Origin of the sequence: Gelidibacter pelagius, from assembly GCF_017581925.1 — a bacterium.
Classification (GTDB): domain Bacteria; phylum Bacteroidota; class Bacteroidia; order Flavobacteriales; family Flavobacteriaceae; genus Gelidibacter; species Gelidibacter pelagius.
Window position 1 is genome coordinate 1 of the sequence record NZ_JAGEVG010000007.1, and the last position, 115,343, is coordinate 115,343.

Below are 115,343 nucleotides of genomic sequence, written 5' to 3' on the forward strand. Positions count from 1 at the left end.
ATTTAAGTGAATATTACACAGCTGCAAAGCTTTATCCAATAAGGTTTTGCGGCATTTTTTTTGGAAGACTTGCGGATTCAAGGAGCTATCGGGACTATAAGCGCAGCGGTCTTGATTCTTTATTCAACAACAATGATTAACTCCTAAGTTTCTTTTTGGTTAATATTGAGAACGCCAATGTCGCACAAAAACCTATTAGAGAAAAAATAGCCATGACCGCAAAGACGTGTTGATGCCCTAATTCGCCTGGTGAGTTATCTAATAGCACTCCTATCATCGGTCCTGCAAAGATATCTGGTGTATACCCAACCACTGAGATAAATCCGACCGCAGTACCTGTAATGGCCAAAGGTAATTTGGCTTCCTCCATGATGGCAAAATAAAGTACTCGTGTGGCATAGACACCAATGGCCATGAAAATAACCGATATGATAAATAAGTAAATAGTGTTGTCGGAAATAATGCCTGAAGCAAAAAATAAACTGCTGAGCATCATGATCAAGAAACCTATAATGATCCACAATGATGCACGGGTTCTATCGGCCAAAAGTCCGATGGCAATTCCGGTTACAGGTCTGATGTAGAGGAGGTAGGTCCCAATCTTTGCGGATCCAATATCGTTGTAACCTAAAACATCTTTGGCGTACAAACTAAAGATATCCGTGGTTTTATAGCCTACATAAGCACACAAAATGATGAGCATCATCAGCCAGACTGTTGGGTATTTTAAAACCGATTTAAAATTTTCAAGCGTATATATTTTTTTCTGACTTTGAAATGCCTCAACGTTAACCGATAAAGGCTTAAGGAAGTAGTAGACTAAAATTGCAATAAAGATAATCATCGCTGAAGACGCCCATATGACGTATTTAAAAGCATCTTGAAGATCCAATAGTGAAGCCTCAGAAACATCAATGGTTATCATATAAGAAAAGACCAAAACGCCAAGAGAACCGAAGCCAGCGGCTACGAGTCCTCTCCCGCCATCTAAAAACCCAAAGGCGAGACCCTGCTTATCTTGTCCGCCCCAAACTCTGGTGGCTTTGATCATGGGTGCCCAAAACAAAAATATTGTGGTAAATCCGTAATAACCAAAAAGCAGTCTCATGGCAAAATAGGAGGGAAAGGTGGCCATATAAAAACCACCGATGGCTGTCATAAACAATGCCACTGCCATTAATGTTCTGGGTGCATATTTGTCCGCTAGCGAGCCACCAAAAAAATACGATATGAACGCAACAACGCCGTAAACTGAGAAGCAATTTCCCAATTCCAAATTGTTAATATTAAAAACCTCTAAAAAAGTAGGTCTAAAGATACGTGCCAATACAAAGGGGAGCACAAAAATGGCCTCTCCTGCGAAAATTAATAAGAGAATGATAAAAAACGGCCGTTTGGATTTTGAAGTGTCCATTACACCTGCAAAATGCCCATATTAAATTTCTTTTCAATAGGTGAATGGTTTGCCGCCTCAATTCCCATACTGATCCAAGTTCTTGTGTCCAATGGATCAATAATGGCATCCGTCCAGATTCTTGCCGCAGCATAGTAAGGTGAGACTTGGGCATCATAGCGATCCTTGATCTTCTTGAAGAGTTCGTCCTCTTTTTCCTTTGTGATAGTTTCACCTTTCTTTTTAAGTGAGGCCGTTTCAATTTGGAGCAATACTTTGGCGGCACTGTTGCCACTCATGACGGCCAGTTCTGCACTTGGCCACGCAACAATCAATCGTGGATCATAGGCTTTTCCACACATGGCATAATTTCCCGCACCGTAACTGTTACCAATGACAATGGTGAATTTTGGAACTACAGAATTGCTTACCGCATTCACCATTTTTGCACCATCTTTAATAATGCCACTGTGTTCACTTTTACTGCCCACCATAAATCCCGTGACATCCTGTAAAAATACCAAAGGAATTTTTTTCTGATTGCAATTGGCAATAAAGCGGGTGGCTTTATCGGCTGAATCGTTATAGATCACGCCGCCAAATTGCATTTCTCCGGATTTAGTTTTCACTAACTGACGTTGGTTTGCCACAATACCTACCGCCCAGCCATCGATACGTGCATAAGCTGTGATGATGGTTTTCCCGTAGCCTGCTTTGTATTCGTCAAATTCAGAATCGTCCACCAAACGTTTGATGACTTCATACATATCGTATTGATCGCTACGACTTCTTGGAATAATGCCGTAGATATCTTCAGGATTTTCTTTAGGTTTTATAGCTTTTGCACGATTAAATCCAGCTTTATCATAATCACCAATTTTATCTATAATGTTTTTGATGGTGTCCAAAGCATCTTTATCGTCTTTGGCCTTATAATCGGTGACGCCGGAAATTTCGCAATGGGTTGTAGCTCCTCCTAAGGTTTCGTTGTCAATGGTTTCTCCAATTGCCGCTTTCACCAAATAACTTCCAGCAAGAAAAATACTTCCGGTTTTATCCACAATTAAGGCTTCATCGCTCATGATAGGCAAATAAGCACCGCCTGCCACGCAGCTTCCCATCACAGCCGAAATCTGGGTAATGCCCATACTGCTCATAATAGCGTTGTTTCTAAAAATACGACCAAAATGTTCCTTGTCTGGGAAAATTTCGTCTTGTAATGGTAAAAACACGCCAGCAGAATCCACTAAGTAAATAATTGGCAATCGGTTTTCAATAGCGATTTCTTGGGCTCTTAAATTCTTTTTTGCAGTGATCGGGAACCAGGCTCCAGCTTTTACTGTGGCATCATTGGCCACCACCAGGCATTGTACACCTTTAACATAGCCCATCTTAATCACCACACCTCCCGAAGGGCAACCACCGTGTTCTTCATACATGTCTTCGCCTGCAAATGCGGCAATCTCAATGGATTTAGCTTTAGGGTCCAACAGATAATTGATACGCTCACGTGCGGTCATTTTACCTTTCTCATGTTGTTTGTCGATGCTTTTTTGTCCGCCACCCAATTTTACCTTGGCAAGACGATGGCGTAAAGAAGAGAGTTGAAGTTTGTTGTGATCTTCGTTTTTGTTGAAGTTAAGGTCCATTGCAGTTTTTTAGTTTGATGTAAAAATACAAACTTTAAAAGTTATACAAAAGAAGCAGATAAGGATAAAGACGAATTATTTTTTTAATAATATATCAAGGAAATCTCATGCTAAGAGCGCAAAAAATTTTAACCTATATTTGCGGGAAAATATATTAGAACTCTTATGAAGACAAATAAAATTATTTATTACTTATCAACAGGATTATTGACATTATTGTTGCTTTTCTCTGCCGGTATGTATTTCTTTAATTACGATGAAGTATCAGAAATGTTTACGGAGTTTGGTTACCCAACTTACCTTATTTATCCTTATGCCACCCTAAAGCTTTTGGGATTAGTTGCACTTTGGATCCCGAATTTTAAAACCATAAAAGAATGGGCTTACGCTGCTTTCTTTTTTGCCTTTATTTTGGCGTTTTTTGCGCACTATATGATTGGTGATGGAGAACACATTTCGGCTTTGATCGCGATGGTTCTATTAATAGTTTCTTACATTTTTAATAAAAAAATCACAACATTGGATGATTAAGATATTAGCATTTGCAGGTAGTAATAGTAAAGACTCGATTAACAAACAACTCGCCATATACGCGTCAGGATTAATTGAAAAGGCTGAAGTAACCGTTTTAGATTTGAATGATTTTGAATTGCCTATCTTCAGTAAACATTACGAAAAAAGCCATGGTATTCCTGAAAACGCTATGTCCTTTTTAAATTATATAAAACAATCCGATGGAGTAGTATTGTCATTAGCTGAAAATAATGCCGCCTATTCTGCGGTGTTTAAAAATTTATTTGACTGGATGTCCAGAGCAGAAGCTAAGTTGTTTTTTGGTAAACCGATGTTGCTCATGGCAACTTCTCCAGGAAGTAGAGGCGGAATTTCTGTTTTGACTATGGCGAAAGAACGTTTTCCACGTCATGATGCGCAAGTAGTAGCAGACTTTTCATTGCCATCATTTGAGGTCAATTTCTCCAACGGTGAAATAACAAATCCTGATTTAGACAACGAACTTAAAGGTAAAGTAGAACTATTAAAAGAACATCTGTAATTTTGGAAATTCAACACTCAGATAACGGAAAAGAAGGTTCATTTTATATCGAAATAGATGGACAAAGAAAAGCAGAAATGACTTACTCTTATAAAGACGCTAATACCATTGATATTGACCACACCGAAATTGCGAAATCCTTACAAGGAAAAGGGATAGGCTATGAGTTGATTGATGAGGCAGTGAGGTTTATGAGAAACAAAAACCTGAAAGCGATTACCTCTTGTTCTTATGCAAAAGCAATTTTCGAGAAAAGGCAAGCGGAATATCAAGATATTATTAAATAATTGATGGAATTCTTAAATTGACTTGTAGGTCGATTCCTCAATTATAATCAAAAAAAGGATTACAAATCCAAGTTCTTGTTTAGTGTCTTGCTTGATGCTTCTTTAAAATATAAATAGCAAAAGCAATAAGGATACCCGTTGCAGCCATTGCTGCACCTACCCAATCCGCAGATGTGTAACCATAGCCCATCGCAATAGGCAGTCCTGCAAAGTAAGCGCCTGACGCATTTCCAATATTAAAAGCACTTTGATTAAGCGAGGAACCCAAGGTTTCAGATCCTTTTGACGATTGGATGATGAGCATCTGAATAGGTGTGGAGATTGCAAAGGATACCATTCCGATGATAAAGGTCATTACCAAGATCATTGTTTTATCGGATGCCAAATACGCATTGAGCGAAAGACAGATGACCATCAAGGTGAGCACAATAGTTACGGTGTTCAGCGGTGCGAATTTCTCCGTCAGTTTGGCTCCGACGAAATTCCCTATCACCATTCCCAAACCAGCCAAAACCATTGCGTAAGCCACTACATTTTCTGAATGCCCAGCAACTTCGGTAATCGACGGAGAAATATAGCTGTACCAAGCGAAAAAGCCACCAGTACCAATAGTAGTCAGTAAGATGATGAGCCACAATTCAGCACGTTTAAAGATTCGAAATTCCTTTAAAAAATTACTTTCTGAAGACTTTTTGAGAGCTGGCATCCAGAATTTGACACTTAAAACTGCCAAAACGCCAACCACGCCAACCATTAAAAACGAGACGCTCCAATCAAAGCTTTTGCCTAAATAAGTTCCCAATGGAACGCCTAAAAGATTGGCAAAGGTCAATCCGCTGAACATGATTGCAATCCCTTTGGCCTCTTTTCCTTGTTTTGATAATTTGCCGGCAACTACTGCACCGATTCCAAAAAATGCACCATGTGGCAATCCCGATAAAAAACGTAATGCCATAAACGAATTGTAGCCTGTAGCAAATGCCGATAGTGTATTAAAAACTGTAAACCATAGCATGAGCACCAACAAAACCTTGTTTGCAGGCCATTTGCTGCCAAAACCAGTCAATATTGGTGCACCAACTACGACGCCCAACGCATAAGCCGAAATAAAATGTCCTGCTTCGGGAATACTGATGTCAAATGCAAGGGCTACATCTGGTAGAATACCCATGATTACAAATTCAGTCAATCCAATTCCAAACCCGCCAATGGCCAATGATAATAAGGCTTTATTCATTAAATGATATTTATCGGTTCAAAAAAATAATCGACAAAATTAAGACATAGGTTCAGAGTAGTCGTCGAAATTATGATAATTAAAAGTTAATTGATAACTTGTGAAAAAGAGGACTTTATGGATGCTAAATAACTAAAAATTTGGTAGATAGTTTAATTATAAATCAATAATATCATGATGCGATAGAAGAATGAATTGCCGAAGGTTTAAACCAATCCTGTTTTTAGGAATCCTTTTAAAAACCCACTTTAAGAGCTGTTTTTATGTTAAAATAATCGATATTTGTAATTCCCTTAAAAACTAAGATTTATGGCAATGAATAAAAATACCGTACTGGCTTGGGCCACAACAATTATGATCATCGTTGGAGTTGCACTTATAGCGCTTGGCGCATTCAGATATGATGATGTGGCAGGCTATGGATTTGCAGCAGTAGGCATTGGCTTCTTCGCCATCGCCTGGGTGTTTAACGCATTAAAAGGACGAGTGTAGCGTTTAATCAGTTGTCAGTTTAGAGTTATTCAAATTTTATGACTACCACAACTACTTGATATGATAATAACTATTAACTTATTTCAAAAATGAGCGACGATAAAAAAGTAATTTTTTCGATGCGAGGTCTTACTAAGACTTTTAAAGGTGCTGATACACCAGTGTTGAAAAACATACATTTAAGCTTCTTTTATGGAGCTAAAATTGGAATTTTGGGCCTTAACGGTTCCGGGAAATCTACTCTATTAAAAATTATTGCCGGACTGGATAAAAACTACCAGGGCGATGTCACTTTTCTTCAGGACTATTCAGTAGGCTTCTTGGAACAAGAACCACAATTGGATGACAGTAAAACCGTCATGGAAGTAGTTCGCGAAGGCGCAGCAGAAACAGTGGCTATTCTCGATGAATACAATAAGATCAACGATATGTTTGGTTTGGAAGAAGTCTACTCTGATCCAGACAAAATGGAAAAGTTGATGAACCGCCAAGCGGAATTACAGGATAAAATCGACGCTTCCAATGCTTGGGAGCTCGATACGAAATTGGAAATCGCTATGGATGCCTTAAGAACGCCCGATGGCGATAAAAAGATCGGCGTGCTTTCCGGTGGTGAGCGCCGTCGTGTGGCTTTATGTCGACTCTTGTTACAAGAACCTGATGTATTATTGTTAGATGAGCCAACCAACCACTTGGATGCGGAATCTGTGCATTGGTTAGAGCATCATTTGTCTCAATATAAAGGAACGATTATAGCGGTAACCCACGATAGATATTTCTTGGATAATGTTGCTGGTTGGATTTTGGAACTTGATAGAGGTGAAGGTATTCCTTGGAAAGGAAACTATTCGTCTTGGTTGGAGCAAAAATCTACCCGTATGGCTCAAGAAAGTAAAACGGCTTCTAAACGTCAAAAGACTTTGGAGCGTGAGTTGGAATGGGTACGTCAAGGAGCTAAGGGACGTCAGACCAAGCAAAAAGCTCGTTTGAACAATTACGATAAACTGATGAGTCAAGATCAAAAGCAACTTGACGAAAAACTGGAGATCTACATTCCAAACGGACCTCGTTTAGGAACGAATGTGATTGAAGCCATCGGTGTGAGTAAAGGTTATGACGACAAATTACTTTATGAAGATCTAAATTTCAATTTACCTCAAGCTGGTATTGTTGGGGTCATCGGCCCGAATGGCGCGGGAAAAACGACCATTTTCAAAATGATTATGGGTGAGGAAACTCCGGATAAAGGTGAATTTAAAGTGGGTGACACTGCGAAATTGGCTTATGTTGATCAAAAACATTCCAATATTGATCCTGAAAAATCAATATGGCAGAACTTTAGTGACGAACAGGAACTGATCATGATGGGTGGAAAACAAGTCAACTCACGAGCTTATCTAAGTCGCTTTAACTTCTCAGGAAGTGAACAAAATAAAAAAGTTAAACTCCTTTCTGGTGGGGAACGTAACCGTTTGCACTTGGCCATGACGCTTAAGGAAGAAGGTAACGTATTACTTTTGGACGAGCCTACCAACGACCTGGATGTCAATACACTAAGAGCATTAGAGGAAGGTCTTGAAAATTTTGCGGGTTGTGCCGTGGTGATCAGTCACGATAGATGGTTCTTGGACAGGATCTGTACACATATCCTGGCGTTTGAAGGCAATTCTCAGGTGTATTTCTTTGAAGGCAGCTTTAGTGAATACGAAGAAAACAAGAAGAAACGTCTAGGTGGCGACTTGACACCAAAACGCCTTAAGTATAAAAAATTAGTTCGTTAATAATCGCTAATAAAAAATGCCGCTCAACGAGCGGCATTTTTTAATTAAGTGAAAGATTATTTATTTTTATGAATTGATTTTAATTTTGCTTTAAGCTTATATACTTTATAAATATTCAAACCTAATAAGATCAATAAAGTAACAACTGCTATTGATAAAACGCTGATCATTTTATTAAGATCTTGAATGGTTGTTAAGATAGTAATGAAATTAACCATAATTGCGGAATTGTCTAGTTATTGTCATATAAATGACCGTCAGTGAAATCCTTATAACTCTCATCAACTTCTGCTTTGAAAGCATCACTATCGGTTAATCGCTTGTTTTCAGCTTTTAATTTATACATCTTAATTACTGCTATAGCAATAAAAAATAAAAATACGCCAGCGGTTATTAGTAAGACTATGGTAAGATGTTCTGTACTTACTACGGCTAATTGGGAAATTTTGTATAAGGTAGGAAACATAATTTCAAATTAATTAGATTTGGTTGGGTGCTCAAATATACACTTTTAATTTATTCCGTAACTATGTCATACTAAAAAAGTTACAGGGATGGATTCTTTTTCGTCATTATCCAGACTCGATAAACCGCTACTTATACCAGTCTAATTGAACAATTTCGATGTCAGGATTTGATTTATTAACAATGGACCTAAACTTATCAACATCACTCATTCCGTCAGTACCTCTATAGTGATAAGGATATACGTTTTTCGGCTTAAAATCCAGTACTGCACTTGCTGCACTCTCAACGGGCATCGTATATGGCAGGTTCATACAAATAAAGGCGATGTCAATATTCTTTAGATTCCTCATTTCTGAAATGTCTTCCGTATCACCAGATATATAAACTCTTTGATCGCTCCACGTTAAAACATATCCATTGCCTCTCCCTTTTTCATGATATTTCAAGGCCTCTTCCCTTAAGTTGTACATCGGGATGGCTTCAATAGAGAAGACGTCAAGGTCCAAGGTTTCGCCATTGTTCATAACGATAACTTCTTTGGCTTTTAGTGCGGGCAACTGTTCTTTCACTGTTTGTGGGACAATGAGCGTCGTAGAATCCAATGCCATACGTTCTAAAGTAGAGGGATCCAAATGATCCCCATGAATATCGGTGATCAAAATATAATCTGGTTGTTCCTGACCAGAAAATGCTTCAATACCACCAACTGGATCTACATAAACGATCTGGTCTTCGTATGCTAAGACCATTGTAGCATGACTTATTGGAATGATTTTAATTTCTTCCGGTTTATTCGACTCGAATAACTCATTCGCCGACTCTGAGGCTATTTCTACGACTTTTTCCGTACTGTTTTTGCAGTTGAACAATAGCACTATAAATACTGATGTTATAAGACTTGAGTGTTTCATTTTTCTGATTTTAGTCTCTTAAAGATAGTGACTTTAAAACTTATTTATAAACTCTGTAACAATTTTGCAACAATTCCTACAAATAAATTAAAGGAATAATAATTTTGATACTGATTTATTTTAACGAAATTGCTACTCATTAAACTTATTTGAACACACTTAAACAATATACTTATGTCTGATGATTTTGATTTATTAGAAACCAATTCTAACGAGAAAACTGGTAAAGTGGATGTCAATTGGGGTAAAGCCATTGACACCATGAAATCTAAGTTAGCCCAGGAGGACGATCCGCAGTCCCGTCAAAAAATCCTGAACGCCACGCTCGATGATGTGGTGCACATGGCAGAAAAAGACAGAACAACGCTTTTGGATGCCATCAAGGACCTTACCGATTATCAGGATGAAGTGGGAATTATCTTTGAAAAGTTCTCCTCTCTCAATCCTGATGAGCAACGCGTCATTGACGATGCCCAGAAAGCATTGGAACGCGCTCGTATTGAGTTGGAAGATGCACGTAATAAACCGGATACCTGGTGGAATAACCTTTGGGGACGAAAAAGCAAGATCAAACAAGAAGAGCAAGAGTTTAAGGAGGCCGAGAAAGTTAGGGCAGGTGCAGATAACAAAGCAAAAGCCATGTTCCAGGAGCGCATTGAAAGCGCCGATGTACAAACCCTTTTAAGTGAATTGTCTTTTAAAAGTCAAGCCGCGGTATCCCGTTTAAAAAACAGGGAGGTTGAAATTAAAGAGGTGGAAGACAAGCTTCAAATTGCCATTGTTGAAGCTACTAAAAATCACACTCGAGCTTTAGAAAAGAAGAAAGAAGTAGAAGCAAAGCTCGATGATAACTACGCATTGTTAAGACAGGCCCGTCAGGAATTGGACGAGATTGTCGACAAGCAATCGGCAGATTACGCCCAGTCTGTAGGTAACGTCACTACTTTAGAGCAAAAAATAGAAGAATTGGAAGGTCTTAAAAATGCCTATACCACTTTGGCCGCGAGTAAAGATAGTTTTGTGCATAAACACAACCTGACCATTAAAGTATTGACATCTTTACGAAGCAACTTACAAACGCATCGCGCTAAATTAAAGAGCGATACCGAAGAGCGTCTTAAATATTATGATGGTTATGTCGTGGCACTTAAAGCGCGAACAGATCAGGAGTTTGCAGCTATATTAGAACATTTGGGGGTCAAGACCGATGAGCATATTGGAGAAACTTTAGCGTCAATGCATACTGCAAGTGCCAAAGCACGTCAGGAAATGATGGAAAATATCCCCGTACACGAAAAAGTGATGCAAGGGGTCTACAGCAGTTACGCTGAAGCTTTACAGGAAATCCGTACCAAAGATGCCGATATCCAAAAGAATTTCGCTGAGCGTTACGGTATCGACATGAAAGAGATCTTTGAAGATTACTATAAAGCTGATGCTACCAAGCCTTCAGGGAATGACAATGCAGGAAAACCTGCAGCAGCACCAAAACCAGAAACTAATAGCGACGATCTATTGTCCTGATAAAAAGATGCCGACTGACCTGAAAGGTTTTCAAAACCTGTCAGGTCTTTTGAGTTTTTTTGTTCATGGCGTTCCCACGCGAAAAGCGTGGTCAGGTTTTCCGCTGTATCTTTTTTGTTTGAAGATTTCGACAAGCTCAACCTCTAAACAAAAAAGGATGCCGCTGCAACCCTTAACGCGTGTTTAGGTAACAACTAGATTAGGAATCATTCATAATTTTTCATCATTAATTTTTAACTAGAAAAAGTGTCCATCAATCACATCGTAACACCATTAGATTCTGCATATCTCGACTCCAAGGAGCAGTATGTGTTTTATCATAAAATGGTCGATTTTGCGCTCAAGGAATTAATTGTGAGTGCACAACGTGAAAACTTGTGTACTACTCAGGAACTCATTTTTTTTAAACAATATGCAGATTTGCTATTGTATTCTATTGAAGCCATGCGGGTCAAGTACATGTATGACGAAGAAGAGAATATGAAAGTCGATTTGACCGAATCTGGTTTTCCAAATTATTTGGAATTCCGCTATTTGTTCAATGATTTATCATTAAAGGAAAATTATGTCAACAAGCTCAAAGATGTGAGTGAGTTACAGGAAGAGTTTTTAGATACTTTGCTCCGAAAGAAAGAACCTATTAAAAAAAGCCGATTGTTTCAGGCGGCCTCCATTGTCTATTACACATCAGTGGAACAGAAATTTATTTTTAATCGTTTTGTACAAGGGAAAATCATAAAGGCACCAGAAGATTCTGCAGCTGAGTTTATGACCAGCTGGAGTTTTTTTGACGTAGGTTGCAACCGACCTTTTGTTTGTTATATGTACTTTGATTTTGAAGGTACTAATATTGAAGCCAATAAAACTCAAATCTATGAGGTGCTCAAAAACACCGCAGATCGTGAAATGAACTTAGACGTCATGGCCTATGGTATTGATCGGAAATTGAAGGATATCAAGCCCAAGCACATCAAACGCATCGATTTGGGGCCGTTCCATAATGTATTTGCCAAGGACGAAAACCAAATCACCCATGCTATTTTAAAGAATATTGCAGATAAAGTTGTGCCTTTGGAAAGCTATGCACTCTCCTTAAGCGTTGACGAAGTACTCTCAGGTAGCGAATTTAGCGAAGGTGGCTATTTCTCAAAACAAACCTTGCAGAAATGGAATGACCCCATTCATAAAAGTTATGTCTTGGCACCACATCGCATCATTCAGTTATTGTACAGTAAAACGCCGGAAATCATGAATAAGTTGGCAAAACCACCGATTCAGATAGCAGATTTGAAAATAAGTAAAGTTTAAAAATAGAATAAAGATCGCTGCGCTTATAGAATCAAGAATCGAGACTTTTAATTGTGAAGAATTGGAAGTTTTTTTAAATAAACGGAGAAAAATTTCTTCCCTATTTAAGGGAAGGCGGATTAAATTCCCGTAAGGGAATTGAAGTAAGTTATCAGTCGGCAGTCGGCAGTTGGCAGTCGGCAGTTAGCTGAATATTTCAAATTAATTTATAAACAGAGTACTGAAGATTACAGAAATGAGTTTTAAAAAGTTATTGGCATATCAGAAAGGATTTGATTTAGAGATGGATATTTTTCACCTAACAAAAGAGTTTCCTAAATCTGAGCAATTTTTGTTGACTTCGCAAATGGTTAGATCAAGTCGAGCTGTGTGTTCTGCAATTGCTGAAGCTTATCGAAAACGTCAATATGAAAAACATTTTAAAAGTAAATTGTCAGATGCTGATAGTGAAAATTCAGAAACTCAATTGTGGTTAGACTTTGCCTTGGCTTGTCATTACATCGATGATAAAAAAGAGAAAAGCTACAGCTAAAAAGTGAAGAAATCGGAAGACTCTTAAACTATATGATTAACAATCCTGATAAGTTTGGATTAAAATAATAAAGGCACTCCACGACTGAAGACTGAAGACTGCCAACTGAGGACTAAAAAATATGCAACAAAACTCAACATTCCCCATAAAACAAAATGACCTCGATATGCTTCGTGATGAAGCAGCATCGTATCTTAAAAGTATCCAATGGGAACAAGGGCAACGTGCCAAAAACAAAGATAAAGATGCTAAAGACGATTCCATTCTTCTTTATCTTTCCAGAGCCAATAACGGCTCTAATATGGCAGAAACCACGTCGGTGTCCAAAACTATTCTGGAACTTAAAAAGCGTTTGCTTCCCGATTCAATTGCCATTCCAGTATTACTTAACCAAACCTTGTATGCCGTTCAGGAAGGTTTGACCTTAGGTATTTGGATCAAGGACAGTTATTATGATGCTTCAGGATTGTCCAGTTTAAATGAGCGCAAAGCCTCATTGGACAGCATGGGCAAGAGAGAGTATGAAAGTAAAATGCATACTGCAACAGCCTTCATGTTGTTTTCAGCGGCCTATAATATTTTGCACAATCTAAAACCTTATGCATCTGACGATTTGAGCGTTATGAAGCAAAAATTTGCAGGCATTCCCGAAGTTTCGTTTTTGTCGCCTTTAAAAGGGGTGGCCTGTACCTTGTTTTATTATGACAAATATTTGGGACATCCTGATATTATCAAAAGTGATAAGGATGTGGCCGATTTCACAGTGGTCTTCTTTGAAGCATTGATTGATGAAATCCAAATGCGAAAAGCCACGTTGGAATATCAGGAAACCATTGTGGACAGAACTTACAAGTTGGAGCATTCCGAATTTGCGATTTCTGGATGGAACAACGTTTTTGCCGGTGCTGCCAAGAGTGTAGAATTCAACAAAATTAAGTTTGAGCAGATTGTCGGAAACAAAGATGCCAAACATTTTGCACGCCGATTGACCGAACGTATGTTGAGTTATGATTTTACCGCCAAAAAGAATCCGTTTCAGGAATTGGGCGGATTTATGCCAGTTTTTATGGGCTACGGTATACCTGGAACAGGAAAAAGTATGCTCATTGCGGCTATCGCCACAAAATTAAAGGAACATTGCGACCATCTGGAGATTCCGTTTCTATTCCATCCAATGCCTGATACTTTGATTTCAACATTTCAAGGCGGTTCTGCCGAAAAAATGGTGGAATGGATGAAGCCTATGCAAGATCCATCAAAATTGATTTTCGCACCAATTGATGATGCTGAAAACAACTTGCAAGAACGAACTGCACAAGGTGTTTCTGCAGGTGTTAAAGAAGTAATTGGAGTGTTTTTAAGATATACAGAAGGCGCTTATGCGGTGAATTACGGCAATAGTTCCATAGGATTATTCACTAATTTACCAGAGATGCTGGATAAAGCTGTGATTTCGCGAGTGCAAGGTCGATTCAAAATCGATGGCGCCAGAACCGAACATGACTTTTTGGATCAAGATCATATATGGTGGCGCAAGTTGGAGAAAACGATGCCGGATTTCATAAACATGAAAGATCCAAATCATTATAACTATCTCCAAGATCAAGGTTTGGCGAAGAATATGGGAGAGATTTTAAGCGCAGTCGACAAGCCATCAGAAGAACGCGTCCATGCTGTTTATGATCAGGTTGAAAAACAGTTTCAAACCAATGAACATCAGTTTTACGCCAATCTATATAAGGAAATTCAAAAAGTTTTCCCGTTCTTTTCCTCAAGGGATGTTCGGAATATACAATCGGCCATATCATTACGATTAACCGATTTTGATTTGGAACCCTCATGGTTTGATAATCCCGAAATCTATTTTAAACAGCCTTATGAGACCAAATTCAACATGCTGCAGGAATTGATGCGCGCCAATATGAAAGGCCTTAATTTTTCTGAAATAAGACGTCAGGAAGTCGTGCGTTATTTGGATAACGTGGCTACAATTGCTGACACCGATTTCAAACGACAAGTCGATTCAAGAGTCAATCAACTTAACATTGAATTGGAAGCACGAAAGAAGTTTGAAAAGTAGAGAATAGATTAGAGAAAATAGACTAAAGAATAATCTAACTTAGAGACAAGCCTGCCCGTCCACTTGCCCGAAACTTTTGTAGAGGCGGGTAGCATTTGCGGAGGAGGAAAACAAGAAACAAGAAACAAGAACAAGAAAAATTTCAATGTCAAACAACATAAAAAACATCGCCATTAAAACACTTTCCAAAGCTTGGGCTACTTTATTGGAGATCAATTATGATTACCAGTTCAAAGATGGCACATGGAAACACGTTTCCAGAGAAAGTTATGATCGTGGGCATGGCACCGGAATTTTATTATACAATGTTGATAAGGGCACTATTATTTTGACTAAACAATTCCGAATGCCAATTTATCATACCAATAAAGATGAAGCGATGTCCATTGAAATCTGTGCTGGAGCCATAGACGATAATGATTTGCCAGAATCCACAATAATTAGAGAAGTGGAAGAGGAAGTTGGATATAAAGTTAAAGACGTTAAAAAGATAATGGAAACGTACATGTCACCTGGCGCCTTAACCGAAAAGATGTATTTGTTTGTGGCGCCGTATTCAGAAGACATGAAGGTCAATGAAGGGGGTGGTGTTGCCAGTGAGGATGAGGAAATTGAAGTTATGGAGCTGCCATTTTCGAAAGCTTTAGAAATGATGGCATCTGGAGAAATTCAGGACGCCAAAACTATTATTTTATTGCAGTATGCGCAAATTCACAATATATTTAAATAATTGTCATAATGACAGAAGGAGAGATAATAACTGAAAGTAACACCAATAAGGTTCTTGCGTTGCAGGATTACCTTTCAATTGGGTACATCTTTTTATTGATTCTTGGAATTTTCCATGAAACGATTTATTATAAGTTTATAGGAGTCAATATTTTGGATTACTCCTCTATTTTGGATGTTCTAATTAGTCCAATTTCAGTGATGTTTGGAAATTTAGTATTAGGATTTACTGTGGTGGTGTCAGTGTTTCTATCGTATTGGTACTTGAAAGTAATTCCCAAATATTACCACTGGTTGGGAACTAAAAAGCGCTATCAACAGGGTAAAAGAAAAGAAAAATTAGAGAAAGGAGTTGCAAGACTTAAAAGTAAAAACGGTGCTCTTATGTTCATTTGTTTTTTTGTGTTTTCTTTGTTTATTGGGTTAGCAATCGGAAGTGGAAACAAGACAAACGATAGAATTCAAAATGACGATTTCAAACTGACACATCTTCTACTTTTTAAGGATGGTGAACAACAAGAAATAAAAATGTTGGGTAAGAATAGCCTATACGTGTTTTATGTTATAAAAGGAAAAGATGAAGTTTCGATTGCACCTATTGATGGAAATATAAAGTTGATAAAGAAGTTAAAAGAATAAACCCGCCAGTCGACTGGCAGTGAATAAAGAATAATTTTTTCACTCAAGAAACAAGAAACAAGAAACAAGAAACAAGAAACAAGAAACAAGAGATTCCCACTTTCGTGGGAAGTAAACATGGAAAAACTAAAAGAAGCTCAATTATTTAGAAACGATCTCATCCCAATCAGTGGGAAATTGGTAGAGCGTTATAATCAGTGCCTGAAAATTTTAGGGTTAACTGAAACCTCTCTTACAAGTTTTTCAATCGATGGTTTAGGTTGGAGTCCTGAAATCGCAGAAGAAAAAAAAGAAATCCATTATCTGAATAATGGTGAAGCCAATCCCAATGCCATTATCATTACGCCGTTTCAAAAAGGAAAGCCGGTATATATGCCTTTTCATACCTTTGACCGGGAGATGATGCAGCTGATTTTCAAGACGCATGGTGATCAGATAAATGATATTACAAGGGATTGTGCTATTTGTGTTGATTTTGATCAATATATTGATGCTTTTTATGAACCCTTGGACGTTCTGAAATATAAGGATATTTCCATTAGCTTTAAATTGATCAATAATCTTGATAAAGTACAAAAACAGCAGTTTGAGTTGATCGATACGTTTAAACAAGAGCATAATTTTATTGATGAAAATCTTCACCAACGAATACTGGATTCTGCAAAAACTTATGGCGATTTAAGACACAGGAATTTAGAGCTTAAAGAGCTTTATTTTTCAACGGATTCCTTTTACACAAAAGCTTTTGGAGGTGTGTATGTCTTGCGTGATTTTATCACGCCAATTGTGGTGTTCGAAGATGAAAAATGGCATAAGGAAGCCATTAAAGACACCTCTCACGACGTATTGATTTACCACATTTCACAACCTGAATTGTTAGAAAAGTTGCGCGACCATCTGATTATTGAATATGATTTGGATGAAGTAGTTAAGACCGCACGTTATGAACGAATCAAAAAATTCATGTTCTCCACGTTTTTAAAAAACACTCAACATCCTATAAAAGATATTTTGGATGATAAAGTATTGTTCAAAGGGTACTTGAACAAATTGCCCATTGAAGATCGGAAAAAGGTGATGAGTGTTGAATTGTACCTTGAAAAGATGGAAGTCAGCAATCAATATAAATTGGCCGATATAGTTGATGTGGAACTCTTTGAAGCTTTACAACAACCACATTCGTCTCTAAATGCAAAGCATCAAGATTTAATATGGAGATTACTGGTGAATATTTCGTCTTTGGATGTATTATTCCTGTATTGGTACGACAAAGAACAGTTTTATAACAACTATAAAGAGTGGGATGATTCGTTGAAAGATTGGGTAATTGCGACGATTCGTAACAATATATAAATTTTTTAGACTAATTTTAAAGGAGATGTATAGATACAAGTTTTCTTTTGATGTTCATTGAATTTGTCGAATTGACTTTGGATTAAATCAGAGAGAAAGTCCTTTAGAAGAAGAATAAATCAACCACCTCGTCTTCATCCCGTTTTCTCGGGATGAATCCACTCCTCCTTCAAAGGAGGAGAAGTTTTGATTCTTCTTAAGATATTAGTTTGAGAAATTTTGAAATAATGATCATTGAAAAAATTCCTTCCCTTGAGAGGGAAGGTGGATTTTGGCTCGGTAAAGAGCCTAAAGACGGAAGAGTTTATTTGTAATGATATCAATACAATCAAAATGGATATCAACGAATTCTTCATCGCTATGAAAGTATAACACTTCTTCTTTGGAAGGAGCTTAATTTATAAAAACAAAAAAATGACCTTAGAGATTATCGTTTTCATCGGCTCAATTTTATTCGGAATCCTCCTATATTGGAGAGAATCTACAGGTAACGGAATGTATCGCTTTTTCAATAAAATGATGTATTCCAAAAAACTCCAAATGTCGCCCAATGACCCAACAGGTTTTCTGTATCAGCAAAAATTCATTTTGCGTTTGGTGTTTATAGCCATGATTTTTCTGGTTGGGATTTTAATCGCGCGCTTTTTGATTCCGATCGATATTGCTACTATCTCCGTGTTTGCCTCAAGTATTGTCGGAACACTTTTGGGAACTTATATCGGAGGATTTATTTTAAAATCTGAAAAAGTCATTGATGAACATAGTGATACTTTAGAAGAAAAGTTTGATCATGCCATTGAGCAGAGCAAGGATTTTGTCAAGGATATCACTTCAAGAGAACCAAAAGTGGTGGAAGAAGCCAAAAAAGAAATTGAAGAAGAACCACAACCACCAAAAAAGAGCGCAAGAGAGCGATTGAAGGATAAGGGGTTGATGTAAATTGGATTTACGATTTACGACCCGCCCGAATGTACCTTTTCGGTACGGGCGGGTTGTTGATTTACGATTTACCATTTACGATTGTTGATTGATGATTAACGATTGTTGATTGATTTGATTAACACTTCATTTTCCTCTTAACAACGGATAACGGATAACGGACAACGGACAGACAACACACAACACACAACAGAACATCATGATAAAGAACTATTGGAATAGAGGACGAAGACAAAAAACCATCACAATCATTAGTGCTTTGGTTTTAATAATTTTATTGTTTTTCCTTCGGGATGACTACCAACCTTTTTTATTGTTCCTTAGAAAATACATTTTTGTAATCCTCTTGATCGGTTTGGTATTGTTTTTTGGACTGCGAACGTTTAGAAATGCAGTAGGTGTGGGGCGCCGTTTAGGAGTTTTGGTACTCTTGACTGTGCTTTTCGGATTACTTTATTTTATTGGTTGGCATTTTAAAATGTATGATTATATGAAAACTTATAATGTTTTCAATCATTTGAATAGAGTTGAAATCAACCAACTGCCATTGACACAAAACGAACGCATCCAACCTTTGCGCAATATTTTTTCTATGGCCAATGAATCGGTTGGTGAAACAAAAGACGTGTCTTTGCCTCATTTGGTTAGGGTAGATGGTGAAAACAAATGGACTATGGCCATCCAACCTTCCGAAAAATACACCATGCAGCAAATTAGCGAAAATACTGAAGAGATTTTCTCTGTTTCCAGCACCTCACCATTTCCAAGGTTTTCTAATGAAAATCGTATTCCTGTGACTTTTTCAATAGGCGAGTCCTTAAAGTTCAGTCGTAATACATATAACGCTGTGGTGCAACGTTTCAATATTTTTCAGTTGTTCACCATGGAGCCAGGAGATACATTTTATATGAAAAACGACTCTGGAAATTGGGTAGAAGTGGTCAGTTTGATCAAATGGAAAGGTTTCTTTTTCCCCTATCCAACTTTTGGGGGCGTGATGATCATTGACAGTGGTAAACACAATTTCAATGATTATTTAGAGCGCGTATTGATTGGAAAGGGTACCTATATCAGTCCGGAAGAAATGAAAAACCATCCGTTTTTGACCAAACAAAATACCTTATCAGAAAACGTATCGCGTTTGCAAGCCGAATCTTTAAAGTTCTTGGGAGGATTCACAGATCCTTTGCCATGGAAAATGCAAACGGCAGTAAAAATTCCAGAAATGCCGGATGATCAAAATGAACAACCTTTTGTAACAGATTTTAATTTTGATGATGTTGATACTAAAGCTTATAGTGGTTTGTACCATTGGTTTGGATTGGAGCCTATTGGAGAAGAACGCACAAGTTTGACCTATAGCGTTTTTGTTCCGGCAGATGGTACGGATAAACTCTATTATTATGATCATGCCGCCAAAAAGCAAGGTTATGCAGGAGTATCTGCCATGCCATTGAAAATTATTGAATCGCGTAAGGAATACGATTGGTCAGTTAATAAACCTGTGGAGTTCAGACCTTATATTAAAGATATTGCCGGACGTAGAAGGATGTTTTTCTTAGGGACGGTATCGGCGGTAAAGGCCGATTCACAAAAGTTTGACGGTTCAGCAACTCCTGATTTGGCTTTGATTGACAGTGAATATCGCAATGTGATCTGGATTGATGTGAAACATCCGAGTCAATGGGACAAAACCGTGTACGATGAATTGAACGAAGCTTGGAGAGCGAGTGAAGGGATTGGTTATTATTTTAATGAAACAACAGAGCCATCAGACTTAGATATTAAAAGAGCAATAGATTCGATCCAATCAATTCCTAAAGTCAATGCCAATGCAGATGAAATTGAAAAATTACAGCGTGCGATTGATTCTTTAAAATCGGTTGGGAACTAATTTTTCTCCTCCAGTGGGTTTTAATACCCCGAGATTGTTGACTCTGAATTTAAGCGAACTTATCCTTTCTTAAAATAAACAGTGATATAGAGATGCTTTTAAATAACTTGAAGTGGATTTTAAAATATCAGCAGATAGCTTTTTAAACCATTAGTTTCAACCACTAAACCAATGTGGTATACCCGATCATTACTGCGGCCAGCAATGAAAAGAGCAAAGTTAAGATAGCCAAGGAGGTGCTGACACTTTTCTTTACAATAAATCTAAAAATAACAATCAAAGGTATAAAAGCACCCATGATAAATATCGGAATGGTGACCCATTCCATAACTGCTTTGAAAGCATTTTTTCCTGACTCTTCAAACATGAGGTTCATAAATAACAGGTACAACAACACTGTGATGCTGCCTATAAATAACCATAAGTCGATACGATATTGTTTATTTTGTTTCATAACTTGATTGATTTGCCTGATTAGCCCTCATAAAGTCGGTGATCAAATAGGTGATAAGCTTGCCCACAATAGTCTCTGTTTCTGGTGTTGGTGCTGCTTCACAAATATGTAAATAGGCTACATTGTTTTGTTTTCCGAAATAGGTCACAAAAGCTCTGGCTTTTTTTATGCTAAACCCACTAGGTGTCATGGCGCTGCTTGGAATATACTTAATGGCATCGCAATCTATTTCGACCCCAAAAGGTTTGTCGGCAACATGCTTCGCTGCCCGCGACAATTCGGCTTTAAATTTTTTATCCTTTCTAATGGTTAAGGCTTCAAAGGTATTGAATTGTAACGCCTTAAATCTATCTAATGTCTTAAAAATATGATCGGAAGTATAATTTTCATGCAGACCAAAAATAAAATAATTCTTCAAAAAACCTTCAGCGAATGCGTAACTGAATCCATTGCCACTATGTCTGCCCTCTTCTCGTCTAAAATCAGAATGGGCATCAAAATTGACTACATTAATTGGTTTTTTAAAGGCTAATGAACTGCCTTTTAAATTGCCATAAGCATTGTTGTGTCCGCCACCTACAATAATAGGTTTTTTTCCGGATTTGACAATTTGATAGATCAAATCTGTGACATGTCTATCAATTTTTTCGGTTAGTTTTCTAGCCTTTTCGATGTGTTTTTTATCAGACGCATCATATTTGTCAATCTTTTCCATCTCTTTTGAGAAGTCTAAATGACCAAGTATAAGCACTTTGTTTGCATTTGTAAAGCCATTACTTTGAATGTTTAACAAAACCTTTAGAGTTGCTTCCCAGGCTTTGGCTGCACCTCTATTTCCATAGTTTGCGAACACACCAACATCTTCTGGAATTCCAAATACAACATAGTCAACGTCCAAAGATGTTAACGATTCGTATATATGGGTAGAATTGGAAAGTAATTGAATATGTTCTCCGAATTTGGATTCATTAGCTCTTTTTTTTAGTAAGAGATCTAAATCGTTTTTATTAAATAGAACAAGTTTCTCCATTTTTGAGAATTTAATTTTACATTTGATGTATTAAAATTATATTTTAATTTTTTCCAATTACCAAAAATAACAAAACCAGTGTTAATTTAAGTATCAATAACTAAAACAAAACTTATGGAAAGTTCAAACAGTAACAAAAATACCGGATTAAAGATTGCCTTGGGGATCTTATTGGCCTTGTTTATCGGAACAGGCTTTTATACCTCAAAATTGTACAATGATAAAAAGAAAAATGAAGCTGAGTTAACCAAAGAAAAGCAGTTGGTTATGACGGATTTAAGCAATATGGCAAAACAATATGATATTGCCATTGGAGAAAACAGAGTGGCGAATGAGGACTTGGCAGAAGCCAGAGGTAGAATTCAGAATTTAATGGATTCTTTGAAAATATCTCAAAATAGTGTGAATAGCTTAATGAGCTTTAGAAAGAAGTATCTATCGTTACAAGAGGAAATGAACGTTCTTTTAACTGAAAATGATAAACTTCGGATTGAAAACTCACTATTGGCGACCTCATTGGATAGCACGAATGTGAGGTTAGCAGAACGAACCATGTTTACAGATTCCCTATTGGTTCAGAATACAGAATTGGCAACTGTGGTTGAAAATGCTGCGGTTTTGCAAACTGTAGGGTTAAAGGCTTTTGGTGTGATTGAAAGAAGTTCAGGAAAACTAATCCCAACTGAAAGAGCTCGACGTAGTGATAAAATTAGATTGTGTTATACGGTTGCAAAAAACACTTTAGTTGGTGCAGGTGATAAAGAATTATATGTTCAGGTCTTGGATCCAAGTGATAATGTTTTGGGTGCTAATGAGCAAATTCAATTTGGTGAAACGGTCTTGAACTATAGTTTAGTGAGTAAGTTCAACTATGAAAACAGAAACCTGAATATCTGCGAGTTTGTAGCTCCAAAAGGAGAGTTTTCAAAAGGACGTTACGTAGTAAATATTTTCAACAAGAAAGAGTTGGTTTCAACTACAGAATTTACTTTAGAATAGCCAAAACTTAGTATATAAAAACGAAGAAACCCGAAAATCAAATGATTTTCGGGTTTTTTATGTTTTCATATGATGGGATAGGCGATTTAGCGTGTTATTAGCATCGATTAATCCAAGACTTTTCCACTTATGATCACCTTATCTATTAGGTTATCGCCAAAAGCATACGGCAGGTTATTATAACTTTCTATTTCTTTGGTGATAATCAAATTTGCTTTTTTTCCTCTACAGATGCTTCCGTATTGGTTTGAAATACCCATGGCATAAGCGCCATTTATAGTGGCGGCATTCATAGCTTCTTCTGGCGTCATTCTTAATTTGATGCACGCAGTACTCACTACAAAATTCATATTACCACTTGGTGTGGAACCTGGATTATAATCTGTAGCCAATGCCAATGGCAATCCAGCATCAATAATTTGGCGTGCTGGTGAATACGGTATACTTAGAAAATAGGAACAGGAGGGAAGCGCTACGGGCATTGTAGTGCTGTTTTTCAAAGCCTCGATGTCTTCTGCTCTCATTTCTTCAAGATGGTCTACAGATAGGGCCTTATGCTTCACAGCGAGGGCTACGCCACCAAAGGCATTGAATTGGTTGACGTGGATCTTCGGAATTAGACCATATTCTTTCCCGGCTGTCAAAATTCGCTCTGTATCTTCCAAATCGAAATATCCTTTTTCACAAAAGACATCGATATAATCAGCAAGTTTTGATTGAGCAACTTCCGGAATCATTTCAGCAACAACAAGATCAACAAATCCTTTTTTATTGTCTTTAAATTCTTTAGGAACTGCATGTGCAGCAAGTAAAGTGGTTTTTATAGTGGCTAATGACTCTTTTTTGAGCCGTTTAATTACCCGGAGCATTTTCAATTCGGCTTCCACCGTCAATCCATAACCCGATTTTATTTCTACCGCGCCAGTGCCCAACTGCATCACGCGGTTCAATCGTTTCAAGGATTGTTGATAAAGATCCTCTTCAGAAGTGTTCTGAAGTACTTCAGCAGAATTTAAAATACCTCCGCCTCGTTCAGCAATTTCTTCATAGGACAAACCATTGATACGATCTACGAATTCTTGAGATCGGTCTCCAGCATACACAATATGAGTATGGGAATCACACCATGCAGGAAGCACCATTTTGCCTTTGGCATCAATAACCTCCTCAGCCTGATAATCAACATAATCGGACATGGGGCCATATTCAACAATCGTGTCATGTTCAATAATGAGATAAGCATTTTTGATGGTAGGGAGGGTTTTCATGTCAGGCCCTTTGACAATGGTCACGTTATTTTCTCTGACTTGAATCAGCTCCTTGATGTTGATAATGAGTATGGACATAATTGAAATTTATATAAATGAACTGCGGAATACGCATAAAAAAAGCAAGTTATTAAAAATAAACTTGCTTTTTTATAAAATTATGAAGGCTTTATATCTTTTAAAAAAACCTTGAATGAAACCGATTATTTAAGTCCGCCGACCATGTCTTCTGGTTTCACCCATTCGTCATACTCTTCGGCGGTGACGTATCCTAAATTGATAGCTTCTTCTTTCAGGGTCGTACCGTTTTTATGTGCTGTGTTAGCAATTTCAGCAGCTTTGTAATATCCTATTTTAGTATTTAAAGCAGTGACCAACATCAAAGAGTTATTCAATAAGTGCTTAATGACATCAAGATTAGGCTCAATGCCTTGTGCACAATGCTCATCAAAACTCTTACAGGCATCACCTAATAATTGAGCAGACTGTAATAGGTTTGCCGCCATCATTGGTTTGAAAACATTCAATTCATAATGCCCTTGTGTGCCACCGACGGTTACGGCAACATCATTTCCAATAACTTGTGCACAAACCATGGTTAAGGCTTCACATTGCGTAGGATTCACTTTTCCAGGCATGATTGAGCTTCCTGGCTCATTGGCAGGAATGATGATTTCTCCGATCCCACTTCTTGGCCCAGATGCCATCATACGGATGTCATTGGCTATTTTATTTAAACTTACGGCCAATTGTTTCAATGCGCCATGCGTTTCTACCAATGCATCATGTGCAGCAAGCGCCTCAAATTTGTTGGGAGCGGTAATGAAAGGTAAGTCTGTGAATTTGGCGATGAACTCTGCAACGCGTTTACTATAGCCTTTAGGGGTGTTCAAACCTGTACCTACAGCAGTGCCGCCAAGTGCCAATTCGCTTAAATGGGGCAAGGTATTCTCTAAAGCTTTTAATCCATAATCCAATTGTGCTACATAACCCGAAATTTCCTGTCCGAGTGTAATAGGCGTTGCATCCATGAGGTGTGTTCTCCCAATTTTTACAACATTTTTATAATCATTAGCTTTTTTATGTAATGTGTTACGCAATTGAATGACACCACGAATCGTATTTTCAACCACTTTTTTGTAAATGGCAATATGCATTCCTGTTGGGAACGTATCATTTGAAGATTGTGATTTGTTGACGTCATCGTTTGCACTGATAACAGGATCACCATCGCCGATTTTCTTACCAGCTATTTGTTGTGCTCTATTGGCGATTACTTCATTAACGTTCATGTTACTTTGGGTGCCAGAGCCGGTTTGCCAAATTACCAATGGAAATTGGTCGTCGTGCTTGCCCTCCAATATTTCATCACAGACTTGAGCAATCAAATCGCGTTTTTCGATTGGTAAAACTCCCAATTCACAATTGGTAAATGCCGCCGCTTTTTTAAGATAGGCAAAACCATAAATAATTTCCAATGGCATCGATGCAACTGCTCCAATTTTAAAATTATTTCGAGAGCGCTCTGTTTGTGCACCCCAAAGTTTATCGGCAGGAACTTTCACCTCGCCCATTGTGTCTTTTTCAATTCTGTATTCCATAATTTCTGATGATTAATTACTTCACAAAGTTAGCCTTTTTGATGGAAATTTGTTAGTGGTTGTCTATATTAATTCCTAAAGATAGCCGTAAAATTTAACCAATCATGATGCTCCAGAAAAAAAGCCTAATCCTTATAAATTATGCTTTTAGCTATTATGAAATCTTGTTTATAAAGAATACGATAATACACTCGTGAAATTGTGGGGAGCGGGTTTGGTCGTTCTAATTGTCATTTATCTTATAAAGCGATGTTTTTAACAGCAGCCAATAATTCCAATACATCATATATGATAGGTTTTTGCCCATAACCTCATTTCAAATTGATACAGTATCAAACTCGGTTGATTCCTAATAATTGGAACTATTCATGCTTTTTTGATTGAATAAGTTAAATACGTCGGATAAATCTCCTGCTTTAATAGCTAAATGACAAATTACCAAAGCTTATGAACATTATATTCTTGAAAGTCGATTGGTACGGGCTTCTACAAACTGTGACCGACGGGGTTACCGGGAAAATTGATTCTGACCAGAGGGTTTTAATACCGCTAGGCTTGACTCGATCGAAAAGACAATTCCTTATTCATACTTAGAGGGGCCTCCCACCTCTACAGGTCGGACATGCCCAGAGGTTCTTGATTCGAATCCGATACTGTAGTGGGTGATTATTGGCACAGCCGAACTTTCGAAGACCGACAATTGCTTTGAGTTGATATCGGGTTGTGATATATGAATTTAGCACTGGGACTATTCTGCAAAAATCAGATCTTATGCCAATTTGATTTTTTAAATATTGTGTTTATTTTCATGAAGTATAATTACAATATAGATTTTAAGGAGCATTATTACTGCGACAATAAAATCATAATCGTTGTTGTTAGTTTGGTGGAAGATAAAGAATAAGATTAAGGGATCTATTATTTGCAGCACCTTCAGTTCTTAAAAACTCTGTTAATAAATCTTAAAATAGGTATTGTATAAACTAAAGGTTTCTCCTATATTTGCTTTAATTATTAAAAACAACTTGCAACATGTTTACATTTGACCAGTATTTAGGATTTTTGGCGTTTATGACGATATTGACCATGGGTTTTTGGTTAATGATTTTTTTAATGACTTTTGTGATTCCATATTGGGTCTTTGGAGCTTCAATGGAGCGCTTTAAAGAAATGCAAGCAGAGCGTAAGGCGAAGAAGGAAGCGTCGACAACTACTTTAGAGGATTTATAAGGATTGTCATTAAACATATAAAATAAAAAAAGCGGTTTCAAATATTTGAAACCGCTTTTTTTTGCTACTAACTCTATGCTTTTTAGGTCAAGCAAGAGAAATTATCCTTGAAAATCAAAATCTTCATCACCACCATTACCACGCTCCATATTTCGCTGTTGTTTCTTTTGTTGGTTGAAACGGTAAGTGAATGAGATATTATAGCTACGAGGTCTCCATTGAAACTCTGATGAGCTATTGTACGAAGGCGTAAAAGACTCCATAGATCTTTTTCTAGTGTCGAACAAATCACTTACGTTAAACGCAATAGAGGCACGATCGTCAAATAGGTCTTTACTAAAGGCCATATCAGTAGAGAACATTCCGTCCCGTTTGTTTTGGGCGTCTTCACTAGGTCCCATATAAAATATTCTCGTTTGCCAATCAATTTTTCCAGGTAAGGTGTATTTGTTGTTCAAGCGGAAGAACCAACTTAAGTTTTCTGCACCGTAATCCACATTATTGTAAATTCCTTCAGTTTTCGATTGGAACAAGTTGAAATTTCCATTCACATTCCAATCTTTGGAAGCACGGTAAGCTAAAGTAAACTCAAAACCAAACCTATCGTTTGTAGCCAAATTGATAGGTGTTCTTCTTATCACAGGAATCACACTTTCATATTGGGCGGTTATATTGTCAAAATCTGGGTCATTTTCATTAACCGTAAAGTTGATATCTCTAATATAGTAATCACCTGTTGCTTCACTGATGAAGTTGAAAACATCAGTTGCTCTCTCATAGTAAATAGAAGAGTTCAAAGTGAACTTATTAAATTTCCATAAATATCCTAAATCTACTTTGTTTGAGAAGCTTGGATCGATATCTGGATTTCCTTGGAAGACACTTGTAGGGCTACTTCGTGAAGGGAATGGATTGATAAAATAAGAACGTGGTCTTCTGATACGACGGTTATATCCTAACTGAATACTTTGGTTTTCAGTTATTTCATAACCTAAATTGACTGTTGGAAACAAATCTGCATAATCCTTTTTTTGCAAATCACTCGTCGTCAATTGGTTAATGGTAACACGGGATGACTCCAGTCTTAGGCCCATTAAATAAGAAAATTTGCCACCTATCTTACTGCCAAACTGTGTATAAACAGCATTGACGTAATCTCTGTAAATCAAATTATTGCTGACATCGGTATCCAATTCATAGTTACCGTCTTCGTAAAATTCCAAGCTATAATCCGTATCCATTTCATTGAAACTACCTCGATAACCCAATTCAAATTGACTGTTTTTGCCCAAAGGGTGTATGTAGTCAGCCTGTAATAGAATATTGTCTTGGGTTTGAAAGGTTTTTATACGCTCTACATTGGAACCATCTTGAGAAATAAATGACCTATTGTCTTCATCACTTGTTTCATATTGAAAATCAAATGTCAATTTATGCTGACTGTTATCATTGAACTGCTTGTCAAAGTTGACGGAGTATTGGATGGTTTTATCATCTCTAAGCTCAGGATTGAAACGCTCAGAGGTTGAGGTCAGAATATTATTTGAGTCATACTCTCTACTGAAATTGGTGGAGTTATTGTCACTGTTACTATTTCTGTATACCAAAGATGTGGTCAAAGAAGCCGTATTATTAATATACCACTCCACACCAATGTTTGTAGAAATACTATTGCTCTCTCTGTTAGACTCTCTAACTTCGTTTAGAAATGTATCGGGTCTATCTTCAATAATATTACCATCCTCATCACGCTTAATGTTGAAATATTGAGTGTCTGTGAAGGAGTTTCCTGGAGATTCTCTATAGGTATATCCCGTAGTATTGAAAAAATTGAAATCGCCTGTTCTGTAGTTGATATTTCCAGAAAGTCCAGCCGTTGCAGGATATCCTGCATTTGCCGTAACTGCTCCATTGAGACCTTGAAGTTTACTTCTTCGTAAAATAATATTCAAAATCCCGGCAGTACCCTGAGCGTCATACCTAGCGGATGGAGAAGTGATCACTTCAACTCGCTCAATTGATTCTGCAGGTAGTTGACGCAAAGCATCTGTTGAATTTAGTCCAACCAATCCAGAAGGCTTACCGTTGATTAATATGGTCACGTTGTCATTTCCTCTTAAAGCGACATTGCCTTCAACATCCACAGAAACTGAGGGAATATTGTCCAACACATCACTTACAGTTCCACCTCTAACGGTTAGGTCTTGGCCAACGGTATATATTTTTTTATCTAATTTTATTTCGACGCTGGTTCGTTCAGCAATAATGGAAACTTCCCCTAATGCTTGTGCGTCAATAGCGATACCCAAAACACCTAAATCAGTATTTTGGATCAAGGTTCTATTTGGAATTGTTTTTGTTCCGTACGAAATATATTCTACAGAAATATCATAGGTACCTCTAGGCACCTTAATGTCAAACTTTCCATCTTCACCGGTGATACCACCTGTGACAATTCTATTTTCTTGTTTGCTAAAAAAGGCTATGGTTGCATATTCAAGAGGCTGATTGACATCTTTGTCCATCACAATACCTGTGATACTGACCTCATCTTGAGCGGAAATGAGATTTGAAGTTAATAAAAAAAATAGGGTAAATACGTAAGGAATTAGTTTCATTAGTTTATTTGTTTTTCTTGGTTTTTTTGGTTTTTGTTTTCTGTAATTTTTTAATTTCACCTTTATTATCATCTACAAATCGTTGGATGGATGCGATTGTTTCTTCTGTATAGAGTTCCTTGACGTCGGAGAAATGTGAGGTTTTTAATTGATCAACCATCGGTTTTTTCTCGTATTCTTGATATAATTCAGAATACATGATCTGATTTCGTTTTTTGTAGAAATCATCAATTTTTTGTTTAATAATCTCGCCTTTAAAATCATCAACATCTAAGAGCTTTATAAAAGTATCCACTCGATCTCTATATTGCTCCATTTGTTTTTCCATGTACTTCTCTCTTTCCTTCTCCATAGCATCTTTAGTCTGGGCATAGGAAGTTGTCATGCTCAAAAAAAGCATAATAAGAGAGAGTCGAATTGTTTTTGCAACCATAATAGGGGTGGTTTAGTTATTAAGAGTGCAAAAATAGAACTTGGTTTAATGAGGTTTGGTTAAAGTTGTGTTAAAGAAACCCCTATAGAATGTCGAGGATTTTTTGTGGTGGACGTCCAATTACGGCTTTATTTCCGTTAATTACTATAGGACGCTCAATGAGCTTAGGATGTTTAGCCATGGCGGCAATAAGCTCATCATTTGTTAAGTTAGAATTTTTGAAATTTTCTTTCCAAATGGACTCATTGGTTCTCACGAGTTCAATAGGATTGATTTTTAAAAGTTTAATGAGTTCTTTTAGTTTTTCGATACTAATCAGTTCGTCCATGTACTTAATTACATGGTAGTCCTCTTTTTGTGTTTCAAGGATTCCCAAGGCTTCCCTGGATTTGCTGCATCGTGGATTGTGATAGATTTTAATCATATTTACACATGGTTTTTAAAAGGATGTGCAAAGGTACATCTATTGACAACATCAACCAACAAGCTCTCTTATTGTCTGTTTTTAAAATTTAATACCAAAGGCTTTTAACTCTTCTTCTAAATTTTCAGGATTTTTAAAAAGAATGGTGTTGATGCCCATATCTTTGGCGGCGATGATGTTTCGAAGATTATCATCTATAAAAACAGAACGTCCGGCATCAATATTAAAACGATCCAATGTCAACTCGTATATATCCTTAAACGGTTTTCGGGTTTTCTCCTCACCAGAAACAAGAATGCCTTCAAACCAATGTAAAAAATCGAAAGTCTTAAGCGCGACTGGAAAAGTTTCATGACTCCAATTGGTAAGTGCAACAACCTGAAACTGTTTGCTATCTATTAGCTTTTTTAAAATTTGAACGGTTCCCTCAATGGCGCCGCCTAACATCTCTTCCCACCGACCATAAAACATACGGATCAATTCTTCATGCTCAGGGAAAAGTGCGATGCGGTCTTCAGTGGCTTTTTCTAATGGGTAGCCTGCGTCTTGGTTCTCATTCCAATCATGAGTGCAGACATGGTCAAAAAACCATTGCATTTTTTCTCTATCGCCATCAAAAGCATCTAAATATACGTATTCTGGGTTCCAGTCAATAAGAACACCGCCAAGGTCGAAAATTATGGTATCTATTTTTTTCATATCATTTCCCACGAAAGGGCCTCTTTTGTATTATTTTTTTTCTACTTCGCTTTGCTATGAGCGGACAGTATTCAGTGTTCAGTCGGCAGTCTTCAGTTGGCAGTCCTCAGTTGGCAGTATTCAGTTTGCAGTCTTCAGTTGGCAGTCATCAGTCGGCAGTATTCAGTTTGGTAGTCTCCATAGGCAGTCTTCAGTTTTAAAATTGAAAGTTATAAGTTCATACTTTTCAACTTCAACTTCAACATCCCGCCTCCGCAAATACTACCCACCTCTATAAAAGTTTCGGGTAAACGGACGGGCAGGCAATTTCAACTTTTCACCCATCTAAAGTTCATCAGGATTCTCATCCTTTTGTCCCATTAACATCAAATACGCCTTTAGGAATTCGTCAATTTCACCATCCATTACATCGTCAACATTACCAGTTTCGTGTCCTGTTCTAACATCTTTCACCAATTTATAAGGATGCATAACATAGTTTCGAATTTGGCTTCCCCATTCGATTTTCATTTTGCCAGCTTCAATATCTTCTCGTTGTGCCAATTGCTTTTGAAGTTCAATTTCATACAACTGCGATTTAAGCATTTGCATCGCTCGCGATCTGTTGTCGTGTTGTGATCGGGTTTCTGAACATGAAATCTGAATGCCAGTTGGTTTGTGTACCAACTGCACCTTCGTTTCCACCTTGTTAACATTCTGCCCACCAGCACCACCGGAGCGTGCCGTGGTAATTTCTATATCTGCCGGATTGATGTCAATCTCAATGGTATCGTCCACAAGCGGATATACATAAACAGAAGCAAAACTGGTATGACGTTTAGCATTACTGTCAAAAGGAGAGATGCGTACCAATCTATGGACGCCATTTTCACCCTTCAGCCATCCAAAGGCAAAATCACCATCAATTTCTAAAGTGACCGTTTTTATACCAGCCACATCGCCTTCCTGAAAGTTGAGTTCTTTTACCTTAAACCCGTGCTTTTCAGCATACATAAGGTACATGCGCATGAGCATACTTGCCCAATCACAGGATTCGGTACCGCCTGCACCCGATGTGATTTGAAGAACCGCGCTCAAACTATCACCTTCATCCGAAAGCATATTCTTAAACTCTAATTTTTCAATATGATCAGTAGTTTTTTTAAGATGTGCTTCAAATTCTGCAGCTGAGATTTCTTCAGCTTTATAGAATTCATAAAACACCTCCAACTCTTCGACTAATGTTTTAGCAGTTTTGTAATCGGCAACCCAATGTTTTTTTTCTTGTAATGACTTCATTACAAGCTCGGCAGCTTTGGAGTCATTCCAGAAATCTGGGTCGAATGTTTGTACTTCTTCGTTTGTTATCTCAATAGTCTTGGCATCTATGTCAAAGATACCTCCTCAACGCACCTAGGCGTTCTACAAGACCTTTAACTTGATCGGATGGAGTCATTTTTAGTGTTAATTTTTCGCAAAGATATCATTAAAAATAGGCAGTATTAAGGAATTAATGGGATAATTTTTTTAAGTTAATTTGTGTAATTTTATGAGCTAATTAACCATTATGAAAAAACATCTTCTTTGTCTCATTGTAGTATTGATTGCAAATCCCTTATTCTCACAAGTCTTGAAGGATAAAAAAGTGGAAGCCTATAAAGGTTTTTTTAATTTTTATTATGAAGAAAAACAGGATAAGATCTATTTGGAGGTCGATAAGATAGATCACGAATTTCTTTATGTAAATAGTTTGGCAAGTGGTGTTGGCTCTAATGATATCGGATTGGATAGAGGTCAATTGGGAGCTAGACGCATTGTGAAATTTATTAAAGCCGGCAATAAATTACTATTGGTTCAGCCCAACCAGAATTTCAGGGCCATCACGGATAATGTTCCTGAAAAGCAAAGTATAGAACAAGCTTTTGCAAAATCAGTGCTATTCGGATTTAAGATAGAGGAAACTAACGAGGATAAATACATCATTGATTTAACTCCGTTTTTATTGGAAGACGCCCATGGGGTTGCCAAAAGATTAAAAGCCCAAAACGAAGGGACATACAAAGTTGATCTTTCTAAAAGTGCGCTGTCATTAGAACGCACTAAAGCGTTTCCTAAAAATGTAGAGTTTGAAGCCTTATTGACTTTTGATGGGGATGCCAAAGGCCGAAACATTAGAAGTGTTACGCCAACATCGTCATTATTAAGTGTTATTCAACACCATTCGTTTATAGAGTTGCCAGATGATAATTACAAACCTCGCGAATTTGATCCACGCAGCGGTGCCATTTCTATTTCTTATATGGATTACGCCACACCAATTGAAGAAAATATAGTTAAACGATTTGCTATAAGACACCGATTGGAAAAGAAAAACCCCGAATTGGCAATGAGTGAAGCCAAGAACCCCATCATTTATTATCTTGATCCCGGAACGCCAGAACCTGTGCGTTCTGCGTTATTGGAAGGTGCTCGTTGGTGGAACAAGGCCTATGAAGCCATTGGTTTTAAGGATGCTTTTCAAGTCAAAATGTTGCCCGACGATGCTGATCCTATGGATTGCCGGTATAATGTGATCCAGTGGGTGCATCGTTCTACACGTGGATGGAGTTATGGCGCCTCTGTAGTCGATCCAAGAACTGGTGAAATAATCAAAGGCCATGTGAGTTTAGGGAGTTTGCGAATCCGTCAGGATTTTTTGATTGCCCAAGCCTTATTGAATCGACCTTTTGCAGATTCTGACACCAACAATGCACCAATGTTAAAAATGGCCTTGGCCAGAATGCGTCAGTTGGGTGCACATGAAATAGGACATACACTGGGATTTGCGCACAATTTTGCAGCGAGTAGCAACGATGATGCCTCGGTTATGGATTATCCGCACCCCAAAATTACATTGGATAATGGAAACATCAGTTTGGATGATGCTTATACCGACGGTATTGGTGTATGGGATAAAGTAACCGTTGCCTATAGCTATTCGGATTTTGATAAGGATATTGATGAGAGGACAGCCCTAAATGCCATTTTAAAGAAAGCTCAAGATGAAGGTCTTCGGTTTATTTCAGATTCGGACGCCCGAGCTGCGGGTGGTGCACATGTTTATGCCCATCTCTGGGATAATGGTAAAAGTGCGTCTGAAGAACTTGAACGGGTCTTGAAAGTTCGTGAACAGGCAATCTCGAACTTTTCCAAGGATAATATCAGAAACAATGAACCTTATTCAGTTCTGGAAGATGTATTTGTTCCGCTTTATTTTTTCCACAGGTATCAGACCGAAGCGACTTCCAAATTAGTTGGAGGTATGGATTATAATTATGCACTTAAGGGAGATGGCCAGTTAATAACCGAGGTGTTGGAAACCAAGATTCAAAAAGAAGCTTTAAGAGCATTGATGGCTTCCATTTCCGCAGAAATTTTAGCCATCCCGAAAGAAAAATTAGCATTGTTTCCGCCACGGGCATTTGGCTATGGTAAAACTCGTGAATCATTCTCGGGAAAGACTGGTGTCGCTTTTGATGCTTTGAGTGCTCCGTCAACAGCAAGTGATATGACTTTAGAGTTTTTATTAAATCCGCAACGCGCCAACAGATTGGTACAGCAAAAAAGTTTGGACAACAACCAATTGGGATTAGAGGATGTACTTAATGACCTCATTGCAAATTCGTTTGGTAAAAGTCATAAAGATCCGTACCTGTTTGAAGTTCAGCAAGCTATAAATGTTAATGTCCTAAAGTATATTATGAATCTTGCCGTTTCTGAATCGGCATATTTTCAAGTTCAAGCCAAGGCGAATGATGCGATAGGAGAGATATCTAAGAGCTTATACGACAAAAAACGAGATGTAAATCCTTATGCTGCTCAATATGCACGCATGATTTCCGAATTTCGGGAGCACCCTGAAAAATTCAAATTAGAACCAGTGCCACGTATTCCTGATGGTTCACCGATAGGAACAGACGCTTGTGATTATATTTTAAATTAACAACGATGATTATAGACTTAAGAAGTGATACCGTTACCAAACCTACTCAAGGCATGTTGGAAGCGATGATGAGTGCAAAAGTTGGTGATGATGTATATAAAGAAGACCCAACCGTAAATGAGCTTGAAGTGCAACTTGCAGATATGTTTGGCAAACCAAAAGCCTTGTTTTTTCCCACAGGGACCATGGCCAATCAAACAGCCCTAAAACTTCACACCAATCCAGGAGATCAGGTGATTTGCGATTCTAACGCCCATATTTATCATTACGAAGGCGGTGGTGCTTCATTCAATAGCGGTATTTCATGTAAATTATTGGAAGGAAATCGTGGGATGTTCACTGCAGAGCAAGTGATTGAAGCCATTAACCCTCCTGATTTCTATCACAGTCCGTTAACCACCTTGGTGGAAGTTGAAAATACTGCCAATAGGGGCGGAGGATCGTGTTGGGATTTTGAAGAGCTTAAAAGAATACGAACGGTCTGCAATGACCATGATTTGGGGTACCATTTAGATGGTGCGCGTATCTGGAATGCATTGGTAGCAAAACCAGAAACGGCACGGGATTATGGGCAGATATTTGATACGATTTCGGTTTGCTTGAGCAAAGGTCTGGGCTGTCCTATAGGGTCGGTCTTGATTGGTGATGAAGATATCATGCAAAATGCCTTAAGGATTCGAAAAGTCTTGGGAGGAGGGATGCGACAAGTAGGTTATATGGCTGCTGCTGGACTTTATGCCTTAGATCATCATATTGAGCGCATATCAGAAGATCATCAAAAAGCTAAAGAAATAGAGCAGTTATTGTCGAAACTTGAGTTTATCAAGAAAGTGGAGCCTGTTGAGACCAATATTATCATCTTTGAATTAGTAGATAATAAAAATGACACTAAATTCCTAAAACTTCTGGCAGACAATAACATACGATTGAGCAGTATGGGTGGTGGCAAACTTCGAATTGTGACACATTTGGATTATACGGATGAAATGCACGACAGATTTCTCACTTATTTGAAAAATCTTTGATCTGACGAAGACAAACAGAGCTTATATGTTTTATTTTATGAGTTATATTGTTTTGCCTGATTTATAGCGAATTAATCTAAAATGATGGTAATAATTTGAAATAGTTTGGTTTAAAATGAAAAGTTGTTTTACTTTGATTCTGACCAGTTTGTAAAGGTGGCTCAGTTTTTATCTTTGATACGCCGATTTTTTTTTGAAAGAAATGTATATTGATTTCCACCAGTGGGTTTTAATACCCCGAGGTTCTTAATTTTGACATATAATAAATACATCAAACTAAAAGATCCATTTGTTCTTGTGGCACCTATGCCCTGAACTTAGAATGAACATAATTTATGAGGTTAAGTATTATAATTCCAGTTTATAATGTTGAAAAGTACGTTGCACAATGTTTAGATAGTGTGCTAAACCAGGGACTTGATGCCAAGGATCATGAGATAATCGTAGTTAACGATGGATCTCCGGACGGTAGTTTGAAAATTGTAGAGGGCTACGCTAAAAAACACGATCATATTAAAGTTATTTCCAAAGAAAATGGCGGACTGAGCAGTGCGAGAAATTGTGGGATGGAACACGCCATCGGGAAGTATATCTATTTTTTGGATTCTGATGATTTTCTTATTCCAAACTGCTTAAATACAATAGTTGATACTTGCGAACATCATGATTTGAATGTCCTAACATTCTTGTCTGAAAGGTTTTCATCTTCGTCACCAAAGGATGATGCCATTCTAAAAGAAATAAAACCTAAAATTTCACTTGGGGACATAAAACTCTCTGAAATTGTATCTGGTGAAGATTATTTGGCCAATTTGCCGTACAGAAATGAAGCGTGGTGGTACGTTATAAACCGAGAGTTCTTGGAAGGTTTAGGAATTAAGTTTGAAGAGGGCCGTTATCTGGAAGATGCTGCCTTTACTTTAGGAATGTTTTTGGAAGCCAAAAAAATGGCGCATTTAAACTTGGATGCCCATCGATATCGAGATGCTCCTGGAAGTATCTTGACAAATAGAGAGCCAAGCCATTATAATAAGTTGATTAGGGACATGCAAAATGCGGCTTTGGCTTTTGATCCCATTATTAAGACCTTGGAAAACAAGACTACCAATCCAGATTGTATAGCGCGTATCAAAGCCAAGCAACAGTCACTCGTGTTTTTCTCTATGATGCGAATGCTTAAATCCACTATGAGCTTTGATGAGGTAAAGCTAAGAATGAATGAAATGATAGCTATAAATGCGTTTCCATTAGACTCTCTATTGGGAAAAGATTACAACGGACTTACCTATCAAGTTTTGGTAAGACTTTTTAAAACGGAGCGTCGATTCTATTTTTTCTTCAGAGTCGCAAATCCAGTCTTTAAGCTTAGAAATAAGTCCTGAAACCTTAATAAGCTCTTCAGGAAAACGCGGCTATTTAAACATATCCAATCCAGGAATATTTGGCATGCCATCTTTTGCGACAGCTGCCAATTCAGTTTCGTTTACACCAGTGGCTTTTTCAATCGCGTTATTTAGGGTCAGGATCAAATAATCTTCAAGCATTTCTTTATCCTGTAACAACTCATCATCGATAGCAATAGATTTTATCGCTCTGTTGGCCGTTAATGTTACTTTTACCTTCCCGTCACTACTTTGCTCATCAACCAAAACATGGTTCAAGCGTTCTTTAGTTTCTTCAACTTTTTTCTGGGTCTCTTTGAGTTTATTCATCATGCCCATCATATCTCCAAACATATCCTTCAGTTTTTGAATTTTGAGCAAAGTTAAAAAAAGATTTAATTAGCCCCGAAGTCTTGATGGTCTTTAATTTTAATAAATCTAAAGTGCTTCTTTATAATTTCTCTTTGCCGTCTCTTCTTTAAAATGGTATTTTTGCAATCCGTTTTAAAATTGAACTAATGATACCAAATATTCAGCCGCCAAAAGCAAAACAAATACCTAAAACACTGACCGCCCATAATGATGAGCGCCAAGATGATTATTTTTGGTTAAATGATAGAGAAAATCAAGAAGTTATTGACTATCTCAATGCTGAAAATGACTACTATGACGCAGTCACCTCAAAGTATAAGAATTTTGAAAATTCGCTTTTTGAAGAAATGAAGGCCAGAATTAAGGAAGATGATGAGTCGGTTCCCTATAAGTATAACGGGTATTGGTATATTGTGAAATATGAAATTGGAAAAGATTATCCAATTTACCTCAGGAAGAAGGATAGTCTAAAGAATCCTGAAGAATTGCTATTTGATTGTAATGAGATGGCTGAAGGGCACGATTATTTTAAATTGGTAGGTTTGAGTGTGAGTCCAGACAATACTATGATCGCTTTTGGAATGGATACGGTTGGAAGACGTAATTACACTCTACAAATCAAGAGTTTGCTCACCGACGAAATATTTTCTGATGCCATTGAGAACACTACTGGTTCTGCAACTTGGGCCAATGATAATAAAACCTTGTTCTACACGGTTAAAGACGAAAAAACACTGCGTTCGGATAAAGTTTTCAAGCACAAATTAGGAAGCTCCTCGGCGGAGGATACGCTTATTTTTCATGAAAAAGACGATACTTTTGGTGTCACCATTTATAAATCGAAGTCAAGGAAGTATTTGATCATCGCTTGTTACAGTACCTTGACCAATGAATATTACACCTTAAATGCCGATACACCAGATGCTGAGTTTAAGATTTTTCAGGAACGCATCAGAGGGTTAGAGTACAGTATTGCCCATTATAACGATCAATTTTATATTGTCACCAATGCTGATGGTGCGGTCAATTTTAAATTGATGAAAACAGCTGAAAATGAAACTAAATTGGCTCATTGGACAGAAGTTATTCCACATAGAGATGAGGTCTTGCTTGAAGATATTGATATTTTTAAGGATTTCTTGGTCATCAGTGAACGTTCAAGTGGACTGAACCATATTCGCATCAAAAGATGGGATGGCACTGAAGATTATTATCTCCCTTTTGATAATGAAACCTACACAGCTTACACCTCGACCAATGTTGAGTTTGATACGGACATTCTCAGGTATGGCTATAATTCTATGACCACGCCTTCATCGAGCATCGACTTTAATATGGTTACAAAAGAAAAAACCATTCTCAAGGAACAGGAGGTTTTGGATCCTAATTTTGATAAGAAGAATTATGCTTCTGAACGTGTTTGGGCCACTGCAACTGATGGAACAAAAGTGCCTATTTCACTGGTTTATAAAAAAGGTATCGAAAAAGATGGCACAAATCCCGTATTGTTATATGCCTATGGCTCTTACGGACATACCATAGATCCGTATTTTTCGAGTATTCGATTAAGTTTATTGGACAGAGGTTTTGTGTACGCCATTGCTCATGTAAGGGGAGGAGAATATTTAGGACGTATGTGGTATGAAGACGGGAAACTACTTCAGAAAAAAAATACTTTCAGCGATTTTATCTCATGTTCCAAATTTTTGATCTCTAAAAATTACACATCACCTGATCACTTATACGCCTTGGGCGGAAGCGCAGGTGGATTATTGATTGGTGCCGTTATTAATGAAGCGCCAGAACTCTATAAAGGGGTTATCGCTGCAGTTCCATTTGTAGATGTTGTGACCACGATGTTGGATGATTCAATCCCGTTGACCACAGGTGAATATGACGAGTGGGGAAATCCAAATGATAAAACCTACTATGACTATATGAAGTCCTATTCACCTTATGATAATGTGAAAAAGCAGGATTATCCACATATATTAGTCACTACTGGGCTGCATGATTCTCAAGTTCAATATTGGGAACCTGCCAAATGGGTGGCCAAGCTGAGAGAATATAAAACCGATAGTAATAAATTACTCTTAAAAACCAACATGAAAGCCGGTCACGGCGGAGCTTCCGGACGTTTTGAAGCCTTAAGGGAAGATGCTGAGGAGTACGCCTTTTTATTAGATTTAGAGAATATTGATGCCTAAATCGAAAAAAAAACCGTATTTTTGCAAGGTTTTAGATTACATTTTCTAAATTGTAATCGGTAAATAGCATTTATGAAGAAAAATATTCAGGTATTTGATAACGTATTGCAACTCATAGGGAATACGCCTCTTATCAAATTAAACAGAATGACAGCTGACTATGATGGTGAGTTTTTTGCCAAAGTCGAAGCTTTCAATCCAGGTCATTCTTCAAAAGACCGCATTGCACTGCACATTATAGAAGAAGCGGAAAGACAGGGAGTCTTGACGCCAGGAGATACAATTATTGAGACGACTTCTGGAAATACAGGTTTTAGTATTGCCATGGTGAGTATCATCAAGGGGTACAAATGTATTCTTGCAGTAAGTTCCAAATCATCAGCGGATAAAATTGACATGCTCAAATCGATGGGTGCACAGGTATATGTGTGTCCTGCGCATGTGAGTGCTGACGACCCGAGGTCTTATTATGAAGTTGCCAAACGACTGCACGAAGAAACAAAAGGTTCTGTATATATCAATCAGTATTTTAATCAACTTAATATTGATGCACATTATCACAGTACCGGTCCGGAAATTTGGGAACAAACAGAAGGTCAAATCACACACTTGATAGCTTGTAGTGGCACTGGAGGCACAATTTCTGGAACTGCAAAATACTTAAAAGAGCAAAATCCAAATATAAAAATCATAGGTGTAGATGCTTATGGTTCTGTCTTGAAAAAATACCACGAAACTCGTGAGTTTGACCACGACGAAATTTATCCGTACAGAATTGAAGGTTTAGGAAAGAACTTAATTCCTACAGCCACTGATTTTGATATTATTGATGAGTTTGTCAAGGTTACAGATGAAGAAAGTGCACATGCAGCACGTGAAATTTCCCGTACCGAAGGTTTGTTTGTTGGTTATACTAGTGGTGCTGCCATGCAAGCCATAAAACAACTGAATGAAGCAGGTGAGTTTAAGCCTGGTGATAAGGTGGTAGCCATTTTTCCAGATCATGGATCGCGCTATATGAGTAAGATTTATAGTGATAAATGGATGGACGAACAAGGCTTTTTTGACAGTAAAAAGGTTTCTACAATAGAAACTATTCAATATATAAAATAACTGAAATTACATAGAGAATCCTATAACTTGATAGCTTTAGTTGTAGGATTTTCTGTATATGAAAATCTTATAAACAGCGGTTTATAACTTAATTATGCTATGAAAAGATATTTAGTTAATTTTGTCCAAACTAATTAAGCTAATCGAAGATGATGACGCCATTGTTCATGAACCATTTTTAAGGTTCTTTGAAATGGCAGCGTATGTCCTAAAAAACAGTAACATTACATGAAAGACTTATTTGATAAAATTTACAGAGATAAAGGTCCATTAGGCAAATGGGCTTCTCAAGCTGAAGGCTATTTTGTGTTTCCAAAATTGGAAGGCCAGATATCTAACCGTATGAAATTCCGTGGTAAGGATGTCATTACTTGGAGTATTAATGATTATTTGGGATTGGCAAACCATCCTGAAGTCCGAAAGACGGATGCTCAAGCTGCAGCTGATTATGGTTCGGCATACCCAATGGGAGCCCGAATGATGTCTGGACATACGGAACTCCATGAGGTTTTACAGACCGAATTGGCTGAGTTTGTGGATAAGGAAGCTGCTTATCTTTTGAATTTCGGATATCAAGGTATGGTTTCTACCATTGATGCCTTAGTATCTAAGGATGATATTATTGTTTATGATGTCGACTCTCATGCTTGTATTATTGACGGCGTACGTCTGCACATGGGAAAACGTTTTACCTATAAGCACAATGATATTGAAAGTCTGGAGAAAAACTTGGAGCGTGCCACAAAAATGGCAGAACAAACAGGCGGCGGTATTTTAGTCATTTCAGAAGGTGTATTTGGAATGCGTGGAGAACAAGGTCGGTTGAAAGAAATTGTAGCGCTTAAAGAAAAATTTAACTTTCGCTTTTTAGTGGATGATGCCCACGGTTTTGGAACACTTGGTAAAACAGGTGCTGGAGCAGGAGAGGAGCAAGGCGTTCAAGACGGTATTGATGTGTACTTTGCAACTTTTGCGAAGTCTTTGGCAAGTACAGGTGCTTTTATCGCTGCAGATCAAGAAATTATCGATTATTTAAAATATAACTTGCGTTCACAAATGTTTGCTAAATCACTACAAATGCAATTGGTGGTTGGTGCACGAAAACGTTTGGAAATGTTGAAAACCATGCCAGAAATGAAAGAAAAGCTTTGGGAAAACACCAATGCTTTACAATCTGGACTTAAGGCACGCGGATTTGATATTGGAACCACACAAAGCTGTGTCACACCAGTGTATTTAAAGGGAAGTATTCCTGAAGCGATGGCTTTGGTAAAGGATTTACGTGAAAATCATGGAATTTTCTGTTCCATTGTGGTTTATCCCGTCATCCCAAAAGGATTGATTTTACTTCGAATGATTCCAACAGCAACGCATGATATTAATGATATCAACGAAACTTTAGATGCTTTTGATGCGATTAGAACCCGTTTGGAAAATGGGACCTATAAAAGATTGTCGGCAACAGTAGCTGCTGCGATGGGTGAGTAAACTCAAAACTTCAAAAATAAAATTCGAAATCCCAATTGTCAAATTGGGATTTTTGGTTTTATATACTCAGGTAAAGTTTAATCGTAAGTGCACTTTTGGTGTTCTTCAATTTGGAATTTGATTACTGAATATCTTTTTTTACTGTTTTCCTTCGCTTATATACTTCAGGTTTAAAATGCTTCCATATTTGATGGATTGCTAAGTTGTCCTCCAACTCCGGGGTTCTGACGCAATTGAGAATTCCTTTTTTAGTGAATTCTTCATAATATTCATTAAAAATAACAGCAGTAACGCCCTTATTCTGATATTCTGGAAGGATGCCAATCAAATAGAAGATGACGTCTTTGCTGTGTTTCTTCGCGTGCAAAATATGTCTAAAGCCAAAAGGGAATAATTTGCCTTTTGTTTTCTGTAAAGCTTTCGCAAAAGAAGGCATTACAATGGCAAATGCCACTAATTTCTCATTTTTATCAATAACGAATTTGATGTATTCTGGATTGACAAAACTGATGAATTTCTTTTTAAAATATTCTTTTTGAATGTCTGTGATTGCAACAAATGAAGACAGAGAGGCGTAGGAGTGATTAAAAAGATCAAACATGTCGTCAACATAAGGCATGACTTCTTCTGTCTTCGTGAATTTTAAAGCTGTGAGTTCATAACGCTTTTTAATCAATTCTTGGGCCTTTAAGAAAAATTCTGTCTTTACATTCGAAAATGGGAAACGACTTTCAGAATATAGTTTCTCATCGGTGTACCCCAATTCCTTAAAATGATCCACATAATACGGGTAATTGTACCAGGTTATCATACTTCCCAAATATTGATAACCTTCGGTCAGTAGCCCCACCTTATCGAGATTTGAAAAACCTACTGGACCTTCAACATAATCAAGATCGTTAGCTTTTCCTATCTCATGCACTTTCTCCAATAGAGCTTTGGTGACTTCAATATCATCAATGACGTCAAACCAACCAAATCGCATTTTCTTTTGCTTTTGCTGATTGACTTCAAGCCAATTTATGATAGCTGCTATCCTACCAACAATCTCATTGTTCTTATAGGCCAAAAAAAAGGTGGCCTCAGCATCATTGAATATGGGGTTCTTTTTTTTATTAAAAGTTTCCATTTCCTGTTTGATAATTGGAGGTACCCAGTTGCTGGAGTCTTTATAAAGTTCAAAGGGAAATTTTACAAATGCCTTTAAGTCTTTTGGTGAACTTGCTTCTTTAATTGTAATCATAAGTGGTCTTATAAGTTGCCCTTTTTCTTTTTCTTTGATTCGGTTTCTTTTTCATTTTGGATTTTTCGTTCTTGACGTCGCAATTCATCTTTGGCTGAATTACCATTGTCAATCTCTTTATCCTGATGAAAATCTAAGCGGTAGGACATTCCAAAATTCACTCCAAAAACAGAGGGAGTATCCTTAGTGTTAAAGGTTAAAGCGGTGTCCAACTGAAAGTTTTTACTCCAAAGATAAGCGCCTCCAAACCGAAAAAGATTATCGGCATAAAAATCACTATGAATGCCCTGAGTTTCTCCAAAAACAACCCACTGCGGATTAAAAGAATGGGTTAAGGTTAGAATGTATTGAAAGTCTGAATAGTCAGTTCCAATTCTATCTTTAATCAGATTAATGACGAACACCCAACCTCCTGAAAAATTATTTTGTGAAATTACGGCAATCTTTGGACTGAACCCTTCAATTCCCGGAGCAGTGTAAGGATTATCCTTAGTGTCAAAATTGGCGCCAGCATATACTGCGACAGCAGGAATCAAGGACTTCCATTTGAATTTTCGGTTGGCTTTCCAACTGTATAAATTAGGTTTTTCTTCGGCCGCATTTCTGTATGGGTCGTAAATCATATATTTTGCTCCGACCGTAAGATTTTTAAAGTTGGAACGTTTTTGATCTAAGGGAATGCTTGATGAATTTAAGGTTTGGGTATCATTTTGATAAGTTCCTTGTACATTGATTTCAAGCTCTTCAAGTAGCAAACCGTATCGTAAGGCAAAATCCGCCCCAAAACCTGAAACTTCATATTTCAAAAGTGTATGTTCTTCCTTCACAAAATACGGACCGGCTTCAAATTGTATGACGTTTGGGCCAACTGCAAATGCACTTTGTGAAACTCCGGGCCTATTGGAATTGATGACATCTGTATACTGACCGAAAGTGAATTGACTAATACTGAAAACTAAAAATACTATTGAAAATTTGGTAGGTTTCATTTTCTTATCTATTAGCCTCAAAACTACATATTTTTTTTGATTTTGAATTAAATTTAATCGATTGATAAAATGATCTTTTAGTTGGCCAAATAATTGTCATTTGCAATTATACAGCCCAAAACAGTGATATTTTATATAATTTTTAAGTATTTAAATCTGTTTTTAAATGCGAAGAATTGTATTTTTGGACAAAATTTAGATTCATCATGCAAATGGCGTCCTTTACTGGTTTTCTGAGAACCATTTTGATTATTTTACTGGTGTATTATGGCGCTAAGATCCTTATGAGGCTTTTTGCCCCATACTTTGTACGCTATATGTCAAAAAAAATGCAGGAACGTTTTGGAGGTCAATTTCAGCAACAGCAATCAGATAAGAATCGTCCCAAAGACGGCGAAACGGTAATTGATAAAATGCCGGAGCAACGTCAATCTTCTGATAAAAAAGTAGGCGAGTACATAGATTACGAAGAAATTGACTAATTTCCCCAAACTAAACAACCTCAATACTTCATGGCTTTGTCAGTAAGAAAGTTTCTCCCACACCTTTTAATAATTATTGGTTTCATAGCGCTTTCACTGGCTTATTTTAGTCCGGTATTGAGTGGAAAACAGATTTTTCAGAGTGACATCATGCAATATATCGGGATGTCCAAACAACAAACCGATTTTAGAGCTTCAACTGGAGAAGAAACTTATTGGACGAACAGTGCTTTTGGAGGGATGCCAACCTATCAGTTAGGGGCAATGTATCCGCACAACTATATCAAAAAATTAGATTCTGTACTGCGTTTCTTACCAAGACCCGCAGATTATCTCTTCCTCTATTTTATCGGATTTTACATTTTACTCTTAACGCTTAAAGTTGATTTTAAATTGGCTGCGTTAGGTGCCTTGGCTTTTGGATTTTCTACCTATCTCATTATTATTTTGGGTGTTGGACATAATAGTAAAGCACATGCCATTGCCTATATGCCTTTGGTGTTGAGTGGAATTCTTCTTGTTTTCCAAAAGAAATACATTTCAGGATTTTTATTGACTACGGTTGCTATGGCACTTGAATTAAGCGCCAACCACTATCAAATGACTTATTATTTGATGCTATTGGTCTTGATATTGGGCGCGGTCTATCTTTATGATGCTTATAAAAAGAAGCTATTGCCACATTTCTTTAAGTCGGTGGGTATAATGGTGTTTGCGGTCGTTTTAGCCATCGGGTTGAACGCCACAAACATTATGGCAACCCAAGAATACGTCAAGGAAAGTACCCGTGGAAAGAGCGAATTGACCATCAATGCTGACGGCTCTCCAAAGTCAATGTCTACAGGTTTAGATAAGGAATATATTACGGAATATAGTTATGGCTTTTTAGAAACTTTTAATCTCTTTATTCCGCGACTTTTAGGCGGTGGAAATGGTGAAGATGTTGGCAAGGATTCTGAAATGTATAAGTTTTATACGGGTATTGGTGCAAGTCCTATTGAAGCTTTAAGAGAAGTGAAGCACACACCCACCTATTGGGGAAGTCAGCCTATTGTTGAAGCTCCAGCTTATGTTGGTGCTGTGGTACTGTTCTTATTTGTGTTTGCTCTTTTTATGGTCAAGGGGCGTCTGAAATGGTGGCTTGTGGGCGGGGTGATGATGTCCTTGTTGCTGTCTTATGGAAAGAATTTAGGATTTTTGACCGATTTCTTTATTCAATATGTGCCTATGTACAACAAGTTCAGGGCAGTGACTTCTATCCAAGTGATATTGGAACTTTGTATACCAATATTGGCCATTTTCGGATTGGTGCATTTGTTCAATGCCGTTGAAAAAGATGAAAAGAAATTAAAAGCCTTAAAATTTGCTGCCGGAATTTCAGGTGGTGTTGCGCTATTGTTCTTGCTATTGAAAGGATCTTTCGATTTTGTAGGTGTTAATGATGGATATTACAGACAAGTATATGGAGAATACGGTCAGAATTTTGTAGATGCGCTTAAGGCTGACCGGAAATCGATGTTTACTTATGATACTTTGCGAACCTTAATTCTCGTGTTGCTTTCTGCTGGCGGAATTTGGTTGTTTTTAAAAAAGAAATTATCGGAAAACACCCTTATTATTGTATTTGCCGTATTGATTCTTTTCGATTTGATTGGTGTTGATAGGCGCTATGTCAACAACGAAAATTTTGTATCATCACTTCAGGTGAGTAAACCATACCAAGCTAATGCGGCCGATTTAGAAATTTTAAAGGACGATGGGCACTTTAGAGTACTTGATGTGACTTCAAGCGCGGCTAGAGCATCCTATTTCCATAACTCATTGAGTGGTTATCATGCCGCTAAACTAGGTCGTTATAACGAGCTTTTTGATTTTCATATTGCGAAGAATAATATGAACGTGTTGAATATGCTCAACACCAAATATATTATCGCCGATGATGACAAGGGGAATATTTTTCCGTACGAAAATGTAGATGCCAATGGAAACGCTTGGTTCATTTCCGAATTGGAAAAAGTCAATTCAGCCAATGAAGAAATGGTCGCTTTGGATAGTTTAAACACTAAGATCAAAGCCGTTACGACACAGAAATTGCCGTCATCAAATTACACTATAGATTCAACATCAACTATTTCAATCGTAGCGTATGAACCAAATTACTTAAAGTATAGCTCTAATAACGATTTTGATGGATTTGCAGTGTTTTCAGAGATCTATTATGCCGATGGTTGGAATGCTTATATTGATGGCGAATTACAGCCACATTTCCGTGTGGATTATGTTTTGAGAGGGTTGCCTATCCCGAAAGGAGAACATGCCATTGAGTTTAAATTTGAACCTCAAGTGGTCAAAACTGGAAGTACGATTGCGCTGGCGAGTTCTATTTTATTTGGACTATTGGTTTTGGGAGGAGTCCTCAAGCTCCTGCGAAGGCAGGAATCTCAGGATTCAAAAGATAAAATCTCTAATTAGGTACATTTTATAGAATATTTTAATTTGAACAAACATAATTGAGTATTAATTAATAGATTCCTGCCTTCGCAGGAATTTCACTATGCAAAAAAAAGCACTCATCATCACCTATTATTGGCCGCCTGCAGGAGGTCCTGGAGTGCAACGTTGGTTGAAATTTGTAAAATACCTTCCCGATTACGGCATTCATCCCATTGTATATATTCCTGAGAACCCGAGTTATCCAATGCTTGATAAAAGTTTGATTGATGAGATTCCTGAAAATGTAACTATTATTAAGCAACCCATAAAGGAACCTTATAAACTGGCTACATTTCTATCAAAACAATCGTCTAAAACAATCAGTTCTGGGGTTATTCCGAAGAAAAAGAAACAAAGTTTTATGCAGCGTCTGATGTTGTATGTGCGGGGGAATTATTTTATTCCAGATGCGAGAAAAAGGTGGGTGAAACCTTCGGTGAGTTATTTATCAGACTATATCCAAAATGAAAATATAGAAACCGTGATTACTACGGGACCGCCTCACAGTCTGCATTTAATTGGTCTGCAGCTAAAAGCCCAATTGGGAATACATTGGATTGCCGATTTTAGGGATCCTTGGACCACTATTGGGTATCATAAAAAATTAAGACTTACTGTTAGCGCTGCTGAAAAGCACGAACAGATGGAGAAACAAGTACTCACCACAGCAGATCATATTATTGTAACAAGCGAGAACACTAAAAAGGAGTTTGAAACAAAATCAAATCAACCTATTACAGTGATTACGAATGGATATGATTATCAGGAACTTCCTAAAGTATCAAAAGACTTAAAGTTTTCTTTGGCTCATATCGGGTCATTACTGTCTGAACGCAATCCTAAGGTATTATGGAAGGTTTTGGGCGAGCTTATCAATGAAAATCAAGACTTCAGGCAAGAATTTGTATTGCGATTGATTGGAGTGGTCAGCGATGATGTTTTGAATGAGATAAAGCAGTTCATCCCTAAACAAAACATGGACATTGTTGGTTATGTCAATCACACGGAAGCTTTGAAATCTCAAAGACAATCTCAATTATTATTGTTGATAGAGATTGATTCTGAAGATACCAAAGCGATAATTCCTGGAAAGCTGTTTGAATATATGGTGGCCGGAACACCTATTATTTCAGTTGGCCCAAAGGACTCAGATGTAGAACGTATTATAAAATCAACCAATACTGGCCGTTATTTTTATTATGATGATGAAGCTCAATTAAAGGAACATTTACTTTCTCGCTTTAGCGATTTCAAAAACTCAGCGCTGGCTTCGTTTCCGATAGGTTTGCAACAGTACAGTAGAAAAGCTTTGACGAAAAAATTAGCAGATCTTATTCAAGCCTTGCCTTAAAGCACAAAATTCTTATCTTCGAGTTTTAAACCTCTATGGGAATAGTCACCAGCCAATCTTTTAAAAATACAGTTACCACTTACCTCGGGTTTGCTGTAGGCGCATTGAATACCCTGTATTTATATGTGTTCTTTATTTCTGATGTCTACTACGGTTTAATTTCATTTATACTCTCGACCGCCACGATCATGATGCCTTTAATGGCTTTTGGCGTCCACAACACTATTGTTAAGTTTTACTCAACGTTCAAGACCAAAAATTCGCTCAATAGTTTTTTGACTCTGATGTTGTTTTTACCATTGGCACTCATTATTCCTATCGGATTGATAGGAGTGGTGGCCTATGATAAGATCGCTGATTTGCTATCACAAAAGAACGCTATTATTGGGAATTATGTAGGCTATATTTATTTAGCGGCTATTGCAATGGCTTATTTTGAAGTGTTTTTTGCTTGGTCCAAAACACAGTTGCAGACCGTCTTTGGAAATTTTATGAAGGAGGTCTTTCATCGCATTGGGATTATGTTGCTCTTATTCTGTGTCTATTTTAAATGGATTTCGGTGGATGTTTTCATTGCCAGTGTCATTGGTGTTTATGGACTAAGAATGCTAATTATGATGCTTTATGCCTTTAGCATCCGGTTGCCTGTTTTTAAGTTTAATAGGATTGATAGATTGAGTCCAATCTTAAAATATACTTTTCTGATCATTCTTGCCGGTTCTATTGCAACAGTCATTTTGGATATTGATAGTTTTATGTTAGGTATGTATATTCCTATTGAAGAAGTGGCCTATTATGGCGTGGCCATATATATCGCAACGGTTATTGTGGTGCCTTCAAGAGCGATGCAGCAGATACTGCAACCTTTGACCGCTCAATACCTGAATGAGAAGAATAAGGTTGCTCTGGAAGATTTGTATGTAAGGAGTTCACAAACTTTATTTATTATTGGCGGACTTATTTTTTTGTTGATTGTCTTGAACATCAACTCGCTTTATGAAACAATTCCGGCTCAATTCAGCGGTGGACTTATTGTAGTGTTTTTGATAAGTATGGCCAAACTTTATGATTGTTTGATGGGGTGTAACAATGTGGTTTTGTTTAATAGTGATTACTATAGAGTAGTCTTGCTTTTTGGCGTGATTTTGACAATTCTTACCATCAGTTTGAATATGATCTTTATTCCGAAGTATGGTATCAACGGTTCAGCCTTTGCTACGTTTGTTGCAGTTGCCGTTTACAACACCATTAAGATTTATTTTGTAAAACGTAAGTTTGATATGATGCCCTTTACGATGGATACTGGTAAAGTCAGTTTATTAATTATAGTAATGGTAGGTATTTTCTATTTTTGGGAGTTTCCGTTTCATCCTTTGGTAAATATCGCCTTGAAATCGGCTATGATTACTCTGATGTATGTTGTATTAATTTTCAAGATGAAAGTTTCAGAGGATATTAGTGCTTTGATACGTAAATATTTAAAAGTGAAGTAGGGTGCTCAAAGTTCAGAGTTCATAAATCAAGTAGAGGATGAAAAAATATGGATTTCACCAAAACGAAATTTGATTAACGATTGACGAATGTTGATTTTTGAATAACGAATAACTCAGTATTAGTCTTCAATTGGCGTCTCTCGGGAAGCAGTATTTCAGGAAATTAATTATAAGTCTTTACGTTATCCCGCCTCCCCATTTGTACGGACCGGAAGTCAGCATATAAAAAAGGGAAAATCCCACAAGGCGCTTTGAGGCATACTCCTGCAGGACTTTCCACTAACCAACCAAAAAATTTATTTTTTAATTTCCTCTACTTTGTGTAGATCTTGATCGTGATGGCGAAGCTCGTCTTTTCGCTGTTGTGTTTGTTCTATTGCTACTTTGCGTTGCACGTGTGTTTCGCTCTCCACTATATGTACGAGTTGGAGCAGCATTTGGTTTTCTTTGACTCGAACTTTTATTGACAGTGGTAGATCGGTTTGTTCGTGACGGCGTTGATTTTGTACTAACATTTCTTGTTGATGTTCTTACATTGCCAGTGTTCTTCTTAACGGTTCCTGACGTGCTGCGTGTTTGTACGTTTCTACCATTATTGTTTCTATTCACACTTCTTGAAGTGTTGTTACTTGCCGTTGGTCTACCAGCTCTTGTAGTTTGGACAGAACGTTCTGTCGTGGGTTGTCTCAATCCTCTTTCTGAAGCATTCCTAGTGGTACTTTTTGAAACATTCCGGTTGGTTCTTGACGATTCGCTGTTTCTTCTAGCGGTTGCATTGCGTGTTGCATTACCAACTGTTTTTGAACTACTTCTATTAGTTGCGGTTGCGCTTCTGCGTGGAGTGGCTTCCTGTCGGTAACGGTCACTCACACTTGAATTGGCTGCAACAGTATTTCTTCTACCAGAACTTATAGAACTTTCACGACGTGGAGAATATCTTACTGGTTCTCTGTAGTTATTGGCGTAAGGTCTGTAATAATGATGTCTCACCGGCGTATAATATTGTCTATATGGTCTTGTATATACCACGCGATAATGTACTGCTGGAACTGTGTAATATCGATGCCATGGTCTGTGTACATAAATTCGGTTATAAACGTTGATATAACCAGTGTAATGTGTAAACCTGTGATGACGGTCATAATATACATGTAAGCTACCTACACGACTTACACGACCATAATTGTTATAATGGATATTGACGTTACCTGCTTGGGTGATTCGTCCATAATAGTCATAATAAATTGGTGTGTTTTCTATTTGTATGATGGCTCCATAATCGTCATATTGCACGTATGGTCCGTAATCATAACCCGTATTAAAACTGAACGATACATTTGGAGTATTGATGGAAATATTGGATCCAGGCCCATAATTTGGAGCATAAAAATCAAATTGACCATCAGGGAATACAGAAAACTCAATACCACCTTCGGTAAAAATAAAGGAATTGCCGTATCCTTTAGAATAACCATTATTGTATGAATTGTCTTTAGCAGTGTTGGTGGTTTTTGCGTTTACTGATGTCCCGATAAGGAACACTGCAGTAAAAAGTAGAGCTAATTTTTTCATGAGTGTTTGTTTTTTGTTCAACATGTCTTGTAGAATACAAAGAATGTGCCAAGATTCATTACGCAATATAAGAGAGTTGATAATCAGTGCATTGTTTTGTTTGTTGATTTGTAGGTTGCTAAGGAATAGTGACGCAGTAGGCCTAAACCTTTCGTGAACCTCAGAGTTCTAATGATGTATTTGTTCAAATAATTTTTAAATTAGTTCACAGGTCTTGCTAAAGACAAAATTTATTACCTATCTTTTCCGATTCAACAATAGGCCATGAATCTTCAGGCCTTTTCTTAAATGTTTTTATGGATTTTACCAATCCCCTTGTATATGGGGTACCCTTTTTTTTAGGCCTTATTTTATTAGAGCTTACTTACAGCAAATCACACGACCACAAAGATCTTTACAACTGGCGCGACTTATTTTCAAGTTTAGGCATGGGAGTAGGATCTGCAGTCATTGCACCTCTTGTTAAAACAATTACCGTCATCCTTCTTTTCAGTTTTGTTTATGATCTGTTTAATCCTTTGGTAAACGGCGTACGAACCAACATTATGGGGTACGAATCTTTTGGATATGCATGGTATGTGTGGATTCTCTGTATGTTATGCGATGATTTTTCATATTATTGGTTTCATCGTCAAAACCATATGGTCAGATTCTTTTGGGCGGCACATATTGTCCATCACTCATCCGATAATTTTAATCTTGGTACTGCAGTCAGAAATGGCTGGTTTACCATTTTTTATAAGCCTTTGTTCTATGTATGGATCGTAGCTATTGGTTTTCCACCAGAAATGCTTGTGGTATGCTTAGGTATTGAGGCACTTTGGCAATTTCAGTTGCATACGGTATTTATTCCAAAATTGGGGTTTGTGGATAAAATTTTGAACACGCATACCATGCACCAGGTCCACCATGCCTGTAATATTGAGTATATGGATAAAAATCATGGGGGAATCTTAAATGTTTTTGATAGAATTTTTGGTACATGGAAAGAGCTTGATGAAAACGTTGATATAGCCTACGGGGTTACCAGTCCCCCCGATTCTTATAGTATATGGGTGATTTTGACTCATGAGTACTCTGATATTTGGAGGGATATGAAGAAATCGAAAGACCTTAAGCACAAGTTTATGTATGTTTTTGGACCTCCCGGATGGAGCCATGATGGCAGCACACAAACCGTAAAACAGATCAGGAAGGAAATGGCCTTGGAAAAACTTCAATTGGCAAAACAAAACATCCCAAAGCCTTTGGGGAAAGAACTTCGGGATGATGTCTATACTACAGGAATCAAAGTATAGGTTCAACTAATAAATACTCAAAAATTTATTTCCACCACTGGGTTTTATTACCCCGAGGCTCTTGATTTTATAATTTGCTTTTTTTTAATACGAGCACTTTGTCTGTAATTGCAGGAATCTTTATAAATAAGATTATGCTTTCTCATTAGTTTTTCTGCTTACGCTATACAATTGGGCTTTTCAATTTGCATGCCAAAAATATTATATTGCTGTTCTTTAGGCAATTGGGTTTTGCTGTAGCGTTGTGATTATGAGAAAGGATAATTGAGAATGATCAAATGACAAAATAGGACTGCCAACATAGCCTTACTTACGTAAAATCAAAAAATATTTTTGTTACATTTATGGGCTTTAATCACTTAGCTCTATGTCAAGATCATTAAAGGAATGCAATAATTGTATTCAACAATTTGAGAGCCATTTTCCGTTTTGTCCTTATTGTGGACAGAAATCAGGTGATCAGTTGACCTTAAGTGTTCTTTTCAACAATACCATTAGTAATTATTTTTCTGTTGATGCTCGTTTTTTTAAGAGTTTCATCCCCTTAATGATCAAGCCAGGACATCTTCCCAAACAGTTTATCTCAGGCAGAAGATTAATGTATTTACATCCAGCCCAGATGTACCTGTTTATTTCAATTGTTTTTTTCTTTTTGTTTTCCTTTGTCAGTCGTAAGCAAGTAGAAAGCCTTGATAATGCCATTAAAAAAGATATAGAACAAAGTCACTTCCACAGAGATTCCATTAAAAAAGCGTCAAGAGATATCCCAACGGCAAAATATTCAGTTGAATCAGTTTTGGATAATGAGGATCATTTGAGTACAACCGATCAACGACAAGTACAGGCGATAGACTCGGTCAAAAGAGTTGAAAGGAGCTCATCCAGTTCGATTTTTAATAGAAAAATTAATGAAATGGAAATAGATTCGATGATTATTGCTGGTGCTTCAGATGAAGAACTTTATAAAAAGATGGGCATGAGGGCAGACGACGGATATCTCACCAAACGAATGTATAAACAAATCCTGAAATTCTTTAAAACTAAAAGTGGAGGATCGATTTTACAGGCTTTCCTTGATAGTATTCCTCTTGCGATGTTTATTCTCCTGCCAATTTTCGCTTTTATTTTAAAACTATTTTATTTTAGAAAAGGACGATTTGTACATCATCTGGTTTTTAGTTTTTACTTTTTTGCTTTTCTCTTTAGTGTATTTACATTGTTGGTTATTGCCAATTTGATCTGGAATGATTTTCCTGGGTGGATTATGACATTAACCATGTTTTCAACCTTTTTCTATTTGTTCTTTGGTGTTAAACGATTTTATGGTCAAGGATATATCCTAAGTTATATTAAGAGTGGTGCCATCAGTTTTTTGTTTCTGTCAATGGTGTTGCCATTTGCATTATTCATTATGGGAATGATGGCGTTTTTATTTTATTAGTGAAACCCATATTCCAAAAGCCGAAGGCGCATTGGAATATGTTGGTTGAACTAATCCCGCATTTTTGCGGGATCTAAACCCAAAACCCAAAAGTATACTACATTAGGTTTTAATATAGATAGCTATCTGGAAACTGCCGACTGCTAACTGCCAACTGAGAATTGGTCACTAAAGCTTCTCCTTCAGATACTTTCCGGTCACTGAGTTTTTATTCTTCACCAATTCCTCAGGTGTGCCTGCTGCGACTAATTTACCGCCTCTGGCGCCACCTTCTGGACCTAAGTCAATGATATAGTCTGCGCATTTTATCAGTTCAAGATTATGCTCTATAACGATTATTGAGTGTCCTTGTGCTATCAATGCTTGAAAGGATTTCAAGAGTTTTTTAATGTCATGAAAGTGCAATCCTGTAGTGGGCTCATCAAAGATGAATAAAGCATTGTCACTTCTTGAGCCTTTTCCTAAAAATGTAGCTAATTTAATTCGTTGTGCTTCACCACCAGAAAGGGTAGAAGAACTTTGGCCTAAAGTTACATAGCCCAAGCCAACATCTTGTAACGGCTGTAATTTGCTTTGTATTTTTGATTCATTGTGTTTTTCAAAGAAGGCAATCGCATCATCAATAGTCATCGTAAGAATGTCGTCAATATTTTTGTCTTCAAAAGTGACTTCCAATACTTCCTTTTTAAATCGTTTTCCGTTACAGGTTTCACAGGTTAAATGCACATCAGCCATAAATTGCATTTCGATGGTCACTTCGCCATCACCTTTGCACGTTTCACAACGGCCGCCATCGACATTAAAACTGAAATGTTTGGCTTGATAGTTCCGTATTTTGCTCAACTTTTGGTTTGCATAAAGCCCTCTGATATCATCATAGGCTTTCACATAGGTCACGGGATTGGAACGTGAGGAGCGACCAATCGGATTTTGATCAACAAACTCAATGTGTTTTATATTCTTGAAATTTCCTTTTAATTCTGTAAACTGACCCGCTTTATCTCCAAAGCCCGTCAAATGTTTTTGTATGGATGGATACAAGATATCCTTGACCAAAGTACTTTTACCACTCCCAGAAACGCCCGTAATGACCGTTAACATCTCTAAAGGAAATGTAACATCAATATTCTGTAAATTATGCTCTCTGGCACCAATAATATCGATATGATATTTTGAGGTACGACGTTTTTTGGGGACTTCAATTTTGAGTTTTCCGTTTAGATATTGTGCCGTTAAGGAATTTGATTTCAGAATGTCTGCATAAGTTCCGGCAGCAACAACTTCACCACCAAGGGTGCCTGCTTCGGGCCCGATATCAATAATTTCATCTGAAGCTTGCATTATATCCTCATCGTGTTCTACCACAATAACAGTGTTGCCTAAATCGCGCAAGGCTTTAAGCACCACAATAAGTTTTTCAGTGTCTTTGGGATGGAGTCCAATACTCGGTTCATCTAGTATATACATCGAACCTACTAAGCTGCTGCCCAGTGAGGTTGCTAAATTGATACGCTGACTTTCACCGCCAGACAAGGTATTCGATTTTCTGTTTAGCGTTAAATAATCAAGACCAACATTCGACAAGAATGACAATCTGTTGGAAATCTCTTTTAATAAGCGTTTGGCGATAGTCGTGTCATAGTCGTTCAATTCCAATTGCTCAAAAAATTCCGCCAAATTATCTAAAGGCATGGTTACCAAATCAGTGATGGTCACGTCATTGATTCTCACATAATTCGCTTCAGGTCGTAAGCGTTTTCCGTGACATTTGCTGCATTTCGTTTTTCCTCTATAGCGAGAAAGCATTACACGATTCTGGATTTTGTAGGCTTTTGATTCCAATTCGGCAAAGAAACTGTTCAGGCCTTCAAAATATTTGTTGCCATCCCAAATCAATTGCTTTTGTGCATCTGACAGCTGAAAATATGGCTTGTGAATTGGAAAATCAAATTTATGTGAGTTATTGACCAATTGATCCCGAAACCAACTCATGCTTTCGCCACGCCAAGGAAAGATCGCGTTTTCATAAACAGAAAGTGCGGTATTTGGAATGACCAATTCTTCATCTATTCCGATGACATCACCATAGCCCTCGCACTTAGGACATGCGCCATACGGATTATTGAAACTGAACAAATGCACGTTGGGCTCGAGAAAAGTCAGCCCATCCATTTCAAATTTATTATTGAATGCGGTTTGTTTATGATCAGAAAGTGACTCAATAATCGTGGTGCCCTTACCTTCAAAAAATGCAGTTTCAATAGCATCCGCAAGTCTATTGTAAAAGTCATCTTCATGTTTGACAACAATTCTGTCCACGACCAGAAATATATCTTTTTTGAGCCCCTTTTCCAGTGCATCTTCAATTCTAAGGACGTCATTTTTGTACTGAACACGAGCATAACCTTGTTGTTGAAGGACTTTAAGCTTGTCGGACATAGTGCGGCCATCTTCTAAACTAATAGGAGCAAGGAGCAGAAGTCTTTCACCATCTTCATAAGATTTTATCAAATTTAAAACATCTGCGGTCATATGTTTTTTGACCAAGTTTCCAGAAATGGGTGAGTAGGTCTTTCCAATTCTTGCGAACAACAATTTCAGATAATCATAAATTTCGGTAGTTGTTCCTACGGTAGATCTCGGATTGGTGGAATTCACCTTTTGCTCAATGGCAATGGCGGGCGCAATACCTTTTATATAATCTACTTTTGGCTTATTGAGTCTTCCTAAAAACTGACGTGCATAACTCGACAAACTTTCAACATAACGTCTTTGACCTTCTGCATATAAAGTGTCAAATGCAAGACTAGACTTGCCTGAACCTGATAATCCGGTAATAACCACCAATTTATTACGCGGAATGACCACATCCATGTTTTTGAGGTTGTGGAGGTTAGCGCCTTTAATGATGATGTTTTGTTTCGGATTTACTTCGGAAAGGTTAAGCTTCATAGTCATTTTTGCATATAAGAATGCAAAGATACTACATCTAATTCGGTCATGAAAAAAAGTTATTGTCCAATAAAATGTTAAAGTTTCAGTAGATTTTTTGCATTTTAGGAATGATTGTTGTTATATTTGACCTCAAACTTCTAAAACAGAGTCGCCTATATCATAATATTACTTTATAGAGATTAACCCCAAGCTTGGATTTTTTTCCTAGCCGTTAAAGTAATAACAATGAAACACGAACTTATCACAGACGCTGTTTTAGTGAGCAATTACATAAAAGGAGACGAAAGTGCTCTTTCTGAATTGATCACTAAGCACAAACAAAAAATCTACAGTTTTATCTATTCAAAAGTTTACGATAGAGATATCACTGAAGACATCTTTCAAGACACTTTCATCAAGGTTATCCGCACCCTCAGATTAGGGAAATACAACGAAGAAGGTAAGTTTTTACCTTGGGTAATGCGTATTGCGCACAACTTGGTCATTGATCATTTTAGAAAAAACAATCGCATGCCAAAATTCTCTAACACGGGAGAATTTAGTATCTTTTCAGTACTCAGTGATTCGTCCTTGGATGCAGAAAAAGGGATGATTAAAGAGCAAATAGAGTCTGACTTGAGACGTTTGATAGAGGAGTTGCCAGAAGAGCAGAAAGCTGTTTTGGTCATGCGCATGTATAATGATATGAGTTTTAAGGAAATATCAGAAAAAACAGGTGTTAGCATCAATACCGCATTGGGTAGAATGCGATATGCATTGATTAATTTAAGAAAGGTGATTGAGGAAAAAAATATAATCTTGACCAATTAGACATACTAAAGTGATTTTTACTGCGTTAATAGGATTATAATCTAATTTAAACTCCTAAATAATGGCAAAACTTTACTCTGAATGTCCCCAAAAAAATGACAACCTCAATCCAAAAGAAGAAACAGTTAATTTTCTTTTGAATTATTCTAAGGCTTTAAGTGTTATACAATGTAATAAATGGAAGTTTGAAGCACTTCTGAACTAAGATTGAAAAGTCCCGAGAGTTAGCTCATCGGGACTTTAAATTTCCACGATAGTGGGAATCTCATTTTTATAAGACCCACTTATATCCCACATCACCCTTTCTTTTTATAGTAGTCTTTCAAAACACTCGCTCTACCGATAGTTTTGGTTATAATATCCTTTTCCAAATCCCAACCTCTTGCTGGAGAGTACTCTCGTCCATACCATATCATTTGTAAATGCAGATCGTTCCACGTTTCTATTGGAAAAAGACGTTTCGCATCTTTTTCTGTTTGAACGACATTTTTGCCGTTGGTCAAATTCCAACGGTACATCAATCTGTGGATATGTGTATCTACTGGAAACGCGGGAATCCCGAAAGCCTGTGATAGTACTACAGCGGCTGTTTTATGCCCAACTGCAGGTAACTCTTCCAAGTCTTCATAAGTCTGTGGCACTTGTCCGTCGTGCTTGTCGATTAAGATGTGCGATAATCCGTGAATGCCTTTGCTTTTCATTGGGGATAAACCTACGGGTCTTATAATGTCCCGGATTTCTTCCACCGTAAGCTTAATCATATCATACGGATTATCAGCTTTTGCAAAAAGGAGTGGTGTAATCTGATTGACCCGTACATCTGTAGATTGCGCAGACAGTAAGACGGCAATTAAAAGAGTATAAGGATCTTTATGGGCTAAAGGTATGGGGATTGTAGGGTACAGTTGGTTTAACGTATTTATAACAAAATCCACCTTCTCTTGTTTGGTCATAAGTTGTATTTTTACAAATATCAAATTTAAAACAGTTATGACCAAATTAAAAGCAGGAGACAAGGCTCCAAATTTTTCAGCACAGGACGAACAGGGAAATACTATTTCTTTGTCAGATTATAAAGGTAAAAAACTGGTGGTATTCTTTTATCCAAAAGCCAGTACACCAACATGTACAACAGAAGCTTGTAATCTAAGGGATAATTACAAGGATTTACAAGACAAAGGTTATGAAATATTGGGTGTCAGCGCCGATAGTGCAAAAAGACAGTCAAATTTTAAAAACAAATACAATTTTCCATATCCTTTGTTGGCAGATGAAGACAAAGAAGTCATTAAGGCCTTTGGTGTTTGGGGTGAAAAGAAATTTATGGGACGCACCTTTGACGGAATTCATCGTATGACCTTTGTCATTGATGAAAACGGAGTTATTGAAAAAGTAATTGATAAAGTGAAAGCTAAAATTCACACAGAGCAAATTTTGGAATAATTTCCTCGAAGTGTATGTCAAGAACCTCTGGGCCGGTCTGACTGGCAGGCGCGGGCAAACTCACGTGTTATGAACATGAAATTATTTTTTCGATCGTGATAAACTTAGGGGTACTAAAACCACTTCTTCAACAAAAAAAGACCTTAGGATTTTAAACTAAGGTCTTTTTTTTTATTGGTCTCTATAGACTTCTTCTGCTTCATATCCGAAGAGACTCTTTTCTTTGATTATTTTTGAGACTCCAGGGGGTAGCATGGCTTCCCAGCCTTCATCGCCGTCGGAAATGGATTTAAGTACTGATCTTGAAAAAATAGTAAGGATGGTAGGGTCATAATCGGTAATATCTACAACTTTTCCATTGTACTTAAAGAATTTATATAATTCCTTCATCCGTGGATGCACTTTTAAGTTTTCACTAGTGCTCAATTCTCCATCCTCATTTTTCATAGGGTAGAGGTAAACACGTAGATCTTTAAAGAATAATTTCCCGAATGCCTCTAATATTCCACCACTTAAATGACGGTAATATTTCTCGTCAAAAATGTCCACTAAGTTGTTGACACCCATGGATAATCCCATTCTATTCTTGGAATATTGGGAGAAATATTCTACTAACTTATAATATTCCTGGAAGTTAGAAATCAAAACCGTATGACCAAGAGAACATAACAATTCTGCTCTGTCCATGAAATCCTGTTCATCAATCTCTCCTTCTGCCCTTAAATTTGAAAGTGTAATTTCGAAAACAACTTGGGTATTGTTAATGTCCACTTTGTTTTCTTTTATGAACATGTCATAAGATTTCTGAAACATGTCAATGTTTACCTTGGTTACAGGTCTGAAACTACCTCGTAATGCCAAAATATTCTTTTTATATAAAATTCTTGCTGGTAGCACGTTATTGCCATCTGGAGCGAACATGACCGCGTCTGTCATATTATTTTTAACCAGTTGCAAGCTCATCAAACGATTGTCAACATCTTTAAACACAGGGCCAGAGAAGTTGATGGTATCAATTTCAATTTGATCCTTATCTAAATGATCGTATAGGTAACGCAATATTTTTTTAGGTTCGTTGTATTTATAATAGGCTCCATAAATGAGGTTAGTCCCTAAGATCCCGAGTGTTTCCTGTTGTAAGCGCGCATCATTTTCTCTAAAACGAAAATGCAGGATGATCTCATTATAAGCAGTATGGTGTGGCTCAATTTGGTATTTGATCCCAACCCAACCATGGCCTTTATATTTTTTCGCAAAATCAATCGTAGCCACGGTATTGGCAAAGGAAAAAAACATTTTGTTGGGATGTTTTTCTCTTGAGATGCGTTCTTCAATTAATTGAATTTCATGGGTCAACATTTTTCTCAGCCGCTCTTCTGTGACATAACGCCCATCTTGTTCAACACCATAAATGGCATCACTAAAGTCCTTGTCGTAAGCTGACATGGCCTTGGCAATGGTGCCAGATCCGCCACCAGCTCTAAAAAACTGACGCACAGTTTCTTGACCTGCGCCAATCTCAGCAAAGGTTCCGTAAATATTCTCGTTAAGATTGATACGAAGCGCTTTGTTTTTAAGCGATGGAATCTCTTCAAATTCTTTATCGCCTTTTAAGGTAATCTCCATGTCGTAGATTGAGTTTTATAAGCTACAAAGGTATCAAATTGCTATCTTAAACAAAATAATAAACTTACTTTTGTTGCAAAGCAAGCATCTTTGAAAGTTATATTTTTAGGAACAGGTACATCCCAAGGAATTCCAGTTATAGGAAGCACTCATCCTGTGTGTTTAAGTAACAATCCAAAAGACAAACGTCTGCGTGTTTCCGTGTTGATAGAATGGAATAATTATACTTATGTTATTGATTGCGGACCTGATTTTAGACAACAGATGCTTAATGCCAAATGCACTAAGTTGGATGGCGTTGTCTTTACACATGAACATGCTGATCATACGGCCGGTTTAGATGATATTAGACCGTTTTATTTTAAGCAGGGTGATATTCCTATTTATGCCCATAAAAGAGTTTTAAAAGCGCTTAAGGAACGTTTTGCATATATTTTTGAAACCAAAAACAAATATGCCGGAGCACCAGGAGTCATGCCCATCAGAATTGAAAATAAACCGTTCCAATTAGGCGACTTAAATGTGATACCTATTAATGGGATGCATTATAAGCTACAGGTTTTTGGTTTTAGGTTTAATGATTTCGCCTATCTAACCGATATGAAAACCATTGAAGATAAGGAGCTTGAAAAGCTAAAAGGTGTTAAGGTACTTGTGGTGAACGCCTTGAGGGAGACAGAACACATTTCTCATTTTTCCCTTAGTGAAGCTTTGGAGGTCATAGATAAAGTAAAACCAGAACGTGCCTATTTAACGCATATCAGTCACATGCTCGGATTTCACGACGAAGTAGAAAAGATACTTCCAGAAAATGTCTTTTTGGCTTATGATAACTTACAAATTAACTTATAAATTTTATGAAAGGTAAACTCTTTATGTATATGTTCGTTTTTGCATTGTTGTTGATCGTGTTTCAATATGTGAACTCCAAGAATATATTTGAAACCTATCAAGAAAAAATGACAAAGCTGATAGCAAAAGAGCAAGTGCTTAAAGATTCTATCAATCACTTAAATAGAGAATTGAAAGCGCTTAAAAGTGAGCTTCCAGTGGAATAGAGCCTATCAAAGCTGAAATTGAATTTGAAATTGACTTGCCTGTCCGTCAGTACCTAAACTGCAACTGAAAACTGCGACTGAAAACTATTTACGCACTAATTTCCCAAACGCTTATTCAGCCAACTCCTCAATTCGTAAAAGTTTTCAGGTGCAACTCCATGCCCAACTGGGAATTCTTTGTAGGTGTTTTTGATAGACAAGGTGTTTAAAAACTGAGGTACTTTTCTTGCCCATTCTACTGGAATGACTTGATCTGCACTACCATGTGAACAATAAAAAGCTAAATGTGAATAGTCTTTAGTTTCTATATCGTCAGGAAGCATTTCAGGGCTGATATAGCCGCTTAAAGCAATGACGTTTCGTATCTTCTCCGGATAGGTGAGCGCTACAGCATAACTCAGAATTGTACCTTGGCTAAAGCCTAAAAGTGTTAGGTTGTCTTTATTGATAGGATACTTTTCTTTCACTTCGTCAATGAAATTAGCGATCAGATCTCTCGATTTAAGAGCTTGTTCATTGTCATTCCATTTGTTCATCTTTGCGTCAAAATTGATCGCATACCATGCATTTCCGTAGGGTTGCATAGGGTAGGGTGCTCGCGCGGAGATGATAAATAACTCTTCTGGTAATTCAGAAGCGAAACTGAAAAGATCATTTTCATCACTTCCATAACCATGGAACATGATGAGTGCAGGAGCGTTTTCCTTTAAATTTGAAGGTCTTGTAATATGATGTAAAGAGAGATCGGACATTATTAATTGATATTTTTAAACCATTCTTGGAATTTTTCACCAAGAACAGGAATGAGTTTATATTCTTCTTTTATGGCATAATAGATGGCAAATAGCCAACACGCAAATGTGATGATCCAAAAGGCAGTTCCCAAAAGACTGTTGACATATTGTTCTACTAAATTTGAAAAAATTAGCATGATCATCAAGCCACACATCTGCCTGATGTGAAATAACGTGAATGGATTTCGTTTTTCTAAATTCATGATAATGGCAATAATTAAGCCTATGAAAGTTAAATAACTAATGATGGCCAGTGTTTTACCATCCTTGATAACAGCATCTTTCATAATTAACTTAAAACCATTTGATTGTTTGAAAAAATACCATAGACCTTGCCTTTGAGATCATAATTTTCAAAGATGGTATTTTTTGATGTAGAAAGAATCATTTCCTTGCTGAATTGATAGTTTTCATTTGGATTGAACAGGGTTAATTTAGCTTTTGTCCCAACAGTAATTGGCGTCGGTTCGATACCAAAACGCTCTTTCCCTTTGGTTAGTAGATCGATCGTTTTCTTTATTGTGAAAATGGTATTCAAAGCCCCAAAAGCGGTTTCCAATCCGATGGTACCATACTTTGCATAATCAAATTCTATTTTTTTATGTTCAATATCAATCGGATTGTGATCACTCGTTACCATATCGATTGTACCATCCTTTAATCCTTCGATAAGTGCATTACAATCAGATTGTGTTCTTAAAGGCGGCGTGACCTTAAAACGCGTGTCGAAAGTTTTTAATACCTCATCAGTTAAAATCAAATTATGAACGGCCACACTGCAGCTCACATCCAATTTTTTGGCTTTTGCATTTCTGATCAATTCGACCGATTTAGCCGAAGAAATCGTCGGAATATGCAATTTTCCACCTGTATATTCCAGTAAAAATAAATCGCGTACAATTTGTAACTCTTCTGCCAAAGTCGGGTTTCCTTTTAGACCCAATGACGTGCTCATGATATTTTCATTCATGACTCCAAATCCAGAGATTTTAGATTCCTGAGGAAATGAATAGATCAATCCCCCGAAATTACTGGCGTATTGCAAGGCCAGTTTCATCAGGTTCGGGTTCCTAACAGGTTTTTGGTAGTCATAGTAAGCAATAGCTCCAGCATTTTTCATATCGAAAAGTTCCGCTAAATCTTCGCCATCACTATTTTTTGTCAAGGCGCCAATTGGATATAAGTTCACAGCATTCCCTTGAGCTTTGCCTCTCAAGAAGGATATATCGGCATAGCTGTCAATCACAGGATTTGTATTGGAATTAACCGCAACATCTGTAAAACCTGACCGTGCTGCTGTTTCAAGTCCGTTCGCAATAGTTTCGCGTTCTTCATAACCTGGTTCTCCAAAACTCACACTACTATCAAACCAACCTTGAGAAACATGTAGATTGTCGAGTGCAATCTCCCTAACTTTATCAGGGTTTTTAATCTGTTTTGAGATTTGGGAGATGATGCCTTTTTCTATTAGAATATCGCAGCTTTGATTATGGAAATCGCTTTTTGAGTCAACTATTGTGGCAGATTTTATCAGTACGTTCATTTTAGAAATTTTAAGATGAGCATTTCAATAATTAAAAAAGCTATTGCAAAAATAACAAACCATTTCCATAGCTCATTAACATTTGTAGTACTTTTTATATCGTCGATAGCAGAAGCCACAGAACTGTTTTTAAGACTATTCGTTACTTGGGAAAGGTTCATATAATTGAGGCGACTTTCATTTCTATCATAATTATAACTGAGGTGCCGTACCACTTTGTCTTTGTTCTTGATCTCATAAATTCCCGCTGTATTAGGGTATTCATCTGTAATTATTTGAACTTTATGACTATAGGTCTGTTGCTTGGGAATAATTGAAGCTTCGGCATTGTCCAATCTCAAGATTTCATCCTGAAGTAAGTTGGTATTGATATCAATAGTATTTGTTGCGCCAATGGTGTAATATAAACGCGGTAGTTTTAAGCTTTGTTTGCCAATATTGTAAAGCACGGGCACGATTAATGGCGAGTTTTTAAAATTGGAATTGCTCTCGTTCAAGCTTGCAGAAAAAGCATACACATTATTGGATTGGATCAAGAACGCTGCGTTATCCTCAAAACTTAAAACACTTGCCCCAGACGAATTGGACAATTTATAAAACGAATTGACCTTTGGATATTGAAAGTTATCTACCTTTTTATCGAATACATTTGCTAAAAGTGGATGTGAAAAGTTAATCTTCGTAATCCGTTTTTCTGATGATATTTTAGATGAAAAACTCGGTAGTAAAAATATATTAAATAGCTGATTGTAAGTATTTAAGCCTGATTCATATGAAGGGATGATTAAGATGCTTCCACCATCATCAGAAAAAGAATTTAAAGAGGTAATCAACGCATTGGGAATGTCTTTCAACTCATTGAGAACAATCAAATTCTGATCGATGATACTATTGTAATTCAGTTCATTAAAGTTGACAATCGTCAGATCAAATTCGTCATCAGAATAGAGCTTTCTTAAAAAATCAGCATTAGCGTCATTAATCACCAATACCTTTATGCGTTCCTTTTTATCTAAATTAAAGTATAAAGTGTTGTCGTAGTTTAAATTAGCATCATCAATTGTAACCTTTCCTTTAAAAGATTTATTGCTGGGAATTGTGAAGATGGTTTCGATGTTGTCATCAATAGAGACCGCACTTTTTGCCATGAGTTGATCATCTTCAAATAACGATATCGACAAGGTTTCAATAGGGTTTCCTTGATTGCTCAACATGACTGTCAACTCCAAGGTTTCCACATTGTTTTTCGAAATATATAGTGAATCGACACTGACATTCCCAGTGTTTTTGGGTTGTAGTTGAACCAATCGATAATTAACGAGACTATCGCTTTCCAGCGTCAAAGCATCATTTTTTTGTTGAAAATCAGAAATTAGTACCAAATTTTTAATACTGCCTTTATCTTTGGAGAATGCTTTTTTCCCTTTTAAAACAACGGCGTCGTATTCCAATTGATAAGGGGAATAGGAAAGTTGTATCAAATCATTTTTTATGGCCTTGATGCTCGTATTTGGAAAATTGAGCTCATTGGTAAAAAGGCTGATGGTTTCATTTTCATCTACGTGCTCAATTAAATTTTGTACAGCGGCATTTAATAAAGTGCCATTATCGCCTTTAGCTTGCATGCTAAACGAGTTGTCCAAATAGATGACGGTTTCGTTGGTGGTGGTAAAACTATTTTTATTGGCTTGATAAGGTTGGGCAAAAGCGATGATGATGCAGGCTAAAAGTAACAAGCGTGTCAATAATGTCAGCCATTTTTTTATTTGTGAGCTTTTACGGGTTTGCAGAGTGATGTTTTTAAGAAACTGAACATTGGTAAAAGCAACTTTTTCGAAGCGTCGGAGTTGAAATAAATGGACAATTATAGGAATAATGAGCAGCAGTAGTGCATAAAGAATTTCGGGGTTTTTAAACTGCATTCCTTTTTTTGATTTTAGTGGTCGAACAGGCGTGTCAAATATAAAAAATACAAGAAGATTAGCCCGTTCTGATTTTGAGAAATTTAACCTTTATAACTTGAGATTGCTAACAAAAGAAGAAAAAATCTTTGGCTTTTGTCAATTGGTGGTTTTCTAAAATGGCAGTGATGTGCTTTTGGGACTTTTTATTGGCCACAGTGACGATCACTTGAGGTTGGTGCAACTTACTTAGAGTAGAAATGGGATGCAGTTTTACTTTATAAATATGTTTACCGATTTTTTTTGGGTTATTGCAAATCCATATAAAAGGGACTTTATTCATCTTCAATAGTTTAGCGCAGAATTTCCCTTTGAAACCAGCACCCCATAACACTAATGGACGTTTGCTGTCAAAATCGAGTTCTAAAAAATAGTGCACTTTCAATTTTAAAAAATGATTATCAGAATAATGATCATCAGTTCGCGAGGTTCTGTTGCTGTAATCTCTCCAATAATGAAGGACTTGGTCGGATGGAATACACTTTAAGCCCTGTTTGTAGAATCGAAACGCCAAATCATAATCTTCGGGATAGATATTTCTTTCAAAAGCGCCACAAGCCATTAAATCATCACGAGACACCATCCAGCAAGGCGATGGGATAACACATTCCTTATAGATTTCAGTGTAATTGGTTCCTGATTTGGTAAGTCCATTGAGCCATTCTTCATAATGCTGATAACCGTCTCCAAGTTGACCTTCACAGAAATATTTGACCAATCCTAAAGCGACATGTCCTTTTCCATGGGTTTTTAAATCACGGTGCATGAGCTCCAGTTTTTTTGGAGCCATGAGATCATCGCTGTCCATTCGGGTGATGTAGTGTCCAGAACTATTTTTAAAAGCCAATTTTAAAGCATCAATAATACCCTGACCATTGTTTTTAAGTAGTTTTATTCGAGCATCTTTTTGAGCGAATGCCGCAACCAAATTATAACTGTCATCTGTGGAGTGGTCGTCCACGATAATCAATTCCCAATTAATATAAGTTTGTTCAAGTATGGATTCGAGATAAGGGGATAAAAAGGCGGAACTGTTTTTAAAAGGTGTTAAAATGCTGATCAAAGGCTGTGGCATACTGCTAAAATACGATTTCTATATAGACATAAAAATTCACTAAAATAATAGTTCCGCAAGATTTGGATAAACACTGAATTGCAACGCGTTATTGGCCTATTGATTTTCAGTATTGTATTTCCGGAAAAAGCAAAGTCTCTATTTCAATTGCTTTAATTTTTTATCAATAGAAAAATGTGTATATTTTTTTTGTAAAACACTCAAAACCAAATCCATAATAGCCAATTCATTGATTTTTAAATAATCATTTACTCGGTTATGAAATAAACACTATGGGTTATAATTCATATAATTATCCAATTCCTCAAGAAGTTCTGTACTGCTAATTTGTAGATGTTTTGGAAGTTTATTGCTTTTGGGCATCACGGCCAAATAGCGATCTTCATTGGTGGTATACACTTGTTTGAAAACTACATGTTCTGAGGTGATCACTTCAACGATTTCCTTTATAAAATCGTCATGATGTACCAAATCTGAACTTCCCAAATGGAACACGCCAGATTTATTTCGATTGATCATATAATGGACTTGTTGGGTCATCTTAAAATCTGTGGTGACATTCATGATCAGATTGGGGAACACTTCAATTGCAGTTTTTTCTGCTATATGCTGCTTGATTACCTTAAGGCGGGGAGATTGTGTGCCAAAAACCATAGGAAGTCTAATAATGATCACTTTCTTTTTGGGTAGGCGCAACAGCATGTTCTCAATCTTAATTTTGAAATGTCCGTAAATACTATCGCTCAAAGTTTTATCCTCCTCATAACTGGGATATTTACTATACGCATCAAACACATTGGCCGACGAGAAGAAAATGATCTTACAGTCATGAGACATCACATATTCAGCCATATGTTGGTGCGCAATCACTTGGGCATGAAAATCGCCACGCAAACAGGAGATGATGATTGAAGGTTTGATCGCTTGAAGGATTTCAAAAATATCATCTTCTTCCACCCGATATTGAAAAAAGTGCTGATTGTTCTCGTAAGTTTTGTTGGATAGGTGATAGGTGCCAAAAGTTTTAAAATATGGCCCCAGTTCTTTATACAGCGCATTTCCTATAAAACCACTGGCTCCAAGGATAAGAATACGATGTTTGTTGTCTGGTGTCTTCATTTTGTGGGGCAAAATTTTCTAAAAAATGGATAATTTGGTCATGGTTGTAAACTGTTCCAAAGCTTGCATTCCCAACAATGAATTGCCTTTCATATTTAAACCTGGCGACCATACTGCTATTGTGAAATGGTTAGGTAAAAGCGCTACAATACCACCTCCAACACCACTTTTTCCCGGTAGGCCCACTTCAAAAGCGAATTCACCTGCTTCGTCGTAAAATCCGCAGGTGAGCATAATGGCATTGATACGTTTGGCTTGGCTTGGTGAAAGTTGGTTCGTCTTTAAACAACAAGCGCCATGATTTGCAAACATAATGAAGGCTTTAGATAATTGCTCACAGGTCATTTCAATGGCACATTGATGAAAATAGAAATCCAAAACGTCGTCGACATCATTTTCCAAATTGCCGTAAGCCTTTAGCAAATTGGCGGCGGCATAATTGTTATAGCCGGTCAAACGTTCGGATTCGGCAACCTTTAAATTAAAAGCAATAGTGGGGTCATCAACAACATTGCGTACATAATTCAAGAAATCTTCTTTCGGATTCTTAAGAAGACTGACCAAAATATCGGCAATAACAAGGGCTCCAGCATTTATTAACGGGTTTCTTGGAATCCCATTTTCCAGTTCCAAAAGTGATAAATGATTAAAGGGGTTTCCTGAGGGTTCCACATCAACCCGTTGCCACAAGTTTTCTGGATACATGGGCAATGCCATCGCGAGTGTCAAAACTTTTGAAACACTCTGAATGGAGAATTTCTTGTTCCAGTCGCCAGTTGCAAAAGTCTGACCATCTAAAAGCCTTAAATGGATTCCAAGATTCTGTGCATCAATATCTGCTAATTCCGGGATATAATTAGCTACCAGTCCTCTAAAGACTTCATCCTTTAAATTATGATGAATGGTATCAATGACATTTTGGAAATCAATCATGTATTAAACTTTATAAAATGGCGTTTTTACAATGGTTGCCGGCACTGCATTTTTTCTTATTTGAATATTGATTTTGGTACCTGCTGCGGATAGATCCGTAGGTACATACCCTAAACCAATGCCTTTATGAAGCGACGGCGACATGGTTCCTGAAGTCACCTTTCCGATGATTTTACCTTGGTCATCCACAATATCATAGCCCTGACGCGGAATGCCTTTTTCGTCCAGTTCAAATCCTACCAATTTATTTTTAGGACCGTTTTCCTTTTCGGCTTTAAGTGCTGCACTATTGGTGAATTCTTTAGTGAATTTGGTGACCCAACCCAATCCTGCTTCAATAGGAGAGGTGGTCTCGTCAATATCATTTCCGTAGAGGCAATAGCCCATTTCCAAACGTAAAGTATCACGAGCGGCCAACCCTATAGGTTTGATGCCGTAGGCTGCGCCAGTTTCAAAAACCTTGTCCCAAATTTGTTTCACTTCAGAGTTTTTACAGTAGATCTCAAAGCCGCCACTTCCAGTATATCCTGTTGCAGAAATGATCACATGTTCCACACCAGCAAAATCACCTACTACAAAGTTATAGAATTTAATTTCTGAAAGGTCATGACTTGTTAAACTCTGCATAGCTTCAACCGCCTTAGGTCCTTGAATGGCCAGCAAAGAATACTCTGGAGAAAGATCTCTAACTGTTGCACCAACATCATTTTTAGAGTTGATCCAGTTCCAGTCTTTCTCAATATTACTGGCATTGACCACCAATAAATAGGAGTCTTCCTTCATCTTATAAATAATCAAATCATCTACAATCCCACCTTCTTCATTAGGCAAATAACTATATTGCGCTTTCCCGATGGTTAATTTTGAAGCATCGTTACTACATACTTTTTGAATTAATTCAAGTGCATGTGGTCCTTCAATTAAGAATTCACCCATATGTGAGACATCAAACACACCAACGCCATTTCTGACGGTTTCATGTTCTGCGCTGACACCTTCGTACTGGACAGGCATATTAAAGCCTGCATAAGGCACTAATTTTGCTCCAAGAGCTTCGTGAGTTGTGGTTAATGCTGTGTTTTTCATGTTTTGTTGTTTATTTCCGCGACGGCGTACTTCTTATTTAAAAATCCTTTGTTAAAATATAAACGACAATAATAACGAGGGTCAGTATTAAAAACGCATATAAAAGTCCCTTTTTAAAGCTGAAACCAGAAATGATATTTTGGATGATGTTTCCGAAAAACTTCAGGATCCCTGTTAATACTTCCTCCATAATTGCGTCACAAAAGTATCGAAAATTATCTGTTTTAAAAATGAATCCTTCCGATTAAAAATTTGTTAAAGGAGTCCTTTGGAACATTTGTCGAAATCATTATGATCACGATCTTAACTTAGGTTTTTCAAGTTGTATAAAAGGTTTGCTTGACTTGATAAACTTAAGTTAAATGTCCTATAAATATTGTAAATGCTTCAATTTCTGTTACATTATAGGTATGGAAAACGTATTAGTAGCAGGTGCTAACGGCACCACAGGAAAACAGATTGTAAAACTTTTATCAGAAACTCAGTATTTTAAACCAGTAGCTATGGTTAGAAAAAAGGAGCAGATGGGTCAGTTCGAAAACAATGGCATTTCAACGGTGTTGGGCGATTTGGAGCAGGATGTTTCACACGCTTTTAAAAATATAGATAAAGTCATATTTGCTGCCGGTTCAGGTGGAAAAAATGTGATTGGTGTAGATCAGGAAGGTGCAAAACGCCTGATCGACGCTTCAAAAAATTCAAATATCAAGAAATTCGTGATGTTAAGCTCTATGGGCGCTGATGCTCCCGAGAAAGCTGATCAATTACAAGATTATTTAAAGGCAAAGCATAATGCCGATGAACATTTGAAAAGTAGTGGTTTGAATTATGCCATTGTAAGACCGGGAACCTTAAATAATAACAATGCCACTGACCATATTCAGTTAAAAGAAAAGCTGTCCCAGACTGGTGAAATCAGTAGGGCGGACGTGGCTCAAACTTTGGTGCGGGTTCTGAATGACGATACGGCGAATAAAGTGTCTTTTGAAATTTTGAATGGAGATACCCTTATCGGGAAGGCTTTGGAAGGATTTTCTGAAAAATAGAACTAAGAAAATAAAATCTATGTAGTATATGAAATGGATCAGGACCGCTTGACTGTAGGCTTAAAGATTCAAGACTTTTTTTTAGGATGATTTTAATTTGAAAAGTGTTTTTCGCTGAGTTTAAGATATAAAAGACAGATGATTGAGTGGTTTTTTTGAGGATGTTATAAGATTCTAAAAAATAATCGACTTGATGGCTTAAAGTATGAGATCCTTTAAAAATTGTACAAATTTCTGGGGAACAACAATAAAAAAAGAGGCGCTTGGCCTCTTTTTTTTATGATAAAGTGTTCAATAAAACAGCTTTCAATTCGTCGTAGTGCGCAATTGGAATCGCGGTTTTTTCATGATCCATAACCGCTTCAATCTGCGATGGCAATTCAATTTTTTCAGGAATGATTTCTTCTACAACATTTAAAAATTTTGTAGGATGTGCGGTTTCTAAAAAGACACAATGTGCATCGTTGTTATCTTTCAAATACGATTTACACCCTAAATAACCGACGGCTCCGTGGGGGTCTGCGATATATTTGAAATCAGTGTAAAGTTCTTTTAAAGCCTCACGCGTTTGATCATCAGAAAAACTATAAGACGATAAATTGGATTTCAAAGCCTCAAAATTGTTCTTGTAGATTTCCTGAATTCGGATAAAGTTACTCGGATTACCCACATCCATAGCGTTACTAATGGTCTGTACAGATGGTTTTGGTTGGTATAATTTAGTGATCAGATACTCCGTCACCACATTGTTTTCATTGTTTGCTGCGACAAAGTGATGGATTGGCAAGCCCAATTGTTGTGCCATCATGCCCGCACAAATATTTCCGAAATTACCACTTGGTACTGAATAGACTATATTTTTATGCGTTTTGTGTAGCTGTTTGTAAGCAAAAAAGAAATAGAACATTTGCGGCAACCAACGTGCAACATTAATCGAGTTGGCCGACGTCAACTGCATTTTATTGGTCAATTCCTCATCTAAAAAAGCACGCTTGACCATGTCTTGACAATCATCAAAAACACCATCTACTTCTAAGGCGGTAATGTTTTGCTTAAGCGTTGTCAATTGCTTTTCCTGAATATCGCTTACTTTTCCACTCGGATATAAAATGACCACATTAACGCCTTTTACACCTAAAAAACCATGGGCAACGGCGCCACCGGTATCACCTGAAGTAGCTACCAATACAGTAACTTCTTCTGTATTATGTTGATTGAAATAACCTAAGCAACGCGCCATGAATCGTGCGCCAACATCTTTGAACGCCATGGTTGGACCATGAAACAGCTCTAAGGTAGAAACTTTGTCATTGATTTTCACAATAGGAAAATCGAAGGATAGCGTTTCGGAAATAATAGTTTTTAAAACATCCTCAGGAATATCTGGACTGACAAATTGCTTTATTGCCTCAAGAGCGATGGCTTCATAGGATAAAGAATCGATGTTTTCAAAAAATGAAGCGGGTAGTGGTGTAATGGTTTCAGGAAAATAAAGTCCTTTATCTGGTGCAATACCTTTGATAACCGCTTCTTTGAATGAGGTGCTTGGGGCTTTTTTGTTTAGTGATTTATAATTCATTTTTATTTTTATTTACCACGTCCTGAAAGCTATCGGGACCACGAGTGTTTTTTAGATTTTCTTTGTGTAACTCTGTGTTTCTCTGTGTAACTCTGTGATATAATTTTTAAAGTTCTCTAATACCTTCTGTATTAATCTTCGATACATAAGTTTCAAACGCAATCGCCGTTTTAGAATACACTTCCCGCATTGCTTTTTCCACATTTTCCGCATTTTCAATTCCTTTTGAAAGCGCAAATATCGCAGGGCCCGCGCCAGAAATGCTTGCTCCCAAAGCACCATGCTCCAATGCCGCCAATTTGACCTCTGCAAAATGCGGAATCAATTGGCTTCTATGCGGCTCAACAATAACGTCCATCAAGCTTCTTTTCAATAACTCATAATCGCTGGTATGAAGGGCATGCACAAAGCTTCCCAGATTTGCCCATTGCGTTATGGCATCCTTCAATGGAAATGTCTTAGGTAAAATGGCTCGGGCATCTGATGTTTTTATTTCTATTTGCGGATGGATGATGGTTGCATAAATATCCTTTGGGGTTGGCAATTGTAATACTTCTAATGGTGATATACTTTTTACTAAAGTAAATCCCCCAAAAATCCCAGGCGCTAAATTGTCAGCATGTTCACTTCCACTTGCTAAAGCTTCACCTTTCATCGCGAAACCGGTGACTTGTGTCTTAGTATACGGTCGACCTAAAAGTTCATTAATGGCAAATACACTACCTGAAGCACTGGCGCTACTGCTACCAATACCGCTTCCCGGTTTAATGTTTTTGTAGATTTCAATCTCAAATCCGAAGTCTGGTTTTGCATCTGCAATCATCGCTAATGCCGATACACCTGCAACATTTTTAGTGGCATCAAGAGGTAAATCATAACCTTCGATTTTGGTGATGAAGATCCCTTTTCTTTCGGTCGTTCTTATAACCATCTCATCACCGATCGTATCCAAACAAAACCCGAGGACGTCATATCCGCAGGACACATTGGCTACCGTTGCGGGTGAGAATATTTTGATTTCTTTTTTATTCACAAGTTTTTATTTTTCGCCACGTCCCGATAGCTATCGGGATCACGAATATTTATTTTTCTTAACTTAACTTCAATTTAGACTGCGACTGAAGCCTGCAAACTGGAGACTGAAACCTAATTCCCAATCCTAATAATATCCGCAAACAATCCCGAAGCAGTCACATCAGCACCAGCACCTGCACCTTTAATAATTAAAGGCTGTTCTGGATAACGTTGTGTGTAAAACATGACAATATTATCTTTCCCTTTCAGATTATAAAATGGATGATCTTTAGGAATTTCTTTTAAACCAACTTTAGCCTTTTCACCATCAAATTCCGCCACATATTTCAATTGACAATCGTTCTTTTTGGCAGTGGCGTATAATTTTTGGAAGTGATCTTCATCGGCTATTAAGGTCTTGTAAAAATCGTCAACAGAATCACTCTTTAAGTTACTTTCAGTCAAAAAGGAATCATTTTCGATATCTTCCAGATTCATTTTTGTACCGCTCTCACGTGCTAAAATCAAGATTTTACGGGCAACATCCACACCGCTCAAATCGATACGTGGATCAGGTTCTGTATAGCCTTCTTTTTGAGCTTGTTTTACAACATCGTGAAAGTTTGTGGTATCATCAAAATTATTGAACACAAAGTTCAGACTTCCCGAAAGAACTGCTTGAATAGAAGTTATTTTATCCCCTGAAGCAATGAGATGATTTAAGGTGTCAATAATTGGCAAGCCAGCACCAACATTGGTTTCAAACAGAAAGGGTGCATTGTACTTTACGGACAGTCTTTTGAGGTTGCTATAATTTTCAAAAGTACTTGAACAGGCAATCTTGTTGCAAGCCACCACAGCGATACTTTCCCTTAGGTAATCGGCATATACTTTAGAAACCTCTTCGTTGGCGGTTACATCGACGAAAATACTATTGCGTAAGTTTAAGCTTTTTATACGCTCTAAAAACCCATCCAGAGTCGCTTTTTCTCCAGTGGCCAATTGTTCTTTCCAAGATTTTAAGGAAAGTCCGGATTCATCGAAAATCATGGTTCTGGAATTGGATAGCCCAATGACTCTCATATTGATTTTCAAATGTTCTTTTACATACTTTTTCTGTTGTTGGATTTGTTCCACAAGACGTTCACCCACATTACCAACACCGGTGATATAGACGTTCAACTGTTTGGTCTGGTCTTCAAAAAAGCGCTCATGAATGGTATTTAATGCCTTTTTTACGTCTTTTTCAGCAATGACTGCAGAAATGTTCTTTTCTGAAGCACCCTGAGCAATAGCTCTTATATTGATATTATTTTTTCCCAATGCACTAAACATCCTGCCACTGATACCTTGGTGGTTTTTCATATTATCTCCCACCAAAGCCACAATCGATAAATCTTTTTCTACAATAATAGGATCAATTTTCAGCAATGAAATTTCATTTTCAAAGGTTAAATTAATGCTTTCTGCAGCAAGAGCTGCATCATTTTCATCAATTCCAAAACAGATGGAATGCTCAGAAGAGGCTTGTGTTATGAAAATAACATTGATTTTCTCCTGGGCCAAGGTTTCAAAAAGTCGCTTGGAAAACCCAGGAATGCCTATCATTCCATTGCCTTGCAAGGTCAATAGGGCAATATTGCTAATATTACTGATGCCTTTGGCTGCCTTAGAAAAACCATTGCTTTTATCACTGGTAATAACAGTGCCATGGGCGTCTGGTTCTGTTGTGTTTTTAATATGAATAGGGATATCTAAAACGAGAACCGGCTGGAGCGAGGGTGGGTAGAGCACTTTTGCACCAAAATGCGATAATTCCATGGCTTCCTGATAAGATAGCCGCTCAATAGGGTAGGCCTGTTTTACAAGTTTTGGATTTGCCGTGTACATCCCGTTCACGTCAGTCCAAATCTCCAATCGATTGACTTTTAAAGCAGCTGCAATAATAGCCGCGGTAAAGTCAGATCCGCCGCGTCCCAAAGTAGTAATTTCTCCAGAATTGGATTTTGCAATAAACCCAGGAAGGATCGTAATTTTTTGATTGGCATTCTTGAAATACTCACGAATATTCATGTTGGTAATCCCATAGTTGACTTCTGCTTTCGTGAATTTAGAGTTGGTGACTATCAGATCTTGGCTGTTTTTTCTAACGGCGTTTAAACCTTGGCTTTTCATGGTTTCCGCAACAATATAAGAGGAGAGGAGCTCGCCAAAACTCACGAGCTTATCGGAGGTTTTAGGCGAAAGTTCATTGATGAGATAAATGCCATCCAGCAGGCTCTTTAAACTTGCCAATTTGCTTTCAATATACTCTTTTACAGCTTCACTCTGACTGGGAATAAGTTCAGACAAAAGATTGATATGAATCTCTTTAATCGTCTTAAATTCAGATAAATAGCTTTCATTTTTATGTTGAGCAAACTCACCTGCCCTTAATAACCTATCTGTGATGCCACCCACAGCAGAAACCACGCAAATAACGGATTCCTTTTGTGAATAATTATTGAGAATAGCGATGACTTTTTTAATGTTTTCTGTGGAACCGACAGATGTTCCTCCAAATTTTAATACGTTCATAGTTGGTAATATGATGGATTAGAAGTAATAGATGTAAAATTATAATAAATGGGAAAATACAGGACGAGATAAAATATAACAATTAACCCCAAAGGGTAATCATGTTAAAAGGAATGTTGCCTTCGGAAGAGATAAAGGTCATGAAAACATTTTTTATGTGTTGTAAAGTTTGCATATCTTGTTCTATACCTGTCAAAAGTATTATTTTTACTGTTATAAAAAAATTTACAGCCCTTTTTTAGGGATAAAATATAAATAATTAAGCATATCATAAAAAAAGACTGCTAAAATGAAGATATTCTCAAAAGAACAAATCTATGAAGGCGATCAGCTAACGGCTAAAAAGCAAAACATAAGTTCTACCGAATTAATGGAACGTGCTGGCACGCAAATCTTCAACTGGATTCACCAACGAATGCAAGGTGCCCAAGTGCCCATTCATGTTTTCTGTGGGATTGGAAATAATGGCGGCGACGGATTGGTATTGGCGAGACAATTGATCAACTATGGTTACAATGTACATACCTATGTGGTAAATTGCAGCGATAAGCGTACTAAGGATTTTTTGGTCAACTATGACCGAATCAAACAAACCACAAAGAAATGGCCAATAATGCTCAATTGTAAAGCTGATTTTCCGCCTATTGGTCCGGATGATATTATTGTAGATGCCGTTTTTGGAATAGGTTTAAATAGACCTCCAAATGAATGGGTGAAAGGTTTGTTCCAACATTTTAGAGCTTCAAAGGCCTTTACATTAGCTATTGATCTACCTTCGGGATTGTATGCGGATAAAGTCCCTGAAGATGAAAATGGTGTCGTATGGGCAGATTACACCTTGAGTTTTCAATCTCCTAAACTGGTGTTCTTTCTTCCCGATACTTCAAAATACACCCGTCAATGGGAAGTCCTCGACATTGGAATTGATCTTGAATTTCTGCAACAAACAGAAACCGAAGTGGAGCTGATTGGCAAAAATGAAATGTTGCCAATTTATAAGCCAAGAGAAAAATTTTCGCACAAAGGCACTTATGGCCACGGATTGCTCATAGGCGGAAGTCATGGAAAAATAGGGGCGATGATACTTTCGGGAAGGGGTGCGTTGGCTTCTGGTGCAGGTTTGATCACTACTTTTATTCCTAAATGTGGTTATATCCCCATGCAATCGGTTGTTCCGGAAATCATGGTCATAACCGATGTTGATGAAGAGAAACTTACCGCAATCAAATTTGATATCGAACCAACTGCTATTGGTATAGGCATGGGTCTGGGATTGGATGATAAAACCCACATGGCGTTTCAAAAGTTTCTAAAATCCAATAGCGTTCCTTTAGTTATTGATGCGGACGGTATCAATCTGCTATCCAAACATAAGGTCGATTTAAAATTGTTGAAGCCTCAAACCGTATTCACACCGCACCCTAAAGAGCTTGAACGTTTATTGGGCAAATGGAAAAACGATTTTGATAAATTAAAAAAGGCTAAGACCTTCTCAAAGAAATACAAATGTATTCTTGTTATTAAAGGTGCCCATACCATTACAGTGTTTGAAGACAAATTGTACGTCAACTCAACTGGTAATCCGGGCTTGGCCACGGGAGGCACTGGAGATGTTTTGACAGGGATAATTACTGGGCTTATTGGACAAGGTTATGAATCTTTAACGGCCAGTTTGTTCGCGGTGTACTTGCATGGAAAATCGGCAGATATCGCTGTAGAAGACTATGGTTATCAGAGTTTAACCGCAAGTCATATCATTGATTATTTAGGACAGGCCTATCTTGATTTGTTTGCAAAACCTCCTGTTCAGCCTCAGCAAGAAAATGGAGAGGAAAACCCATAAAACAAAAAAACCGCACTTTAATACTGAATTTAAGTGCGGTTTTAATAAGAAGTATTTTTTCAGCTTAGATATTTAAGCTATCAAATAATTCTATAAGTTTTTTGCTTGAAGGTCTTGGGGCGTTAGCATCGACAACATTCCCATTTGGATCAATTAAGATAAAACGCGGAATTCCATTAATTTTATAGTCTTTAACAAAATCTGATTGCCAGTTTTTATCAGAAAATAACTGTAAGCCTATCAAGTTCTCTTCTTCAACCATAGTTTTCCATTTCGACTTTGCTACCTCTAAATCACCACCACCACTTCTCATGGCATCATCAATAGAAATACTCACAAATTGAATGTTTTTATCGGCATATTTAGCGTCCAATTCCTTTAATGATGGAATTTCTGCTATACAAGGTCCGCACCAGGTAGCCCAAACATCTACATAAACATATTTACCTTTTAAATCTGCCAAAGAAGTTGTTCCGCCTTTGAAATTCTCATAGTTTTCAAAAGTTGGAGAAGGAGATCCTGCTGGAAATTGTTCTCTTATGGCAATGGATTCAGCAAAGAAATTCTGATACATATTCAGCATTGGCTCTAAGTTTGCTTTGGCCATACTGGTGAGCGTACTGTCTACACTTTTATCATGATTGTAAAATGTAGTTAATTCTTTTCTAATGTTCTCAATTTCTTTCTTAAGACCTTCAGAACTCAAACTACTTAGTTTATCCTGATCCAATAATTTCTTCTCCAGCTGCATTTGCTGCGTCAAATAATTATTGTGTTCAGATCCAGGTCCAGAAAACTCAACTGTTTCCTCTAAATTCTCCATGTCAGCGGTCATCTTGATATCAAATCCGTTTTTCAAGAAAATTGGTGCAGCGATATTTCCGTTAAAAAAACCGAAAACTTCAGGCTGACCGATTTTAATTGTGTCTGAAAACGTCCCATCTGGAGACAATAAAATGGTTTTGTTCATCATTCTGCTTCTCAATAAAAGAGAATCACTAATCTTGTTGGAGATTTTCCCAGAAAAAGTAACATAATCTTTAGGTTCTTCCTTACATGACACAATAGTTAATACACATAAGAAAATAAGTAGTTTCTTCATTTTTGTAATTTAATTTTTATAATTTTTCAAAAGTAATAGTTTGTGAACACATTGTATGAATTTTTATTAATTATTAACATTTGTTGCATAATGAAAAGGTTATGCTGATTTTTGAAGATTGAAACACTACGCATGATATTAACACATTCCATATCTTCAAAAACTTTAGAATTAACAACTATAAGCGACATCCTCTTTTATGATAAAAAGTTAGAACTTTCAGAAGAGGCTATCTCAAAAATTGACAGTTGTAGAAACTACTTGGATGAGAGGATGCTTGGTCAGGATGAGCCTATTTATGGTATCAATACCGGTTTTGGTTCCTTGTACAATGTAAAAATATCCAAGGATAGGTTAACCCAACTGCAAGAAAACTTGGTGATGTCCCATGCTTGTGGCATTGGTGATCAAGTGCCAAATCCTATTGTTAAATTGATGCTATTGCTGAAAATTCAGTCGCTGAGCTACGGCCATAGCGGCATTCAATTAGATACGGTATTGCGTTTGATAGATTTTTACAATCACGATGTTCTGCCGGTCATTTATACGCTAGGCTCGTTAGGGGCATCTGGAGATTTAGCGCCATTGGCACATTTAGCATTGCCTTTAATCGGAAAGGGAGAAGTGTTTTACAAAGGACAGATAAAGTCAACGCAAGAGGTTATGGACGATTTCAACTGGAAGCCAATTACGCTTTTATCTAAAGAAGGATTGGCTCTTTTGAACGGCACTCAATTTATGAGTGCTTATGGGGTGCACTTGTTGTTGAAATCGTATAAACTATCCTATTTGGCAGATTTTATTGGAAGTATTTCCTTAGACGCATTCGATGGAAGAATTGAGCCGTTTAATGAATTAGTACATTTGGTAAGGCCGCATAATGGTCAATTAAAAACGGCAAAACGCATTCGAGAGTTTTTGGAAGACAGCCAACTTATTTCACAACAGAAACAACATGTTCAAGATCCCTATTCTTTTAGATGTATCCCGCAAGTCCATGGTGCTACAAAAGATACTTTGGAGTTTGTGCATAAAACCATAAAAACCGAAATCAATTCTGTGACTGACAACCCAAATATATTCATTGAAGAGAATGAAATCATTTCAGGAGGCAATTTTCATGGGCAACCATTGGCTTTGGCTTTGGACTATTTAAAGATTGCGATGGCTGAATTGGGAAATATATCTGAGCGACGTACTTATCAATTGATTTCCGGTCAAAGAGGTCTTCCAACATTTTTGGTAGATAATCCTGGGCTTAATTCGGGGTTTATGATTCCGCAATATACCGCCGCAAGCATTGTAAGTGCGAATAAACAGTTGGCAACCCCAGCGAGTGTTGATTCCATCGTTTCTTCTAACGGACAAGAAGATCATGTGAGTATGGGAGCAAATTCAGCAACTCAAGCGCATACTTTAATATATAATGTAGAGCGTATTTTGGCCATTGAGTTATTAAACGCAGCTCAGGCCATAGCCTTTAGAAAACCAAAAATATCATCGCCTTTAATCGAGTCTTTCTTAAAGAGTTATCATGATGAAATCAAATTTGTAACTCAGGATGAAATTTTTCATGACCTTATGAAAAAATCTGTTCAGTTTATCGATGATTTCAATATTGATAATGATTTGCTTTTCGATTGATAGAAATCAAGAACATCGGGGTCCGTCCGGCGACCGCACGGGCGGGTATACCCACGAGGTATGAATAAGGAATTGTCTTTTAGATAGATGCAAGCCTCGAAGTATTAAGACCCACTAGTGGGAATGAACTAAGTGACTATTTGTTTAAAATGGAATCCTTCCAGGAAATAGCTTTATTGAGGTCGTCGAATATTTCCAGCGGTTTGTTGAGAAATAATTTTTCAACTTCGGCGTTAGATTTTGCTTTATAATCTTTTGAAACCACAGCAAAGCCTTTAAGATTTTTAATCTTTGACGTTTCAAAATAAGTGGCTGGATCCACAGCATAGGAATTTATTCGATGTGATATATAAACAAATTTCGTGTTGCGAAAATATGTTTCCACCACATTGTTAAGCTCTATGTTGTGTTTAGGAGAAATAGTTATGCCTTCGTTAATAATTACAATAACGTAGTCATCATAAATTTGCATCTCACAGAAATCAAACTTTAATAAATCTGTCATATTTAAAGATACTCAATAAACTAATTTAAATCAAAAAAGCATCCGTTAAATTACAGATGCTTTTAATTTTATATAATGAAATAATTAAGACTCTGTCTGTGTCTCTGGCTTTTCAATCTTAATGACCAGTTCATTTGACTTCTTATCCAAATCCATAGTAATGGTGTCTCCTTCATTAATTTTTGCAGATATAATTTCCTCGGCCAATGTGTCCTCAACATATTTTTGAATCGCACGTTTTAACGGTCGAGCACCATATTGTTGATCAAATCCTTTTTCAGCAATATAATCTTTTGCGTCAGAAGTAAGAATAAGTTCATAACCTAAATCTTTAATGCGGATAATCAATTTCTCAAGCTCAATATCAATAATTTTATTGATATGTTCTTTCTCTAAGGTATTGAATACCATAACATCATCAATACGGTTTAAAAACTCCGGTGCGAAGGCTTTCTTAAGTGCATTTTCGATAATACTTCTCGTATTGTCACTTGCCTGGGCGGTTTTTGCAGCCGTTCCAAAACCAACACCTTGTCCAAAATCCTTAAGTTTACGGGCTCCAATATTAGAGGTCATAATGATAATGGTGTTTCTAAAATCAATCTTTCTTCCGAGGCTGTCCGTAAGATATCCATCATCCAGAACTTGCAAAAGCATATTAAATACATCTGGATGTGCTTTTTCAATTTCGTCCAATAAAACTACGGCATAGGGCTTGCGTCTGATTTTCTCGGTCAGTTGTCCGCCTTCTTCGTAACCAACATATCCTGGAGGTGCACCAACAAGTCTTGAAATGGCGAATTTTTCCATATACTCACTCATATCAATTCTTACAAGTGCATCTTCACTATCAAAAAGTTCTCTCGCCAAAACTTTGGCCAACTGTGTTTTACCAACACCTGTTTGACCCAAAAATATAAATGAGCCAATAGGTTTGTCAGGGTCTTTTAGTCCAGCTCGGTTACGCTGAATCGCTTTAACTACCTTTGCGACTGCTTCGTCCTGTCCAATAACTTTTCCTTTAATCAGTTCTGGTAATTTAGCGAGTTTGTTGCTTTCGGTTTGAGCGATTCTATTGACGGGAATTCCTGTCATCATCGAAACCACGTCGGCAACATTGTCTTCCGTTACAGTTTCTTTGTGCAATTTGGTTTCTTCTTCCCATTTTTCTTGAGCTATGGCCAGTTCTTTCTCCAATCGTTTTTCGTCATCCCGCAATTTAGCAGCTTCTTCATATTTTTGCTTTTTGACGACAGTATTTTTAGTTTCCTTAACCGCTTCCAATTGCTTTTCAAGTTCTAAGACCTGCTTCGGCACATTGATGTTGGTAATATGGACTCTTGAACCTGCTTCATCCAAGGCATCAATAGCTTTGTCTGGCAAGAAGCGTTCGGTCATATATCTATTGGTCAATTTTACACAAGCTTCAATGGCTTCTTGTGTATATCGAACGTTATGATGTTCCTCATACTTGTCTTTGATGTTTTCCAAAATCTGAATTGTTTCCTCAACGGTTGTTGGTTCAACAATCACTTTTTGGAAGCGACGTTCTAAGGCACCATCTTTCTCAATATATTGTCTGTATTCATCGAGAGTAGTAGCGCCAATACATTGAATTTCACCTCTTGCCAAAGCGGGTTTGAACATATTGGATGCGTCCAAACTGCCTGTAGCGCCTCCTGCGCCAACAATCGTATGGATTTCATCAATAAAAAGAATAATATCATCATTCTTTTCCAATTCGTTCATAACGGCCTTCATACGCTCTTCAAACTGGCCTCTGTATTTAGTTCCAGCAACTAAGCTCGCCAAATCCAAGGTAACCACTCGTTTATTGAAAAGTATTCTGGATACTTTACGCTTGATAATCCGAAGTGCCAAACCTTCAGCAATGGCTGATTTACCAACTCCAGGTTCGCCAATTAGAAGTGGATTATTCTTTTTACGTCGGCTCAATATTTGAGACACGCGCTGTATTTCTTTTTCTCTTCCAACTACGGGGTCGAGTTTGCCTTCTTCTGCCAAAACTGTCAAATCACGGCCAAAATTGTCTAAAACAGGTGTTTTTGATTTTTTGGCGCCCTTTGCAGCCGATTGGCTGAACGGGTTGTGTTTCGTCTCATCCTCGTCATTTATATCATCATCAGAAAATGACTCCGCCTTTGGAGATTCTGTGTAGTCATCATTGTTAGTTATCATAGATTTGAATTGTTCTTTAACGTTATCATAATCCACTTTAAGCTTATTTAAAAGCTTTGTTGTTGGATCATTTTCATTTCTTAAGATGCACAATAATAAATGTGCCGTATTAATAGAGGTGCTTTGAAATAACTTTGCTTCTAAGAAAGTAGTTTTAAGCGCACGCTCCGCCTGCCTTGTCAAATGCAAGTTTTTCTTTTCATTTGACATGGTTGCATTGCTTGGGTTTGCCGGGCTTAATATTTCGACTTTGCGTCGTAAGTGGTTCAAGTCGATTTCTAGCGCGCTCAAAATATCAATAGCCTTGCCATTGCCATCTCTTAGCAACCCTAGCATTAAATGTTCTGTTCCTATAAAATCATGTCCTAACCGTAAAGCTTCTTCTTTGCTGTAGGCTATAACATCTTTGACTCTTGGGGAAAAATTATCATCCATAGTAAAATCCTTTCTGCATAAAATTAATGAAAACATCTTGAATAGGGCAAAAACTATACCTTAAATGTTTTCATATGGGCTAAGTGACGAAAAAAACTTCACAATTTCAAAACATTTAACGAGATACTTATCAAATGAAAAGCCCTATATATTGTTAATAAAATATACCAAAAAACCCTCAATAAAGTGGCGTTAAAACTCGTAAAATGGTTATCTTAGCACGATTTGAAAATCTACAAAAAATCTAATTAACTTATATATGACAGAAGGAGAAAAAGTGATTCCTATCAACATTGAAGATGAAATGAAATCGGCTTACATTGATTATTCAATGTCGGTCATTGTGTCACGTGCGTTACCGGATGTTAGAGATGGTCTTAAACCTGTGCACAGACGTGTGCTTTTTGGCATGCATGAGCTCGGTATTAGATCTAACACCGCGCATAAAAAATCAGCAAGAATTGTTGGGGAAGTTTTGGGTAAGTACCATCCACACGGTGATACATCAGTTTACGACACCATGGTGCGTATGGCCCAAGAATGGAGTTTGCGTTACATGTTAGTGGATGGCCAAGGGAATTTTGGTTCCGTTGATGGCGATAGTCCAGCGGCAATGCGTTACACAGAAGCGCGGATGCGGAAGATATCTGAAGACATGTTGGCAGATATTGATAAAGAAACAGTAGATCATAAACTGAATTTTGACGATACTTTACAAGAGCCAACTGTTTTGCCAACTCGTATCCCGGGACTTTTAGTCAATGGTGCTTCTGGTATTGCGGTAGGGATGGCTACAAATATGCCGCCACATAATATTAGTGAAGTGGTTGATGGTATCATTGCTTATATTGATAATCATGATATTGATATTGATGAACTGATCACACATATCAAAGCTCCAGACTTTCCAACTGGAGGAACAATTTACGGTTATGATGGCGTTATAGAGGCGTTTAAAACAGGCCGTGGACGAATTGTTATGAGAGCGAAAGCTAATATTGAAGAGGTACAGGGCAGAGAATCGATCGTGGTCACTGAAATCCCTTACCAAGTCAATAAGGCAGACATGATCAAGAAAACTGCAGATTTGGTCAATGAAAAGAAAATTGACGGTATCTCCATGATTCGTGATGAATCTGACAGAAATGGGATGCGTATCGTGTATGTTTTAAAGCGTGACGCCATTCCAAATATTGTACTAAATACCTTATATAAATACACGGCATTGCAGTCGTCGTTCAGTGTGAACAATATTGCACTCGTTAATGGTCGCCCACAATTGTTGAATTTAAAGGAGATGATTCTTCACTTTGTTGAACATAGACATGAGGTTGTGGTAAGAAGAACCACTTATGAACTTCGTAAAGCTGAAGAACGCGCTCATATTTTAGAAGGATTAATCATCGCTTCCGACAATATTGACGAAGTTATTGCTTTAATCCGTGCATCATCCAACGCTGACGAAGCTCGCGAGAAATTGATTGAACGTTTTGAACTTTCAGAAATTCAAGCGAAAGCCATTGTTGAGATGCGTTTGCGTCAGTTGACTGGTCTGGAGCAAGATAAACTACGTTCGGAATATGAAGAACTGATGAAAACCATTGAAGATTTGAAGGATATTCTTGACAAGAAAGAACGTCGTATGCAAATCATCAAAGACGAATTGATTGTAGTTAAAGAAAAGTATGGCGATGAGCGTCGTTCTGTAATTGAATATGCAGGTGGCGATTTGAGTATTGAAGATATGATTCCTGATGAGCAAGTGGTCATCACTATTTCCCATGCGGGCTATATCAAACGTACGTCGCTGACAGAATATAAAACCCAGCATAGAGGAGGAGTTGGCCAAAAGGCGTCCACAACGCGTAATGAAGATTTCTTAGAGCATTTATTTGTGGGTACCAATCATCAATACATGTTATTCTTCACTCAAAAAGGAAAATGTTTCTGGATGCGAGTCTATGAAATACCTGAAGGCAGTAAAACATCAAAGGGTAGAGCAATCCAAAACCTTATCAATATTGAACAGGACGATAAGGTGAAAGCGTTCATTTGTACACAAGATCTTAAAAACGAAGACTATATTAACAGCCACTATGTCATTATGGCAACCAAGAATGGCCAGGTTAAGAAAACGTCATTAGAGCAATATTCCCGTCCAAGAACTAATGGTATCAATGCCATTACTATTAAGGACGATGATATTTTATTGGAAGCAAAACTAACAACTGGCAATAGTCAGATTATGTTAGCTTTAAAATCAGGTAAGGCGATTCGTTTCGAAGAAGCTAAAACTCGACCAATGGGAAGAAACGCTTCTGGAGTGCGCGGGATTAGTTTAGCACACGCCAAAGACGAAGTAATAGGGATGATCACCATTGAGAATCCGATGGAAGAATCTGTTTTGGTAGTTTCCGAAAACGGCTATGGTAAACGTACTTATATTGACGATCCTGAAGATGGAGAGGCCATTTATAGAATAACCAACAGGGGAGGGAAAGGTGTAAAAACTATTTCCATTACTGAAAAAACAGGTAATTTGGTCGCCATAAAATCGGTTAGCGATGACGATGACTTAATGATTATTAACAAATCTGGTATTGCCATTCGTATGGCAGTTAATGATCTGCGTGTTATGGGAAGAGCTACTCAAGGTGTTAAATTGATTAATTTAAAAGGAAGTGATTCTATTGCAGCAGTCGCAAAAGTGATGAAGGAAGAAGAAGATCTACTATTAGAAGAAGGATCAGATGAGACCATTGAAAATGAGGCCGATGAAGAAAACGGCACAACTCTTGATAATTTAGACGACGAAAACAATAATTAACACTTAAAATTAAAATAACTAAAAATGAAAAAACAAATCATCATCGCTTTGGCACTTTTAGTAGGTTCTTTTTCTTTTGCACAAAAAAGCGAAATTAGAGATGCTGAAAGAGCTATAAAGAAAAGTAATTTTGCAGAAGCTAAATCTGCTATAAACGCTGCAGAATCCTTAATTGGAAATGCAGACGATAAAATGAAGGCTCAGTTCTACTTCGTAAAAGGACAGGCTTTTTATGCCAACGGAACAGGAACTGACACTGATATGGACGTTGCCATTGAAAGCCTGAACAAGGTAGAAGAAGTAGAAGGTAAAAACGGAAAGTATTCGAAAGAGGTTCAGGAAATAAAACAAGGTATGATTAATTCTTTCTTGACCAAAGCTAACGCTGCTTTAGAGAAAAAGAATTTTTCGGCATCGTCTAGCGGCTTTGAAAAAGCTTATAAAATGTCAAAATCAGACACTTTATACCTTTATTATGCAGCTGCGACAGCAGTAAATGGTGAAGACTATGAAACAGCATTAAAGCATTACGAAGAGCTTAAAAACTTGGGCTATGTGGGTGTTGAAACTGATTATGTGGCTATCAACAAGGAAACAAACGAAGAAGAAGCGTTTCCATCTAAAGCTATGATGGATATTTCTGTGAAAGCTGGCACACATACCGCGCCAACCACTAAGAAATCAGAATCAAAACAGGCTGAAATTGTTAGAAATGTGGCTTTGATTTATATGAATCAGGGAAACGACGAGAAGGCACTTGAAGCAATGAAAGACGCTCGGGCAGCAAATCCTGATGACGCAAGTTTAATTATTTCAGAAGCCAATATGCAATTGAAAATGGGCAATAGAGATAAGTTTAAGAGCCTTATTCAAGAAGCGTTGGTTAAAGATCCCAACAATCCAGAATTGTTATTCAATTTAGGAATTGTTGCAGCAGAAGGTGGAGAAACTGAAGCTGCCAAAGGATATTACGAAAAAGCCTTAAAAATCAAGCCAGATTATACAGACGTACATAATAATATGGCAGTATTGATTTTAAGTCAAGAGCAAGACATTATTGAGAAAATGAATGCCCTTGGGAGTTCTGCTGCGGATAACAAAAAGTATGATGAGCTTAAAGCTGAAAGATCTAAACTGTATGAAGAGGCAATTCCTTACTTGGAAACGACGCTTAAGTTAAGACCTACAGATTTGCAAACAGCAAAAACATTAGTAAATATTTACAGTGCTTTAGGTGATACCGCTAAGCAAAAAGAAATGAAAGCTAAAGTTGAAGCTTTAGAAAGTGGTCAAAACTAATATTGACTATTAAAATAAAAAAAATGCTATCTCATTGAGGTAGCATTTTTTTTATATAATTTTTTTAATGACCCGAAGTTTGTGGGTATGCATTTTCACATCGGTATTGTAAATTCCCGAATGATCCAATCTGTCAATACGTACTTTCCCGTGGGCATGAATGATATAATTATCCGGCATAATGATGCCAACATGTACAATTTGTCCTTCGTTATTATCGAAAAAAGCCAAATCTCCTGCTTCACTTTCCTCTATAAAACTTAAGGCTTCACCTTGCTTTGCTTGTTGTTCTACTGCTCTGTACAGGTTATAACCATTGAGTTTATAAACCATTTGTGTCAAACCTGAAGCATCGATACCAAAAGGTGTTTTTCCTCCATACAAATATGGGGAGTTGCGATACAGGAAAGCGGTCTCTATTAACTTTGATTTCGGTTGAGTGCCTTCAACACAATTTCCATCAAAAAAGTGCTCAAGGACATTTAGGGCGGTCAACGAAGATCCCACCGGAATTGTTAGTAATTGATTGTTGGTGTCTTGGACGAATTCTATTAAATCACCAGAAAATTTTTGTGGACATTCTGCCAATATACTATATTCAGATTCTGGGAGTTCGAGATATTGGTTGTTGTCGATCCATCCTTCATATTGATCATAATCCAAACGGATTTTACTCCATTTTTTTCGACGTTCAGTCACCTTAAAAATTTCACCATATAATACTTGTGACACAAGTTCAGTAGTATCAGAAGGTTCTATTCTTAAAGGGACGATGCTTAAATTGGCAATTCCGTAGGTCATAGAGGTGAAATGGTCTATTGACTATTTTTATTGATTATTGGGGTATCATTACCCAATAATGTTAAACGAAAAAATGTTGTAATTGAAAAATAATCCATCAATAAATACTGAGAATAGAATCTATAAAATACTTTTTTTATGAGCGTTCGATGACAATCGCCGAAGCGCCACCGCCACCATTACAAATGGCTGCTGCTCCAATTTTAGCATTGTTTTGTTCTAATACGTTCAACAGTGTAATGATAATCCGAACACCCGAACAACCTAATGGATGCCCTAAAGATACAGCACCTCCATTGACGTTGACATCGCTATCATTGAGACCTAAAAGTTTCATATTGGCCAAACCAACTATTGAAAAAGCTTCGTTAAACTCAAAATAATCGACGTCATTTATTGAAATCCCAGCCTTATCAAGTGCTTTTGGCAAAGCTTTGGCGGGAGCAGTAGTAAACCACTTAGGTTCTTGTGCCGCATCAGCATAACTTCTTATGATAGCTAAAGGCTTTAGTCCGAGTTCATCGGCCTTTTCCTTGCTCATCAAAACTACTGCTCCAGCACCATCATTAATAGTTGAAGCATTTGCAGCTGTAACAGTGCCATCTTTTGTAAAAGCAGGTCTTAATGACGGAATTTTGTCCATCTTAACATTTGTATATTCTTCATCTTTTGAAACTACAATAGCATCGCCACGACGCTGAGGAACTTCTACAGGAACAACTTCATTATCAAATTTACCTGCATCCCAAGCCGCAGCGGATCGATTATAAGATTGAATGGCAAATGCATCCTGATCTTCTCTGCTGAATTTATATTCAGTGGCACAAGCATCAGCACAAACGCCCATGGCATTTTCGTCATAGGCATCTACCAAGCCATCCTTTTGCATCCCATCAATTAAGGTGGCGGGTCCGAATTTAGTACCATTTCTTGCGTGTAAATAATGAGGGATCAAGCTCATGTTTTCCATCCCACCAGCAACAATGATATCAGCATCACCTAACGCAATGGCTTGAGCGGCTTGCATCACTGCTTTCATTCCAGAAGCACATACTTTATTGACTGTTGTGCATGGTACGGTATCAGGAATTCCAGCATAAATAGCCGCTTGGCGTGCAGGTGCCTGTCCTGTTCCGGCTTGTACAACATTGCCCATAATCACTTCCTGTACTAATTCAGGATTGAGGTTAATTTTATCCATGGCACCTTTTATGGCGATAGCTCCTAATCTTGGTGCAGGAACTGTAGATAAAGCACCTAAAAAACTACCTATCGGAGTTCTTGCTGCGGATACAATGACGACTTCTTTACTCATTTTTAATGGGTTTTGATTTGAATGATGCAAAATTAAACATTTTTAAATTGATTTTGGAATGAAACCTGACGTTAAACCTACAAATCCCTTAATATTTTATTACTTTTGAAAGACAATTGATGCAACTTTGATGAAAAACATTATAAACAAGTGGTATAAGAATCATTCACTTATTTACAAAATCCTTCTTTTTATAGGGACTACTTTTTTAATTGTTTATCTCTTCCCGAAAAGCGGCAAATTCAAATACAATTTTGATAAAAATAAACCATGGCAATCTGAAAACCTTTATGCTCCGTTTGATTTCGCCATTCAAAAGTCGCCAGAGGAATTACAAAAAGAAAAATCGGCCATAGTAAAAGAAAGTGCCGTGTATTTTGATCTCATAGAAGAGGTTAAAGATTTTGTGTTTGAAGATTACAATAAGAAGTTTAACGCCACTTTTCATGATTCATTGGGTAGGAAAAAGACAGAACTTTTTAGGGTAGGCAGATCGGTCTTGAATGAGATTTATAAAAATGGTGTATTAGAAGAAGATTACAATTATCCAAATGACAAGAACGTCATCCTGTTGGATGGTCAAAACCAAATAGCCTCTACAACCTATTCTGAACTTTCTAAAATAGATGCCTTTAGGTCATTGTTGGAAAAACAATTGGAAGATAGGGGCAACTCAAAATTCACTGCGGTTTTTGTCTCCATGTTTTTTGATTTGATTGAACCCAATCTCAAGGTCAATAAGTCCATTACACAAAATGCATTGAATGAAGAATTGGATAAAATTTCTTCAACGCGCGGTAATGTTGAGAGGGAGACTTTAATCATCTCCAAGGGAGAATTAGTTGAAGGCCATAAATATGACATCTTAAAATCTTTGGAGTCAGAGTACGAGTCCCAGGTTTGGAGTTCTTCAAATTATACTTGGGTGGTAATTTCCTATTCCATACTAGTGGCCTTAACCTTATTGATGCTGCTGCTGTTTTTAAGAAAATATAGGATAGAAGTCTTTTTGGACAATACAAAAGTGACGTTCATATTTTTCAATATTCTATTAATGGTCTTGTTGACAACGCTCATTGTCAATTACAATTCCAAATATGTTTATGTGGTACCACTTTGTGTTCTTCCATTGGTTTTAAAAGCATTTTTTGACGCGAGGTTAGGATTGTTCGCACATGTTTTGACTGTGCTTCTGTTGGGCTTTATCGTGCCAAATAGCTATGAGTATATGTTTTTACAGATCACCGCCGGTATTGTGACCATACTGACAGTTTCTGAATTGTACAAACGCGCCAATTTGTTTATTTCGGTGGGGCAGATCACGCTCATTTATATCATTACCTATTTTGCTTTCTTCGTTATTCATGAAGGTAGCATAGCCACCTTGAATTTTGAAGCTTTCGGGATGTTCATTTTATGCGGATTGGCCACCCTTTTTGTACAGCCACTTATTTACATCTATGAAAAGTTGTTTGGATTAGTGTCGGATGTATCGCTATTGGAACTGTCAGACACCAACACGAAATTGTTGAAAGAATTGTCAAATAAGGCGCCTGGAACGTTTCACCATAGTTTAAATGTGGCCAATTTAGCGGAGGCATCAGCCAATGAAATTGGTGCGAATGCCATGTTGGTTAGGGTAGGAGCACTTTATCATGATATTGGGAAAATGAAAAATCCGACCTATTTTACCGAGAATCAATCCACAGGAATTAATCCTCATGATGAATTGTCTCCACAGGAAAGTACAAACATAATTTTTGCACATGTCTTGGATGGTATTGAAATAGCAAAAAAGAACAATTTACCGGATCGCGTTATTGATTTTATCCGGACCCATCATGGCACTAGTGTGGTATATTATTTTTATATGAAGGAGAAAGAATTGGATATCGCCACAGATATTGCCGATTTCAGGTATCCTGGCCCAAAGCCTTTTAGTAAGGAAACCGCAATTTTAATGATGTGTGATAGCGTAGAAGCAGCGTCTAAAAGTTTAAAAGACCCGTCATCCACAAAAATCAATCACTTTGTAGAAAACATTATCAATAAACAAATGGAGGACGGGCAGTTTTTAAATGCCGATATTACCTTTAAAGAGATCGAATCCATTAAAAAAATATTGAAAAATAAATTAGCTAACATCTTCCATCTCAGGATAGAATATCCAGAATAAAAAAATCATTTTAAAAAGTCTTAAAAATAGTTGTTTTCTTTGGAATGAAGGGCTACATTTGCATCCGCATTTAGAAGATGTTCTTTAACAAAATAGGAGAGGTGCCAGAGTGGTAATGGAGCAGATTGCTAATCTGTCGACGGGTAACTGTCGCCAGGGTTCGAGTCCCTGTCTCTCCGCAATTTTTAGATAACCAATTCGGGGTGTAGCGTAGCCCGGTTATCGCGCCGCGTTTGGGACGCGGAGGTCGCAGGTTCGAATCCTGCCACCCCGACATAATGGAGGTCGTCACGCCTTAAAGCGTGATCAATCCAAATATTAAAAGCCTAACAAATCTAAGATTTGTTAGGCTTTTTCCATTCGGGACGTTGCCACCCTAATAAAATATTTTTAATTGATGTATATAATTGACCTCTGATTTTTATGATATAAGATATTATCATTTAAAAACAACTGAAATATTTACAATCAGGGCGTCATAATTCTATGACCTAGTGAAATAAGCCGAAGTCTGGTTTGGTGAAGTGTATGGGGGTATTAGGATAATTGTTTATTGACAATCATACATGTTGAATATCGAAGTGAAGATTTCAATCATTAAAATATAGGACTTGTTTTCCTTGTTTCGAATAAATCTTTCAGATCAAAAAATAGAAATCAACGTCTGAAATTAAAGTTTTAAACGATATTAATGAATCCACCGGGATGATCTTTAAAAGTATTCCTTTAATCTATTCATAACGCCTTTTGGTCTTATTCTGAACTCCTCTTCCAATTCCTCCATGGTTTTATCTACATCATTGATTTTATTAAACATTTTGGCTCTGATAAGGTATATTGAGGGAACAATCACTGCCATTACTGGAACCATATAGATTAATTCAAATTCATCAAATCCTCGATCACTGATAAATAAACTTATAATTTGGTAAAGATACATGGTAATAGGTACCAATAAAGCGTGGTACCACCAATGTCTATTGGTGAAAAACCATAAAATAAGAAGTGCGCAAGGGACGGCTTTCCCAGTAAATATCCACATGGATAAATTGGCATTACCCCATAATTTACTGTCGTATGTAAATAAAAAAGTGTTCCAAACTTGATCAGCTGGAACACTTTCATACAAATAGAACAATATAGGAGTGATCGCTATAAAAGTACCAATTACAGTACCAGTTATAATATCTTTCCTATTGTACTTTTTATCCGTTTGGTGGGACTTTAAAGTTATGTCTTTTGATTTCAGTTGTTGTTTGTCCATCTAAATTGATAAGATTTGAAGCTTGTGCAGTGAACAACGCACCACCGAAAATTGCCAAGGCAATCATGTACTTTTTTGTTTTCATAATTCAAGGGATTTAATTAATTAATTCTTTCAAATGTACCATCAACACCGTACAAATGGTGTTAATTAAATGTTAAAACTAATCGCTTAAACCGCTTGAACGTTACGGTTTTCCCGTACTTTTCAAAATTGACGCGGTGTGTGGTTGCTGAAATTTTTTAATTTTTTTCCTGCTTTTTTGCTTTTTGTTTGGTTAAGTTAGTATTGCTGCTCAATTTGAGAGCTCTTGAGCCATCTAAATTCAATTTTATTTCAATTTTATTGAACATTTCAGGAAGAAAACTCCCTAATTTTTCGGGCCATTCAATGAAAATCCACTGGTCATTAAATAAATAATCTTCTATACCAAAATTCAGAGCTTCCTCTTCATCCTTTATTCTGTACAAATCAAAATGATAGATGAGTCCGTCATTAATTTCATACTCATTTAAAATTGAAAATGTAGGGCTACTGACGTTCGTCGTACTTCCCAATTGTTTTGACAATGCTTTTATTAAAGTCGTTTTGCCTACGCCCATATCGCCATAAAATAATAACGTCTTGGATGTGACCTGTTTTAATAGGGCACTTGCAACTGACTCAATATCTTCAATAGAATATTGGAACTTCATGATATTGGCACTGATGAAATTGGTTTAGGTAGCAATATTAAACATAAAAAACGAAAAAAACTAATAAATACTGTATTTCGTCGGGTTTTTTGGTATTACGTAGATTTATTTTGGATTCATAACCACAAATGGAATGATCATTTCTTCTAACGAAACGCCGCCATGTTGATAAGTGTTCCTGAAGTAACCTACATAGTGGTTGTAGTTATTTGGGTAGGCCAAAAAGAGATCTCCTTTAGCAAAAATAAAAGAACTACTCATCGTTATGGAGGGTAGGTGGACAGTTTTTGGATCTTTGACCACAAACACATCTTTAGCTTCATAAGATAAACTACGCCCTGTTTTATAGCGCAAATTCAAACTAGTGTCCCTATCGCCAATGACTTTTGACGGATTGTTGACATTAATGGTGCCATGATCAGTGGTTAAAATCAATTTAAAGCCCATTTGCTGCGCTTTTTGTATCATTTCCAATAATGGCGAGTTCTTGAACCAGCTCACGGTAAGAGAGCGGTATGCTTTGTCATTCGATGCCAATTCCTTGACGACGTCCATTTCCGTTTTGGAGTGGGAAAGCATGTCAACAAAATTATAGACAATAACCGATAAATCGTTGCTTTTTAGGGTTTTGAAATTTTCAACCAATTTTTTACCGGATTGCAGATTGGTTATTTTATGATATTCGGTTTTTAAGTTCTGAAGTCCCAAACGCTTTAATTGTGCTTCTAAAAATTCAGCTTCAAAAAGGTTTTTCCCACCATCATCTACGTCGTTTTTCCAATATTTTGGATGGCGCTTTTCCATCTCGCTTGGCATCAAGCCTGAAAAAATGGCATTACGTGCATATTGTGTGGCCGTTGGTAGAATACTGTAAAAAGAGCTTTCTGAGGTTTTTTTATAATAATTGCTGACAATCGGCTCAAAAGCTTTCCATTGATCATATCGTAAATTGTCAATGACTATTAGCAAGGTCGGTTGTTTGGCACTTAGTTCCGGAACTATTTTGTTTTTGAATAATGTATGTGACATGACGGGTGCATCGGCATTATGGTCAAACCAATCCGTATAATTTTTTTCAATAAATTTTCCAAACTGCGCATTAGCTTCGGTTTTTTGGGATTCTAAAATTTCGGTCATGCCCACATCTTCAATATCTTCAAGCTGTAGTTCCCAGTAAATTAATTTCTGATATAAATCTGACCATTCTTCATAGCTATTGACCATCGTCATGTCCATGGCAATTTTCCTGAATTCCTGCTGGTAATTGGAGGTCGTTTTTTCTGATACCAATCTGGAATGGTCTAAATTCTTTTTTAAGCTCAATAGAATTTGATTGGGATTCACCGGTTTTATAAGATAATCCGCAATTTTATTACCAATGGCTTCTTCCATAATATATTCCTCCTCGCTTTTGGTAATCATAACCACAGGAAGATTGGCACGACGTTCCTTAATCTCATTCAACGTTTCCAAACCCGTTAATCCTGGCATGTTTTCATCTAAAAAAACAATGTCAAAGTTGGTGTCATCTATAATTTCCAGAGCTTCTGTGCCACTGTTACAGGTGGTGACCTTGTAGTTCTTTTTTTCTAAAAACAGGATGTGGGGTTTAAGTAAATCAATTTCGTCGTCAACCCAAAGAATATTTATATGGTTCATGTATATTTGTTTATAATTAATGATTAAACACTCAAGTTTGGATAAAGTAAACAAACTCAAAATATTTAACGACCCAATTTACGGTTTTATTACCATACCCAATTCGTTAATCTTCGATTTGATAGCCCATAAATATTTTCAAAGGCTACGTCGGATTTCTCAAATGGGCATGTCTTATTTGGTATATCCTGGAGCTCACCATACAAGATTCCATCATGCTATGGGGTGCATGCATTTAATGCAAAAAGCTATCAATGTACTTCGTTTTAAGGGGGTTGACATTTCTGAAGCGGAAGAAAATGGGCTATTGATTGCCATTCTCCTGCATGATATCGGACATGGCCCGTTTAGTCACGCTATGGAACATAGTATTGTTACGGGAATATCCCATGAGGCCATTTCGCTTCTATTTATGGAACATTTGAATGTGGAATTTAACGGAAGTTTAACGCTCGCCATTCAAATGTTTAAAGGCGAGTATCATCGGAACTTCATGTGCCAGCTCATTTCGAGCCAGTTGGATATGGATAGGGCCGATTATTTAAAGCGTGATAGTTTTTACACCGGAGTCGCAGAAGGAAACATCAATGCCGAGCGTTTGATAACCATGCTCAATGTGGTGGATGACGAATTGGTGGTGGAAGAAAAGGGTATTTACAGTGTTGAAAAGTTTCTCGTTGCAAGACGATTGATGTACTGGCAAGTTTATTTACATAAAACAAGTGTGGTAGCCGAGCAACTATTGATGCGCGTCTTAAAACGTGCCAAGGAGCTCACCCAAAGTGGGATAGATTTAAAAGCAAGTAGGGCATTGTCCTATTTTCTGAACAATGAAATCAACAATTCGAACTTCACAACAGACACCTTGGATGTTTTTGCCCAGTTGGATGATTATGATATTGTATCAGGCATGAAAGAATGGCAATACCATGATGATTTTGTATTAAAAAATCTGTGCGACATGATCATCAATAGAGATTTGCTCAAAGTGAAATTGAAAAATAAGAAACGTAAGTTGGACAGTGTGAAAGTGCATAAAGAAAATCTAATGCAGCGTTATAATATAAGTGAAGAGGAAGCTGATTATTTTGTCTTTACAGGTGAAATTTCAAATCAGGCCTATCAGCTAAAAACGCAGAGTATAAATATTTTACACAAATCGGGGAAGATCCAAGATATCGTAAAGGCATCCGATCAATTGAATTTAAAAGCGCTTTCAAAGCCTGTAACAAAATATTATATCTGTTATCCGAAGGCATAGGTATTGGGTATTAGGGATTAGGGTGATAAAGTTTAATTAATGATTAACGATTGTAGAATGTTGATTTTTGAAGAACTGTCAATACTAATCAGCTATGTTCATTTTAGAATAACGAATAACGCTCAAGCTCAATCAGGAAAATTCAATATGATTGAAGTTTATTTAACGATTAACGCTTGCTCGTCCGAAGCGGTTGCGGAAGCGGGGAGGGAAGAGTGAATTTTAAATCTGCGGATATTTGAGGGAAATGATCCTAAGTTCAGGGTTATGATTAGGTAGAAGGTAGAAAATAGCGGGTAGTTTCTGCGAACATCTGCGACCCGAGCGATAGCGAACTGGCGAAGCAAATCTGCGGGAGATGGTTTTGGAATTTTAAAAATTATGACCTTAGAGTTATGAGTGGTGTTGATCAGTTAAAAATGAATCGGAGGCTCTGTAGAACCTGAGACAAACTGTCCAATAGCAAACATGTTATCCTGAGCTTGTAGAAGTAACTTTACAGTAAATAACAATATATGATACATTTTTTCTATTTTTGCGGTTGATGAAATTTACAGCAATACAAATAGCGGAGATTTTAGAAGGCGATATCATCGGTAATCCTGATGTTAGAGTCTCGAAACTTTCAAAGATCGAAGAGGGTACTGAAGGGTCATTGACGTTTTTGGCCAATCCTAAGTATAAGGCGCATATTTATTCAACAAAAGCATCGATAACTATTGTTAACAAAACTTTTGAACCTGAACATGCCATTACAACCACACTTATAAAGGTTGAGGATGCCTACAAATCGTTTTCAAGACTTCTGGAGTATTACAATCAAGGAAAACTTAATAAGTTTGGTATTGAGCAGCCGTCGCACATTTCAAAAACCACTAAATACGGTGAAGATGTGTATATTGGTGCATTCACATATATTGGAGAAAATGTAACCATAGGGAATAATGTAAAGATATTTCCTAATGCTTATATTGGTGATAACGTGACAATTGATGACAACACTGTGTTGTTTGCTGGGGCTAAAGTGTATTCTGATTGCGTTATTGGTAAAAATTGTGTCATTAACTCAGGTGCTATTATTGGAGCCGATGGCTTTGGTTTTTCCCCAAATGAAAAAGGAGAATATGCAAAAGTGCCACAAACCGGTAACGTCATCTTAGAAGATTTTGTTGATATTGGTGCTGCTACAACTATTGATAGAGCAACCCTAGGATCAACAATAATTAGAAAAGGTGTTAAATTGGACAATCAAATCCAAGTGGCCCATAATGTTGAAATAGGAAGGAATACGGTTATTGCGGCACAAACAGGAATTGCTGGATCAACTAAAATAGGTGAAAACTGTATTATTGGTGGTCAAGTTGGCATAGTAGGCCATATTATTATTGGAAATAATGTAAAAATACAAGCGCAGTCGGGCATTGGGAGAAATATTAAGGACGATGAAGTACTCCAAGGTTCACCAGCATTTGCTTATGCAGATTACAATAAGTCTTATGTGTATTTTAAAAACTTGCCTAAGATCATGAAAGATATTAACAAAATAGATAAAATTGATAAGAAAGTAAATGGGAATAGTTAAGACAGACATCAAGCAGAAAACAATCCAAAAGAAAGTTTCTTTAGAAGGTGTTGGATTGCATACAGGTAACGATGTAACACTGACATTTTCACCTGCACCAGTAAATACTGGATATGCATTCAAGCGAATGGACCTTGAAGGTACTCCGGTTATTGAAGCAATCGCAAGTTTTGTTACCAATACACAACGTGGCACTCGATTAGAGAAAAACGGGGTTGTTATTCAGACATCAGAGCATGTCCTGGCGGCTCTTGTAGGAATGGATATTGATAATATTCTGATAGAAATCAACGCATCAGAACCTCCTATCATGGATGGCTCGTCAAAATTCTTTGTAGAGGCACTTGAAGAAGCAGGTGTTGAGGAACAAGATGAGTTCAGAGAAGAATACGTGGTTACCGAAGTGGTCTCTTATATAGACCAAGAATCTGGAAGCGAAATCATTATTATGCCAGCCAATGAATATCAGGTAACCACTATGGTCGATTTTGGCACCAAAATTTTAGGAACACAAAACGCAACCTTAAATACGATTCACGATTTTAAAGATGATATTTCAAATTCAAGGACTTTTAGTTTCTTACATGAAATTGAAATGCTTTTAGAGCATGGACTTATTAAAGGTGGCGATTTAAACAACGCTATTGTTTATGTAGATAAGGAATTATCGCCAGAAACCATGGAAAAGTTGAGAGTAGCTTTCAAAAAAGACGCCATAGCAGTAAAACCAAATGGTATTCTTGATAATTTAACCTTGCACCATCCTAACGAGGCGGCACGTCATAAATTATTGGATGTTATAGGGGATTTGGCACTTATCGGCATCCCTTTAAGAGGAAAAGTCATTGCGAACAAACCTGGACATTTTATAAATACGCAGTTTGCGAGAAAAATGTTCAATATGATCAGGAATGAAAGAAGGAGTAATGTGCCTGTGGTCGACTTGAATCAGGAGCCATTAATGGACATCAATCAGATTATGGATATGTTGCCACATCGACAACCATTTTTATTGATCGATAAGATTTTTGAATTGACAGATACTGGTGTTATCGGTGTGAAAAACGTGACGATGAACGAGCCTTTTTTTGCAGGCCATTTTCCGGGAGCTCCAGTTATGCCAGGTGTTTTGATAGTAGAAGCTATGGCTCAAACAGGCGGGATTCTCGTATTAAGTACCGTTCCAGATCCAGAAAACTACTTAACTTTCTTTATGAAGATTGATAAGGTGAAATTTAAGCAGAAAGTAGTTCCGGGAGATACTCTAATTTTTAAATGCGATTTGATTACCCCTATCAGAAGAGGTATCTGCCATATGCAAGGTTATGCCTATGCCAACGGAAAACTTTGTGCTGAAGCGGAGTTGATGGCACAAATTTCAAAAATTAAATAAGAAAGAACAACCAATTAAGTTACCGATTAAAATCTAAATAATTGATTTGTCAATTAAAAGAATATAAAAATAAAAAAAAGGAAATGAACCAGCCATTAGCATACGTACATCCTGGAGCCAAAATAGCGAAGAATGTTGTGATTGATCCGTTCACCACCATACACAACAATGTGATCATTGGTGAAGGTACTTGGATTGGGAGTAACGTAACCATTATGGAAGGGGCTCGCATTGGAAAAAACTGTAACATCTTTCCAGGAGCGGTGATTTCCGCTGTTCCACAAGATTTAAAATTTAAGGACGAGGACACGATCACTGAAATCGGTAATAATGTTACTATTAGAGAATGTGTCACGATCAATAGAGGGACTACCGATCGAATGAAAACCGTCATCGGCGATAATTGTTTGATCATGGCCTATTGTCACATTGCCCACGATTGCATTATTGGTAATAATTGTATTTTTTCAAATAATAGCACACTTGCAGGACACATTACTGTAGGCGATTATGTGGTATTGGCGGGAATGACCGCAGTGCATCAATTCTGTTCCATAGGTAACCACGCTTTTGTAACTGGTGGATCCTTGGTAAGAAAGGATGTGCCACCTTTTGTAAAAGCGGCCAGAGAGCCATTATCTTACGTAGGTATCAATTCGGTTGGATTAAGGCGAAGAGGGTTTTCGGCAGATAAGATTAGAGAAATACAAAATATTTACCGCATTCTTTACCAGAAGAACTACAATAATACCCAAGCTTCAGAGATTATTGAAGCTGAGATGGAAGCCACTCCAGAGCGTGATGAAATCCTACAGTTCATCAAAAATTCGCATCGAGGCATCATGAAAGGCTATTTTAAATCGAATTAGTTATTAATTATTAAAAGAGGCCCACTTTGGTGGGAAATATTATGGCAACAACATCAGATATAAGGAATGGATTGTGCATCAGGTACAATAATGATATTTATAAAATCACAGAGTTTTTACACGTTAAGCCTGGCAAAGGTCCGGCATTTGTAAGAACGAAAATGAAAAGTGTTACCAATGGTAAAGTCTTGGAGAATACATTTTCAGCAGGACATAAAATTGATGATGTACGGGTAGAAACACATAAATTTCAGTTTCTATACCATGATGGTGAATTTTACCACTTCATGAATCAAGAAGATTATACGCAAATCAGACTCTTGGAAGCAGCTTTGGATAGACCCGACTTAATGAAAGAAGGAGAAATTGTAACTATATTAATCAATACAGAAGACAACATGCCGTTATCCGTAGAAATGCCGGCAAACGTAGTTTTGGAAGTTACCGCTACTGAACCTGGCGTTAAAGGAAATACAGCTACAAACGCTACCAAACCAGCAACGGTTGAAACCGGAGCGGAAGTGAATGTGCCCTTATTTATAAATGAAGGCGATAAAATCCGTATTGAAACTGAAAAAGGAACTTACAAGGAGCGGATTAAAGAGTAGTTTTCAGTCAGCAGTCTACAGTTGGCGGTACGTTTGCGACTTAACCATAAAAAAATAACCGTAAATGAAGTTTCCCAAACCACATACGTTAAAACAAATTGCAGAAATCATCAACACCTCTTATGTAGGAGCTGATGATTTTCCTGTGTTGGGAATGAACGAAATTCACGTGGTGGAACCGGGTGACATCGTGTTTGTAGACCATCCAAAGTACTATGACAAAGCGTTAAAATCTGCTGCAACTATTATATTGATCAATAAGGAAGTAGAATGTCCTGAAGGGAAAGCGCTGCTTATAAGTGATGATCCATTCAGGGATTTTAATAAACTAACCCAGCATTTTAAGCCTTTTAAAAGTGCGAATCAAAGCATTTCAGATTCCGCCAAAATTGGAAAAAACACGATTGTTCAACCTAATTGTTTTATAGGCCATAATGTAATTATCGGTGATGACTGTTTGATCCATCCAAATGTTATAATTTATGATGACACCATTATTGGTAATAATGTCACCATTCATGCGGGTACGGTTTTGGGAGCAAGTGCCTTTTATTATAAAAACCGTCCAGAAGGATTTGATCAATTGATTTCGGGTGGTCGCGTGGTGGTCAAAGACAATGTCGATATTGGCGCTCTGTGTACTATTGATAGAGGAGTTACAGGAGATACCATTATTGGAGAAGGTTCAAAGCTTGATAACCAAATTCAAATCGGTCACGACACCATTATAGGAAAAAAATGTTTGATTGCTTCTCAAGTCGGAATAGCTGGCTGTGTAATAATTGAAGATGAAGTTACTATTTGGGGACAAGTGGGAAGCACAAGTGCAATTACCATTGGAACTAAAGCCGTGGTTCATGCACAAGCAGGAATCAGTAAATCTTTGGAAGGTGGTAAAACCTATTGGGGCAGACCTGCCCAAGAAGCAAAAGCAGAGTTGAAAGACAAGGTCTATATAAAGAGAATTCCAGAAATCATTGAACAGTTAAAAAAGAAATAATGTCTCCAAAACAAATAGTCAAAAGCTTTTACGAATCAGATTTAGCTAATGATAGTACTGTGATTGCTACTTACATTCACAAAGATTGTTTGTTGCATTGGAATAATAGCACAGGATACAAAGTTTTCGATTACGATGGATTAAATCGTTTTTTCAAGAATATTAGGATAGCTTATCACTCCTTAAGACCCCAAATCAGTCACTTACTGCAAGATAAAAATCAAGTTACCATTAGGTATACCATGTTTGTAAGTACCATTGAAGATCCTGATAATGAGATGCCTTTGGCTAATTTTATTAGTATTTGGGAAATAAAGGATGGAAAACTCTATAGAGGTTATGAAATAAGTCAAGTGGCGGACGATAATATTGAAAGTTACAAATCATTTTCAGAAATAAAAGTTTAACAAAGGCTTCATAAATGCTGTTAAAAGGATTACTTTTGCGAAGTCTTAAAAATTAAAAAATAATATAAATGAGCGTTTTAGTAAATAAAGATTCAAAGATAATAGTTCAGGGTTTTACAGGCAGTGAAGGTAGTTTTCATGCTGAACAAATGATAGAATACGGAACTAACGTTGTTGGTGGTGTTACTCCTGGTAAAGGTGGACAAGTCCATTTGGACAGACCTGTTTTCAATACTGTTGAAGACGCAGTTAAAGAAGCTAAAGCAGATACTTCTATTATATTTGTACCGCCTGCCTTTGCAGCCGATGCCATTATGGAAGCTGCTGATGCTGGAATCAAGGTCATTATTTGCATCACGGAAGGAATTCCGGTGGCAGATATGATTAAGGCCGCAAACTATATTAAATCTAAAGACTGTCGCTTAATCGGCCCAAACTGTCCAGGTGTGATTACACCAGGCGAAGCTAAAGTTGGCATCATGCCAGGTTTTGTTTTCAAAAAGGGTAAAGTTGGTATTGTTTCCAAATCAGGAACATTAACTTATGAGGCTGCTGACCAAGTTGTGAAACAAGGTCTTGGAATCACAACCGCTATCGGAATTGGTGGGGATCCAATTATTGGAACCACTACAAAAGAAGCCGTAGAATTATTGATCAATGATCCAGAAACAGAATGTGTTGTGATGATTGGTGAGATTGGAGGACAATTGGAAGCTGATGCAGCGTATTGGTATAAAGAAAGTGGTAGTAAAAAACCTATTATTGGTTTTATTGCTGGAGAAACTGCACCTGCAGGACGTACTATGGGGCACGCTGGTGCAATAGTGGGAGGAAGTGATGATACTGCTCAGGCCAAAAAGAAAATTATGAGAGCTTGCGGAATTCACGTTGTGGATTCTCCAGCCGAAATTGGTAAAAAAGTAGCCGAAGTAATGGCATAATTACTAAATAATATATTATAAAAACCTCGCAATTTTGTGGGGTTTTTTTATTTGAAACAGCATCTTATCCTTATATTTGAATAGAGAATTAGAGAATTATCAACCACAGTCGAGTGCCAAAGTTTAAAAACTATGACATCACTGCTAAAAAATTATACTTATGAAGTTATTGGAAGGAAAAACGGCAATTATTACAGGAGCAAGTAGAGGTATCGGTAAAGGTATCGCACAAGCTTTTGCGGCACATGGTGCCAATGTGGCCTTTACCTATAGTTCATCTGCAGAATCAGCAAAAAAATTAGAAGAAGAATTAAACACCTTGGGTATTAAAGCCAAAGGCTACCAAAGTAACGCGGCCGATTTTAATGAATCCCAAAAATTAGTGGACGATGTTTTGGCTGATTTTGAAACCATTGATATTTTAGTCAATAATGCTGGTATTACGAAAGATAACTTATTGATGCGTATGACCGAGGATGATTTTGATAAAGTCATTGAAGTCAACCTGAAATCTGTATTCAACATGACGAAAGCCGTACAGCGCACTATGCTGAAACAGCGTAAAGGTTCCATCATTAATATGAGTTCTGTTGTTGGTGTTAAAGGAAATGCTGGACAAACTAATTATGCGGCTTCTAAAGCAGGGATTATCGGGTTTTCAAAATCGGTAGCATTGGAGTTGGGATCTCGGAACATTAGAAGCAATGTGGTTGCGCCCGGATTTATAGAAACTGAGATGACTGCCAAATTAGATGAAGAAACTGTCAAGGGATGGCGAGCGGCTATTCCATTGAAACGTGGCGGAACCCCTGAAGATATTGCCAACACTTGTGTGTTTTTAGCGAGCGATTTAAGTGCATATATTACAGGACAGACGATCAATGTAGATGGTGGAATGTTAACTTAGACCAATTCCCACGAAAGTGGGAATCTCATGATTTTAACTATCCATTTAATGCAGACAGAAACCCTTCCTTACATCATATTAGCTGGAATTATAGCGCTTTCATTAGCGCTTTTTCAGTATATATATAAATCAAAAAAACGCACGAGAGTTAATTTTCTATTAGCATTTTTGAGATTTGTAACACTGTTTTCTGTTTTTTTGCTATTGATCAATCCTAAATTTGATAGAACCACCTATTTTAACGAAAAACCAAATTTACTGATTGCAGTCGATAATTCTGAATCGATAAAATATTTGGATCAGGATCAAAAGACGCGAGATTTAGTAGCATTTTTAAAGCAAGATAAATCCTTAAACGAACGATTTGACCTCGAGTTTTATAGTTTTGGGAAGGATATCCACAACTTGGAAGCATTAATCTTTGATGAAAAACAAACCAATCCCACTGTAGTATTTGAGCGTTTTTCACAGGTGTATGGCAATTCGATCGCACCTTTAATTTTGATTACCGATGGTAACCAGACGTATGGGAATGACTATGAATTTGCCGCCCAAAATTATAAGCACGCGATCTTTCCGATTGTTTTAGGAGATACGACGCGCTATATCGACTTGAAGATTGAACAGCTCAACGTCAATAAATATGCGTATTTAAAAAATAAATTTCCTATAGAAATTATTGCAGTTTACAATGGCCTGGAGGAAGTAAGCACCCAATTGACCGTAAGCTCTGGAAACACTTTAGTTTTTTCTGAGACTTTGACATTTAACCAGGAGCAATCCAGCAGACTCGTCAACTTAAGCCTACCAGCTAATAGTCCAGGAGTCCACAGCTATAAGGCCGAGTTAAAACCACTCGTCAATGAGAAAAACACCGTCAATAATATTAAGAATTTTGCTGTAGAGGTCATTGACAGAAAAACCCATGTCGCTATTATCTCTGATATTATGCATCCTGATTTGGGAGCCTTGAAAAAGGCAATCGAAAGTAATGAGCAACGGCAAGCTTCCATTATAAAACCTTCTGAGTTTTTGAAATTATCTGATGATTTTCAGCAAGTCATCATCTATCAGCCCAATCAGAGTTTTAAGTCCGTTTTTGATGAGATTGAGACTTTAAACATCAACACATTTACCATTCTTGGCACCAAAACCAACTGGTTAGAGTTTAATAAGCTTCAACCTTATATGCAACAAACGGTGACCAATCAGTATGAGGATTTTCAACCTTCGTTAAATTCCAATTACAGTGTATTTATTGTGGATGACCTTAACTTCTCGGATTTTCCACCCTTGCAAACGGAGTTTGGTGAAGCAACTTTCTCATTGCCCATTGAGATCGTTTTGTACAAAACCGTAAATGGCATTCAATTGAAAGAACCTTTGTTATTCACTTATGAAGTGAATCAGAAAAGAGCAACGGTGTTAAATGGGGAAGGTATCTGGCGGTGGAGAGCACAAAATTATTTAGATGATAAATCGTTTCATAACTTTGATAATTTTATTGGAAAGATCATTCAGTATTTAGATTCTGGACAAAAGCGCGCGAGATTGAATGTCTCTTACGAATCTTTCTATAATGGCAATGACAATGTGATCCTGACGGCGCAGTTTTTTAACAAGACCTATGAATTTGACAATACCGCAAACCTTGAAATCACAGTAAAAAACATAGATAGCGAACAAGCCCAAACAATTCCATTTATCCTAAAACAATCCAACTATCAAGTGGATTTAAGTGGTTTGGAGGCTGGTGATTATAAATTTACTGTCACATCCCAGAATGAAAACATTTTCCAGTCAGGAGCATTCAAGATTTTGGACTATAATGTGGAACAGCAATTCCTTAATGCGAATGTTTCCAAACTTCAAAACTTGGCTACCCAAAGCCAAGGCAAATCTTATTTTATTGACGATACCAACGCACTTACTGAGCAGTTAATAAAGGATGAAAGGTTTGCTACCATCCAAAAAAGCATTAAAAAAGTTGTACCTTTGCTCGATTGGAAATTTCTACTAGCTTTTATTGTATTAAGCCTTAGTGCAGAGTGGTTTATTAGAAAATACAACGGATTAATTTAACAAAAAACTATTTATTATTTATGGAAAGATTACCTAAAGTTGCAATACCTGCAATTATTGCAGCAATTGTTTTAATTATAATTCTCGCCAAATCAGCAGTGACAGTTCAGTCAGGACAGGCAGGAGTATTGTACAAAACCTTCGGAGGAGGGGTCGTTACTGACGAACCGGCTCTAGGTGAAGGTTTTCATGTTATAGCCCCTTGGAATAACGTATTTATCTACGAAGTAAGACAGCAAGAAATTTTGGATAAAATGAGTGTTCTATCCTCAAATGGATTGGACATTAAATTAGAGGCCTCTGTATGGTTCCAACCGGCGTACGAAAGCCTTGGAAAATTGCACCAAGAAAAAGGTGAAATGTACAAAGAACGTATCCTGCTCCCAGCCATTCGTTCAGCTGCAAGAAGTGTTGTAGGTCGTTATACCCCAGAACAATTATATTCTAGTAAGCGTGATGCCATTCAGCAGGAGATTTTTGAAGAGACCCAAAAATTTGTCAAAGATCAATACATCCAATTGAATGAAGTTTTGGTACGTGATGTGACCTTACCAGCAACTATTAAAGATGCTATTGAACGAAAATTGAGACAAGAGCAAGAGTCATTGGAGTATGAGTTTAGATTGGTAACGGCATCCAAAGAAGCTGAAAAAGTCATTATTGAAGCACAAGGTAAAGCAGATGCTAACCGAATTTTGAGTGCATCCTTAACGGATAAGATCCTTCAGGATAAAGGGATTGAAGCTACGGTAAAACTTTCTGAATCCAATAATAGTAAAGTTATTGTCATTGGTTCAGGAGATTCAGGTCTGCCTATTATTTTAGGAAACCAGTAATAATTTATAGCGATTGAGTATTTTATCAATATTTTTAATAGAACTATTAGGATGGTAAGATATTTTTTCAAATATTTGTAGAACACAAAGAAGAACATGACATTTATTCAATCACATCATCACCATCATCATATTTGCACTCAAGCGAACTGAAGATGTATTGAATAAAATCAACATATTTAAAACCGTTTGAGTAAATCAAGCGGTTTTTTCATTTCTGCCAAAGCAGGAATCTCACCCAAAAAGATTTACTCAGACAAACCTTAAGTTTAATTTAAAAGACCCCTACTTTCGTGGGCACTAAGATGAGTAAATTAAGAATAGCAGTTCAAAAATCGGGACGTTTACATGACGATTCCATGAAAATCCTTAACGACGTTGGGATTTCAATAGACAATGGCAAAGATCAGCTCAAAGCCTCAGCCAAGAATTTTCCTTTGGAAGTATTTTATCTTCGTAACGGTGATATTCCTCAATACCTTCGAGATGGCGTCGTAGATGCGGCCATTATCGGTGAAAATATCCTGGTAGAAAAAGGTTCCGATATCTCCGTCGTGGAAAAATTGGGGTTTTCAACCTGTAAGGTGTCTATAGCCGTGCCAAGATCCTTTAAATATAAAGACGTCAAAGATTTAGATGGAAAGCGAATAGCCACATCATACCCCAATACCGTCCAACAGTTTCTGGATAAAAACAATATCAATGCACAATTGCACATCATCAACGGTTCTGTTGAAATCGCACCAAATATAGGGCTTGCCGATGCCATTGTAGATATCGTTTCAAGTGGGAGCACCTTGTTTAAAAACAATCTCAAAGAAGTTGAAGTATTGTTAAAATCTGAAGCAGTTTTGGCCGCGTCACCATTGATTTCTGCTGAAAATGAAGCAGTGTTAAAACGATTGCAATTTCGATTTCAATCTGTTCTCAAAGGCCGACAATCTAAATATGTGCTTCTAAATGCTCCAAATGATAAGCTTGAAAAAATTATAAGCGTCCTTCCTGGAATGCGAAGTCCCACCGTTTTGCCATTGGCACAAGAGGGGTGGAGTTCCATACATTCCGTAATCAATAAAAATGAGTTTTGGGAAGTCATCGACGAATTAAAGGCCAATGGTGCTGAAGGCATTTTAGTCTGTCCAATTGAAAATATGGTCATTTAAATAATATGATTTCTACCTATTATGAAATCTCAAATAATAAAAAAGAATGCAAATCATAAACAACCCAAATAAAGCCTCTTGGTCAGAACTCATTAAAAGGCCAACGCAATCAATCGACAGTATTGAAGACACGGTTGTCCAGATATTTGAAGATGTCAAAAGAAACGGCAATCTGGCCATCCAAAAATATACAGCGCTTTTTGATGGTATCGATACTGAGGTAACTGAAGTTTCTATAGCCGAAATAGAAACTGCTTCCCAGAATGTATCAAGGGAATTAAAAGAGGCTATTCAAATGGCCAAACAGAATATTGAAACATTTCATAAGTCTCAAAAAACAGATAGGATTGAGGTTGAAACCATGCCAGGTGTCCTTTGTTGGCAAGAAAAACGACCAATTGAAAAAATAGGATTGTATATTCCGGGTGGTACTGCTCCATTATTTTCAACGGTACTGATGCTTGCTGCCCCAGCGCAAATTGCAGGTTGCAAAGAAATGATTCTCTGTTCGCCGCCAAATAAACAAGGCGCTATTGCCAACGAGATTTTATATGCGGCACAATTATGTGGTGTAACCAAGATTTATAAAGTGGGCGGTATCCAAGCGATTGCGGCCATGACCTTTGGTACAGAATCCATTTCACAAGTATATAAAATTTTTGGACCTGGGAATCAATTTGTAACTGTCGCAAAACAATTGGCAACCAAATACGGTGTGGCCATTGATATGCCTGCCGGCCCAAGTGAGCTCTTGGTTTATGCTGATGTCAAGGCAAATGCAGCTTATGTAGCTTCTGACTTGTTGAGCCAAGCGGAGCATGGAGCCGATAGTCAGGTGATATTGGTTTCAAATTCCGAATCGTTTATTGCAAAAGTGGAAATTGAGATCGCGCAGCAAATTGCCGTATTGCCAAGAAAAACCATCGCTCAAAAAGCCATTGCAAATTCGAAGCTGATTTTTATTGAAGATGATCAAGAAGCTTTGGACTTCATAAATGCTTACGGACCGGAACATTTTATTTTATGTGCAAAGAATGAAAATTTATTCATCGATGGCATTAACAATGCAGGATCTGTATTCATTGGTGATTATACTCCAGAAAGCGCGGGAGATTATGCTTCTGGCACCAATCATACCTTGCCAACTAATGGATTCAGCAAAGCTTATTCAGGAGTTAATTTGGACAGCTTTCTGAAAAGTATGACCTTTCAGAAAATTACAAAACAAGGTTTACGAAATATAGGAACGACCATTGAGCTTATGGCTGCGGCCGAAGGATTGCAAGCTCATAAAAACGCCGTATCCATCCGATTAAAAAATATCAGCTCATGACTATTCAAAATCTAATAAGACCCTCCATAAAGGCTTTGAAGCCTTATTCTTCAGCACGCGATGAATTTAAGGGCAATACCGACAACCTCACTTTTCTTGATGCGAATGAAAACCCTTTCGAAAATGGGGTCAATCGCTATCCTGACCCACAACAAGGCAAGCTAAAAGCCTTGATTTCTCAGATAAAGGACGTTCCAACAGAAAATATTCTCTTGGGGAATGGCAGTGATGAAGTGTTGGACTTGCTCATCAGGATGTTCTGTGAGCCCAATAAAGATAATATCATAATTCTTCCGCCAACCTATGGCATGTATGAAGTTTTAGCCAATGTCAATGCGGTTGAAACGATTAAAATCAATCTTTCTGAGGACACATTCCAGCCAAAAAAAGAGACTATTTTATCTAAATCGAACGCGAACAGCAAAATTCTGTTCTTATGTTCGCCCAATAATCCCTCAGGGAATAGCTTTGAAGTATCAACCATAGCCTTTTTATTGAAGAATTTCAAAGGCATCGTGGTTATAGATGAAGCCTATATAGATTTTTCAAAACAAGAAAGTTGGCTTTCAAGATTGAATGAATTTCCAAATCTTGTGGTTACCCAAACCTTATCCAAAGCTTTTGGAATGGCAGGTATCCGTTTGGGAATGTGTTTCGCTTCCGCAGAAATCATAGCCACATTGAACAAGATTAAACCACCCTATAACATAAACGAACTTACACAGGCAAAAGCCATTGAAGGCCTTAGTAAAATGACTCTCATAAATTCGCAAATAGCCTCTCTTTTAGAGCAAAGAGATATTTTAGTTAAAGCATTGGATGAAGTTAGATTTATAGAAAAAGTCTATCCATCTGAAGCTAATTTTGTGATGGTTAAGGTAGATGATGCCAATAAACGTTATCAGCAATTGATTGAAAATGGCATTGTCATTCGCAACAGAACAACACAACCCTTATGTGAAAATTGTTTGCGCCTTTCGGTTGGTACAAAAGAAGAAAACAGGAGACTCGTTGAAAATTTAAAAAAATTATAAAGATTGAATCTGATGAAAAAAGTATTATTTATTGATCGTGATGGCACCATCATCATTGAACCAAAGGATTATCAAATAGACAGTTTTGACAAGCTTTTGTTCTACCCTAAAGTGTTCAAATATTTGGGTAAAATTGCGAAAGAATTGGACTATGAAATCGTAATGGTGACCAACCAAGACGGATTGGGAACGGATTCTTTCCCTGAAGACACGTTTTGGCCAGTACATAATTTTATGTTAGAAACATTTAAATCTGAAGGTATTGAATTTAAGGAACAGTTCATCGATCGAACGTTTGATGAGGATAATGCAGATACACGTAAACCCCGAACTGGCCTGTTGACGCAATATTTTTCTGATGGATATGATTTGGAGAATTCGTTTGTCATAGGGGATCGCTTGACGGATGTTGAATTGGCTAAAAATTTAGGTTCCAAGGCTATATTCATTAATAATCCAACGAGTGACTTTATTGATGCAGATCAGGAAACGTTAAAAGATTACATTGGTTTAGAAACTAAAGACTGGAAGGATATTTATAATTTCTTAAAGGCAGAAGATCGAACCGCCAGTCTTGAGCGTAACACTAATGAAACCAAAATCTCCATCAACTTAAACCTTGACGGGACTGGAATAAGCAATATTGACACTGGAATAGCCTTCTTTGATCACATGTTGGATCAAATAGCACGTCATGGTCAATTGGACTTGGATATTGACGTAAAAGGCGATTTAGAGGTGGATGAACACCATACGATAGAAGATACAGGAATTGCATTGGGAGAAGTGTTTGCCAAAGCCTTAGGTAATAAATTGGGTGTTGAGCGTTACGGATTCTGTTTGCCCATGGACGATTGCTTGGCACAAGTTGCCATCGATTTTGGAGGACGGAATTGGTTGGTTTGGGATGCAGAGTTTAAACGCGAAATGATCGGAAAAATGCCGACGGAAATGTTTTTTCACTTTTTTAAATCGTTTACCGACGGTGCCAGATGTAATTTGAATATCAAAGCTGAAGGCGACAATGAACACCATAAAATTGAAGCCATTTTCAAAGCGTTTGCAAAATCGATAAAAATGGCCATCAAGAGGGATCTGGAAAAAATGATTTTGCCATCAACGAAAGGGCTATTATAAGCCCATCCTAACCTTCCCAGAGGGAATGAACAATTATGCCAGCTTGTATGAGAATTTATCGTAATAAATAATCAATTCGTATGCATTTGTGATTTCGATTACTATTGATAAAAAGCAAAAAAATAGTTTTAAATGAATATTGTAATAATAGACTACGGCGCCGGAAACACCAAAAGTGTTCAGTTTGCATGTAATCGCTTGGGGTATGATCCTATTTTGACCAATAGCTCAGAACTTATAAAGGCAGCTGATAAAGTGATTTTCCCTGGCGTAGGTCATGCAAGTAATGCCATGAAAATGCTTCAGGAATCTGGATTGGATGTATTGATTCCAACGTTGAAACAACCGGTATTGGGTATATGTTTAGGAATGCAATTACTGTGTAATGCCACCGAGGAAGGTGCGACCAAGGGCTTAGGTGTTTTTGATGTTCAGGTGATACGTTTTTCAGATAAAGTAAAAGTCCCACAAATGGGTTGGAATACGATTTCCAATTTGAAAACAAATTTATTTATGGGCCTTAAAAACAATGCCTATATGTATCTTGTGCACAGTTATTACGCAGAGTTGTGTGACAATACTATAGCGCAGACGAATTATGGTGTGACCTATAGTTCTGCATTAAAGAAAAATAATTTTTACGGCGTTCAATTTCATCCCGAAAAAAGCAGTTTGGAGGGGGAAGATGTTTTGAGGAATTTCCTCAATTTATGAAATCAAAAATCAAAAATCGTAAATCAAAAATCGTAAATCATAAATCAAGATGAGGATTATTCCAGCAATAGATATTATAGATGGCAAATGTGTCCGTTTGACCAAAGGAGATTATAATACGAAGAAAATATATAACGAAAATCCATTGGAAGTTGCCAAGCAATTTGAGGCTTCAGGGATTGAGTATTTGCATCTGGTCGATTTGGACGGTGCCAAGGCAAAACATATCGTTAATTATAAAGTATTGGAGCAAATTGCTTCAAAAACGAATTTGAAGATTGATTTTGGCGGCGGACTCAAATCTGACGAAGATCTTCATATTGCCTTTAATTCTGGTGCTAAACAAATTACTGGTGGCAGTATTGCGGTGAATGATCATGAAACTTTTGAATCGTGGTTGGAAAAGTATGGCTCTACAAAAATTATTTTGGGCGCTGATTGTAATGATGGGAAGATTGCCATAAGTGGCTGGCAGGAGCAAAGCAGCCTGGAAGTGATTCCGTTCATAAAAAACTACCAAAGACAAAAAGTGCAATATGTCATCTGTACTGATATTGCGAAGGATGGCATGTTGGAAGGACCGTCATTTGACTTATACCGCGAGATCATTGAAGAATGCTCAAACAGTAGTACAGATCAATCTATAAAATTGATTGCTTCTGGCGGGATTTCACATATTGATGAATTGCCAAAACTGAGAGATTTAGGATGTGAAGGCGTCATCATTGGAAAAGCCATTTATGAGAACAGAATCAGT

The 115,343-nt window shown here is 37.3% G+C and carries 96 protein-coding genes and 2 tRNA genes (1 of these 98 running past the window's edge); 57 read left to right on the forward strand and 41 right to left on the reverse strand.

Going from position 1 to position 115,343, the window contains the following annotated elements:
* Positions 1-136: 136 nt before the first annotated feature.
* Together J4051_RS07060 and J4051_RS07065 are read right to left on the reverse strand one after the other, a co-directional pair.
* Positions 137-1,414: an MFS transporter gene (locus tag J4051_RS07060; RefSeq protein WP_208233169.1), complete on the reverse strand. Its 1,278-nt coding sequence runs from the start codon at positions 1,412-1,414 to the stop codon at positions 137-139.
* A complete protein-coding gene (locus tag J4051_RS07065) occupies positions 1,414-3,042 on the reverse strand; it encodes an acyl-CoA carboxylase subunit beta (RefSeq protein ID WP_208233170.1) in 1,629 nt (542 codons plus the stop codon). The genes J4051_RS07060 and J4051_RS07065 overlap by 1 nt, the downstream gene beginning before the upstream one ends.
* A gap of 165 nt (positions 3,043-3,207) precedes the next feature.
* Between J4051_RS07065 and J4051_RS07070 the strand changes: the two genes are divergently transcribed.
* Genes J4051_RS07070 through J4051_RS07080 form a run of 3 tightly spaced genes read left to right on the forward strand, consistent with a single transcriptional unit; the run spans position 3,208 to position 4,383 of the window.
* Positions 3,208-3,573, forward strand: a complete 366-nt coding sequence (locus tag J4051_RS07070) for a DoxX family protein (protein WP_208233171.1) — start codon at positions 3,208-3,210, stop codon at positions 3,571-3,573.
* On the forward strand, positions 3,566-4,096 hold the full coding sequence (locus J4051_RS07075) for an NADPH-dependent FMN reductase (RefSeq protein WP_208233172.1): 531 nt from the start codon (positions 3,566-3,568) through the stop codon (positions 4,094-4,096). Before J4051_RS07070 ends, J4051_RS07075 begins: the two co-directional genes overlap by 8 nt.
* Positions 4,097-4,098: 2 nt before the next feature.
* Positions 4,099-4,383, forward strand: coding sequence for a GNAT family N-acetyltransferase (locus J4051_RS07080; RefSeq protein WP_208233173.1), 285 nt, complete (start codon positions 4,099-4,101; stop codon positions 4,381-4,383).
* A 79-nt stretch (positions 4,384-4,462) separates the two neighbouring features.
* Here the strand turns inward: J4051_RS07080 and J4051_RS07085 are convergent, their stop codons facing one another.
* The gene (locus J4051_RS07085) at positions 4,463-5,620 is read right to left on the reverse strand and encodes an MFS transporter (RefSeq protein WP_208233174.1); all 1,158 of its coding nucleotides are present in this window, start codon (positions 5,618-5,620) and stop codon (positions 4,463-4,465) included.
* A 315-nt stretch (positions 5,621-5,935) separates the two neighbouring features.
* Between J4051_RS07085 and J4051_RS07090 the strand changes: the two genes are divergently transcribed.
* Positions 5,936-6,112, forward strand: a complete 177-nt coding sequence (locus tag J4051_RS07090; RefSeq protein ID WP_236027304.1) for a CAL67264 family membrane protein — start codon at positions 5,936-5,938, stop codon at positions 6,110-6,112.
* Between the two features lie 89 nt (positions 6,113-6,201).
* Positions 6,202-7,893, forward strand: coding sequence for an energy-dependent translational throttle protein EttA (ettA, locus tag J4051_RS07095; RefSeq protein ID WP_208233175.1), 1,692 nt, complete (start codon positions 6,202-6,204; stop codon positions 7,891-7,893).
* A gap of 232 nt (positions 7,894-8,125) precedes the next feature.
* Here ettA and J4051_RS07100 read toward each other — a convergent pair whose 3' ends face one another.
* Entirely contained in the window at positions 8,126-8,359 is a 234-nt protein-coding gene (locus J4051_RS07100; RefSeq protein ID WP_208233176.1) for a hypothetical protein, read from the reverse strand.
* 127 nt (positions 8,360-8,486) lie between these two features.
* Positions 8,487-9,272 carry an MBL fold metallo-hydrolase gene (locus J4051_RS07105; protein WP_208233177.1) on the reverse strand — a complete coding sequence of 262 codons (786 nt, stop codon included), beginning with the start codon at positions 9,270-9,272 and terminating at the stop codon, positions 8,487-8,489.
* Between the two features lie 174 nt (positions 9,273-9,446).
* On the opposite strand from J4051_RS07105, the gene J4051_RS07110 reads away from it, so the two are divergent.
* From J4051_RS07110 to J4051_RS07150, 9 genes are all read left to right on the forward strand, one after another.
* Positions 9,447-10,796 (forward strand): coiled-coil domain-containing protein, encoded by a 1,350-nt coding sequence (locus J4051_RS07110; protein ID WP_208233178.1) that lies wholly within the window; start codon positions 9,447-9,449, stop codon positions 10,794-10,796.
* A gap of 246 nt (positions 10,797-11,042) precedes the next feature.
* Complete coding sequence (locus J4051_RS07115; RefSeq protein WP_208233179.1) at positions 11,043-12,104, forward strand: hypothetical protein; 1,062 nt, start codon at positions 11,043-11,045, stop codon at positions 12,102-12,104.
* Between the two features lie 235 nt (positions 12,105-12,339).
* On the forward strand, positions 12,340-12,636 hold the full coding sequence (locus J4051_RS07120) for a four helix bundle protein (RefSeq protein WP_317192701.1): 297 nt from the start codon (positions 12,340-12,342) through the stop codon (positions 12,634-12,636).
* A gap of 121 nt (positions 12,637-12,757) precedes the next feature.
* Entirely contained in the window at positions 12,758-14,716 is a 1,959-nt protein-coding gene (locus tag J4051_RS07125; RefSeq protein ID WP_208233180.1) for an AAA family ATPase, read from the forward strand.
* Positions 14,717-14,861: 145 nt separating this feature from the next.
* A complete protein-coding gene (locus tag J4051_RS07130; RefSeq protein WP_208233181.1) occupies positions 14,862-15,446 on the forward strand; it encodes an NUDIX domain-containing protein in 585 nt (194 codons plus the stop codon).
* 8 nt (positions 15,447-15,454) lie between these two features.
* Positions 15,455-16,084, forward strand: coding sequence for a hypothetical protein (locus J4051_RS07135; RefSeq protein WP_208233182.1), 630 nt, complete (start codon positions 15,455-15,457; stop codon positions 16,082-16,084).
* A gap of 117 nt (positions 16,085-16,201) precedes the next feature.
* Positions 16,202-17,437 carry a DUF6638 family protein gene (locus J4051_RS07140; RefSeq protein WP_208233183.1) on the forward strand — a complete coding sequence of 412 codons (1,236 nt, stop codon included), beginning with the start codon at positions 16,202-16,204 and terminating at the stop codon, positions 17,435-17,437.
* Between the two features lie 414 nt (positions 17,438-17,851).
* The gene (locus J4051_RS07145) at positions 17,852-18,376 is read left to right on the forward strand and encodes a hypothetical protein (protein WP_208233184.1); all 525 of its coding nucleotides are present in this window, start codon (positions 17,852-17,854) and stop codon (positions 18,374-18,376) included.
* Positions 18,377-18,575: 199 nt separating this feature from the next.
* The gene (locus tag J4051_RS07150) at positions 18,576-20,270 is read left to right on the forward strand and encodes a hypothetical protein (RefSeq protein ID WP_208233185.1); all 1,695 of its coding nucleotides are present in this window, start codon (positions 18,576-18,578) and stop codon (positions 20,268-20,270) included.
* Positions 20,271-20,433: 163 nt separating this feature from the next.
* Here J4051_RS07150 and J4051_RS07155 read toward each other — a convergent pair whose 3' ends face one another.
* Positions 20,434-20,724, reverse strand: coding sequence for a hypothetical protein (locus tag J4051_RS07155; protein WP_208233186.1), 291 nt, complete (start codon positions 20,722-20,724; stop codon positions 20,434-20,436).
* Positions 20,711-21,754 (reverse strand): formimidoylglutamase, encoded by a 1,044-nt coding sequence (locus J4051_RS07160; RefSeq protein ID WP_208233187.1) that lies wholly within the window; start codon positions 21,752-21,754, stop codon positions 20,711-20,713. The genes J4051_RS07155 and J4051_RS07160 overlap by 14 nt, the downstream gene beginning before the upstream one ends.
* 114 nt (positions 21,755-21,868) lie before the next feature.
* Here J4051_RS07160 and J4051_RS07165 point away from each other — a divergent pair, with 114 nt between their 5' ends.
* Positions 21,869-22,753 carry a chromosome partitioning protein ParA gene (locus J4051_RS07165; protein ID WP_208233188.1) on the forward strand — a complete coding sequence of 295 codons (885 nt, stop codon included), beginning with the start codon at positions 21,869-21,871 and terminating at the stop codon, positions 22,751-22,753.
* A 107-nt stretch (positions 22,754-22,860) separates the two neighbouring features.
* Here J4051_RS07165 and hutI read toward each other — a convergent pair whose 3' ends face one another.
* Both hutI and fumC read right to left on the reverse strand, forming a co-directional pair.
* On the reverse strand, positions 22,861-24,099 hold the full coding sequence (gene hutI / locus J4051_RS07170; protein WP_208233189.1) for an imidazolonepropionase: 1,239 nt from the start codon (positions 24,097-24,099) through the stop codon (positions 22,861-22,863).
* A gap of 125 nt (positions 24,100-24,224) precedes the next feature.
* A complete protein-coding gene (gene fumC, locus J4051_RS07175) occupies positions 24,225-25,622 on the reverse strand; it encodes a class II fumarate hydratase (protein WP_208233190.1) in 1,398 nt (465 codons plus the stop codon).
* 1,032 nt (positions 25,623-26,654) lie between these two features.
* On the opposite strand from fumC, the gene J4051_RS07180 reads away from it, so the two are divergent.
* Positions 26,655-26,852: a hypothetical protein gene (locus J4051_RS07180; RefSeq protein WP_208233191.1), complete on the forward strand. Its 198-nt coding sequence runs from the start codon at positions 26,655-26,657 to the stop codon at positions 26,850-26,852.
* Between the two features lie 101 nt (positions 26,853-26,953).
* Here the strand turns inward: J4051_RS07180 and J4051_RS07185 are convergent, their stop codons facing one another.
* The 5 genes from J4051_RS07185 to prfB all read right to left on the reverse strand — a co-directional run bounded on the left by J4051_RS07185 (position 26,954) and on the right by prfB (position 32,461).
* Positions 26,954-29,470: a TonB-dependent receptor domain-containing protein gene (locus tag J4051_RS07185; protein ID WP_208233192.1), complete on the reverse strand. Its 2,517-nt coding sequence runs from the start codon at positions 29,468-29,470 to the stop codon at positions 26,954-26,956.
* Positions 29,471-29,474: 4 nt separating this feature from the next.
* The gene (locus J4051_RS07190) at positions 29,475-29,903 is read right to left on the reverse strand and encodes a hypothetical protein (RefSeq protein WP_208233193.1); all 429 of its coding nucleotides are present in this window, start codon (positions 29,901-29,903) and stop codon (positions 29,475-29,477) included.
* Between the two features lie 82 nt (positions 29,904-29,985).
* The gene (gene arsC / locus J4051_RS07195) at positions 29,986-30,327 is read right to left on the reverse strand and encodes an arsenate reductase (glutaredoxin) (protein WP_208233194.1); all 342 of its coding nucleotides are present in this window, start codon (positions 30,325-30,327) and stop codon (positions 29,986-29,988) included.
* Between the two features lie 81 nt (positions 30,328-30,408).
* Complete coding sequence (locus tag J4051_RS07200) at positions 30,409-31,026, reverse strand: HAD family hydrolase (RefSeq protein ID WP_208233195.1); 618 nt, start codon at positions 31,024-31,026, stop codon at positions 30,409-30,411.
* A gap of 324 nt (positions 31,027-31,350) precedes the next feature.
* A protein-coding gene (gene prfB, locus J4051_RS07205; RefSeq protein ID WP_208233196.1) for a peptide chain release factor 2 occupies positions 31,351-32,461 on the reverse strand; the annotation gives its coding sequence in 2 pieces (ribosomal slippage) (positions 31,351-32,397 and positions 32,399-32,461; 1,110 coding nt in all).
* Between the two features lie 111 nt (positions 32,462-32,572).
* Between prfB and J4051_RS07210 the strand changes: the two genes are divergently transcribed.
* The 3 genes from J4051_RS07210 to J4051_RS07220 all read left to right on the forward strand — a co-directional run bounded on the left by J4051_RS07210 (position 32,573) and on the right by J4051_RS07220 (position 37,394).
* Positions 32,573-34,987: a zinc-dependent metalloprotease gene (locus J4051_RS07210; protein ID WP_208233197.1), complete on the forward strand. Its 2,415-nt coding sequence runs from the start codon at positions 32,573-32,575 to the stop codon at positions 34,985-34,987.
* A 5-nt stretch (positions 34,988-34,992) separates the two neighbouring features.
* Positions 34,993-36,012, forward strand: a complete 1,020-nt coding sequence (locus tag J4051_RS07215; protein WP_208233198.1) for a threonine aldolase family protein — start codon at positions 34,993-34,995, stop codon at positions 36,010-36,012.
* 335 nt (positions 36,013-36,347) lie between these two features.
* A complete protein-coding gene (locus J4051_RS07220) occupies positions 36,348-37,394 on the forward strand; it encodes a glycosyltransferase family 2 protein (RefSeq protein ID WP_208233199.1) in 1,047 nt (348 codons plus the stop codon).
* Positions 37,395-37,424: 30 nt separating this feature from the next.
* Here the strand turns inward: J4051_RS07220 and J4051_RS07225 are convergent, their stop codons facing one another.
* Entirely contained in the window at positions 37,425-37,748 is a 324-nt protein-coding gene (locus tag J4051_RS07225) for a YbaB/EbfC family nucleoid-associated protein (RefSeq protein ID WP_208233200.1), read from the reverse strand.
* A gap of 164 nt (positions 37,749-37,912) precedes the next feature.
* Between J4051_RS07225 and J4051_RS07230 the strand changes: the two genes are divergently transcribed.
* The 3 genes from J4051_RS07230 (at position 37,913) to J4051_RS07240 (ending at position 42,574) form a co-directional block, all read left to right on the forward strand.
* Positions 37,913-39,973: a S9 family peptidase gene (locus tag J4051_RS07230; RefSeq protein ID WP_208233201.1), complete on the forward strand. Its 2,061-nt coding sequence runs from the start codon at positions 37,913-37,915 to the stop codon at positions 39,971-39,973.
* Between the two features lie 72 nt (positions 39,974-40,045).
* Positions 40,046-41,086: a PLP-dependent cysteine synthase family protein gene (locus tag J4051_RS07235; RefSeq protein WP_208233202.1), complete on the forward strand. Its 1,041-nt coding sequence runs from the start codon at positions 40,046-40,048 to the stop codon at positions 41,084-41,086.
* A 228-nt stretch (positions 41,087-41,314) separates the two neighbouring features.
* Complete coding sequence (locus J4051_RS07240; RefSeq protein WP_208233203.1) at positions 41,315-42,574, forward strand: aminotransferase class I/II-fold pyridoxal phosphate-dependent enzyme; 1,260 nt, start codon at positions 41,315-41,317, stop codon at positions 42,572-42,574.
* A gap of 121 nt (positions 42,575-42,695) precedes the next feature.
* On the opposite strand, the gene J4051_RS07245 is transcribed toward J4051_RS07240, so the two are convergent.
* On the reverse strand, positions 42,696-43,817 hold the full coding sequence (locus tag J4051_RS07245) for a GTP cyclohydrolase (protein ID WP_208233204.1): 1,122 nt from the start codon (positions 43,815-43,817) through the stop codon (positions 42,696-42,698).
* An 8-nt stretch (positions 43,818-43,825) separates the two neighbouring features.
* Complete coding sequence (locus tag J4051_RS07250) at positions 43,826-44,806, reverse strand: transporter (RefSeq protein ID WP_208233205.1); 981 nt, start codon at positions 44,804-44,806, stop codon at positions 43,826-43,828.
* A 176-nt stretch (positions 44,807-44,982) separates the two neighbouring features.
* Here J4051_RS07250 and J4051_RS07255 point away from each other — a divergent pair, with 176 nt between their 5' ends.
* The 4 genes from J4051_RS07255 (at position 44,983) to J4051_RS07270 (ending at position 50,625) form a co-directional block, all read left to right on the forward strand.
* Positions 44,983-45,288, forward strand: a complete 306-nt coding sequence (locus J4051_RS07255) for a DUF4834 family protein (RefSeq protein ID WP_317192702.1) — start codon at positions 44,983-44,985, stop codon at positions 45,286-45,288.
* Between the two features lie 30 nt (positions 45,289-45,318).
* Positions 45,319-47,760 (forward strand): YfhO family protein, encoded by a 2,442-nt coding sequence (locus J4051_RS07260; protein WP_208233206.1) that lies wholly within the window; start codon positions 45,319-45,321, stop codon positions 47,758-47,760.
* 82 nt (positions 47,761-47,842) lie between these two features.
* Positions 47,843-49,132, forward strand: coding sequence for a glycosyltransferase family 4 protein (locus tag J4051_RS07265; RefSeq protein ID WP_208233207.1), 1,290 nt, complete (start codon positions 47,843-47,845; stop codon positions 49,130-49,132).
* Positions 49,133-49,167: 35 nt separating this feature from the next.
* A complete protein-coding gene (locus J4051_RS07270) occupies positions 49,168-50,625 on the forward strand; it encodes a polysaccharide biosynthesis C-terminal domain-containing protein (protein WP_208233208.1) in 1,458 nt (485 codons plus the stop codon).
* A gap of 303 nt (positions 50,626-50,928) precedes the next feature.
* Here the strand turns inward: J4051_RS07270 and J4051_RS07275 are convergent, their stop codons facing one another.
* On the reverse strand, positions 50,929-52,197 hold the full coding sequence (locus tag J4051_RS07275; protein ID WP_208233209.1) for a hypothetical protein: 1,269 nt from the start codon (positions 52,195-52,197) through the stop codon (positions 50,929-50,931).
* 296 nt (positions 52,198-52,493) lie between these two features.
* Here J4051_RS07275 and J4051_RS07280 point away from each other — a divergent pair, with 296 nt between their 5' ends.
* Complete coding sequence (locus J4051_RS07280; RefSeq protein ID WP_208233210.1) at positions 52,494-53,495, forward strand: sterol desaturase family protein; 1,002 nt, start codon at positions 52,494-52,496, stop codon at positions 53,493-53,495.
* Between the two features lie 367 nt (positions 53,496-53,862).
* Complete coding sequence (locus J4051_RS07285) at positions 53,863-54,936, forward strand: DUF3667 domain-containing protein (RefSeq protein ID WP_208233211.1); 1,074 nt, start codon at positions 53,863-53,865, stop codon at positions 54,934-54,936.
* A 168-nt stretch (positions 54,937-55,104) separates the two neighbouring features.
* Here the strand turns inward: J4051_RS07285 and uvrA are convergent, their stop codons facing one another.
* Complete coding sequence (gene uvrA, locus J4051_RS07290; protein ID WP_208233212.1) at positions 55,105-57,888, reverse strand: excinuclease ABC subunit UvrA; 2,784 nt, start codon at positions 57,886-57,888, stop codon at positions 55,105-55,107.
* Between the two features lie 228 nt (positions 57,889-58,116).
* Between uvrA and J4051_RS07295 the strand changes: the two genes are divergently transcribed.
* A complete protein-coding gene (locus J4051_RS07295) occupies positions 58,117-58,701 on the forward strand; it encodes an RNA polymerase sigma factor (RefSeq protein ID WP_208233213.1) in 585 nt (194 codons plus the stop codon).
* A gap of 296 nt (positions 58,702-58,997) precedes the next feature.
* Here J4051_RS07295 and J4051_RS07300 read toward each other — a convergent pair whose 3' ends face one another.
* Positions 58,998-59,654, reverse strand: coding sequence for an endonuclease III domain-containing protein (locus J4051_RS07300; protein ID WP_208233214.1), 657 nt, complete (start codon positions 59,652-59,654; stop codon positions 58,998-59,000).
* Between the two features lie 37 nt (positions 59,655-59,691).
* On the opposite strand from J4051_RS07300, the gene bcp reads away from it, so the two are divergent.
* Positions 59,692-60,144 (forward strand): thioredoxin-dependent thiol peroxidase, encoded by a 453-nt coding sequence (gene bcp, locus J4051_RS07305; RefSeq protein WP_208233215.1) that lies wholly within the window; start codon positions 59,692-59,694, stop codon positions 60,142-60,144.
* A gap of 171 nt (positions 60,145-60,315) precedes the next feature.
* On the opposite strand, the gene J4051_RS07310 is transcribed toward bcp, so the two are convergent.
* Positions 60,316-61,770, reverse strand: coding sequence for a TonB-dependent receptor (locus J4051_RS07310; RefSeq protein ID WP_208233216.1), 1,455 nt, complete (start codon positions 61,768-61,770; stop codon positions 60,316-60,318).
* A 90-nt stretch (positions 61,771-61,860) separates the two neighbouring features.
* Here J4051_RS07310 and J4051_RS07315 point away from each other — a divergent pair, with 90 nt between their 5' ends.
* Together J4051_RS07315 and J4051_RS07320 are read left to right on the forward strand one after the other, a co-directional pair.
* Positions 61,861-62,622, forward strand: coding sequence for an MBL fold metallo-hydrolase (locus J4051_RS07315; RefSeq protein WP_208233217.1), 762 nt, complete (start codon positions 61,861-61,863; stop codon positions 62,620-62,622).
* A gap of 5 nt (positions 62,623-62,627) precedes the next feature.
* Positions 62,628-62,828: a hypothetical protein gene (locus tag J4051_RS07320; protein ID WP_208233218.1), complete on the forward strand. Its 201-nt coding sequence runs from the start codon at positions 62,628-62,630 to the stop codon at positions 62,826-62,828.
* 95 nt (positions 62,829-62,923) lie between these two features.
* Here the strand turns inward: J4051_RS07320 and J4051_RS07325 are convergent, their stop codons facing one another.
* The 8 genes from J4051_RS07325 to gcvT all read right to left on the reverse strand — a co-directional run bounded on the left by J4051_RS07325 (position 62,924) and on the right by gcvT (position 71,339).
* Positions 62,924-63,580: an alpha/beta hydrolase gene (locus J4051_RS07325; RefSeq protein ID WP_208233219.1), complete on the reverse strand. Its 657-nt coding sequence runs from the start codon at positions 63,578-63,580 to the stop codon at positions 62,924-62,926.
* 2 nt (positions 63,581-63,582) lie between these two features.
* Entirely contained in the window at positions 63,583-63,909 is a 327-nt protein-coding gene (locus J4051_RS07330; RefSeq protein WP_208233220.1) for a DUF4870 domain-containing protein, read from the reverse strand.
* A gap of 2 nt (positions 63,910-63,911) precedes the next feature.
* Positions 63,912-65,165 (reverse strand): dihydroorotase, encoded by a 1,254-nt coding sequence (locus J4051_RS07335; RefSeq protein ID WP_208233221.1) that lies wholly within the window; start codon positions 65,163-65,165, stop codon positions 63,912-63,914.
* Positions 65,162-67,087, reverse strand: coding sequence for a BatA domain-containing protein (locus J4051_RS07340; protein ID WP_208233222.1), 1,926 nt, complete (start codon positions 67,085-67,087; stop codon positions 65,162-65,164). Before J4051_RS07340 ends, J4051_RS07335 begins: the two co-directional genes overlap by 4 nt.
* Before the next feature lie 106 nt (positions 67,088-67,193).
* Positions 67,194-68,201 (reverse strand): glycosyltransferase family 2 protein, encoded by a 1,008-nt coding sequence (locus J4051_RS07345; RefSeq protein ID WP_208233223.1) that lies wholly within the window; start codon positions 68,199-68,201, stop codon positions 67,194-67,196.
* 270 nt (positions 68,202-68,471) lie between these two features.
* Entirely contained in the window at positions 68,472-69,320 is an 849-nt protein-coding gene (locus J4051_RS07350; RefSeq protein ID WP_208233224.1) for a sugar nucleotide-binding protein, read from the reverse strand.
* Positions 69,321-69,338: 18 nt separating this feature from the next.
* Positions 69,339-70,253 carry a glutaminase gene (locus J4051_RS07355; protein ID WP_208233225.1) on the reverse strand — a complete coding sequence of 305 codons (915 nt, stop codon included), beginning with the start codon at positions 70,251-70,253 and terminating at the stop codon, positions 69,339-69,341.
* Between the two features lie 3 nt (positions 70,254-70,256).
* Positions 70,257-71,339 (reverse strand): glycine cleavage system aminomethyltransferase GcvT, encoded by a 1,083-nt coding sequence (gcvT, locus tag J4051_RS07360; protein ID WP_208233226.1) that lies wholly within the window; start codon positions 71,337-71,339, stop codon positions 70,257-70,259.
* Between the two features lie 410 nt (positions 71,340-71,749).
* Between gcvT and J4051_RS07365 the strand changes: the two genes are divergently transcribed.
* Entirely contained in the window at positions 71,750-72,385 is a 636-nt protein-coding gene (locus J4051_RS07365; RefSeq protein ID WP_208233227.1) for an SDR family oxidoreductase, read from the forward strand.
* A 277-nt stretch (positions 72,386-72,662) separates the two neighbouring features.
* Here J4051_RS07365 and thrC read toward each other — a convergent pair whose 3' ends face one another.
* From thrC to thrA, 3 genes are all read right to left on the reverse strand, one after another.
* A complete protein-coding gene (thrC, locus tag J4051_RS07370) occupies positions 72,663-73,964 on the reverse strand; it encodes a threonine synthase (RefSeq protein ID WP_208233228.1) in 1,302 nt (433 codons plus the stop codon).
* A 106-nt stretch (positions 73,965-74,070) separates the two neighbouring features.
* Positions 74,071-74,997 (reverse strand): homoserine kinase, encoded by a 927-nt coding sequence (locus J4051_RS07375; RefSeq protein ID WP_208233229.1) that lies wholly within the window; start codon positions 74,995-74,997, stop codon positions 74,071-74,073.
* 113 nt (positions 74,998-75,110) lie between these two features.
* Positions 75,111-77,555: a bifunctional aspartate kinase/homoserine dehydrogenase I gene (gene thrA / locus J4051_RS07380; RefSeq protein WP_208233230.1), complete on the reverse strand. Its 2,445-nt coding sequence runs from the start codon at positions 77,553-77,555 to the stop codon at positions 75,111-75,113.
* Positions 77,556-77,844: 289 nt separating this feature from the next.
* Here thrA and J4051_RS07385 point away from each other — a divergent pair, with 289 nt between their 5' ends.
* The gene (locus J4051_RS07385) at positions 77,845-79,398 is read left to right on the forward strand and encodes an NAD(P)H-hydrate dehydratase (RefSeq protein WP_208233231.1); all 1,554 of its coding nucleotides are present in this window, start codon (positions 77,845-77,847) and stop codon (positions 79,396-79,398) included.
* A 64-nt stretch (positions 79,399-79,462) separates the two neighbouring features.
* On the opposite strand, the gene J4051_RS07390 is transcribed toward J4051_RS07385, so the two are convergent.
* Positions 79,463-80,500: a TlpA family protein disulfide reductase gene (locus J4051_RS07390; RefSeq protein WP_208233232.1), complete on the reverse strand. Its 1,038-nt coding sequence runs from the start codon at positions 80,498-80,500 to the stop codon at positions 79,463-79,465.
* A 132-nt stretch (positions 80,501-80,632) separates the two neighbouring features.
* Between J4051_RS07390 and hutH the strand changes: the two genes are divergently transcribed.
* Positions 80,633-82,144, forward strand: coding sequence for a histidine ammonia-lyase (gene hutH, locus J4051_RS07395; RefSeq protein ID WP_208233233.1), 1,512 nt, complete (start codon positions 80,633-80,635; stop codon positions 82,142-82,144).
* Positions 82,145-82,280: 136 nt separating this feature from the next.
* Here the strand turns inward: hutH and J4051_RS07400 are convergent, their stop codons facing one another.
* Positions 82,281-82,649 carry a hypothetical protein gene (locus J4051_RS07400; RefSeq protein ID WP_208233234.1) on the reverse strand — a complete coding sequence of 123 codons (369 nt, stop codon included), beginning with the start codon at positions 82,647-82,649 and terminating at the stop codon, positions 82,281-82,283.
* An 84-nt stretch (positions 82,650-82,733) separates the two neighbouring features.
* Positions 82,734-85,283: an ATP-dependent Clp protease ATP-binding subunit gene (locus J4051_RS07405; protein WP_208233235.1), complete on the reverse strand. Its 2,550-nt coding sequence runs from the start codon at positions 85,281-85,283 to the stop codon at positions 82,734-82,736.
* A 259-nt stretch (positions 85,284-85,542) separates the two neighbouring features.
* Between J4051_RS07405 and gyrA the strand changes: the two genes are divergently transcribed.
* A complete protein-coding gene (gene gyrA / locus J4051_RS07410) occupies positions 85,543-88,110 on the forward strand; it encodes a DNA gyrase subunit A (RefSeq protein ID WP_208233236.1) in 2,568 nt (855 codons plus the stop codon).
* 24 nt (positions 88,111-88,134) lie between these two features.
* Positions 88,135-89,409 carry a tetratricopeptide repeat protein gene (locus J4051_RS07415; protein ID WP_208233237.1) on the forward strand — a complete coding sequence of 425 codons (1,275 nt, stop codon included), beginning with the start codon at positions 88,135-88,137 and terminating at the stop codon, positions 89,407-89,409.
* A gap of 51 nt (positions 89,410-89,460) precedes the next feature.
* Here J4051_RS07415 and J4051_RS07420 read toward each other — a convergent pair whose 3' ends face one another.
* Positions 89,461-90,210 (reverse strand): C40 family peptidase, encoded by a 750-nt coding sequence (locus tag J4051_RS07420; protein WP_208233238.1) that lies wholly within the window; start codon positions 90,208-90,210, stop codon positions 89,461-89,463.
* Positions 90,211-90,346: 136 nt separating this feature from the next.
* The gene (locus J4051_RS07425; RefSeq protein WP_208233239.1) at positions 90,347-91,525 is read right to left on the reverse strand and encodes an acetyl-CoA C-acyltransferase; all 1,179 of its coding nucleotides are present in this window, start codon (positions 91,523-91,525) and stop codon (positions 90,347-90,349) included.
* A 130-nt stretch (positions 91,526-91,655) separates the two neighbouring features.
* On the opposite strand from J4051_RS07425, the gene J4051_RS07430 reads away from it, so the two are divergent.
* The 3 genes from J4051_RS07430 to J4051_RS07440 all read left to right on the forward strand — a co-directional run bounded on the left by J4051_RS07430 (position 91,656) and on the right by J4051_RS07440 (position 93,975).
* A complete protein-coding gene (locus J4051_RS07430; RefSeq protein ID WP_208233240.1) occupies positions 91,656-93,701 on the forward strand; it encodes an HD family phosphohydrolase in 2,046 nt (681 codons plus the stop codon).
* A 95-nt stretch (positions 93,702-93,796) separates the two neighbouring features.
* Positions 93,797-93,880: transfer RNA gene (locus J4051_RS07435), tRNA-Ser, on the forward strand.
* A gap of 20 nt (positions 93,881-93,900) precedes the next feature.
* Positions 93,901-93,975: transfer RNA gene (locus tag J4051_RS07440), tRNA-Pro, on the forward strand.
* A gap of 438 nt (positions 93,976-94,413) precedes the next feature.
* Here J4051_RS07440 and J4051_RS07445 read toward each other — a convergent pair.
* The 4 genes from J4051_RS07445 to porX form a co-directional block, all read right to left on the reverse strand.
* Positions 94,414-94,965, reverse strand: a complete 552-nt coding sequence (locus J4051_RS07445) for a hypothetical protein (protein ID WP_236027303.1) — start codon at positions 94,963-94,965, stop codon at positions 94,414-94,416.
* Positions 94,907-95,050, reverse strand: a complete 144-nt coding sequence (locus J4051_RS07450) for a hypothetical protein (protein ID WP_208233241.1) — start codon at positions 95,048-95,050, stop codon at positions 94,907-94,909. The genes J4051_RS07445 and J4051_RS07450 overlap by 59 nt, the downstream gene beginning before the upstream one ends.
* 157 nt (positions 95,051-95,207) lie before the next feature.
* Complete coding sequence (gene tsaE / locus J4051_RS07455; protein ID WP_208233242.1) at positions 95,208-95,660, reverse strand: tRNA (adenosine(37)-N6)-threonylcarbamoyltransferase complex ATPase subunit type 1 TsaE; 453 nt, start codon at positions 95,658-95,660, stop codon at positions 95,208-95,210.
* 105 nt (positions 95,661-95,765) lie between these two features.
* Positions 95,766-97,319, reverse strand: a complete 1,554-nt coding sequence (gene porX / locus J4051_RS07460; RefSeq protein ID WP_208233243.1) for a T9SS response regulator signal transducer PorX — start codon at positions 97,317-97,319, stop codon at positions 95,766-95,768.
* A 37-nt stretch (positions 97,320-97,356) separates the two neighbouring features.
* Between porX and J4051_RS07465 the strand changes: the two genes are divergently transcribed.
* The 17 genes from J4051_RS07465 to hisA form a co-directional block, all read left to right on the forward strand.
* On the forward strand, positions 97,357-98,580 hold the full coding sequence (locus J4051_RS07465; protein ID WP_208233324.1) for an HD domain-containing protein: 1,224 nt from the start codon (positions 97,357-97,359) through the stop codon (positions 98,578-98,580).
* Between the two features lie 544 nt (positions 98,581-99,124).
* Positions 99,125-100,162 (forward strand): UDP-3-O-(3-hydroxymyristoyl)glucosamine N-acyltransferase, encoded by a 1,038-nt coding sequence (gene lpxD, locus J4051_RS07470; RefSeq protein ID WP_208233244.1) that lies wholly within the window; start codon positions 99,125-99,127, stop codon positions 100,160-100,162.
* On the forward strand, positions 100,149-101,555 hold the full coding sequence (locus J4051_RS07475) for a bifunctional UDP-3-O-[3-hydroxymyristoyl] N-acetylglucosamine deacetylase/3-hydroxyacyl-ACP dehydratase (RefSeq protein WP_208233245.1): 1,407 nt from the start codon (positions 100,149-100,151) through the stop codon (positions 101,553-101,555). The genes lpxD and J4051_RS07475 overlap by 14 nt, the downstream gene beginning before the upstream one ends.
* 83 nt (positions 101,556-101,638) lie before the next feature.
* Positions 101,639-102,424: an acyl-ACP--UDP-N-acetylglucosamine O-acyltransferase gene (lpxA, locus tag J4051_RS07480; protein WP_208233246.1), complete on the forward strand. Its 786-nt coding sequence runs from the start codon at positions 101,639-101,641 to the stop codon at positions 102,422-102,424.
* A 41-nt stretch (positions 102,425-102,465) separates the two neighbouring features.
* Positions 102,466-103,032 (forward strand): elongation factor P, encoded by a 567-nt coding sequence (gene efp, locus J4051_RS07485; protein WP_208233247.1) that lies wholly within the window; start codon positions 102,466-102,468, stop codon positions 103,030-103,032.
* A 64-nt stretch (positions 103,033-103,096) separates the two neighbouring features.
* Positions 103,097-104,032, forward strand: coding sequence for a UDP-3-O-(3-hydroxymyristoyl)glucosamine N-acyltransferase (locus tag J4051_RS07490; protein WP_208233248.1), 936 nt, complete (start codon positions 103,097-103,099; stop codon positions 104,030-104,032).
* On the forward strand, positions 104,032-104,439 hold the full coding sequence (locus J4051_RS07495) for a nuclear transport factor 2 family protein (RefSeq protein ID WP_208233249.1): 408 nt from the start codon (positions 104,032-104,034) through the stop codon (positions 104,437-104,439). Before J4051_RS07490 ends, J4051_RS07495 begins: the two co-directional genes overlap by 1 nt.
* A 68-nt stretch (positions 104,440-104,507) precedes the next feature.
* Positions 104,508-105,380, forward strand: a complete 873-nt coding sequence (gene sucD, locus J4051_RS07500) for a succinate--CoA ligase subunit alpha (RefSeq protein ID WP_208233250.1) — start codon at positions 104,508-104,510, stop codon at positions 105,378-105,380.
* Between the two features lie 160 nt (positions 105,381-105,540).
* A complete protein-coding gene (gene fabG, locus J4051_RS07505; protein WP_208233251.1) occupies positions 105,541-106,287 on the forward strand; it encodes a 3-oxoacyl-[acyl-carrier-protein] reductase in 747 nt (248 codons plus the stop codon).
* 48 nt (positions 106,288-106,335) lie between these two features.
* Positions 106,336-108,369, forward strand: a complete 2,034-nt coding sequence (locus J4051_RS07510) for a VWA domain-containing protein (RefSeq protein ID WP_208233252.1) — start codon at positions 106,336-106,338, stop codon at positions 108,367-108,369.
* 20 nt (positions 108,370-108,389) lie between these two features.
* Positions 108,390-109,205, forward strand: coding sequence for a prohibitin family protein (locus J4051_RS07515; RefSeq protein WP_208233253.1), 816 nt, complete (start codon positions 108,390-108,392; stop codon positions 109,203-109,205).
* A gap of 305 nt (positions 109,206-109,510) precedes the next feature.
* A complete protein-coding gene (gene hisG / locus J4051_RS07520; RefSeq protein ID WP_208233254.1) occupies positions 109,511-110,368 on the forward strand; it encodes an ATP phosphoribosyltransferase in 858 nt (285 codons plus the stop codon).
* Between the two features lie 46 nt (positions 110,369-110,414).
* A complete protein-coding gene (gene hisD, locus J4051_RS07525) occupies positions 110,415-111,701 on the forward strand; it encodes a histidinol dehydrogenase (protein WP_208233255.1) in 1,287 nt (428 codons plus the stop codon).
* Positions 111,698-112,735, forward strand: coding sequence for a histidinol-phosphate transaminase (hisC, locus tag J4051_RS07530; protein ID WP_208233256.1), 1,038 nt, complete (start codon positions 111,698-111,700; stop codon positions 112,733-112,735). The genes hisD and hisC overlap by 4 nt, the downstream gene beginning before the upstream one ends.
* Before the next feature lie 12 nt (positions 112,736-112,747).
* Positions 112,748-113,872 (forward strand): bifunctional histidinol-phosphatase/imidazoleglycerol-phosphate dehydratase HisB, encoded by a 1,125-nt coding sequence (gene hisB / locus J4051_RS07535; RefSeq protein WP_208233257.1) that lies wholly within the window; start codon positions 112,748-112,750, stop codon positions 113,870-113,872.
* A 132-nt stretch (positions 113,873-114,004) separates the two neighbouring features.
* Positions 114,005-114,586, forward strand: coding sequence for an imidazole glycerol phosphate synthase subunit HisH (gene hisH, locus J4051_RS07540; RefSeq protein ID WP_208233258.1), 582 nt, complete (start codon positions 114,005-114,007; stop codon positions 114,584-114,586).
* 49 nt (positions 114,587-114,635) lie between these two features.
* Positions 114,636-115,343, forward strand: the 5' portion of a protein-coding gene (gene hisA / locus J4051_RS07545; protein WP_208233259.1) for a 1-(5-phosphoribosyl)-5-[(5-phosphoribosylamino)methylideneamino]imidazole-4-carboxamide isomerase. 27 nt of this gene lie beyond the right edge of the window; the window shows 708 of its 735 coding nt (coding positions 1-708); the start codon lies at positions 114,636-114,638; its stop codon lies off the right edge, out of view.

Coding starts and splice junctions, on each gene's coding strand:
- J4051_RS07060 (WP_208233169.1), bottom strand. CDS start 1,414: ATGGACACTTCAAAATCCAAACGGCCGTTTTTTATCATTCTCTTATTA.
- J4051_RS07065 (WP_208233170.1), bottom strand. CDS start 3,042: ATGGACCTTAACTTCAACAAAAACGAAGATCACAACAAACTTCAACTC.
- J4051_RS07070 (WP_208233171.1), top strand. CDS start 3,208: ATGAAGACAAATAAAATTATTTATTACTTATCAACAGGATTATTGACA.
- J4051_RS07075 (WP_208233172.1), top strand. CDS start 3,566: ATGATTAAGATATTAGCATTTGCAGGTAGTAATAGTAAAGACTCGATT.
- J4051_RS07085 (WP_208233174.1), bottom strand. CDS start 5,620: ATGAATAAAGCCTTATTATCATTGGCCATTGGCGGGTTTGGAATTGGA.
- J4051_RS07090 (WP_236027304.1), top strand. CDS start 5,936: ATGAATAAAAATACCGTACTGGCTTGGGCCACAACAATTATGATCATC.
- ettA (WP_208233175.1), top strand. CDS start 6,202: ATGAGCGACGATAAAAAAGTAATTTTTTCGATGCGAGGTCTTACTAAG.
- J4051_RS07100 (WP_208233176.1), bottom strand. CDS start 8,359: ATGTTTCCTACCTTATACAAAATTTCCCAATTAGCCGTAGTAAGTACA.
- J4051_RS07105 (WP_208233177.1), bottom strand. CDS start 9,272: ATGAAACACTCAAGTCTTATAACATCAGTATTTATAGTGCTATTGTTC.
- J4051_RS07110 (WP_208233178.1), top strand. CDS start 9,447: ATGTCTGATGATTTTGATTTATTAGAAACCAATTCTAACGAGAAAACT.
- J4051_RS07120 (WP_317192701.1), top strand. CDS start 12,340: ATGAGTTTTAAAAAGTTATTGGCATATCAGAAAGGATTTGATTTAGAG.
- J4051_RS07125 (WP_208233180.1), top strand. CDS start 12,758: ATGCAACAAAACTCAACATTCCCCATAAAACAAAATGACCTCGATATG.
- J4051_RS07130 (WP_208233181.1), top strand. CDS start 14,862: ATGTCAAACAACATAAAAAACATCGCCATTAAAACACTTTCCAAAGCT.
- J4051_RS07135 (WP_208233182.1), top strand. CDS start 15,455: ATGACAGAAGGAGAGATAATAACTGAAAGTAACACCAATAAGGTTCTT.
- J4051_RS07140 (WP_208233183.1), top strand. CDS start 16,202: ATGGAAAAACTAAAAGAAGCTCAATTATTTAGAAACGATCTCATCCCA.
- J4051_RS07145 (WP_208233184.1), top strand. CDS start 17,852: ATGACCTTAGAGATTATCGTTTTCATCGGCTCAATTTTATTCGGAATC.
- J4051_RS07150 (WP_208233185.1), top strand. CDS start 18,576: ATGATAAAGAACTATTGGAATAGAGGACGAAGACAAAAAACCATCACA.
- J4051_RS07155 (WP_208233186.1), bottom strand. CDS start 20,724: ATGAAACAAAATAAACAATATCGTATCGACTTATGGTTATTTATAGGC.
- J4051_RS07160 (WP_208233187.1), bottom strand. CDS start 21,754: ATGGAGAAACTTGTTCTATTTAATAAAAACGATTTAGATCTCTTACTA.
- J4051_RS07165 (WP_208233188.1), top strand. CDS start 21,869: ATGGAAAGTTCAAACAGTAACAAAAATACCGGATTAAAGATTGCCTTG.
- hutI (WP_208233189.1), bottom strand. CDS start 24,099: ATGTCCATACTCATTATCAACATCAAGGAGCTGATTCAAGTCAGAGAA.
- fumC (WP_208233190.1), bottom strand. CDS start 25,622: ATGGAATACAGAATTGAAAAAGACACAATGGGCGAGGTGAAAGTTCCT.
- J4051_RS07180 (WP_208233191.1), top strand. CDS start 26,655: ATGTTTACATTTGACCAGTATTTAGGATTTTTGGCGTTTATGACGATA.
- J4051_RS07185 (WP_208233192.1), bottom strand. CDS start 29,470: ATGAAACTAATTCCTTACGTATTTACCCTATTTTTTTTATTAACTTCA.
- J4051_RS07190 (WP_208233193.1), bottom strand. CDS start 29,903: ATGGTTGCAAAAACAATTCGACTCTCTCTTATTATGCTTTTTTTGAGC.
- arsC (WP_208233194.1), bottom strand. CDS start 30,327: ATGATTAAAATCTATCACAATCCACGATGCAGCAAATCCAGGGAAGCC.
- J4051_RS07200 (WP_208233195.1), bottom strand. CDS start 31,026: ATGAAAAAAATAGATACCATAATTTTCGACCTTGGCGGTGTTCTTATT.
- J4051_RS07210 (WP_208233197.1), top strand. CDS start 32,573: ATGAAAAAACATCTTCTTTGTCTCATTGTAGTATTGATTGCAAATCCC.
- J4051_RS07215 (WP_208233198.1), top strand. CDS start 34,993: ATGATTATAGACTTAAGAAGTGATACCGTTACCAAACCTACTCAAGGC.
- J4051_RS07220 (WP_208233199.1), top strand. CDS start 36,348: ATGAGGTTAAGTATTATAATTCCAGTTTATAATGTTGAAAAGTACGTT.
- J4051_RS07225 (WP_208233200.1), bottom strand. CDS start 37,748: ATGTTTGGAGATATGATGGGCATGATGAATAAACTCAAAGAGACCCAG.
- J4051_RS07230 (WP_208233201.1), top strand. CDS start 37,913: ATGATACCAAATATTCAGCCGCCAAAAGCAAAACAAATACCTAAAACA.
- J4051_RS07235 (WP_208233202.1), top strand. CDS start 40,046: ATGAAGAAAAATATTCAGGTATTTGATAACGTATTGCAACTCATAGGG.
- J4051_RS07240 (WP_208233203.1), top strand. CDS start 41,315: ATGAAAGACTTATTTGATAAAATTTACAGAGATAAAGGTCCATTAGGC.
- J4051_RS07245 (WP_208233204.1), bottom strand. CDS start 43,817: ATGATTACAATTAAAGAAGCAAGTTCACCAAAAGACTTAAAGGCATTT.
- J4051_RS07250 (WP_208233205.1), bottom strand. CDS start 44,806: ATGAAACCTACCAAATTTTCAATAGTATTTTTAGTTTTCAGTATTAGT.
- J4051_RS07260 (WP_208233206.1), top strand. CDS start 45,319: ATGGCTTTGTCAGTAAGAAAGTTTCTCCCACACCTTTTAATAATTATT.
- J4051_RS07265 (WP_208233207.1), top strand. CDS start 47,843: ATGCAAAAAAAAGCACTCATCATCACCTATTATTGGCCGCCTGCAGGA.
- J4051_RS07270 (WP_208233208.1), top strand. CDS start 49,168: ATGGGAATAGTCACCAGCCAATCTTTTAAAAATACAGTTACCACTTAC.
- J4051_RS07275 (WP_208233209.1), bottom strand. CDS start 52,197: ATGAAAAAATTAGCTCTACTTTTTACTGCAGTGTTCCTTATCGGGACA.
- J4051_RS07280 (WP_208233210.1), top strand. CDS start 52,494: ATGGATTTTACCAATCCCCTTGTATATGGGGTACCCTTTTTTTTAGGC.
- J4051_RS07285 (WP_208233211.1), top strand. CDS start 53,863: ATGTCAAGATCATTAAAGGAATGCAATAATTGTATTCAACAATTTGAG.
- uvrA (WP_208233212.1), bottom strand. CDS start 57,888: ATGAAGCTTAACCTTTCCGAAGTAAATCCGAAACAAAACATCATCATT.
- J4051_RS07295 (WP_208233213.1), top strand. CDS start 58,117: ATGAAACACGAACTTATCACAGACGCTGTTTTAGTGAGCAATTACATA.
- J4051_RS07300 (WP_208233214.1), bottom strand. CDS start 59,654: ATGACCAAACAAGAGAAGGTGGATTTTGTTATAAATACGTTAAACCAA.
- bcp (WP_208233215.1), top strand. CDS start 59,692: ATGACCAAATTAAAAGCAGGAGACAAGGCTCCAAATTTTTCAGCACAG.
- J4051_RS07310 (WP_208233216.1), bottom strand. CDS start 61,770: ATGGAGATTACCTTAAAAGGCGATAAAGAATTTGAAGAGATTCCATCG.
- J4051_RS07320 (WP_208233218.1), top strand. CDS start 62,628: ATGAAAGGTAAACTCTTTATGTATATGTTCGTTTTTGCATTGTTGTTG.
- J4051_RS07325 (WP_208233219.1), bottom strand. CDS start 63,580: ATGTCCGATCTCTCTTTACATCATATTACAAGACCTTCAAATTTAAAG.
- J4051_RS07330 (WP_208233220.1), bottom strand. CDS start 63,909: ATGAAAGATGCTGTTATCAAGGATGGTAAAACACTGGCCATCATTAGT.
- J4051_RS07335 (WP_208233221.1), bottom strand. CDS start 65,165: ATGAACGTACTGATAAAATCTGCCACAATAGTTGACTCAAAAAGCGAT.
- J4051_RS07340 (WP_208233222.1), bottom strand. CDS start 67,087: ATGCAGTTTAAAAACCCCGAAATTCTTTATGCACTACTGCTGCTCATT.
- J4051_RS07345 (WP_208233223.1), bottom strand. CDS start 68,201: ATGCCACAGCCTTTGATCAGCATTTTAACACCTTTTAAAAACAGTTCC.
- J4051_RS07350 (WP_208233224.1), bottom strand. CDS start 69,320: ATGAAGACACCAGACAACAAACATCGTATTCTTATCCTTGGAGCCAGT.
- J4051_RS07355 (WP_208233225.1), bottom strand. CDS start 70,253: ATGATTGATTTCCAAAATGTCATTGATACCATTCATCATAATTTAAAG.
- gcvT (WP_208233226.1), bottom strand. CDS start 71,339: ATGAAAAACACAGCATTAACCACAACTCACGAAGCTCTTGGAGCAAAA.
- J4051_RS07365 (WP_208233227.1), top strand. CDS start 71,750: ATGGAAAACGTATTAGTAGCAGGTGCTAACGGCACCACAGGAAAACAG.
- thrC (WP_208233228.1), bottom strand. CDS start 73,964: ATGAATTATAAATCACTAAACAAAAAAGCCCCAAGCACCTCATTCAAA.
- thrA (WP_208233230.1), bottom strand. CDS start 77,555: ATGAACGTATTAAAATTTGGAGGAACATCTGTCGGTTCCACAGAAAAC.
- J4051_RS07385 (WP_208233231.1), top strand. CDS start 77,845: ATGAAGATATTCTCAAAAGAACAAATCTATGAAGGCGATCAGCTAACG.
- J4051_RS07390 (WP_208233232.1), bottom strand. CDS start 80,500: ATGAAGAAACTACTTATTTTCTTATGTGTATTAACTATTGTGTCATGT.
- hutH (WP_208233233.1), top strand. CDS start 80,633: ATGATATTAACACATTCCATATCTTCAAAAACTTTAGAATTAACAACT.
- J4051_RS07400 (WP_208233234.1), bottom strand. CDS start 82,649: ATGACAGATTTATTAAAGTTTGATTTCTGTGAGATGCAAATTTATGAT.
- J4051_RS07405 (WP_208233235.1), bottom strand. CDS start 85,283: ATGGATGATAATTTTTCCCCAAGAGTCAAAGATGTTATAGCCTACAGC.
- gyrA (WP_208233236.1), top strand. CDS start 85,543: ATGACAGAAGGAGAAAAAGTGATTCCTATCAACATTGAAGATGAAATG.
- J4051_RS07415 (WP_208233237.1), top strand. CDS start 88,135: ATGAAAAAACAAATCATCATCGCTTTGGCACTTTTAGTAGGTTCTTTT.
- J4051_RS07420 (WP_208233238.1), bottom strand. CDS start 90,210: ATGACCTACGGAATTGCCAATTTAAGCATCGTCCCTTTAAGAATAGAA.
- J4051_RS07425 (WP_208233239.1), bottom strand. CDS start 91,525: ATGAGTAAAGAAGTCGTCATTGTATCCGCAGCAAGAACTCCGATAGGT.
- J4051_RS07430 (WP_208233240.1), top strand. CDS start 91,656: ATGAAAAACATTATAAACAAGTGGTATAAGAATCATTCACTTATTTAC.
- J4051_RS07445 (WP_236027303.1), bottom strand. CDS start 94,965: ATGGACAAACAACAACTGAAATCAAAAGACATAACTTTAAAGTCCCAC.
- J4051_RS07450 (WP_208233241.1), bottom strand. CDS start 95,050: ATGAAAACAAAAAAGTACATGATTGCCTTGGCAATTTTCGGTGGTGCG.
- tsaE (WP_208233242.1), bottom strand. CDS start 95,660: ATGAAGTTCCAATATTCTATTGAAGATATTGAGTCAGTTGCAAGTGCC.
- porX (WP_208233243.1), bottom strand. CDS start 97,319: ATGAACCATATAAATATTCTTTGGGTTGACGACGAAATTGATTTACTT.
- lpxD (WP_208233244.1), top strand. CDS start 99,125: ATGAAATTTACAGCAATACAAATAGCGGAGATTTTAGAAGGCGATATC.
- J4051_RS07475 (WP_208233245.1), top strand. CDS start 100,149: ATGGGAATAGTTAAGACAGACATCAAGCAGAAAACAATCCAAAAGAAA.
- lpxA (WP_208233246.1), top strand. CDS start 101,639: ATGAACCAGCCATTAGCATACGTACATCCTGGAGCCAAAATAGCGAAG.
- efp (WP_208233247.1), top strand. CDS start 102,466: ATGGCAACAACATCAGATATAAGGAATGGATTGTGCATCAGGTACAAT.
- J4051_RS07490 (WP_208233248.1), top strand. CDS start 103,097: ATGAAGTTTCCCAAACCACATACGTTAAAACAAATTGCAGAAATCATC.
- J4051_RS07495 (WP_208233249.1), top strand. CDS start 104,032: ATGTCTCCAAAACAAATAGTCAAAAGCTTTTACGAATCAGATTTAGCT.
- sucD (WP_208233250.1), top strand. CDS start 104,508: ATGAGCGTTTTAGTAAATAAAGATTCAAAGATAATAGTTCAGGGTTTT.
- fabG (WP_208233251.1), top strand. CDS start 105,541: ATGAAGTTATTGGAAGGAAAAACGGCAATTATTACAGGAGCAAGTAGA.
- J4051_RS07510 (WP_208233252.1), top strand. CDS start 106,336: ATGCAGACAGAAACCCTTCCTTACATCATATTAGCTGGAATTATAGCG.
- J4051_RS07515 (WP_208233253.1), top strand. CDS start 108,390: ATGGAAAGATTACCTAAAGTTGCAATACCTGCAATTATTGCAGCAATT.
- hisG (WP_208233254.1), top strand. CDS start 109,511: ATGAGTAAATTAAGAATAGCAGTTCAAAAATCGGGACGTTTACATGAC.
- hisD (WP_208233255.1), top strand. CDS start 110,415: ATGCAAATCATAAACAACCCAAATAAAGCCTCTTGGTCAGAACTCATT.
- hisC (WP_208233256.1), top strand. CDS start 111,698: ATGACTATTCAAAATCTAATAAGACCCTCCATAAAGGCTTTGAAGCCT.
- hisB (WP_208233257.1), top strand. CDS start 112,748: ATGAAAAAAGTATTATTTATTGATCGTGATGGCACCATCATCATTGAA.
- hisH (WP_208233258.1), top strand. CDS start 114,005: ATGAATATTGTAATAATAGACTACGGCGCCGGAAACACCAAAAGTGTT.